The following is a 114,468-nucleotide window of genomic DNA, read 5'->3' as shown; positions in this document are numbered from 1 at the left end:
GCTGGGGGGGGGGGGGGGGGGGGGGGGGGGGGGGGGGGGGGGCCGCCGTACAGCAGGCGACGGGCGACGCGCAGGACAGTCCCAACTGGTCCCGGCAGGGCTTCCACCACGAGACGTTGCGCCAGGTGATCCGACTCAGTGTCGGCGGCCCCACCTTGCGGCTGCGCTTCTCCAACGCCCACGGGAGCCGGCCGCTGCACGTGGCCGGGGCGACGGTGGCCAGGTCAGACGGTGACGCCAAAGTGCGTCCTGGCACCGTACGCAGCCTCACCTTCGACGGCGGCCGCAGTGTCACCGTACCCACCGGCCGTGCCACCGTCACCGACGCGATCGACCTGCCCACCAGCAATCTGGAGAAGCTCATCGTCTCCCTGCACTTCGCCACCCCCACCGGCCCAGCCAATCTGCACCGTTTCACCACGGCCACCTCTTACCGGGCTCCCGGCGACCGGCTGAGCAGCTCGGCCGCCACCGCCTTCGACCGCCGTACCTCACACGCCTGGTACTACCTGGCCGCAGCTGAGGTGACCGGCTCGGCCCCTTCCCTGATGGTCTTCGGTGACTCCCTCATGGACGGGGTGGGTACAAGCCCCGGCACCGACAACCGCTTCTCCGACAAGCTCGTCGAACGCCTCATCACTGCCGGCGGCCCCCACGGCATGACCAACGCCGGTTTGGCCGGCGACCAGATGCTGCATGATTCCCCTTGTTACGGAGAGAAAGGGTGTCGCTCGCTTCGCAAGGGAACTGCGCGAACGCGCCGGTCTGCGTACGGCTTTCATTCACCTTGGCGCGAACGACCTTGCTCGCCCCCAGGATGGCGACCCGTGCGTCAAGGCACACCCCCCAGTCACCGCCCGGCAGCTCATCGACAGCCACCGTGCTCTCATTCGCGAGGCACACGCCAACGGCGCGAAGGTCATCGGGATGACCATTCCGCCGCTCGCCTCTGCGGTATTCCCGTTCACCACTCCCGGTGGAGACAAGTTCCGCCGAGAACTCGACCATTGGATCCGTACCAGCCACGCCTACGACTCTGTCCTGGACGCCGACCGCGTGCTGAGCGACCCCCGGCACCCCTCACGCTACCGACCCGGCTACGTCTCCCAGGACGGTCTGCACCCCAGTGACGCCGGCTATCTGGCGCTGGCCTCCGCCGTCCGACTGAATGCTCTCTGACCCTGCGGCCCCCTCCCTGACCGCCCCGACCAGGTGCCCCGTCCCTGGTCGGGGCTTCCCATCGTCAGGGCCGCTGGTGAGCGGTAAAGAGTCTCTCCGGCTGGACGGCGCAGCGCGAACACACCACCTCGTACAGGTACGCGTACAGACTCTCCTGGAGCTCCCTCGGCGCCTGGACTGATCAGAAGAACGCTGCTCGGTGAAGCGGTCGACGATGCCGTCGCCTGGGGTACTGTCCGCCGTGCACACTGGTGGCATCGGCAGCGCCCGCTGGGAGTGTCGAGGATGAGGTTTGTCGAGTCGCTACAGGCACGTGCGAAGGGGCTCGCCGTCTCGGACGATCCGTGTGACTGGACGGCAGTTGGACGGACGCTCTTGGACTGTGCAACACGAGAGCACCCTGTCTGGACGCACGCACCTGCTCTGATCAGGCGTGATGTCACTGTGAGGCATTAACCGGTACGAGCTAACACGAACGCCCGCGTGCTCGTAATGCATAGGTCAAGGGTTCGATTCCCTTGGACGGGCTCCCTTGGCCCCAGGTCAGAGGAACTCTGACCTGGGGTTTCTCGTATTCCTGGGGTGCTACCGGGCCAGCACTGTCCCGTCGGTTTCCGCCCCGCGTAGGACGATCCCTTCGGGCTAATACCCATCAGGCGTCGTCAGCGGACCGGAGCCCGTTCTCAGCTGTCTCGGTTCGGATTGGTGGTGCCGTGGCATCACGCGCATCAGCCATGCGGGATCGGCACCCGTGCGCTTCAGGTCGCGATAGATGTCGTACGAATTGCACCAGGTGCCCATCGCGCGGAAGCGTACCTGGAGCTCACCGGGCCGACTTGTGGGACTGCTGAGTTCGACGGTGCACTGTCGGTCGTAGTGAGGGTCTGCCCACGGCGCGTCGCACTCGCAGTGGAGTTTGTCGACGGCCAGGTGCATGCCCCATTTCGGGTCGGTGAGGTGATCGATGAATGCGTCGTGGGGAGGTTCGACTCCCAAATCGTGCTTGAGCTCGATCCGCCACCGGTCCCACGTCGACCAGTAGCGGGTGCAGTACGCCGTGCTCAGCTCGTGGAACAGCCCGCTTCTGCGCAGTAGCCCACTCGGGAGCCAGGAGGCATCCTCGATGACCCGGGACATCTCCGCGTGGTCCTGGTGGAACGCCCTCTCCGGCGGAGTCATCTCCGCTTCGTTCCAGCAGGGCCGATACTCGGCGGCTTCCAGCTGTTCTTGGCGGTCGGCAAGCAGATCTGCCCAGTTGGTGCTGCCGTTGCACGTGAGAATCACGCTCGCCTTGGTCCCGGCGAGCGACAGACGCAGCCCTTCCCGGCCGGCTCGTGTGGTCCGAATGCCGGGTACGCCGATTACGCGGACGTCGCCCTGTTTCTGCTCCGCCTCGGGCAGCTCGGCCGGCAGCAGTCCTTCCAGGGCGTGGGCCACCAGCGGGAAACCGTGCCGGGTCGAGGACGCGTCCAGTGAGATGACGAGGCTGTCGTGGCGGGGGAGGACGGAGCTGATCCCGATGGGATGCGCGAAGTAGTCGACATCGCCACCCAGATGCTCGAACACCAGGGCTTCCAGGAGGCGCTGGGGCCCAGCGGATTCTGCGATGCGTGGCATTCTGCCTGCCCGTTCCTTCCGCAACTGGAGTGCATGCGCGTGCGTGAGCCCTGTGTATCGGCGCAGGCGCTTAACGTTGCGGTCACGATATCCGTGCGGCACGTCTGTCCCTCTCTCGCGCTGCCGACCCAGCACGGCAGTACGAAAGCGGACTGCTACGACTTGGTGCTGTGGGAACTGCGACGGGTGGAGCAGACCTCGACTTCTTTCTCCTGGGACGACACTGCGGTCGGGCGGTGTCAGGAGCGGCATCCCATAGGGCCAATCCCCATGCTGCCTTCGCAGCCAGCCGGTGTCGTGCGACACGCCGTAGGTGCGTAGCAATGCCGACTCCGATCGAGGGAACAGCGCGTTGTTCCGGGCAGGGGCGACCATGGGGATGCGGCAGGCTGGGCTGTCCAAGCGTCCAGGATCTCTCTACGGTTGGTGGTCGACGGACTTGAAGGGCCGGTAGTGCGAAGGGGGCTGTGTGGAAGCCGAGTTGGCGGCTCTTGCCGCGTCGGGGGCGACGGCGCTGGTCGGGTTGATCGTTTCTGAGGGGTTCGAGCGGGCGAAAAGCGGACTGGCCCGGTTCTTCGGACGACGACGCGCTTGGGATGAGGTCGCCGAAGAGGAACTGCAAGCCGCACACGCGGAGTTGAGCAGAGCCCGGGTGGCTGGTGACCCCGGGGCCCAGGCGGAGGTCGAAGCCCGCCTGCGGCAGCGGCTGGAAGGCATGTTCCAGGAGGATCCGGGCGCCGCCGACGAGCTGGCACGGCTGTTGTCCGAGCTGGCGCCGGACGCGTCGCGCACCTTCGTCAACCTGGTCAGCGGCGGAGTGAACCACGGCCCGGTCTTCCAGGGGGCGCCCATCCACGGTGACATCCACTTCAACGTCCCTCCTGCGCCTTCGCCGACGGGTCGGCCCGTCAGGCCGGACCAAGTTCCGGTAATGACCGTGCCGTTCAGCAACCGGACGGTCGAACTCGGAAACCTGGAGGCGAGGCTCGGCGCGCTTGCGGGCGGCTCCGGATCCGTGGGTGTCGATGTGTTGTTCGGGCCTCCGGGCGTCGGCAAGTCGGCCATGGTCTGGCGGTGCGCGGAGAGGGCCAGGGGGCGCTTCCCGGACGGACAGCTGTATGTGGATTTCGGGGCCCTGCGTGATCAAGCCGCGCCGCTGAGCGGCCCCGGCGGGGATGTCTCCGAGGCCCTGGCCATGTGCCTGAGGTCGTTGCCGGAAGGTGAGCTCGGCATTCCGGACTCGCTTCTCGACCGGACCAACCTGTTCCGGTCGCGCACGTCCGACCTGCGCATCCTTCTCGTCCTCGATGACGTCAACCAGGCCGCACAGGTTCGCGCGCTGATTCCCAAGGGGGCGGGCAGCGCCGTGTTGGCCACGAGTCAGGGCAGGATCGGTGAGCTGGCCGTACAGGGCAGTGCCCGGCTGATCCGCGTCAAGCCGCTGGACGTGCACGGCGGGTTGGAACTGCTGAAGGACCGGTGCGGTCCGGAGGCGGTCGAGGCTGAACGGGAGGCCGCGGAGCGCCTGGTGCGGCTGTGCGACGGGCTGCCCGTTGCCCTGCAGGTCGTGGCGGCGCGGCTTGACGACGAGAACCTGAGCATGGCCGAACTGGCCGCCGAACTCGACGACGAGGCCAGTCGGCTGGCCGGCCTCGCGCTGGACGGGGAGGAGTCCTCGGTGTCCGCTGTTCTGGGTCCCTCCTACCGGCTGCTGCCGCCCGACGCGGCCCGGCTCTACCGGCTGCTCGGATGGCTGCCGTTCGGCATCTTCGACGTCGGCGTGGCCGCGATCGCCGCCGACGTCGCCCCGGGGAGTGCGAAGCGCCTGCTGGGCGTCCTGGCAAAGGCCAGTCTGGTGGAGAAGACGCAAGACGGCCGGTACCGCATGCACGATCTGGTCCGTCTCCATGCCCGCGAGCGCGCGGCCGAGGAGGAGCCGCGGACCGAGCAGACGGCACTGGTACAGCGGGTCGGAACGCACTACCTCGTGCTGAGCGCGTTCGCCGACCGGGAGCTGAGGAAGGAGCGGCTGCGGATCGCCAACCTTGCGGATCTGGTGCGGGACGCCCGCAACCCCTTCGCCGCAGCCGGTGGGCCACCGCCGCTGGAGTGGCTGGACACCGAGCGCTCCGCCGTCCTCGCGATCCTGCGCCAGGCTGTCTCGCACGAGCTGTACACCCTGACCTGGCGACTGGCCGAGACGTTCTCGGTGCTCTTCCTCTACCACCGCTACCTCAGGGCGTGGACGGAAACACTGGAGCTGGGCATCGAGGCGGCCGAGGCGGCGATGGCCACGGCGGAAACGGCAGAGGAGATCGAGGAGATCACGGCGGGCGCGGCCCGACTGCGCAGCCTGCTCTCGCGCCCGCTGCTGGACCTCAGCGAGAACGACCGCGCGGGAGAGCAACTGGAGCGGGCCGTCGCCTTGGCCGAGGCGACCGATCGCCTCGCCTTGCAGGCCTCCGTCCAGGAATTCCTCGGCCGATACCTGGACGTCGTCGACCCGGCCGAAGCGGCCGGGGCGTACCGGCGCTCCCTCGAACTCAACGAGCGGGCCGGGGAAACCCGCGGAGCCGCCCTCGCCACCTTCTTCCTCGGACGCGCGCTGGACACTCAGGGCGATCACGCGGAGGCCCTGGTCCTGCTGCACCGGGCGCAGCAGAAGCTGGAGAACCGTGAGGAGCCCGACCGGCGGATGGCGGCCCGGGTGAAGGCCGCCATCGGCGTCGTACACAGCCATCTCGGCGACACCGGACAGGCGATCCGCGAACTGCTGGAGGCGATCCGGGAGCTGGCCGAGGTGGCGGACGGCATGCAGTACGAGGCCCAGGCCCGGGTGAAGCTCGCCGACGTCGCGCAACGAGCGGGCGGGCACGAGGAGCTGGTCCGCGAGTGCCTGAGCCGGGCCGCCGACATCCACGAAGCGCTCGGCGACCGCCCTTGGGCAGAAGAGCTGCGGCGGCGGTTGGAGGACCCCGACGAGTGAGGCCGCCGCACGGGCGGGCAGGGCGATCAGCAGGTGGGAGGGGTGGGACGAAGCCGTAGGAGGACATCCTCGTACCGCGAGTCACCTATCCGCAGCGCCACTTGAGCGTCGTCCAGCGAAAGCCCCGCCCGCAAAAGGGCGTAGACGACCGCTGCCGGCAGACCCGCGTCCAGCGCCCGGCCCGTGGCCGCCGCCTCCACGACCCGGCCGTCCCTGAGACCGACCAGACAACCGCCTCCGCTCACCGCCGATGCCGCGAGAAGACTGCCCGGCAGCTCGGCGAGGGTGTTCCCGATCCAGCGCAACGCCTCGACCGTGACGGATGCGGGTCGGCGTCGGACGAGCACCGAGGCGCTCTCGGTCAGCCGACGGTCGCGCTCGTCGTCCGCGCACGCCAGATGCGTGAAGAGGGCGGCGGTCTCCGGGAGTGTCGTGCCGTACGCGGTGACGGTCGCCGGGAAGCGGCGCACGGTGACGGTCGGCGTCGCTGTGTCCTCGGTGATACCGGTGGTCACCTGCCACGAGGTGACCGGAGCGGCGGGTGGATCCGGAACCGGCAGTACCGGGGGAGTCGGCGGGAGAGAGGAGGGCTCGGGGAGCTTGAGCAGACGGTAGAGAGCGGTGCGAAGCCGGGCCAGGGCATGTCCCGGCTCGGCGAAGGCTTGCGTGGTGACAGTGGCGTACCGCTGGGGTGTGTGCTCGCGGATAACGTCCTCCACCTGCCGGCGCAGGCTCCCGCGAGTGTCGAGCCGGGGCGCGACGGACGACAGGGTGTGGACGGCCGTCCCGGGCACCGCGTCGTCGCCGTACGCCGCGAGCAGCAGTGGGGTGCCGGACGCCGCGCCGTACAGCGTCACCGAGCCGTGGTCTCCGATGAGAACGTCGGCCGCGACGAGCGCGGACCGCCAGGCGTGGACGGCCGGCATCAGCAGCAGACCCGCGTCCAGGGCTGAGGCCTGCAAGGTGCGGATCTGCCAGGCCCCGTGGGCCGACCACACATTGGGGTGGACGATCGCGCCGACCCGGTACTCGTCACAGGGCAGTTGGGCGATCAGTCGCGGGAGAAGATCGGGGAAACGTCCCAGGAGCGAGGTGGGTCCCCAGGTCGAACTGACCATGACCAGACGCTGGTGTTCCGCGACGCCCAGTGCCTCTCGGTACGCCCTCCTGCGCTTCCGGCTGCTCACCAACTCGTCGAAGCACGGGTCGCCGACCAGCAGCGTGTGCCCGGCCGACTTCGGATGGGTGGCGAGCAACTGCTCCTCCTGCGCCGGATGCGAGACCGCCAGCCAGGCGCGTCCCGATTCCAGCAGGGAGTCCGGTACGGCCCCGGAGAGCCTCTCGTGCGGACTCCGGGAATCCGGTACAAACTTCTGGAAGCCGACGCCGTGCGGCAGCACCAGTACCGGGCAGTCGCCCTCCGGCACGTCGATGTTCTCGCTGGCGGACAAGATGAGGTCGGGGGCGATCTGCCCCAGCTGCTCCCAGGGGGCGACCCGGCAGCCGGCGGCGTGGAGGAGATCGAGGACACCCTCGTTGAAAGCGGAGGTCGGGTCGTAGGCGAAGACGACGGTCACGCGGGCGTCGTCGCGCAGGAGTTCCGGCAGTGTTTCGAGGACGCGCACGGTCGAAGTGACCGTGCGGGCGGCTATGACCAGGGTGCGCTCGCCGCGGAAGGTGCTCCAGCGGTGGGCGTCCCGTCCCACGGGCACACGCAGCGGCAGGCTACCGGACACGCCGACCGCCTCTAACAAACCCGAACCTCCAGTCGGTCAGCGGCTCGCGGCTCGCGGCTCGCGGCTCGCGGCTCGCGGCTCGCGGCTCGCGGCTCGCGGCTCGCGGCTCGCGGCTCGCGGCTCGCGGCTCGCGGCTCGCGGCTCGCGGCTCGCGGCTCGCGGCTAGGGTGCTCTTATCGCATTTCAAGCCGGTTAGCAATCATTTGGGAGGGCGGGCGGATCTGGGTGTGAACTCGTACACGGTAACGAACCACACCGGCCGCAACGTAGGGTCCGCCGCACGAGTGACAGTTAGGGGCCCTTGCAGAAGGCTAGGAGTTCACAGGGACTGTTGGGTGCCCACAAGCGATGGGAGCAATGCCTCGGGTACGCACGGAACGGTTGTCGAGGGGTACAGCGTGCACACGGGGGAGCCCGAGGGGAGCCCGGACGCCTTTGGACTATGCAACACGGGGCACGAACAGCAAGACCGCCGCAAGTGCTCTGATCTGCGAAAAAGACATCACGGAGCATGGTGCAGCACTGCGTGGCACAAGCACTAACGTGCTCGTAATGCGTAGGTTGAGGCTTCTTTCTGCTGACGCTTGCGAGTACGCACTCGCTGCGCGGATCCTTGTCGACGACTTGCTGTCCGAAGTCGTTCGAAGGGTAAGAGTCGTAGGCTGCGGTTCAACAAAGGAGTTGTGGACAGAGCTCTGGTCAAGCTGAGCTAGTGCCGAGTTGCTCGGCTTGTCGCCAAGGATGCTGGAGTGGATGCCCGGGGGGGCCCATGTTCGCGCTGATCAACGAGATACGAGGGCTCGGTCCGGCCACTACTCTCTACCGCTTCTTTGCCTCCTGTGTCGGCTGTGCTATGGCCGCGGGAGCTGTACGAGGGGCACGACCGTTGACCGAAGTTGAAAGGGTTTGCGACTTCTTTGGCCTCGGTTCGCTATGGGTTGCCCATACGGCTACATGGATCGCCGAGCGATCTGAGTCAGTGGGTGGGCTTGCAGTGCTGCTCGCGACCATCGGCGTGTTCACCCTGCCCGGGTGCTGCCAAGTTGGGAACGACCCGTTTGCTGGGTGGGAATGGCGCGGGCCCGCGACAGCCATCGTGGGGCTGGCGGCGCTGATCCAGTCCGCTGACTGGCGTGCCGCAGTCGGATTCCTTCCTGTCATCGTCATGGCCTTCCTGGCAGCCGGTCAAGACATACACGGGCGGTGGAGCCGAGTGGGCTCCGGGTTGCTGAGTCTCGTGCTGACCCTCGTGTTCGCGCCCTTGTCGGCGGGGCTTTGGCTGGGGACGCGGGATGTGCGGCGAGCATTCGATGGTTCATAGGGGGCGCACGAGAGCAGTTGCCGACGAGCGTCAGGTTTGGTGACAAATCCGACACCATGCTTGCTGATCGGGTATGTGCACCGAGCAGGCCGGGCGTTGAGCAGCAGACTGTTGCTCGGCATGGTGGGAGGGGAGCCTAGATCTCTGCGCGAAGCGACACCTGCGACCGGGCTACCGACTGGCTCGGTGGGGGCATCCCAGGGACTTTTCAGGGACTTTCAGCTCTGTCACAGGGACTCCTGAGGGACTTTTGGCCGTACAGAGAGGTAAGCCCGTGACAGAGCTGAAAGACGCGAATCACCTGGTCAGAGCAGGTGTGCTCAGCACTCGATCACGTTCACCGCGAGCCCGCCCCGCGCCGTCTCCTTGTACTTGACCTTCATGTCGGCCCCGGTCTCGCGCATCGTCTTGATGGCCTTGTCGAGGGAGACGTGGTGGCGGCCGTCGCCGCGCAGGGACATGCGGGCGGCGGTGACCGCCTTGACCGCGGCCATGCCGTTCCGCTCGATGCAGGGGATCTGCACGAGGCCGCCGACCGGGTCGCAGGTCAGGCCGAGGTTGTGTTCGATGCCGATCTCGGCCGCGTTCTCCACCTGTTCGGGGCTGCCCCCGAGGATTTCGGCGAGGCCGCCCGCGGCCATGGAGCACGCCGAGCCGACCTCGCCCTGGCAGCCGACCTCGGCGCCGGAGATCGAGGCGTTCTCCTTGAAGAGCATGCCGATGGCGCCCGCGGCGAGCAGGAAGCGGACGACGGCGTCGTCGTCCGTGCCGGGCACGAAGTGGTGGGCGTAGTGCAGGACGGCGGGGATGATGCCGGCCGCGCCGTTGGTCGGCGCGGTCACCACCCGGCCGCCGGCCGCGTTCTCCTCGTTGACGGCCATCGCGTAGAGGGTCGTCCACTCCATGGAGTGGGTCTGCGTCTGGCCCTCCGCCCTCAGCTGCCGGGCCGACGTGGCGGCGCGGCGGCGCACCTTGAGGCCGCCGGGGAGGATGCCCTCCTGGGACAGGCCGCGGGAGACGCACTCCCTCATCACCTGCCAGATCTCCAGCAGCCCTTCCCGGATCTCCTCCTCGCTGCGCCAGGCCTTCTCGTTCTCCAGCATCAGCCGGGAGACCGACAGGCCCGTCTCCCGGGTCAGCCGCAGCAGTTCGTCCCCGGTGCGGAAGGGGTGGTGCAGGACGGTGTCGTCGAGCTTGATGCGGTCCTCGCCCACCGCGTCCTCGTCGACGACGAATCCGCCGCCCACCGAGTAGTAGGTCTTCTCCAGCAGCGGGGTGCCCGTCTCGTCGTAGGCGAAGAGGGTCATGCCGTTGGCGTGGTACGGCAGGGAGCGGCGCCGGTGGAGGACGAGCTGGGAGCGCTCGTCGAAGGCGATCTCGTGCGCGTCCCCTATCTCGGTGGCCAGCAGGCGCAGCCGGCCGTCCTCGCGGATGCGGGCCACACGCTCGTCCGCCGTCTCGACGTCCACCGAGCGCGGTGACTCGCCCTCCAGGCCCAGCAGTACGGCTTTCGGCGTGCCGTGGCCGTGCCCCGTCGCCCCGAGGGAGCCGAACAGCTCGGCCCGCACGGAGGCGGTGTGCGCCAGCGCGCCCTCGTTCTTCAGGCGCCGCGCGAACATGCGTGCCGCGCGCATGGGGCCGACCGTGTGGGAGCTGGACGGTCCGATGCCGATGGAGAAGAGGTCGAAGACCGAGATTGCCATGGTGTGGCTCTCCTTGCCCTTGTGGGGCGCGTGGGATTGCTGGTGTGCGACTCGGGGGTGGGCCGGCACGTGCGCGTCGGGTCGCGGGGCGGCACGTGCGCGGGGGTGGCGGGCGCGGGTGCCGGGTGCCCTGCGGGGCCGGCCCGAACCCCGGCCGCCGAGGCGTCCGGGGCGGGCCGGGCCCGCGGCGGGATGCTACGCGCCCAGGCCCGGGTACAGCGGGTGCTTGTCCGCGAGGGCGGAGACCCGCGCGGCGAGGGTCTTGCTCTTGGCCTCGTCGAAGCCCGGCAGCAGGGCTTCGGCGATGACGTCGGCGACCTCGGTGAAGTCCTCGTCCTGGAAGCCGCGGGTCGCCAGCGCGGGCGTCCCGATGCGCAGCCCCGACGTCACCATGGGCGGACGCGGGTCGTTGGGGACGGCGTTGCGGTTGACGGTGATGCCGATCTCGTGCAGCCGGTCCTCGGCCTGCTGCCCGTCCAGCTCGCTGTTGCGCAGGTCGACGAGGACGAGGTGGACGTCGGTGCCGCCGGAGAGGACGGAGACGCCCGCGTTCGTGGTGTCCTGGCGCAGCAGGCGCTCCGCGAGGATGCCCGCGCCGGACAGGGTGCGGCGCTGGCGGTCCTTGAACTCGTCGGAGGCCGCGACCTTGAAGGCGACGGCCTTCGCGGCGATCACGTGTTCGAGCGGGCCGCCCTGCTGCCCCGGGAAGACCGCCGAGTTGATCTTCTTGGCGTGTTCCTTCTTCGACAGGATCACGCCGCCGCGGGGGCCACCGAGGGTCTTGTGCGTGGTCGTGGTCACCACGTCCGCGTACGGCACGGGGCTGGGGTGCAGCCCCGCGGCGACGAGACCGGCGAAGTGCGCCATGTCGACCATCAGCAGCGCGTCCACCTCGTCCGCGACCCGGCGGAACGCCGCGAAGTCGAGCTGGCGCGGGTAGGCTGACCAGCCGGCGACGATCAGCCGCGGACGGTGCTCCTTGGCCAGCCGCTCGACTTCCTCCATGTCGACCCGGCCGGTCTCCTCGTCGACCTTGTAGGCGACGACGTTGTAGAGCTTGCCGGAGAAGTTGATCTTCATCCCGTGGGTGAGGTGCCCGCCGTGCGCTAGGTCCAGGCCCATGATCGTGTCGCCCGGCTTGAGCAGCGCGAACATCGCCGCCGCGTTGGCCTGGGCCCCCGAGTGCGGCTGCACGTTGGCGGCCTCGGCGCCGAACAGCGCCTTGATCCGGTCCCTGGCCAGGGTCTCGACGACGTCGACGTACTCGCAGCCACCGTAGTAGCGGCGGCCCGGGTAGCCCTCGGCGTACTTGTTGGTGAGCACCGAACCCTGCGCCTCCATCGAGGCGACCGGGGCGAAGTTCTCCGAGGCGATCATCTCGAGGGTGGACTGCTGACGGTGGAGTTCGGCGTCGACGGCGGCGGCGACGTCGGGGTCGACTTCGTGGAGAGAGCCGTTCAGAAGCGACATGGAAGAACCATCCCTGGGGAAAATGGCGGGCGGGCAAGCTGCCTCGGGCGACCGAGGCCGGCCCCGGCCCACCCGGGACCGAGGCCGAGACCGAACCTGAGCCTCAGGCGCCTGAGGCGAAGGTGGCGTACTCGTCGGCCGTGAGCAGGTCGCCCGGCAGCTCGGAGACCTTCACCTTGAACAGCCAGCCGCCCTCCAGCGGGGCGGAGTTGACCAGCGCGGGATCGTCCACGACGTCCTGGTTGACCTCGGTGACCTCGCCGGAGGCGGGGGAGTAGAGGTCGCTGACGGACTTGGTGGACTCCAACTCGCCGCAGGTCTCGCCCGCGGTGACGTCCTCGCCGACCTCGGGAAGCTGGACGAAGACCACATCGCCGAGCGCGTTCGCGGCGTGCTCGGTGATGCCGACCGTCGCCACGCCGTCCTCGGCGTGCGACAGCCACTCGTGCTCCTTGCTGAAGCGGAGCTGCTCGGGGTTGCTCATGGGTCGATTCTCCCGGATGCGGTGGGTGGGAAGGAAAGCGGTCTTGGCAGGTGAACACTCCGTACCGCCGCGGGGCCAGTGAGCCCCCACGGCGCGGGCCGGGCGGGGTGCGGTGCCCCCGGACCGGCGCACGGCGTCGGGTGGGCGCCGTGCGGTCCGGCCGGCGCCCCGCGCCGGCTCGGCGCGCCCGGCGCACGCGGGCCGCGCGTCCGGCGCGCCGCCGTGCTAGCCCCGCTTGTAGAAGGGCAGCGCGACGACCTCGTACGGTTCGTGGGAGCCGCGGATGTCGACGGCCACGCCCTCCGTGCCCGGCGCCGCGACCGCCGTGTCCACGTACGCCATCGCGATCGGCTTGCCCAGCGTCGGCGACGGCGCCCCTGAGGTGACCTCGCCCACGACGGAACCGTCGGAGGCGACCACCGGGTAGCCGGCGCGCGGCACCCGCCGGCCCTCGGCGACGAGTCCCACCAGCTTCCGCGGCGGTGCCTCCTCGGCCTTCCGCGCGGCCTCGGCCAGCGCGTCCCGGCCCACGAAACGCCCCTCGTTGGTGGTCTTCTCGAACTTGACGATCCTGCCGAGGCCCGCGTCGAAGGGCGTCAGGGACGTGGACAGCTCGTGCCCGTACAGCGGCATACCCGCTTCCAGGCGCAGCGTGTCGCGGCAGCTGAGCCCGCACGGCACCAGGCCCGCGTCCTCGCCTGCCGCGGTGAGCGCCTCCCACACGGCCACGGCGTCCTCGGGAGCGACGAACAGCTCGAAACCGTCCTCACCCGTGTACCCCGTACGGGCGATGAGCGCGGGCTTGTCCGCCACGATGTCGCGTTCGCCCGCGTAGTAGCGCAGGCCGTCGACGTCGTAGGCCGTCAGCTGCTTGAGGATGCCGGCGGCGGCCGGGCCCTGGACGGCGATGAGGGCGTAGCCGTCGCGGTCGTCGCGCACCTCGGCGCCGAAACCGTCCTGCCGCTCGCGCAGCGCGTCCAGCACCGTCTGCGCGTTCGCCGCGTTCGCGACGACCAGGTACTCCTGGTCGTCCAGCCGGTAGACGATCAGGTCGTCGAGGATGCCGCCGTCCTCGTCGCAGATCATGGTGTAGCGGGCACGGCCCACAGCCAGCTTCGAGAGGTTGCCGACCAGCGCGAAGTCCAGCAGCTGCGCGGCCTGCGGCCCGGTGAGGGTGATCTCGCCCATGTGCGAGAGGTCGAAGAGCCCCGCGGTGGAGCGCACGGCGAGGTGCTCCTCGCGCTCGCTGCCGTAGCGCAGCGGCATGTCCCAGCCGGCGAAGTCGGTCATGGTGGCGCCCAGGGCACGGTGCGTGGCGTCCAGCGCGGTCGTGCGGGTGGCCGATGGGTCGGTCATTCAGGCTCCCAGGTCCCGGAGAGGGGTGTGACGCGGATGTCCTCCCCATCTGTCATCGGAACCTGAGAGGTTCGCCGACAGCCCCGCCAAAGGACGGGGGTGCGGCTTGCACCTTGGGTGGAACCACCGGCCCGCGCAGAGCATGAGAGACGGTGGTCCGCTTTTCAGATCTGCCTCGCCCGCACGGTAACGGGGCCTGAGAGATTCAAGGGAGGATCTTGCTCCTTCGGCGCCCTGGCGTGCGGTGTCGCGTCCCGCTCGCGGGCCTTGGGGATGCCCTGCTCGCGGGTTCGCGCCCTGCTCGCCGGGGACTCTCCCGCGCGGGTTCAAACGGCCGGTATGCAGTTGGTCCGCACATCATCGCACGGGTGAGCGGGCTCTGGCTGCCCCTGAGTGGGAGCTGTTCACCTTGAATCGCATTACCTTTTCTTTACACTTGGCAGGAGTGGCGGCCGGGCCGCCACCTCGGGGAGGGGAGAGCTGTGGGCAGCCTGTGCGGCGCTGAGGCGACACCGACGACGGGAGTGGGGTGGAAGGACGCGGCCCCGCGCACGGCACCGCGTCCGGCCGCGCGGGCGTCCGTACGGAGAGGGACGCCCGGGCCCTCCGGAGGCACCGGGGCAGTCGGGACAGCCCGGACCCGCCCGTGCCGGGGTGCCCGCACCCCCCTCCGCCACGACCTGCGCGCCAGCGCCGCACCCCGCACCCTGCGCTACCGCGCCGGGGACGTCGTCGTCGTCTCAGGACTGCCGGGCGGTGGGAAATCCACGCTGATGCGGGCAGCGGTGGCGCAGTGCCCCGAAGTGGTCCGCGTCGACTCCCAGGACACCCGCGAGCGCTGGGAGCGCCGGCTGCCCGACTGGCTGCCCTACGGCCTCTACCGGCCCCTCGTCCGAGTGGCGCACTACGCGGGGCTGCGCGCGGCACTGGCCTCCGGCGCCTCCGTGGTGGTGCACGACTGCGGCACGCAGACCTGGGTGCGCCGCTGGCTCGCCAGGGACGCGCTGCGGCGGGGCAGGGCGCTCCACCTGCTGCTGCTCGACGTCTCGCCGCGGGACGCGCTGGCCGGGCAGGCGGCACGCGGCCGCGGCGTGTCCGGCTACGCCTTCCGCCGCCATCTGCGCGCCGTGCGCAGGCTGCGGGCCGCCGCCGAGGACGGGCGGCTGCCGCGCGGCTGCGCCTCGTCGGTCCTGCTGGACCGGCGCGCGGCCCAGGCGCTGCGTGCGGTCTCCTTCTCGCCGCTGCCGGCCGCCGCCCCGCTGTCCGTCACGGCGCACCTGCGGCCGGCGCCGCGGCCCGTTCCGGCTTCGCGGCCGGCGCCGGCCGCCGGGCCGGCCCCCGCGTAGTTCTGTCAGGGCCGCCAACGGCAGCGGAAAGTCCGCGGGCCGGGGAAACGTCCGCGGGCCGGGGAAACGTCCGCGGGCCCGCCACCCGGGGGAGGGGGGCGGGCCCGCGAACGGGGGACATGCCCGAGCAGCCGGACGGCTCCGGCGCGCGGCTGCGGCTCAGCGGCCCTGTTCGGGGGTGAGGGGCTGCTGGGCCTGTCCGGGTGCCGCGTTCTCGGCACCGGGCTTGGCGGCCTCGGCAGCCGGCTTGCCCGGGGCCTGCTCGGCGGGGGCCTGCGGCTTCGTGGCCTCCTGGGGAGCCTGCTCCGGCTGCCCGGGCTTGCCAGGCTTCCCGGTCTGCTTGCCGGGCGCCTGCTCCTCGGTGGGCTGGTTCGGCTTCTGCTGCTCCTGGGGGAACAGCGGCTGCGCGGGCTTGTCCTGGTCGGAGGGGTTCTGCTGCGGCTTGGTGGGCTTGGCCGTCGCGTCCTGCTGGTCCTGGGAGTCCGGGTCCTCCGAGGGGCCGGGCTTGGCCTGGGCGCCCGCCGTGTGCCCCGGGGAGTGGTCGGCGGGCGCGGCGGACGCGGCGCCCGCCGCGCCGATGGCGAGCGAGCCGGCCAGGGAGACGGTGACGGCCGCGGCGGTGATCCTGTTCACGCGCATGTGCTTTCCTCCAGTCAGCGTGCCGGTTGGCACGTAGTGGGACGTTCTCCACTTTTCGACCGCTCTCCACGGAACGCAACCGGAGCGTCGCCGTACGTGTCACCCGGCCCCTCGCAAAGCGGTCCGCCGCGCCCCGGACCCAGGGCTTCACCGCGCGTGTCCCGGCGCGCATCGCCGCCCCGCCCCGTACGCACCGCCCGGGCCCCCTGGCGGTGCGCGGGCCATGGATAGGCTGGTGCGCATGACAGTTCCCTCGCAGCCCCAGCAGCCGCAGCACTTCGGGCCAGGGCACGGCGGCGGCTGGCCCGGCAACGAGCTGGAGGAAGCCCTCGCCGCCTCGCTCCAGGTGCCGCACGCGGGGGCACGGCTGCTGGAGGTGTTCGGCCGGTCCAGCGTGTGGGTCCCGCTGCCGGAGGGCGGCGGCCCCCAGAGCAGGGAACTGGACCTGCCCACCATCGAGTTGGACGGCTCGGTCTACGTGCCGGTCTTCAGCTCCGAGGAGCAGTTCCTCCAGGTCGTCGGCGCCCACGTCGGCTTCACCATCGCCCCGGCGAGGGAGTTCGCGCGCGGCCTTCCGCCCGGTGTGGGCATCGCGGTCAACCCGGACGGCACCGTCGGAGTGCCGCTGCCCGCCGAGGCGGTGGCCGAACTGTGCGCCAACTCGCCCACCGAGCAGGCGGCCGCGGGCGTCGCACGGGGCGCGCGGGTGAGGCTGTTCGAGCCGGACTGGCAGGACGACCCGCTCGCGTTCCTGGCCGCCGCCTCGGCCGAGTTCGCGGCTCTCCCCTCCGTACGCTCGGCGCGCAGAGGGCTCGCCAGCGTCGAGGGTGACGATCCGGCGCTGTTCGTCGGCATAGAACTCGACCTGCTGGAGCCCGAGTCGCGGCAGGCGGCGCACGAGGCGCTGGGCAGGGCGCTGCATCAGGCCCAGGTGCGCTGGCCGGTGCAGATGGTGCTGCTGGACGCGGCGAGCGACCCGGTCGTGGACTGGATGCGGCAGTGCGTCCGCCCCTTCTACGACCGCGAGGTCCAGGTCTGACGCGTACGGCCCAGGCGGGGAACCCGGGGCTGCGCGGCCCGGCAGGCTGACGGAGAAGTACGCACCCCGGGGTGGGTCGGGATACGGGCCCGGGCTGAGTAGGAGTACCGATGTCCCGCCCCCCTCTTAAGCTGGTTGGATAGCGGTGCGGAGCGATGAGACGGGCAGGGACGGCGTCAGTGGTGGAAGGGCGGCCCAGGTGAGCGCGGGTGACAGCGTCGATCAGCTCCTGCGGCGGGTCTCGCCGGGGGCGTACGACACCTTCGAGAGCTATGAAGCCCTCCTCCAGGCGCTCGCGGGCAGCCGGCTGTGGATGCTGCTGTGGAACGGGCAGGCCGGTTCGCCGGACGCGCAGTACGGCAACATGGAAGTGGCCGGGTACGGCTACGCGCCCTGTGTGACCTCGGCGCAGGAGCTGGCGGCGTCGGGCTGGAGCCGCGCGCACGAGGTCGTCGGCGGGCGGGACATCGCGGCCGCCCTCTTTCCCGACCGCTGGGGAATCTGGCTGAATCCGCACGCTCCCGGTGGCGGTGTCGGCATCCCGTGGCTGGATCTGCGGCGCGTCGCCGTCGGCCTCGACCAACTGCCGGCCGGGCCGCTGAGCATCGGCGAACCCACCTTGGAGATCCCGCAGTTCTACGCGCTGCTGACGCAGAACGCGCACCTCACCCCCGCCGTCCGCTCGCTGCGCCGCGCCTGGGTGCGGCCCGCGCTGGGGGTGCCGTATCTTGCCATCGGGCTGGAGCTGTACGACAGCAGTCCCGCCTCCGTGGAGACGGCGCGGCGGATGATGGCCCAGTCGGTGGCCGCCGTCCCCGAGGGGCTGCCGGTCTCCAGCGTGGCGATGGCCGACGACTACGATCCGGTGGCGATGTGGCTGCGCCGCCAGTCGCGCCCCTTCTTCGACCGTGACGCGCAGCCGCGCGCGGGATACGGCGCTCCGGGGCCGCAGGCCGGGGCTTTTGGTTACGGCTATCCGCGGCCTTTCTGAAAAGCGCCGCCTTTTCCCGGAAACCGCTGCCGAGAGACCGTCCAGATCAGGACATAAGTACTGGTCAGGCACCGCTTAACGTCAACTTCCGTCCGCATAACGGAACATGACGCGTCACATCACAGTTGCGCATCCTTTCACGAGGAGGTCTGGCGACTGATCGTGACCGCGATGAAGACTCCCGAGCCATGAGCCACACGGTGGCCGCCGCACTGTCCGGCGGTTGTCACGGCTTGCGAAAGTCCTTCAAGTTTCGACCGCTACAGCGGTGCGCGTGGACTGGTCAACTGCCGGTCGAGAAGGGGTCTCCAAAGCGATGACGGCACCACTGCACGAGGAAACGCCTGCGGGAACCGCGGTCGTGGAGCCAGCCCCGACCAAGACGGAAGCGGCCATCGAGGGCCGCTCACTCGGCCGGATCGCGTGGGAGCGGCTCAAGCGCGACAAGGTGGCGCTGATCGGCGGCGCCGTCGTGCTGCTGCTGATCCTGGTCGCCATCTTCGCGCCCCTGCTGACCGCGCTGACAGGGCAGTCGCCGAACGAGCGCCACGAGGACCTGATCGACCCGCTCTTCAGCACCCCCAAGGGCGCCCTCGGCGGGATGTCGGGCGAGCACCTGCTGGGCGTCGAGCCGGTCAGCGGCCGCGACATCCTCGCCCGCATCCTCTACGGCGCCCGCGTCTCGATCCTCGTCGGCTTCCTCTCCGCGGTCGTCGCCGTCATCTTCGGCACCATCCTGGGCACGCTCGCCGGCTACTTCGGCGGCTGGCTGGACGCGCTGATCAGCCGCGTGATGGACATGCTGCTGGCCTTCCCGCAGCTGCTGTTCATCATCTCCCTGATCTCCGTGATGCCCAACGACCTGCTCGGACTGACGGGCACCGGGGTGCGGCTGCTGCTGATGATCCTGGTCATCGGCTTCTTCGGCTGGCCCTACATCGGCCGCATCGTCCGCGGCCAGGTGCTTTCGCTGCGGGAGCGGGAGTACATCGAGGCGGCCCGCAGCCTGGGTGCGGGGCGGGGTTACATCATCGGCAAGGAACTGCTGCCCAACCTGGTCGCCCCGATCACCGTCTACATGACGCTGATGATCCCGACCAACATCCTCACCGAGGCCGCGCTCAGCTTCCTCGGTGTGGGCGTCAAGCCGCCCACCGCTTCCTGGGGTTCCATGCTCTCCGACGCCGTGACGTACTACGAGTCGGACCCGATGTACATGATCATCCCAGGTGTCGCCATCTTCATCACCGTGCTCGCCTTCAACCTCTTCGGCGACGGCGTACGCGACGCACTGGACCCGAAGGGGACCCGTTGACTCCCCATTACAGACCCCGGCCCCGCCCAGCTCGTGCGGGCCGTGACCTACCACGGAGGTTGCGAGACGTGACAACCCTACGCACATCGAGGCGCCGACTGGCCGCGGTGTCGGCCGTCGCCGCCGCGACGCTGCTGGCCACCTCGGCCTGCGGCGGCGGCAACGGCGACAGCGAGGGCGGCGGCGACTACAACTCGGGCGTCAACAAGGTCGCCAACGCCTCGAACAAGAAGGGCGGGACCCTGAAGTTCGTGGGCGTCCAGGACGCCGACTCCTGGGACACCTCCCGTATGTACTACGGCTTCGTGTTCGACTTCGCCCGCTACTACGCCCGCCAGCTGGTGAGCTACAGCCCCAAGCCGGGCAAGAAGAGCGTGGACCTGCAACCGGACCTGGCCACCGACAAGGCGCAGATATCCGACGACGGCAAGGTCTACAAGTACACCCTGAAAGACGGCCTGAAGTGGGAGGACGGCAAGCCGATCACCTCCCAGGACGTCAAGTACGGGATCGAGCGCCAGTGGGCGCAGAAGACCCTCTCGGGCGGCCCCACCTACATCAAGGACGTCCTGGACCCGGGCGGCAAGTGGAAGGGCCCGTACGAGGAGAAGAGCGAGTTCGAGGGCATCAAGACCCCCGACGAGAAGACGATCGAGTTCCACCTGCCGAAGCCCAACGGTGACTTCGAGCAGATGCTGGCGATGCCGACCAACTCGCCGGTGCGCAAGGACAAGGACACAAAGTCCAAGTACACCCTGCACCCGTTCTCCTCGGGCCCGTACAAGTTCAAGTCGTACACGCCGAACAAGTCGCTGCTGCTGGTGCGCAACAAGCACTGGGACAGCAAGTCGGACCCGCTGCGCAAGGCGCTGCCCGACCAGGTCAAGGTGACGCTGCTGACCAACCCCAACGAGCGCGACAAGCGGCTGCTCAACGGGGACGCGGACCTCGACCTCAACCAGCGCGGCATGGACGTCGCGGGCCGGCAGAAGGCCCTCAAGGAGCACAAGGGCAACGTCGACAACCCGCAGACCGGGTTCATCTCCTACGTGGCCTTCCCGCAGAGCGTGAAGCCCTTCGACAACGTCCACTGCCGCAAGGCCGCCATCTACGGCACGGACCACAAGTCGGTGCAGACCGCCCGCGGTGGTCCGACCGGCGGTGGCGATCTCGCCGTCAACATGCTCCCGCCCGTCGTCCCCGGTCACGACGCGAGCGACGACCAGTACGGCATCCGCAAGAACGACGGTGGGGCGAACGTCGCCAAGGCCAAGGAAGAGCTCAAGAAGTGCGGCAAGCCGAACGGCTTCAGCACCACCCTGGCCGTGCGCAACACCGACGCGGCGGACGTGAAGTCGGCGGAGTCGATCCAGGCGTCGCTCAAGAAGGTCGGCATCAAGGTCGAGATCGACCAGTTCGACGGCTCCCAGGGCCCCTCGATCGTCGGTAACCCGGCGAACGTGAAGAAGAAGGGCTACGGGATGATCCTCTACGGCTGGGGTCCGGACTTCCCCAGCGGTCAGGGGTACGGCATCGAGCTGTGGCACAGCTCCAAGATCCGTGACAACGGCAACAACAACTACGGCCTGATCGACGACCCGAAGATCGACAAGGGGCTCGAAGAGGCCATCGCCGAGCTCGACCCGGAGAAGTCCGCCGAGCGGTACGCCGAGGTCAACAAGCAGGTCATGGCGGGCGCCCACTACCTGCCGCTGACCTACCTGAAGGTCGTCCAGTGGCGCTCCGAGCGGCTCACCAACGTCTACGCGGCCGACTCCTTCAGCGGTTGGTACGACTTCGCGTCCATCGGCGTCAAGTGACCCGCACGGTCGCTGTGACCGCCACCGACATCACCATCTGACGGCGCCACCCGCCGCTGGCACGAAGGGCAGGTGAAGGCCGCCGCGGCGGCCCGGCCGCCGGCTCCCTGACCGGGAGCGGGCCGGGCCGCCGAAGGGCGGCCGGAGAGCAGTGCTCACATACCTCATCAGGCGGCTGTTCGCCGTCGCAGTGATGCTGGTCGTCATCATCCTGGCGGTCTTCTGCATCTTCTTCCTGATCCCCAAGTGGGCGGGGATAGACCCGGCCACCATGTTCGTCGGCAAGCAGGCCGACAAGGAGAGCATCGAGGGCGTACGCGAGAAGCTCCAGCTGGACGATCCGGTCCTCGTGCAGCTCTTCGAGTTCTTCAAGGGCCTCTTCGTCGGCCGCGACTACGTCGGTGGCGGCACCACCACGCACTGCGGGGCGCCCTGCTTCGGCTACTCCTTCCGTACCGAGCAGGAGATCTGGCCCGTTCTGACCGACCGCCTTCCGGTGACGCTCTCCCTGGCACTGGGCGCGGCCGTCATCTGGCTGGTGATCGGGCTGACCGCCGGCGTGCTCTCCGCGCTCAAGCGCGGCACCCTGTGGGACCGGCTCGCCATGACCGGCGCACTGGCCGGCGTCTCGCTGCCCATCTACTTCACGGGTCTCGTCTCGCTGGCGATCTTCGCCTACCAGTTCGACCTGGTGAGCAACTCCTTCACTCCCTTCGGCGACAACCCGGCCAAGTGGTTCAGCGGCATGGTTCTGCCCTGGATCACCCTCGCCTTCCTCTTCGGCGCGATGTACGCCCGGCTGACCCGGGCCACCATGCTGGAGGTGATGGGCGAGGACTACATCCGCACCGCCCGCGCCAAGGGCCTCAAGGAGCCCGTCGTCATCGGCAAGCACGCGATGCGCTCCACGATGACGCCCGTCCTGACGCTGCTCGGCATCGACATCGGCGCCCTGATGGGCAGCGCGATCCTGACGGAGACCACCTTCAGCATCCCCGGACTCGGACAGGCCGTGCTCAAGGCGATCACCGACCGCGACCTGCCGCTGATCCTGGGGGTCACCCTGATCACCGCAACCGCCGTTGTCATCGCGAATCTCGTCGTGGACCTGCTGTACGGCGTGATCGATCCACGAGTGAGGCTGGGATGACCGACCACGAGCACAAGTCCCGCAAGTCCCCCGAGTCCGCTGAGCCCTCCGGGACCCCCGAGGCGTCTGCGTCTTCCGCGTCTGCCGCGTCCCAGGAGGACGAGAAGGCTCAGGCGCTGCGGACCGAGGTCACCACGTCCGAGACGCCCCTGCCGAAGCCCGTCGACGGCGCCGCAGCGGACGCCGCCGCCTCGGACCTGACGGGTTCGGGCACCGCGCCGGGCGAGCCCGTGCTGAGCAAGGAACCGCCCACCGCGTTCCTCGAAGTCCGCGATCTGCGGGTGCACTTCCCCACCCAGGACGGCCTCGTCAAGTCCGTCGACGGCCTCTCCTTCACGCTGGAGAAGGGCAAGACCCTCGGTATCGTCGGCGAGTCGGGGTCAGGCAAGTCCGTCACCTCGCTCGGCATCATGGGGCTGCACACCGTCGGCCAGTACGGCAGGCAGCGCCCCCACCTGTCAGGGGAGATCTGGCTGAACGGCCAGGAACTGCTCACCGCGGACCCCGACAGCGTGCGCAAGCTCCGCGGCCGCGAGATCTCCATGATCTTCCAGGACCCGCTCTCGGCGCTGCACCCCTTCTTCACCGTCGGCCACCAGATCGTGGAGGCGTACCGCGTCCACCACGCCGTCGACAAGAAGACCGCGCGCAAGCGTGCCATCGAGCTCCTCGACCGGGTCGGCATCCCCGAGCCGCGCAAGCGGATCGACAGCTACCCGCACGAGTTCTCCGGCGGCATGCGCCAGCGCGCCATGATCGCCATGGCGCTGGTCAACAACCCCGAACTGCTGATCGCCGACGAGCCGACCACGGCACTCGACGTCACCGTCCAGGCGCAGATCCTCGACCTGATACGGGACCTGCAGAAGGAGTTCGGCTCCGCCGTCATCATCATCACCCACGACCTGGGCGTCGTCGCCGAACTCTCCGACGACATCCTCGTGATGTACGGCGGCCGGTGCGTGGAGTACGGCGCCGCCGAGCAGGTCTTCTACGAGCCGCAGCACCCCTACACCTGGGGGCTGCTCGGCTCCATGCCGCGCATCGACCGGGACAGGACCGACCGCCTCATCCCCGTCAAGGGGTCGCCGCCCAGCCTCATCAACGTGCCCGAGGGCTGCGCCTTCAACCCGCGCTGCCCCTACGCGGACGTTCCCAAGGGCGGCATCACCCGCACCACGCGGCCCGAGCTGACCGAGGTGAAGCCCGGGCACCTGTCCGCCTGCCACATGGCCCAGGAGGACCGGGAGCGCATCTGGAACGAAGAGATTGCCCCGAAGCTGTGAGCTTTCAGTGAGTGAGGACGACGAGCCGATGACGAACCCCGCGAAAACCCCGGGTGAGGGCTCCGAGCCGCAGACCCCCACCGAGGACGCGGCCGGCGCCACAGCCGAGTCCGGCCCCCTGGGCACCCTCACCGAGCCGCGCGAGGGCGAACCGCTGCTCAAGGTCAGCGGCCTCAAGAAGCACTTCCCCGTCACCAAGGGCCTCTTCAAGAGGCAGGTCGGCGCCGTGCTCGCCGTCGACGGCATCGACTTCGAGGTCCGTGCCGGTGAGACGCTCGGCGTGGTGGGGGAGTCGGGCTGCGGCAAGTCCACGATGGGCCGCCTGATCACCCGGCTGCTCGAACCCACCGCGGGCAAGGTCGACTTCGAGGGGCGGGACATCACCCACCTGGGCGTGAGCGCGATGCGGCCGATGCGCCGCGACGTGCAGATGATCTTCCAGGACCCCTATTCCTCGCTGAACCCCCGCCACACGGTCGGCTCGATCATCAGCGCGCCGTTCAAACTCCAGGGGGTGCAGCCGGAGGGCGGGGTCAAGAAGGAGGTCCAGCGGCTGCTGGGGGTGGTCGGGCTCAGCCCCGAGCACTACAACCGCTACCCGCACGAGTTCTCCGGCGGCCAGCGCCAGCGCATCGGCATCGCCAGGGCGCTCGCGCTCAGCCCGAAGCTCGTGGTGGCCGACGAGCCCGTCTCGGCGCTCGACGTCTCCATCCAGGCGCAGGTCGTCAACCTCCTCGACGACCTCCAGGAGGAGCTGGGCCTCACCTATGTGATCATCGCCCACGACCTGTCGGTCATCCGGCACGTCTCGGACCGGATCGCGGTGATGTACCTGGGCAAGATCGTCGAGATCACCGACCGCCAGTCGCTGTACGACACGCCCATGCACCCCTACACGCGAGCGCTGCTGTCGGCGGTGCCCGTACCGGACCCGCGCCGCAAGGCCGCCGGGGGCCGGGAGCGGATCCTGCTCCAGGGCGACGTGCCCTCGCCGATGAACCCGCCGTCAGGGTGCAGGTTCCACACCCGCTGCTGGAAGGCGACCGAGGTCTGCCGGACCAAGGAGCCGCCGCTCGTCTCGCTGGCTCCCGGCCACCAGACCGCGTGCCACCACCCGGAGAACGCCCCTGACCAGGAACCGGGCGACACGAAGCTGCTGCGTACGGCCGCCGCCGTCAAAGAACCGAGCTGACGCGCTGGTCCGCAGCCTTCCCCCGGGCTTGGTCCGGGGGAAGGCTGCTTCGTGCGCCCGTTCGGCGGTCGGGGGCCGGGGGCCCGGGTGGGGGTCCCCCTCGGACGGAGTCGGGGGGAGAGGCGGGGGCGGACTCCACCGCCGCGACCACTTCCCCACCCGGACGGTACAAAGGTGCCCGTGGACTCCCTCTTCAGCCCCTCACTCCAGCACTGGCTGGATCTCGCCGGTATCTTCGTCTTCGCCATCTCCGGCGCGCTTCTCGCGGTGCGGCGCAACTTCGACGTCTTCGGCATCGCCGTCCTCGCGGAGGTCACCGGGCTGGGTGGCGGGCTCTTCCGTGACGTCGTCATCGGCGCCGTGCCCCCTGCGGCCTTCACCGACCTCGGCTACTTCCTCACCCCCCTCCTCGCCGCGTTCCTGGTCTTCTTCCTCCACCCCGAGGTGGAGCGGATCAACAAGGCGGTCAGCGTCTTCGACGCGGCCGGCCTCGGCCTCTTCTGCGTGACCGGCACCCTCAAGGGGCACGAGTACGGGCTCAGCCTCACGTCGTCCGTCGTGATGGGCCTGGCGACGGCCGCCGGGGGCGGGGTGCTCAGGGACGTACTGGCCAACGAGGTGCCCTCGCTGCTGCGCTGGGACCGCGAGGTCTACGCGGTGCCCGCCATCGTGGGCTCCAGCGCGGTGGCGCTGCTGATCCACCTGGACCAGGTGCGCCCCTCCACCACGGTGGGTGCGGCGCTGCTGGCCTTCCTCCTGCGGCTGCTGGCCCTGCGCTACAACTGGCGTGCCCCGCGCGCGTGGCACCGCAGAAGCGCGACGGTGGACGCGCAGGCCCCGACGGGGGGCGCCACCAGGGAGCAAGAGAACGGGGGCCGCCAGGTCGGCAGCGGCTGACCCGCGGCTGCCGATGCGGCGCCCACGCGCCGCCCGCGCATGTGCCCTGATCGAGCGCGGCGCGCTCGGCGTCGTCCGGTTCAGCGGTTGCGCGGGACGTCCCCGCAGGAGTCCCCGAGCTCGTCGGGACGCTGTGGCGGCAGACCAGACAAGGACCATGAGCGCTTGCGCGTGCGGGCGGAGCCGCCGCTGATCATGTCGTGCGGATCGGTCCCGCACGGTGGGTTCCGGTGAGCAGAGCTTCGGCATGCTTACGGAAAGCGGTGACCAGACGTGCGCGGTCGCCGGAGCGCGTGGCGAGTACGACCTGGCTCGGTTCGACCCCGCGCAACGGGACGGTGGTGAGGCTGGGATGCAGGCCGGTCGCGTGGTCGAGGGGCGGCCCGATGGCCACGGCCTGCCCGGCGGCGATGAGTTCGTGTTTGTCCTCAAGGGCTTCGACCAGGGGGCCGTCGGGCGCGGGCCGCCCGTCGGGCCGGGGATCGAGCCGCCAGTAGGCGTTCAGCAACGGGTCGGACTGGCGTACGTGGGGGATCGGCTCGTCGGCGATGTCGCCGAGGGTGACCGACTCCTGGCCGGCCAGACGGTGGTCCCGGGGCACGACCAGCACGCGCGGTTCGTCGTAGAGGACGGTGACGCGCAGCCGGTCGGTGGGGAACGGCAGACGCGTCACCACCGCGTCGACGCGGTGCTCCAGCAGCGCACCGCGCGAGTCGTTCCAGGCGAGCAGGCGGGTGTGGACCTCGGCATCGGGATCGCGGTCCCGCAGGGCCCGCACGGCCGCGGTGATGACCAGCCCCTTGGTGTAGCCGACGGTGATGCTGCTGGGCCGGGCCGCGGCCCGGGTGCGGGACATCGCCTCGACCGCGGCGCGCAGCAGCCCCTGGGCCTGGGGCAGGAAAACCTCGCCGGCCTCGCTCAGCCGGGTGCCGCGCGTGGTGCGGTCGAGCAGGCGGACGCCCACTTGCTGTTCGAGGCGGCGGATCTGCCGGCTCAGCGACGGCTGGGTGGTGTGCAGCGCCTCGGCGGCACGGCCGAAGTGCTGGTACTCGGCGACCACCGTGAAGCACTGCACCAGCCGGAGATCGAGATCCACGGGCGCGGGGAAGTGTTCGGACACCACCCCACTCTAACTGGCCTTATACGCAGCCTGTATTACCTGTACCGGAACAATCATTGGACTGCGCGCTCGTCGCCGCCGCACCGTGGTGACCATGACATCGGACAGCGTGACACCGTTTCGTATCGACGTCGCGGACAGTGATCTGAAGGACCTGAGGGACCGGCTCCACCGGGTACGCCTCGCCGGCCGGGAGACAGTGCCGGACAGCAGCCAGGGGGTGCGGCGGGAGCGTCTGGAGGAGCTGCTGGAGTACTGGGCCACCGGGTACGACTGGCGCGATCTGGAGCGGCGGCTCAACGAGCTGGGCCAGTTCCGCACGACCATCGACGGTCTGGGCCTCCACTTCATGCACGTACGCTCACCCCGCCCCGACGCCGCCCCCCTGTTGCTGCTGCACGGATGGCCGGGCTCGTTCCTGGAGTTCCTCAAGACCGTCGGCCCGCTCACCGAGCACGGCTTCCACCTCGTCGTCCCCTCGATGCCCGGCTACGGCTTTTCCGGCCAACCCGCCTCGACAGGCTGGGACCCGGACCGGATCGCCCGCGCGTACGGCGTGCTCATGCGGCGCCTCGGCTATGACTCCTACCTGGCCCAGGGAGGCGACTGGGGCGGTGTCGTCGCGACCCGCATGGGGGCGCAGCGCCTGACGGGCCTGCGGGCGATCCACGTCAACTTCCCCGAGTTCCTCGCCGCACCACCGGTCGGCGACGACCCGGCTCCTGAGGAGAAGGCCGCACTCGAACAGGGCAGCCGCTTCTTTGCCGTCCATTCCGGATACCACGTCGTGCAGCGCACCCGGCCGCAGACCATCGGCTACGCCCTGACCGACTCCCCGGCCGGGCAGGCCGCCTGGATCTACGAGAAGTTCCTCGACTGGGCCCGGCCCGACGCCCTCACTCCCGACGAAATCCTCGACCACATCTCCCTGTACTGGTTCACCGGCACCGCTGCTTCCTCCGCCCGCCTGTACTGGGAGTATGCCCGGCAGCCGCTCGCTGGGACCGAGCTGGACCTTCCCGTCGGGGTCAGCGTCTTCCCGGACGAACTGACGCGTACCCCGCGCATCTGGGCCGAGCGCGCCTATCGCGACCTGCGCTACTTCAACGACGACATCCCCGCGGGCGGCCACTTCGCCGCCCTGGAGCAGCCTGAGCTGTTCGTCGAGGAGATCGTCAAATTTGCGCGGACGGTGGCCGCGTGATGACGAGCGAGATCAGCAAGGGCACGGACGGCATCGGGCGTGGGGGCCGGGTCGTGGCCGTCGGGACCGACAGGGCCAAGGCCGAGTCCGGCGCCCAGTTCCAGCGCCCCAGGCGTACGGAGACCGCCGACGGCCCGGCGTCCGACTCCGCGCCGACCTGCCGCAGCCGTTCTCCGCTCAGCCACGGCCCGGCCGGCCTGCTCGGCCGCGCCGCCTATCCGGTCGTGCTCGACTTCGGCGGCGCCGGGCGTTTCGAGACCGCCGTCAAAAAGATCCCGGACTTTCAGGCATCCTCCCTAGCCGACGCACGACGCCTCTACGACCGCACCCGGGAGGTGCTTGCCCGGTGAAGTGGGTCAGCTACCGCTCCGCCGACGGCTCCACGCGCTGCGGTGTGATGCGCGACAACAAGATCCACGCCGTGGGCGCGGGCCTGTTGGAGCTGCTGCGCGCCGAAGGCGGGCTGGAGGCCGCCGCAATCAGGGAACCGACCGAGATCGTCGAGCCGGCCACCGCCGACCTGCTGGCACCGATACCGGTACCCCCGGCGGTCCGGGACTTCGCCGCGTTCGAACGTCACCTCAGTAACGCGGGGAAGGCAGCCACCGGCGACGGCAGGGTCAGCCCGGTCTGGTACGAGTATCCGCTCTTCTACTTCTCCAACCCGGCGGCGATCAAGGGGCCGCACGACGAGGTCGCCCTCGCCCCGGACGCTCAGTTGTGGGACTACGAGGTCGAGGTCGCCGCGGTGATCGCCGAAGACTGCGCGAACCTCGACGCCGCCACGGCGGAGACGCACATCGCCGGCTACCTGGTCTACTGCGACTGGAGCGCACGCGACATCTCCGCGAGCGAGATGGGGTTCGTGTACGGCCCGTCCAAGAGCAAGGACGCCTCGACCAGCCTCGGCCCGTTCCTCGTCACCCCCGACGAACTGGAGCCCTACCGTTCGGGCCGGGGCTATGCGTTGCGGATGGACGGGTACGTCAACGATGAGCACTACGGCGGCGGCAGCTGGGACGAGATCCACTGGTCGTTCGGCGAGATGCTGGCGCACGCGTCGCGCGGCACCTCACTGCGAGCCGGTGACATCATCGCCAGCGGTCCTGTGGGCACCGGCTGCATCCAGGAGTTGTCCGGCCGCCGCCCCTACCTGGTACCGGGAGACACGGTCCGGATCGAAGTGCAGGAACTCGGCGCGATCTCCGTACGGATCACCGCGCCAGAGCCGTCCTGACTTACCGGACGCACCAAGAACGACCTTGACCATTCCACTTGCCGGGAGACCACCCCGATGCATCTCGCCAACACCTTCGCTCGCGCCGACACGGACCTGAACGCCGTTCGCGAGGTCAGCCTCACCGTCAACGCGACCCATCTGTTCGTCTACTTCATCCCCGAGGCACCGGAAGAGGCCGCCAAGCTGGGCGTGACCGAGTACGCACCGGCCTACTTCGCGCTCCGGTCAGCCCCCATGGGCGCAGTCCCATGGCAGGTCACGCTCGCGGCCTTCTACAACTTCAGCCCGCGGTCGGTGCGGGCCATGGCAGGCGTCTGGGACACAGCGTCGCCACAGGAGTGGCAGGCCGCTCGTTTCACAGCCGTCGACCGTGCGATGCGGCGCGTCGGCGTGAGCCTCACCGCCGACCAGATCGCCGAGGCACGATCGCTGATCGACCCGGTCGTCGCGAGCGCCGACCACGCAGGGAAGACGATGGCCGCCGCCAACGCCTCGGTCCCCCTCCCGGACGATCCGCTCGTCGCGCTGTGGCAGCACATCACGGTGCTGCGCGAGTGGCGCGGCGACGCGCATATCACCGTGCTCGCAGCGGGCGGTCTCGGGCCGTGTGACTGCAACGTGCTGCAAACCGCGACAGGTCACTTCCCGGAAGCCATCGCGCGTGCCACCCGGCTGTGGGACGACGAGGAGGTGGCCGCGGCAACCACACGCCTCGTCGCACGCGGCTGGCTCGACGCCGACGGCGCCGCTACCGATGCCGGCATCGCGGCGCGCGAGCAGATCGAGGTCGAGACCGACGAGCACTGCGCGGCGCTGTGGACGCCGATCGGCGACGCCGGCGTCCGTCGCCTCACCTCGCTCATCAGGCCGATCCACGACGCGTTCACCGCGGCCGGGACATACCCCTTCCGCGTGGAGACGGGAGACACGCGGTCCGCCGACCCGGAGGCCGCCAGGCAGGCCCCGTTCTCGCGCAGCCGTGACGAACGGACATGCAGCGCAGGGTGACGCTGAGGGCTGGACCGGGCTCGAGGCAGACGGTACAGCGATCAGCGATAGCAGCGATCCCGCTGTCGGACCGTCGACACGCCTGACGGCTCGCCAGGGTGGTGCCGCAGTAAATGCCGGGTTTACTGCGGCGGCGGCGACGGCAGCGGCCCGCTCCCGTCGCGCCTCCGTCCGCTCCCTGGAGTGATACGCACGGCCCGGCGTCGACTCCGTCACCCGGCACGTCGCCGAACGAGACCCCGCCGCACGTCGCCGCACGTAGATCCGGGCGAATCAGGGCTTCGAGATCATCCCGTTGCCGCTGTGCGCGGACCTCGGTCACACCCCCACATCGCCGACCCCGGGCGCACCTACCCACCGGTAACAAGGCGGTGTACGGTGCCACCATGTCCGACGCTCCTTCTCAGGCCACCGCCGCACCACAGTCGGCGCCCCCCACCCCCGCCACCAGCGAGTTCGACCGCGACACCGTGGTCAGCACCCGCGAGCCCGGCGTCCACGAGACGCGGCTGGCGCCGGGCTGGGCGATAGGCAAGGCCCTCAACGGCGGCTACCTGCTGGCCGTCCTCGGCCGCGCGCTGCGCCAAGCGCTCCCGCACCCGGACCCCTTCAGCATCACGGCCCACTACCTGACCGCCACGGTCGCCGGGCCCGCCACCATCCGCACCGACGTCGCCCGCAGCGGCCGCACCGTCTCCACGGCCTCCGCCGGTCTCTTCCAGACGGACGAACACGGCGCCGAGGTCGAACGCATCCGCGTCCTGGCCACCTACGGCGACCTCGACGCGCTCACGGACGACATCCGCACCAGCGCCCGCCCGCCCGCCATCCCGCCCCGCGAACAGTGCTTCCGCTCCACGGACCACCCGGACGGCGCCGCCGCCGTCCCCGCGATGGGACACCGGCTCGATCTGCGGCTCGACCCGCAGACCTGCGGCTGGGCACTCGGGGCACCCAGCATGCGCGGTGAGATGCGGGCGTGGCTCGCCCTCGCGGACGGCCGCGACCCCGACCCGCTCTCGCTGCTGATGGCCGTCGACGCGCTGCCGCCCACCGGATTCGAGCTGGGCCTGACCGGCTGGCTGCCCACCGTCGAACTCACCGTCCACGTCCGTGCCCGCCCGGCACCAGGCCCGCTCCGCGTCGCCGTCACCACCCGCAACCTGGCGGGCGGCTTCCTGGAGGAGGACGTGGAGGTGTGGGACAGTGCCGACCGCCTGGTGGCCCAGTCCCGCCAGCTCGCCCGCGCGTAGGCGGGCGGGGACGCGTAGGCGGGCGGAGACGCCCGTAGTCGGCGGATGCGCCGGTGGGCCACGGACTTACCCATAGACCGGCGGGGGCACCGGAGCCCGCCACCAGCGGTCACCGGCGCCCCCTTCGGCCGCGAGTGCTTCGTGAGCGCATCGTGAGTGCTTACGGTGTGAGGGAAACGCCACTCTCCGAGAGAAAGCGACGCAAGGTGACCTACACAGTCAAGAGCACGCTTCCGGAGCAGGACCTCAAGACCGTCGCCGAGGCACTGCGCGGCACGCTGCTGGACCTCATCGACCTCTCCCTCGTCGCCAAACAGATCCACTGGAACGTGGTCGGCCCCCGCTTCCGCTCCATCCACCTCCAGCTCGACGAGGTCGTCGACACCGCCCGCCAGTACTCCGACACCGTCGCCGAGCGCGCCTCGGCGCTCGGCATCAGCCCCGATGGCCGCTCCGCCACCGTCGCCCAGGGCAGCGCCCTCGCCACCGTTCCCGAGGGCTGGCTCCCCGACAACGACGCGGTCCGCACCATGGTCGACGCCCTCGGCACCGTCATCGCCAAGTCCCGCGAACGCATGAAAGCCGTCGGCGAGGCCGACCCGGTCACCGAGGACGTCTTCATCTCCCTGACCGGCGACCTGGAAAAGGAACACTGGATGTTCCAGGCGGAAAACCGGACCTGAGGCCCTCAGAGGGCTGAGAGCGGCTCGGGGACGTGGGCGTGGGCGTGGCCGCCACACGTTGTGGGGTCCAGCCGACCGAGACGGGGAACACGGAGCGTGCTCGACCACAGAAACTGGTCCACAACTCCCTTTCGCCGCCTCTTCTCGCGGACGCGAGGTGATGGACCAACCCCGGCCGGGCCGTCTTGCCCGCGGGGGTCGACACGCGTCGGGTGTCACGGCCTTCGGTCTGGCCGGAGCGGGAGTCGGGCGCTCAGTGGGGGTGCCGTCGATGCGCGGGCCGATGTGAACGGTGGTCTGCTCTCCTTGGCCATGGCGCCTCCCCTCGAGGACAGGGGCAAGCCCCGGCTGGACAGCACGAGCACGGGGCGACGAAGAGATGCGTGGCTATTGACGTCGGAGGGCGGCGTCGTGCCGGTTCAGCGACTTGAGGACCTCCCGCAAGAGCAGCGAAAACAAGATCACTCCCATAGTGGGGACAGAAAGCCGCACAGTAAAAGGATGGCTCTCGAAAAGTTCCGCCAGTAGCGCTGCACCGTCGATGACGATCGCAGCGACGAGCAGCCATCTGCTGACCCGTAACTTCTTCACGCCCTCCGGAGACAGAGGGTAGGACCGCTGGTCAGTGAGGTACATGACCGACCTCTACCCACGACGCATCATGGCCTGCGCGCCTCGGCGGGTAGGTGTGGGTGGTCGGCCTGGGGAGGTCCGGGCGCTCGCCGCCATGGGGCCGCACCGCTGGCTTCCGGCGCGCCATCCAGCAGCCCGCAGTGGCACTGGACGCCGGAGCGGAACCGACGACGAGCCGTAGTGGACCGCCTGGTTCGACGAGGCAGAGCCGACCAGGAGGCTGAGCCGCCACCAGGCGCTCGACGCGTAAAGGGGCTACGCCGGTGGGCGCCGGTCGAGGCGGATGACGGGAGTGTCGGCGTGGTGCTCGCCCTCGCAGTGGGTGGGTGCCTGGCACGAGAAGCCGCGCTCCTGGCAGTGCCGGCAGCCGTGGGGCGCGGCCACGCTCTCGCCCGCGCCGTGGTCGGAGACGTAGAGGGCGCCTCCGTGTACGGTTCCGGTCCCTCCGCAGCCACGGCAGAGCTGGTGCGGGCCCAGGCAGCTCATCGGCTGCCTCACCCGGCCAGGCCGCTGCCGCCGGCCAGGCCGCACCGCTGTTGGTCCTCACTCACCGTGGACACCTCCCCTCAGAGCGTAGAGCCGGTGCGGGGCTCGCGGACCCGGTTCGGCAGGACACGGGCGGGGCGGCGGCGGCCCGTTGGCGTTCCGGGCCGTGCGGGTGGAGGATCGGGCCCTTGGCGTCCACCGCTGAGGGGAGACCGGGGATGAGGCAGTTGGCCGCCCGCGCTTGGCATCGTCTGCGGGGGTCGTGGCAGTGGCGTCTGCTGTGGCTCGCGCACGCGAAGTTCATGGTCGGGGTGACCGGCGTGGTGCGGGACGACGAGGGGCGGGTGCTGTTGCTGCGGCACCGGCTGTGGCCGCAGGAGAGGCCGTGGGGGCTGCCGACCGGGTGCGCGGCCAGGGGTGAGGAGTTCACGCAGACCGTGGTGCGCGAAGTGCGGGAGGAGACCGGTCTGCACGTGCGTACCGGGGCGCTCGTGCGGCTGAGGAGCGGCTACCGGCTCCGTGTCGAAGTGGCGTACGAGGCCGTGTACGTCGGCGGGTCCGTGCGGATCGATCCGATGGAGATCCTCGAGGCGCGGTGGTTCTCGCCCGACGCCCTGCCCGACGGGCTCCAGGAGTCGCATCGCGAGCTGATCACGCCGACCGCGCCCGCGCCCGCGTCGGCGCGCACCGGTGCCGACAGCTGAATCCCCGTACGGTCGGCATCCCGCTGAGCGCCTGCGCGGCCGGGCCCCCGCGGGCCCGGCGCGGTCCGCTTCCACGCGCCGGTCGTGCGCCCCGCGGCGGCCCGTAGAATCGGATCACCATGGCTGACACCGTCCACCCCGCCTATCTCGACCACGCCGCCACCACTCCCATGTGGCCGGAAGCGGCGCGGACGATGACCGAGCAGCTCACGGTCGTCGGTAACGCGTCCTCGCTGCACGGAGCAGGGCGGCGGGCGCGGCGCACGGTGGAGGAGTCACGGGAGTCCGTGGCGGCGTCCCTCGGTGCCAGGCCCAGTGAGGTCGTCTTCACCGCGGGCGGCACGGAGGCGGACAACCTGGCCGTGAAGGGGCTCTACTGGGCGCGCCGGGGCGAGGACGCGCGGCGCACCCGGGTGCTGGCGAGTCCCGCCGAGCACCACGCGGTGCTCGACGCCGTCGAATGGCTGGCCGAGCACGAGGGGGCCCGTCTGGAGTGGCTGCCGGTCGACTCGTACGGCAGGGTTCGGCCGCAGGCGCTGCGTGAGGCCATCGAGCGGGACCCTTCCGACGTCGCGCTGGCCACCGTGATGTGGGCGAACAACGAGATCGGCACCGTGACGGATGTGCGGGCGCTCGCCGAGGTCGCGGCGGAGTTCGAGGTGCCGTTGCACTCCGACGCCGTGCAGGCGTTCGGTCAGCTGGACGTCTCCTTCGCCGCCTCGGGGCTGGCCGCGATGGCGGTCACCGGGCACAAGATCGGCGGTCCTTACGGGGTCGGCGCGCTGCTGCTGCGCCGCGAGTACGCGCCGGTGCCGCTGCTGCACGGCGGGGGTCAGGAGCGGCAGGTGCGCTCCGGCACTCTCGACACCCCGGCAGTCGCCGCGTTCGCGACGGCCGCCCGCCTGGCCGTCGAGCGGCGGGAGGCGTTCGTCGACGAGGTGGGCGCGCTACGGGAGGCGCTGGTGGCGGGCGTGCGCGACGCCGTGCCCGACGCGGTGCTCAACGGCGATCCCGATCCGGGCGGACGGCTGCCCGCCAACGCCCACTTCTCCTTCCCCGGCTGCGAGGGCGACTCGCTGCTGCTGCTTCTCGACGCGCAGGGGATCGAGTGCTCGACGGGTTCCGCCTGTACGGCGGGTGTGGCGCAGCCCAGCCATGTGCTGCTGGCCACCGGCACGGATCCGGAGTCGGCCCGGGGCACGCTGCGCTTCTCGCTGGGGCACACCTCGACCAAGGCGGATGTGGAAGCGCTGGCAGAGGCGATCGGACCCGTCGTCGATCGGGCACGGAGCGCGGGTCTGAGCTGAACGCGGACGGCGGACGGTGGGCTGCGGACGGCGCCTCCCGTCACCGCTCCCTGAGGGTGCTCTCGACCTTCATCTGGGCCCGGACCATCCGCATGTACCTGTCCCAGTCCCAGTGCCGGCCCGGGTCCGTGTGGTCGGCTCCGGGCACCTCGTTGTGGCCGATGATGTGCTCGCGGTCGGCGGGGAACTTGTAGCGGGTGCAGATGCCCGCCGTCAGCTTGGCGGAGGAGCGGTACATCTCGTCCGTGAAGTCCTGCGGCTGGTCGATCCAGCCCTCGTGCTCGACCCCGACGCTGCGCTCGTTGTACTCCTTGTTGGCCGCGTGGAAGGCCACGTCCAGCTCGCGGATCATCTGTATGATCTGCCCGTCCTGGCAGACGATGTAGTGCGCCGCGGCCCGGTGCTCCGGGTTCCGGAAGACCTTCACGGCGGCCGCCGCGCTGCCCTGGGTGACGTGGATTATCACCCGGTCGATTCCGTAGTCGGCGGGGCGGTCCCCGCGCCGCATGTTCGCGTCGGAGGCGGCCACCCACCGGGCGCGGGAGTCGTCGACCTGGCCCTCCACCCGAGGTGTGCCGTTTCCCGGCCCCCGCCCCCACCAGCGCTTCAGCTCCTGCTGGGCGGTCACGCCCAGGACGCCGAGGCCGACGGTGGCGGTACCGGCGATCAGGAACCTGCGCCGGGCCACGCCCCGCGGCCGCTGCCCGCCGGGACCCCGCCCGCCGCCCGCGTCGCGGGCCCCTGCCCCTTCGCCTCGGCCGCCGCCTCCGCCCGCGCCGCCGGTCGCTCCACCCTCCGCACCGCTGTCCGCGCCGCCGTCCGCACCGCTGCCCACCGAGTCGCCCGCCCCCTCGTTCACCCCGTCGTCCGTCCCGCGGTCCGTCCTGCCGTTCACCGGCCTGCCCGCCCCGCTGTCCACCCCGTCGTTCGCCCCGCCGTCCGAGCCGCCGCCCGCGGGGGCGTTCCCGGTGCCGGGCCCCTGCCCGGCTCCGGGTTCTCGTCCGTCGTCTGCCGCCTGTCCCATGTGCTCCCCAACGCGTTCGGGCCACCGGGTGGTTCCGTCTACCCTGGAGGGCGCTATGACTATTGCATCCTCGCGGGGGACAGCCTCCGCGCGTCCGCTGCGTGTGCTGGCCGCGATGTCCGGCGGTGTCGACTCCGCTGTCGCGGCGGCCCGCGCCGCCGAGGCCGGACACGAGGTCACGGGCGTGCATCTGGCTCTGTCCGCCAACCCTAAGTCGTTCCGCACGGGCGCGCGCGGCTGCTGCACCGTCGAGGACTCCCACGACGCGCGCCGTGCCGCCGACGTGATCGGCATCCCCTTCTACGTGTGGGATCTGGCCGAGCGCTTCCGCGAGGACGTGGTCGAGGACTTCGTCGCGGAGTACGAGGCGGGTCGCACACCCAACCCCTGCCTGCGCTGCAACGAGAAGATCAAGTTCGCCGCGCTACTGGACAAGGCACTCGCCCTGGGGTTCGACGCGGTGTGTACGGGCCACTACGCCACCGTGGTGACGCACGAGGACGGCCGCCGGGAACTGCACCGTGCGAGTGACGCGGCCAAGGACCAGAGCTACGTGCTCGGCGTGCTGGACGAGCGGCAGCTCGCCCACGCACTGTTCCCCCTGGGCGACACCCTCACCACCAAGGACGAGATCCGCGCGGAGGCCGAGCGGCGCGGCCTGGCCGTCGCCAAGAAGCCCGACAGCCACGACATCTGCTTCATCGCCGACGGCGACACCCAGGGCTTCCTCGCCTCCCGGCTCGGCACGGCCGAGGGCGACATCGTCGACGAGTCCGGAGCCAAGCTGGGCACCCACGAGGGCGCGTACGGCTTCACGATCGGCCAGCGCAAGGGGCTGCGCCTGGGCCACCCGGCTCCGGACGGCAAGCCGCGGTACGTGCTGGACATCTCCCCGGTCGACAACTCGGTCACGGTCGGCCCCGCCGCCTCGCTCGACATCGCCGAGCTGACCGCGGTGCGCCCCCGCTGGTGCGGCGAGCCCCCGGCCGACGGGCCCAGGGCCTACACCGCGCAGCTGCGCGCGCACGGTGCCGAGACGCCCGTCGAGGCGGAGTTCGTGGACGGCGAGCTGCGGGTCCGCTTCTCCTCGCCCGAGCGCGGGGTGGCGCCGGGCCAGGCGATCGTGCTGTACGACGGCACCCGCGTGGTCGGCTCCGCCACGATCGAGCGCACCCGGCGGGCGGTCCCGACGGCCTGACCCCCGCGCTCGGGGGGACCGGGGCTCTGCCGCGAGGTGCCGAGGGCCCTCCTCAGCTCCCGAGGCCCTGCTCAGGCCGCCCCGAGGTCCCGCTCAGGTCGAAGGCCCCGCTCAGGCCCCGAGAAGCTGGAGCGCCTGGAGGCCGTCGTCGGCGAAGGTGACCAGGTCGCTCAGCGGGATCGGGAGGAAGCCCTCGGCCTCCATGCGGGCCATCTGCTGCCGCAGGCCGTCGTAGAAGCCGGCGCTGTTCAACAGGACGACCGGCTTGGTGTGCATGCCGTGCTTGCGCAGCTCCAGAATCTCGGTCGCCTCGTCCAGCGTGCCGGTGCCGCCCACCATGACGACGACGGCGTCGGCGCGGTCCAGCATCAGTGCCTTGCGCGCGGCGAGGTCCTCGGTGACGACCATCTCGTCGGCGCCTGGGCGCGCCACGTCGCGCAGGAACTCCACCGAGATGCCGATGAGCCGGCCGCCCGCCTCCTGGACGCCGTCGGCCACGACCTTCATCAGGCCGGAGTCCGAGCCGCCCCACACGAGGCTGTGGCCGCGCTTGCCGATCAGCGAGGCGAACTCGCGGGCCGCGTCGGTGTAGACGCTGTCCAGCTCGGCGGCCGAGCAGAAGACGCAGATGTTCATCGGGGAGGGCACGGCGGCCGAGGGCGCGGAGGAGGTCATGGCCTCCAGCCTAGGACCGCCGTCCGAGCCGCGGTACCGCGGCTCGGACGGCGCGCTGTGCCTCGGCCCTTCGGGGCGCCTCAGCCCTCGGAGAGGGTGAAGCGGAAGATGCCCCAGGTCAGGCGGCGGCCCTCACCGCCGTCGACCCAGTGGGTGAGGCCCTTCTTCATCTGGGTGAGGTAGTCGGAGCTGACCTTCGCTCCGAGCCCCTCGGCCTCCTGCCGCTCGGTCTCCTCCAGCACGCGCCCGTAGTGGGTGACCAGTTGCGCGCGCAGATCCTCGAATCCGCCGGGGGAGTCCTCGTGCTCGGTCGGGACGAAGCCGAGCCGGATCAGCTCGCGGGTGTAGAAGCCGGGCGAGCCCATGTCGTCGAGGTGGATGCGGTCCAGGATGGGCTGGAGGGCGCTCAGGTCGGTGCCGTCGGCGGCCATCGGGTCGGTGAAGACGAGCCGCCCGCCGGGCCTGAGCACCCGGCGTATCTCCTCCAGCACGCGCAGGCGGTTCCCGCTGTGCAGGAACGCGTCCTGGGACCAGACCACGTCCACGCTGGAGTCGGGGAACGGCACGCTCTCGAAGGAGCCGTCGACGACCTCGATGCGGCCGGTGAGGCCGCGTTTGGCGTTCAGCTGCCGGTGGCGTTCGTTCTCGACCTCGCTGAGGTTGAGGGCCTGCACAAAGCAGCCGAAGGTCTCGGCGAGGTAGCGGGCCGAGCCGCCGAAGCCGGAGCCGAGGTCGAGCACGCGGGACCCCTCGGTCAGACCCAGGCCCGACGCCATCCGCTCGACGGTGCGGCGGCTGGCGTCCGCGATGGGCTCGGCGGGGTGCGCGTACACGCCGACGTGAATGTCTTCGCCGCCCCACACGGAGGAATAGAAAGCGTCCGCGTCGGGGGAGTTGTAATAACTCCGCGCCGTACTCACGGCGCCCCCGTAAGACCCTTCCTCCTGGTCCTCCATTCGATATTCCTTCTCCGCAACGTGCACGAAGAAGTCGGGTTGTTCCTCCCTGTACGTGTGCTGGAAGTCGCCGTATGTCTCGATGCGTTGGAATCCGACATCGGACATGAGGCGCCGCGTGTAGTCCTTGCGGAGCGGGAACATGTTGAGGTGGTACACGGACTTGTCGGGGAATCGGTACCGCATGCGGCACAGGCCCTCGTCCATGTACTCGGGTTCCACCGCGACGTCTTCGCCGCAGTAGTAGTACGTGTGCTTACTGGAATAGCCGCGGTCCAGGATCGCGTCATAGTTGCGCTGGTCCAGGATGAGGATTCCGTCGTGCTTCAACATCGCGTAGAACTCGGCCAGCGCCTTGCGCCGGTCCCGCTCCGAGAAGAGGTGCGTGAAGGAGTTCCCGAGGCACACGATGGCGTCGTACTCACCGTGAACGTCCCGGTTGAGCCAGCGCCAGTCGGCCTGGACGACCCGCAGGATGTGGTCGCCGTTCTTCATTCCGTTCTCGAACGCCATCGCGAGCATATCGGCACTGCCGTCCGCGCTCACGGCATCGAAACCGGCCTCCAGTAGGCGGACGGAATGGAATCCGGTGCCGGTTGCGACGTCCAGAACGCTTTTGACCCCGCGCTTGCGCAGGAGGTCGATGAAGAAATTTCCCTCGCTCTCCGCTCGTTTCTCCCAGTCTATGAGCGAGTCCCACTTCTCGACGAAGCTGGGCACGTATTCCTCTGTGTAGTGTCCGGTTTCCCGGACCTCTACGGGGTTGTCTCCGAATTCCTGAGCCGGTCGCGCGGAAATGACGAAACCTCCAGTAGAAGAGACGGTGGCCCAAGGCGCGGTCGCCGAGGACACACCAGTACTTGGGCTCGGTGAACCGCGCGTGGTCTCCGGTGCATAGCTATCCACCGGCCGGGGATCTATGCCACCAACTCGAAGGAACACCCGTGTGATTAGGCAAAAAACGCGCTCCGACCAGCGCCTTTTCGATTCCAGATTTCTGCACGGGACGGGGACCCCACCCGCCCCAGCAAACAGGACACTTGGGTATGCTGCGGCTGGCAGCACCACAATGTGGCAACTACGCGTACTACGCGGCACGATCCCGTACGACACCGCACAGACACGGCGCGACTCGTACAACACCGCACCCGACATGGCGAGTACACATGGCTAAGCGCACCCAGTCAGCTCCCTCCGCAGGCTCTTCGGGGTTTCGCGGCCGCGACATCGGCATAGACCTCGGCACGGCCAACACCCTGGTTTTCGAGCGCGGTCGCGGCGTCGTCCTGGACGAACCGTCCGTGGTGGCGATCGACACGCACACCGGGAAGGTGCTGGCAGTCGGCGCCCAGGCGCGGCAGGCGGTCGGCCGCACCCCCGGCTCGATCACCGCGACCCGCCCCCTCAAGGGCGGGGTCATCACCGACTTCGAGGCCACCGAGGGGATGCTGCGGCACTTCATCCGCGCCGCCCGCGACTCGCAGGGCCGCGGCGGGCGCGGCAGGTCGCCGCGGGTGGTGGTGTGCGTGCCCAGCGGCGTGACCGGCGTCGAGCGGCGCGCCGTCGTGCAGACGGCCAGCCGGGCCGGCGCCCGCTCGGTACGGCTGATCGAGGAGCCCATAGCTGCGGCGATCGGCGCCGGGCTGCCCGTGCACGAGGCGCGCGGTTCGATGGTCGTCGACATCGGCGGCGGCAGCACGGAGATCGCCATCATCTCGCTGGGCGGGATGGTCGTCTCCCGCTCGGCGCGGGTGGCGGGCGACGCGCTGGACGCGGCCATCGCCTCCTACATCGAGCGGGAGTTCGCGATCGCCGTCGGGGAGCGCACCGCAGAGGAGATCAAGATGTCGTACGGCAGCGCCGACTTCGTGCCCGTGCGCGGCCGGGACAAGGGCACCGGCATGCCCAAGGTCATCCACCTGGCGCCCGAGGAGATCGCCGCGGCCGTCGAACGCCCGGTCCGCTCCATCGTGGAGGCCGTGCAGGCGGCGTTCGAGGAGTGCCCGCCGGAGCTGTACGGCGACATCATGGAGCGCGGCGTCGTCCTCACCGGCGGCGGGGCGCTGCTGCACGGGTTCGACCAGCGGCTGGCGGCGGAGACGGGGATGCCGGTGACCGTGGCGGACGAGCCGCTCGGCTGCGTCGCCCTGGGGACGGGCAGGTGCCTGGAGGAGTACGACAAGCTGGAGTCGATCTTCGCGGCGTGACCCGCGCGGGGCCGCGCCGCCTCCCGCGCCCGGCGGACCGTCCCCGGTGCGGGATCATGGGGGCATGGCAACACATGTGATCACAGGGGCCGGGTCCGGTATCGGCGCCGCGGTGGCGCGCGAGCTGCTGGAGCGCGGTGACACCCTCCACCTGCTGGCCCGCGACGCGGGGCGCGCCCGTCAGCTCGCCCAGGAGTTCGACGGCGCGCACACGCTGGTGGGCGACCTGGCGGAACCGGAGCGGCTCTCCTGGGCGTTCGAGCACCAGACGCTCCCCGAGGACGTCGACTCGCTGCTGCACATCGCCGGCGTCGTCGAACTCGGCACCGTCGGCGACTTCGGCCCCAAGCTGTGGAACGAGACGCTGGCCGCCAACCTGGTCGCGCCGGCCGAGCTGACCCGGCTGCTGCTGCCGCAGTTGCGGCGCGCACGCGGCCACGTCGTCTTCGTCAACTCCGGCGCGGGACTGCGGACGAACCCCGAGTGGGCCGCCTACTCCGCCAGCAAGCACGGCCTCAAGGCGCTCGCCGACGGGCTGCGCGGCGAGGAGGCCGGCAACGGGGTGCGGGTCACCTCCGTGTATCCGGGGCGAACGGCCACGCCGATGCAGGAGAAGGTGCACCGCCAGGAGGGCAAGGAGTACGACCCCTCCAGGTGGATCCCGGCCCAGGCGGTGGCCACCACGATCCTGACGGCCCTGGACCTGCCGCGCGGCGCCGAGGTCACCGACCTGAGCGTCAAGCCCGGTGGCTGACACGATGGACGACACGCAGCCGACAACCCTCTGGGGCCCCGCGGCGGCGACCGGTGTCGGGTCCCTGCCCGGCACGGACGCGCGGGAGGCGGCCAAAACCGTCACCGGGTCCTTCGAAGCGCCGCAGCACCTGCTCCACCTCCCCGAGCTTCCCGCGCGCGGGCCGGGGGCCGACATGCTGGGCCGCACCACCGGTCTGCTGGCCGAGATGTACGTGCACCTCGAACCCAGCGGCTGGCGGATCAGCGACCGGCCGGGGCGCGACACCCGCCGCGCCCGCGCCTGGCTGGGCGAGGACCTCGACGCGATCGAGGAGTTCACCCAGGGGGTGGGGGAGGCCGGGCGGCCGCGCGGCCTCAAGGTCTCCGTCGTCGGCCCCTGGACGCTGGCGGCGGGCGTCGAGCGGCGCAACGGCGAGGCGATGCTGGGCGACCCCGGCGCGGTCCGTGACCTGGCGGCCTCGCTGGCCGAGGGGCTGGCGGGGCACCTGGCCGACGTGCGGCGCCGGGTGCCGGGCGCCGTCCCGGTGCTCCAGCTCGACGAGCCCTCCCTCACGGCCGTACTGACCGGCGACGTGCGCACGGCCAGCGGCTACCGCACCCACCCCGCGGTGGACCGGGCGGTGGTCGAGGCCACCCTCGGCGAGCTGCTCGCGGTGCACGACGGGCCGACGGTCGTGCACTCGTGCGCCGCCGGGGTGCCGGTCGCGCTGCTGCGCCGGGCCGGCGCCGACGGCATCTCGCTGGACCTCTCGCTCCTGACCGAGCGTGACGACGAGGTCATCGGAGAGGCCGTCGAGGACGGCGTGACCCTGTTCGCGGGTGTCGTACCCGCCACCGAGGGCGACGGGCGGGCATTGTCAGACCCTGCCGGTAGCGTCGGGGGTGTCAGGTCGTTGTGGCGCAGGCTCGGGCTGTCCCCGGGCCTGCTCGCCGAATCCGTCGTGGTCACCCCCACGTGCGGGCTCGCGGGAGCCTCACCGGCGTACGCCCGCCAGGCGCTCGCCCACTGCGCCCGGGCGGCACGATCACTCGCTGACAACCCTCAGTGACGGGAGGACCAACGGTGGCTGGCGAAGAGGACGTGACGGCCCCCGCCGAAGCGCGGGAGAAGCACAAGAGCCTCGCGGAGCAGATCGAGGAGCACCGCTTCCGGTACTACGTCAAGGACGCTCCCGTCGTCAGCGACGCCGAGTTCGACCGGCTGCTGCGAGCGCTGGAGGCGCTGGAGGAGGAGTATCCCTCCCTGCGCACCCCCGACTCCCCGACGCAGAAGGTCTCCGGGCACTACGAGACGGAGTTCACGGAGGTCGCCCACCGCGAGCGCATGCTCTCGCTGGACAACGCCTTCGACGACGAGGAGCTGGGCGAGTGGGCCGACCGCGTGGCCCGCGAGCTGGAGGGCGTGGACTACCACTTCCTGTGCGAGCTCAAGATCGACGGTCTCGCGGTGAACCTCACCTACGAGCACGGCAGGCTGACGCGCGCCGCCACCCGGGGCGACGGCCGCACCGGTGAGGACATCACGCCCAACATCCGCACCATCGCGGACATCCCCGAGCGGCTGAGCGGCGAGCGGCTGCCCGAGCTGGTCGAGGTGCGCGGCGAGGTCTTCTTCCCCATGGAGCGGTTCGAGGAGCTGAACGCGCGGCTCGTCGAGGCGGGCGAGAAGCCCTTCGCCAACCCGCGCAACGCGGCGGCGGGGTCGCTGCGCCAGAAGGACCCGCGGGTGACGGCGACGCGTCCGCTGCACATGGTGGTGCACGGCATCGGCGCCCTGGAGGGCTTCGCCAAGGAGGACTTCACCCGCCTCTCGGCCGCCTACGACCTGCTGCGCGCGTGGGGCCTGCCCACCTCGACGCACGCCAGGGTGGTGGAAGGTCTGTCCGGCGTGCGCGAGTTCATCTCCTACTACGGTGAGCACCGCCACTCGGTGGAGCACGAGATCGACGGCGTCGTCGTCAAGCTGGACGAGATCCGCCTCCAGGGCCGCCTGGGCGCCACCTCGCGGGCCCCCCGCTGGGCCATCGCCTGGAAGTACGCGCCGGAGGAGGTCAACACCGAGCTGGTGGACATCCGCGTCGGCGTGGGCCGCACCGGGCGGGTGACGCCGTACGCGGTGGTCGAGCCGGTCACCGTCGCAGGGTCCGAGGTCGAGTTCGCCACCCTGCACAACCAGGACGTCGTCAAGGCCAAGGGCGTCCTGATCGGCGACACGGTGGTGCTGCGCAAGGCGGGCGACGTGATCCCCGAGATCCTCGGCCCGGTCGCCGACCTGCGCGACGGGAGCGAGCGGGAGTTCGTGATGCCCGCCGAGTGCCCCGAGTGCGGCTCGGCGCTCCAGCCCATGAAGGAGGGCGACGTCGATCTGCGCTGCCCCAACGCCCGCTCCTGCCCCGCCCAGTTGCGGGAGCGGCTGTTCTACCTGGCGGGCCGCAAGTGCCTGGACATCGAGCACTTCGGCTACGTCGTCGCCAGCGCGCTCACCCAGCCGCTGGAGCCCAAGCAGCCGCCCCTGCGGGACGAGGGCGGGCTGTTCGACCTGACGGTGGAGGATCTGCTGCCCATCGTCGCCTACGTCCTCGACCAGGACACCGGCATCCCCAAGCGCGATCCGGAGACGGGCGAGGACAAGACGGTCACCCTCTTCGCCAACAAGCAGGGCGAGCCGCGCAAGAACACCCTGGCGATGCTGGAGAACATCGAGGCGGCCAAGGACCGTCCGCTCGCCCGGATCATCACCGGCCTGTCCATCCGCCACGTCGGGCCCGTCGCCGCCGAGGCGCTGGCCCGCGAGTTCCGCTCCCTGGAGCGGATCGCCGAGGCCGACGAGGAGGAGCTGGCCGCCACCGAGGGCGTCGGGCCGACGATCGCCGCCTCGCTCAAGGCGTGGTTCGCCGAGGACTGGCACCGCGAGATCGTCGAGCGGTGGCGTGCGGCCGGGGTGCGGATGGAGGAGACCTCCAGCGGCGAGGAGGGGCCGCGCCCGCTGGCGGGTCTGACGGTCGTCGTCACCGGCACCCTCGCCTCCCACACCCGGGACGGCGCCAAGGAGGCACTCCAGAACCGGGGGGCCAAGGTGACGGGGTCGGTCTCGAAGAAGACCGATTTCGTGGTGGCCGGCGAGAACCCTGGCTCGAAATATGACAAGGCCGTCCAGGCGAAAGTGCCGATTCTGGACGATGACGGCTTCGCCGTGCTGTTGGAGGAGGGGCCCGACGCCGCCCGCGAGGCGGCGGTGACCCCCGGGGAGGAAGAGGAAGCGGGCGACTGACGCGAGGGCGGTCACCAGGGGCGAGTCCGGGGCCATCCGCGACGGCGCCTGAGGAGTTCGCCACTCGCGCACGGGCCACATCCAGCCACCTGTGCCCCGCCCCTTTCGTGCCCGGGGCACAGGCCCCGGGCCCACAGGCGCCGTACCACGACCGGCAGTTGCTCGCACCGGCTGCGAACGCATTGAGGCAACAGCGGCCGATCGCTGCCCCTCTTCCCAGGCAGCGGCCTACTGTTGACGTAGACGCCTGTCGTGGCGAGGGCAGGCGTGGACGGCTGCGAGAGGGACCAGGATGCTGGATTTCTCCGGGGGCTCCGGGCCCCCGTTCTCCCGCCTGCCCTCGGACGGCACGCGGGGCGGGGCGGCACACGGCGCCGAGGCGCGCCCCGGCGGCGCGCCGGCCGGCGGGGCGCGGAGTGAGGAGACCCGGCTCCTGCGGCTGCTCGCCGCCCGCCCGCCCGCGCTGCCCGTGCTCGTCGTCGCCGCCGCCGCGCTGGCGCTGATCGGGGGTGTCGTCCGCGTCCTGTGGGAAGGCCACGCGCTCTTCCCCGGCTCCACCGCCGGATGGTCGTTCGCGGTCCTCACCGGATGCGTGGTCGCCCACCTGGTCACCATGGGCCGCGACCGCTGGTGGGGCGGCACCGGGTCGGGGCCGGCGCTGACGCTGGCGATCCTGCTGCTGCACGGCTGGGTGCCGGCGCTGCTGGTCAGTCTCGCCGTCGTCGCCCTGGTCGGCGCCGCACGCCGGCACAAATGGCGGCAGGCCCTCGTGCACGGCGCCATCGACCTCCTCGGCATCGGCGTCGCCAGCCTGGCGCTCGCCGTGTGCGGGGTGTGCCCCTCGGTCGAGCGGCCGTGGGGGCCGGACGAGTGGAGCCTGGCCGCGGTCGTGGAGATACCGCTCGCCGCCGCTCTCTACCTCCTGTTCACCCGCGGGTTGCAGTGGTTCTGCTTCGCCCCGCGCACCCGCAGCCTGCCCTCCACACTGCGCACCGCGCTGATCCGCCAGGGTCTGGTGGGCGTCGCCCTGCTGGGGATCGCCCCGCTCATCGCCGTCGTCGCCTACCACAAGCCGCTCACGCTGCCGCTGTTCGCGGTGCCGCTGATCGCGCTCGACTCCACGCTGCGCATCGCCCGCGCCCGCGCCGAGGAGCAGCTGCGCGACCCGCTCACCGGGCTGCCCAACCGGCTGTGGCTGCTGGAGCGCGCCTGGGCGGCACTGGACGAAGCGGAGCGCACCGCGTCGCGCTCCGCGCTCGTCCTCATCGACCTCGACCGCTTCCGGTCCGTCAACGACACCCTCGGCCACCTCGCGGGCGACCGGCTGCTGTTGCAGATCGCCGAGCGGCTGCGGGCGGCGCTGCCGCGCGGCGCCGAGGCCGCCCGCCTGGGCGGCGACGAGTTCGCGGTGCTGCTGCCCGTCGCCGACTCCACGACCAGCGCCCAGCGCGTCGCCCGCGGCCTGGTCTCCGCGCTCGGCTCCCCGCTGGATCTGGACGGGCTGACGCTGGTGCTGGAGGCCAGCGCGGGCGTCGCCGTCTACCCCGACCACGCCACCGAGGCCGAAGGTCTGCTGCGCCGCGCCGACGTGGCCATGTACGAGGCCAAGCGCGACCGGACCGCCGTCGAGGTCTACGAGGCCACCCGCGACGGCAACACGCCCGACCGCCTCGGTCTCCTCGCCGACCTGCGCAGGGCGCTGGACGCCGGCGAGGTCGAGCTCCACTACCAGCCCAAGGTCGGGTTCGACGGCACCGTCTCAGGGCTGGAGGCGCTGGTGCGGTGGGTCCACCCCGAGCGGGGCCGGGTCCCCCCGGACGAGTTCATCGCCATCGCCGAGACGTCGGGGCTGATGCCGAGGCTGACCGAGTACGTGCTGGAGACCGCGCTCGCGCAGGTCGCGCTCTGGCGCTCCGGCGGGCTGACGGTGCCCGTCGCCGTCAACGTCTCGCCGCGCGACGTCCACTCGCCCGGCTTCGCCGGGGCCGTCGCCGCCCGGCTCGCCCGGCACGGTGTGCCGCCGGGGGCGCTCCAGCTGGAGATCACCGAGCACGTCCTCCTGGAGGACCCGCAGCAGGCCGCCGACACCCTGGCGGGCCTGACCGGGCACGGGGTGAAGATGTCGCTCGACGACTTCGGGACCGGGTACTCCTCGCTGGTCCACCTGCGGCGGCTGCCGGTCAGCGAGCTCAAGATCGACCGTTCCTTCGTGGCGCGGCTCGCCGTCGACACCGAGGACGCCGAGATCGTGCGCTGCACCGTCGACCTCGCGCACTCGCTCGGTCTCCTCGTCGTCGCCGAGGGGGTGGAGGACGACGAGACGTGGGAGAGGCTGCGCGACCTGGGGTGCGATGCCGTCCAGGGGTGGCTGGTAGCCGCGGCGATGCCCCCGGGGGAGACCACCGCGTGGCTGAGGGCCCGCGAGGTCTCGGTGAACCGGGCCCTTCCCGCTGCCCCGCCCCCCGCACACACTCCGTGAGCAAGCCCAGGTCACGGGGGTTCGGCCGCCGGGCTCTGCGGCGGTGGACGGGGGGAGCGGCCAGGGAGGGGAACGGCAGGGGCGCGGGCCCCATAGGATTGGGGCGGACAATCCGCAACTCACCCATCAAGAGGACCGCCGCATGCCTGGCATCTCACGCGAGGAGGTCGCCCACCTCGCGAAGCTGGCGCGTCTGGAGCTGAAGGACGAAGAGCTCGATCACTTCGCCGGTCAGCTCGACGACATCATCGGCGCGGTAGCCGCCGTCTCTGAAGTCGCCGACGACGCTGCCGTACCGCCGACCTCCCACCCGCTCCCGCTGACGAACGTCATGCGGCAGGACGAGGTCCGTCCGTCGCTGACCCCGCAGCAGGCGCTTTCCGGAGCGCCTGCGCGAGAGCAGCAGCGTTTCAAGGTGCCGCAGATCCTGGGGGAGGAGTGACCGGGATGGCCGGTGAACTGATCAAGCTGACCGCCGCCGAGCTGGCGGCGGGGATCGCGCGTGGCGAGCTGACCGCGGTCGAGGTGACCGAGGCGCACCTGGCCCGGATCGAGGCCGTGGACGAGAAGGTCAACGCGTTCTTGCACGTGGACCGCGAGGGCGCGCTCGCGCAGGCCCGCGAGGTGGACGCCAAGCGGGAGCGCGGCGAGAAGCTGGGCCCGCTGGCGGGGGTGCCGCTGGCGCTGAAGGACCTGTTCACCACCGAGGGCGTGCCGACGACCGCGGGCTCGAAGATCCTCCAGGGCTGGGTGCCGCCGTACGACGCGACGGTCACCAAGCGGCTCAAGGACGCCGACGTCGTCATCATCGGCAAGACCAACATGGACGAGTTCGCCATGGGCTCGTCGACGGAGAACAGCGCGTACGGCCCGACGGGCAACCCGTGGGACCTCACCCGCATCCCGGGAGGTTCGGGGGGCGGCTCGGCCGCTTCGCTCGCGGCGTACGAGGCGCCGCTGGCGATCGGTACGGACACCGGTGGCTCCATCCGCCAGCCGGCGGCCGTGACCGGGACCGTCGGTGTGAAGCCGACGTACGGCGGTGTCTCCCGCTACGGCATGGTCGCGTTCTCCTCGTCGCTCGACCAGGGCGGCCCGTGTGCCCGTACGGTGCTGGACGCGGCGCTGCTGCACAGCGTGATCGCGGGCCACGACGAGAAGGACTCGACGTCCATCGCGCAGCCGGTCCCCGACGTGGTGGAGGCGGCGCGGAACGGCGAGGTCAAGGGCCTGCGGGTCGGCGTCGTCAAGGAGTTCCGCGGCGAGGGCTACCAGGCGGGGGTGATGCAGCGGTTCGACGAGTCGGTCGCGCTGCTGCGTGAGCTGGGCGCCGAGGTGGTGGAGCTGTCCTGCCCCTCGTTCACCAAGGCGCTGGCGGCCTACTACCTGATCGCGCCCTCGGAGTGCTCCTCGAACCTGGCCCGCTTCGACGCCATGCGGTACGGGATGCGGACCGGCGACGACGGTACGCACTCGGCGGAGGAGGTCACCGCGCTGACCCGCGAGGCGGGCTTCGGCGACGAGGTCAAGCGGCGCGTGATGCTGGGCACCTACGCGCTCAGCTCCGGCTACTACGACGCGTACTACGGGTCAGCGCAGAAGGTCCGCACCCTGATCACGCGGGACTTCGAGAAGGCGTTCGAGCAGGTGGACGTCGTGGTCTCGCCGACCACGCCGACCACCGCCTTCCCGATCGGGGAGCGCGCCGACGACCCGGTGGCGATGTACCTCGCCGACCTGTGCACCATCCCGTCCAACCTGGCGGGCAACTCCGCCATGTCGATCCCGTGCGGTCTCGCGCCGGAGGACGGGCTCCCCGTGGGGCTGCAAATCATCGCCCCCGCCATGGCCGATGACAGGCTCTACCGTGTCGGTGCGGCCGTGGAGGCCGCCTACCAGGCACGTTGGGGTCACCCGCTGCTAGAGGAGGCACCGTCGCTGTGAGTTCGAAGCTTGAGAAGGCCAAGGGTTTCAAGAAGTCCAGGACCGGGCTGTACTTCTCCATCGCCACGTCGCTCATCGGTGTCCCCGGCACCGTCAAGCGCGCCAAGGAGGCGCGGAAGGAAGGGGACACGCTTCAGCTGATCGACGTGGCGGTCTCCGCGGCCGGCATCGTCACCGGCGTCGTGCTGCTCGTGCGTGAGCTGCGCCGTCTCGACGTCGACGACATCCTCGACGACTGACGCGGTCGAGAAAGGTAAAGTTTCCGTGACCGTCACCGAACTGGTGTCGTACGACGAGGCGCTGGCCTCCTACGACCCCGTCATGGGCCTCGAGGTCCACGTCGAGCTCGGCACCAGGACCAAGATGTTCTGCGGCTGCTCGACCGAGCTGGGCGCCGACGCGAACAGCCAGGTCTGCCCCACCTGCCTCGGCCTGCCCGGCGCCCTGCCCGTCGTCAACAGGACGGGCGTCGAGTCGGCCATCCGCATCGGCCTCGCGCTGAACTGCTCCATCGCCGACTGGTGCCGCTTCGCCCGGAAGAACTACTTCTACCCGGACATGCCGAAGAACTTCCAGACCTCCCAGTACGACGAGCCGATCGCCTTCGACGGCTATCTGGACGTCCAGCTGGAGGACGGCGAGGTCTTCCGCGTCGAGATCGAGCGCGCCCACATGGAGGAGGACACCGGCAAGTCCACCCACGTGGGCGGTGCCACCGGGCGCATCCACGGCGCCTCGCACTCGCTGCTCGACTACAACCGGGCCGGTATCCCGCTCATCGAGATCGTCACCAAGCCCATCCAGGGCGCCGGTGAGCGCGCCCCCGAGGTCGCCAAGGCCTACGTCGCCGAGCTGCGCGAGCTGATCAAGGCGCTCGGCGTCTCCGACGCCCGCATGGAGATGGGCCAGATGCGCTGCGACGTGAACCTCTCGCTGCGCCCCAAGGGCGTGGAGAAGTTCGGCACCCGCAGCGAGACGAAGAACGTCAACTCGCTGCGCAGCGTCGAGCGTGCGGCCCGGTTCGAGATCCAGCGGCACGCCGCCGTGCTCTCGTCCGGCGGCACCATCATCCAGGAGACCCGCCACTTCCACGAGGAGGACGGCTCCACCACCTCGGGCCGCGTCAAGGAGGAGGCGGAGGACTACCGCTACTTCCCCGAGCCCGACCTGGTGCCCGTCGCGCCCTCGCGCGAGTGGGTCGAGGAGCTGCGCGGCACGCTGCCGGAGCTGCCGCGGGTGCGCCGGATGCGGCTGCGCGAGGAGTGGGGCATCTCCGAGCACGAGATGCAGTCGGTCCTCAACGCCGGTGCGGTGGACCCGATCGTCGCCACCGTGGACGCGGGCGCGCCCGCCGACCAGGCCCGCAAGTGGTGGATGGGCGAGCTGGCGCGCCGCGCCAACGAGGACGGCGTCGAGCTGACCGCGCTTCCCATCACGCCCGAGCAGGTCGCCCGGATCTGCGCGCTGGTCGCCGAGGGCTCCCTCAACGACAAGCTGGCCCGGCAGACCATCGAGGGCGTGCTGGCCGGTGAGGGCACCCCGGACGAGGTTGTCGGCAAGCGCGGCCTGGCCGTCGTCTCCGACGAGGGGGCGCTCGGCGCCGCCGTGGACGAGGCGATCGCGGGCAACCCGGACGTCGCCGAGAAGATCCGCGGCGGCAAGGTCCAGGCCGCCGGCGCCCTGGTGGGCGCCGTCATGAAGGCGACGCGCGGCCAGGCGGACGCCGGCCGCGCCCGCCAGATGATCCTGGAGCGGCTCGGCGTGGAGGGCTGACCTCCGCGCCTCGACGATGTGTCAGGGCGGCGCCCCGCGCGGGCGCCGCCCCTGCGAGGGCCCGCCGGTCGCCGACCGCCGGGCCCTTCGCCATGCCCGCCGGGTCGCCGGCGCATCCGCCGGGCCCTTCGCCGTTGCCCGCCGGGTCCTTGGCGTGTGCGCCGGGCTCCGCTGGGGGCTATGCCGGGCCCGCCGGGTCCTCGGCGTTCAGCCGGGGTCGCGTGGCCGCGGCCGGTGCCGCCCGGGTCCGCCCGCAGGGGGGCCCGCGTCAGGCGCGTTCCGCGGCGAACGCCGCCACGTCCTCCATGACCTGGGCGAGGGGGAGCGGCGGTGTCCCGTCCAGGTGGCGGTACTCCGAGCCGACGGTCACGACCAGGCGTTCTGCCAGGGCCAGTTCGGGCCGGCGTGCCTCGTCGGCCACCTCGCGGGCCGCGTCGAGTGCGGAGACGCCCCGCGCGTGCAGGGCGTGCGCGCGCTCGCGGAGGTGGGCGAGGTAGTCGATGTGGTCGCGGAGACCGTCGGGGTCCAGCACGGGGCCGTGGCCTGGGACGATGGTCTCGGCGCCGGTGGCCAGCACCCGCTCGCACGCGGCGATGACGTTGGCGAGCGGACCCGCCCAGTGGATCGCGTGGTCACCGGGCGACTCGGGGGTCGTACCGAAGACGATGTCGCCGGTGAAGACCACGCCGTGCTCGGGCAGGTGGACCGTCATGTCCCCCGCGGTGTGCGCGGGCGGCAGGCTGGTGAGCACGACGGTGTGCGCGCCGACCGTCAGCTCCAGTTCGCCCTCGAACACCGTGGTGGGCGCCACGACCCGGGTGGACGACCAGTCGAAGTGGCCGAAGTGGCGGGCGAGGTAGGCGCCCAGGGGTGAGTCGCCCGCCGCCTCGATCAGGCCGCTCAGCTGCTGCGGGGTCGGTTCGATCTCGAGGTGGTGGCGCGCCTCACGCGTCGCGATCACCTCGGCGCCCGGCAGTACGTCGGCGCCCCACAGGTGGTCGCCGTTGGCGTGCGTGACGGCTATGCGCCCGATCGGGGCGTCGCCCAGAACTTCCCGGGACGCGGCGAGGAACGCCTCGGCCATCGGCCGGTCGTAGGGCGTGTCGATCCACAGGCCTTCCGCCGCGCTGGTGACCAGTCCGCAGTTGGCGAGTCCCCACCCGCGCTCGGGAGGGTTCCACAGGTAGAGGCCGTCACCGAGGACACGGAGATTCGAAGGAGTGAGCACCATGGGGCCGATTATGCCGTCGGCGCCGCGGCGGGTGGGGGCGGGCAGGGACCGCGGCACGCCCGGGCGGCCGGGAGGTCATCGGTCGACCGCGCCGGGGATCTCTCCCGTCTCGGCGACCGTGCGGGCGATGTCGCGCAGTTTCACGTTCTGCGTCTGCGAGCTCTCCTTCAAGACGGTGAACGCCTGCTGCGCGGGTATGGAGTACCGCTCCATGAGGATGCCCATGGCGGCGCCGATGTCGTGCCGGGAGGCCATGGCCGTCTCCAGTTGCGCGTGGCTGCGGGCGCTGGAGAAGGCGACGGCCGCGTGGGAGGCCAGCAGCCAGCCGATGTGCTCGGAGCGCTCGGTGAATGCGCCGGGGTGCGGTGAGTACATGTTCAGCGCTCCGAGGTTGTCGTCCTCGGTGTACAGGCAGAAGCCCATGATGCTGCCGATCCCCAGCTCCCGGGCGCGCGGCACGTACCGGGCCCAGCGCTCCTCCTCGCGGGTGACGTCCTCGATCCGGTAGACCTCGTGCGCGTACCGGGCCGCGTCGAAGCAGGGGCCCTCGCCGACCTCCTCCTGCACCGCGTCCGAGGTGTGCACCAGGTCACTGTTGGCGGCCAGGGTGCGTACCCGTCTGCCGCCCTCGATCACCAGCACCCCCGAGTCCTGGCAGCCGTCCACCAGCTTCACCGCGTGCGCCACGATGCGGTCGAGCGTCTTGTCCACCGAGGTCTGCGCCAGCAGGTCCCGTGCCATGTCCGCCAGCCGTGTGGCCAGCTCCGCGTCAGCCTTCGTCAAAGCCCTCGCCTCCCACACGGCTCGGCCGTTTCTCGAGAGGCACGCTACCCCCGGCCGCTGTGTGTGGCGGACCCGGTGCCGGGTCCGACCGACCGGGAAGGCATGGGGGCGGGGCCCGGGGCCGACCGGGCCCCGTGCGTCTCGGAGGCGAAGACCCTCCCGGTGCGGAGCGGTCCTGGGACATGGGCACCGCGAACGTCGCTAGGCTGGGCCGCGTGCGCCACGGTCGCAGGTCGGAGGATTGAATGATCACGCAGGTCCGGGTGGACGGCTTCAAGTCCTTCGTGGGATTTCACCTCGACGTGCCGCCGTCATTGATCATGCTGGGGGCGAACGGGGCGGGGAAGTCCAACCTGTTCGACGCGCTGCGGCTGGCGGCGGGCACGGTGCTACACGGGTTCGAGGAGACTGTCGCGGAAGACGTCCGGCTTTCGCCGAAGGGACTGTTCCACCGGGGCGGAGACGAAGGGCGTGTGCAGCCCGACGCGTTCACCATCGAGGTGGGGATGGTGGTACCGGCCGCGGAGGGGCCGTTGCCGTTGCGGCTGCGGCTGACCGTTGCACGCGAACAACGCGAACCGGGTCTTCCCAGCGCTCCCGGTCTCGTCCGTGGCAAGAGCGCCGTGTGGGTCAGCAGCCTCCAGACGGCCGACTGGGTGCGGAATATCGGGCTGGACGACGGGGTGCTCTCAGCGATGCACCAGGCACGCGAGCGGTTCCTGGCTCGGACGGGTACGGAGATCGTTCCCGTCGGGCAGGGGCAGGGATACCTCCCGGGCTCTGGCAGCGAGGGCACGAGCCAGGACGACCTGTTCGACGTCTTCCCGGAAAGCCGGGGTGCGGCTGAGCTGCTGGGCCTTGTGGCGAATGAGTGCCGTGGGTGGGAGCCCCTTCAGCTCCGCCCCGAGAGCATGCGGCAACTGTCACCTGCCGGTCTGGACGCCCCGCTGGGGGTGCGCGGCGATCATCTGGCACTTGCTCTGGCACGGCTGGAGCGGGCACCTGCGCATATCTGGGGACGGTATGTCGCCGACTGCGCCGGGTTGGTCGAAGGACTGCGCGACGTGCGGCCGTATCTCATCGAGCGGCGGGACGAGTACGACTTCGAGGTGGAGTTCGAGCACACCGGCTGGCTGGTCCCCTCGCTGCTGTCCGATGGCACCCTGCGGATGCTGGGCCTGCTCGCCGCCTCCATGGACCCCTTGCGGCCCGGCACGCTGTGTGTGGAAGAGCTGGAGAACGGCATGCACCCCTCGTACGTCGCGGATCTGGTGCGCCGGCTACGACGCCGGGTGGGGGTCTCAACCGGGCCGCAGCGCAGGCGCGCCCCGTACCGGCAGCTGATTGCGACGACGCATTCGCCCGCCCTTCTGGCAGCCCTCCGCACGGACCTCAGCGGCAGCCTCGTCTTCCTGGAGCAGGCACACCGCACGAATCCCCGGGATCGCACCGTCTCCCGGGTGACTCGCGCGCTGCCGCTGCGTGCAGGTGAGGACGTGCCGGGGGCGTCGATCTCACCCGACCAGATCGCCAGGCTCCTGCGCCGGCTGGGTCAGGAGGCGGCGTGAAGGAGGAGTTTTTGCGGCCCGGTCTGCTGTGCGAGGGCAACAGCGACGAGAGGTATCTGTCCCATCTGATCCACAAGCAGTTGCTTGATCTGCTGCACGCGTCGGACCGGCACGTCAACGTCCTCGGCTGCGAGGTTTCCGATATCCGTACCACCAGGCCGGCCGACGACGTGCTGACGGAGGCGCGGTCGCTCGCCCGGGACTGCCAAGTGCTCTTCGTACACTGCGACTGGGACGCCGCCGACAAGGCACGTGCCTACGTCGCGGGGCTGGAGAAATGGCGTGCGGAGCACAGGCGTGTTGCCCAGACGGTCGCTCTGGTGCCGGTGCTGATGACGGAATCGTGGATGCTGGCGGACAAGGGCGCGCTGGAGAAGGTCGTTCCGGGGCTGGACCTCGACGGCTATCCGTACGGCACGCCTGCCGAGGTGGAGAAGCATGTGGGGTGTGGCGGGAAGGCGAAGGGGGAGAAACTGGGGCCCAAGCAGGTGTGGAAGCAACTGCTGGGTACGGACGCCCACGCTGTGCTCCAGGACGACGCCGACCGGCTGGTGGAGTACACCGACCTGAACGAACTGGACAAGGTGCCCTCCTACCGCGTGTGGCGGGACGCGACCGAGGCGGCGCTCAGGCCCCGCTATCTGTGACCGTTCCCGCAGTGGGTCGGGCCGGTCCGGCAGGAGCGGCCGACCCCGTTTCAGGCCCCGCGGCTGCTTCTCGGCGGAGGCGCAGCTGGTCTTGGCGACGGGAAGGCGAGTGCGAGGGACGGCGTCGTGGTCTCGTACGGCGGGTGATGAACCGGCGACGGCTGTCCCCTCGCGATACTGCGAGGGGACAGCCGCCCCTGGCCGGTCTACCGGTTGGTGAAGATGTTGCCCTGGTTCTGGCCGTGGGCGCCCTGCGCGCCCATGCCGTACTGGGCGCGCAGCCCGCCGCCGATCTCGGCGCCCTGCGGCGGCAGGAGCTCGCTGGGCTGGACGAGCGCGTAGCCCTGGCCCAGGAACGACAGTTCCCAGCCCTCGCCGGTGCTGCCGCGGCGGCGCCAGACGCCCTGCGAGGAGGTCTGGGCCTGCATCTGGACGCGCAGGCCGCTGGACCAGGCGACAACCGCGTCGGAGTCGGCGTTGACGTAGGTGTCCGGGGTGACGTTCAGCAGCAGCGGCTGGCCCGAGGTCATCAGCGCGACCCTGCCGGAGCCTGTGATGTTGAGGTTGTAGGCGCCGGTGCCTGAGATGCCGAACTGGCTGTCCACGGAGATGATCTCGTGGTGCAGCGTGGAGTCCATGGCCAGGACGTAGGCGGCGTCCACGGTGAGTCCGTCGTGGTCGACGTCGACCACGTGGACGTACTGCGCCAGGTTGGCCAGGAACACCGTGCCCTGGCCCGAGCAGCGCATCAGCGGCAGCTGCTCGCGGGCGGGCCCGCGGCGCTGTCCGTGTGTGGCGTACTCGGCGTCGAACTCCAGCAGCCCCTGGTAGGCGACCATCGCGCCCTGGCGGGCCAGCACGTCGTCGTGCCCGGTCAGCTGGACCCGCAGCAGCTGCGGGTTCTGCACCGCGTACCGGTCCTCGGTCTGGATCTCGGCGTAGCCGAAGAGTGAGCTCTGCACGGCTGTTCTCCTTCCCCCTCAGCCCCGGACGCGGATGCGGTCCGTGCTGTCCTCGTTCGGCTGGACGACGACGAAGCCTTGGCCCGAGAAGGCGATCTGGTAGGCCTCGCCGCTGCCGCGGCCGATGAGGGCGCTCGCCTTCATGCTGCGCTTGCCCTTCATCTTCAGGCCGCTGGACCAGGCCACGAGCGCGTCCGGGTCGACGTACGTCTCGTCCTCGCCGCGCCCGCAGTCGACGACGACGGGTGCGCCGCGCGAGGTCAGAGCGACCCATCCGGTGCCGCGGACGCCGACGTTGAACAGGCCCTGGCCGGCGAACTTGGCCAGGCCCTTGACCCGCTCGACGCCCCACTGGAGGTGGGCGTCGAAGGCGAGGAGGTTGGTGCCGTTGACCGAAAGGGACTCCTCGTTGAGGTTGAGGCAGACCACGTCGGCGCCGTAGTCGGCCAGGTAGAGCAGGCCGTCGCCGCGGCAGAGCATCAGCGGGTTCTGCTCGCCGGTCAGCCACTGGGAGGCCATCTGGCGGACGGCGGGCGGGTTGGCCTCGTACTGGACGAAGCCCTCGTAGGCGACCATCGACCCGGGCCGTGCGAACAGGTCATGACCCGACTGCATGGCGACCTTCACCATGTGGGCGCCGTGGTTGTGCATCCTGGCTGCCACGGGGGCGGGCGCGAAGCCCGCGAGTGCTGCTGGCTGGTTCATGACGGGCTCCCCCTCAGACCTCGTACGGCTGGACGACGATGAAGTTGCCGGGCGCGCCCCGGAACTGGAGGTTCACGGACTCGCCGCTGTGCCCCGGGTAGGCGTTGCGGCGCAGCCGCACCTGGCTGGAGATGATCACCTGGGCCGCCGCCGACCAGGCCACCACGGCCTGCGCGTCGGCGAACGTCGTGGGCGTGACCGGCAGGACGACGGGCGTGCCCTGCGTCTTGACGACGACGGTTCCGGTGCCGGAGAACTGCATGGTGAACAGGGCGCCGCCGGGGATGCCGTGGCCCTCGATCCGGCGCACCTCGTGCTGGAGCGACTCGTCGAAGGCGAGCACGTTCTCGGCGGAGACGCAGAGCGAGTCGCCCTGGAGTTCCACCGGGTGCACGTGTGCCGCGTTCTCGGCGAAGAAGACCTGGCCGCGGCCGCTGCACCGCATCAGCTGCATCTCCTGGCCGGTCGCGTTGCCGACCACGCGCCCGGTGAATCCCGCGCCCTTGTAGGAGAAGTCGACCTTGCCCTGGTAGAGCACCATGCTGCCCTGCTTGGCGAGCACGGGTTGGCCGTCGATGCCGATGTCGGCGCGGACGAGGGACGGGTTCTGCAACGTCCAGCGCTGACCGGTCGGCACCTCGTGGAACTTCTGGAGCGCCGCGCCGATGCCCGCGGCCGGGCCCTGCGGAACCTGCGGGACCTGCGGTGCCTGGCCGGCGCCGAAGCCGCCGGGGCCCGGCGGCTGCTGGGCGAACGGGTTGGACAGCTGCCCGCCCCCTGGTGGGACGGGCGGCCCCGGCTGCGCGGGCGCCTGCGGGGTTCCGTACGGCTGGGGCGCTTGCGGCGCCTGGGGCATCCCGGGGGCGCCGTACTGCTGTCCTGGCGGCCCCGGCTGCTGCGGCGGTGGCGGCACCTGGCCGCCGTGCTGCGGCTGGAAGGGCGAGGGAGCGACCATGGTGGGCGCACCGTGCACATCCGGAGTCGGCGGCTGAGGCGGCTGCGGGGCCTGCGGCTGCTGGGGTACCTGCGGCTGGTGAGGCGCCGGGGGCTGCTGGGCCGCCTGCGGCTGTGCCGGAGCAGGCGGGTGCGGTGCCTGCGGTGCCTGCGGCTGTGCTGGGGCCGGGGCCGGGGGCGCCGGAGCCTGCTGCTGTACGGGCTGCGGCTGTTGCGGAGCCGGTGCCTGGGGCTGCTGCGGGGCCGCGGCCCCGGGCGGCGGCGCGAAGCCGGGCGCGGGCTGCCGCGGTGCGGAGGCACCGCCGCCTGGCGGCGCGAAACCGGGCACACCCTGGTCAGGGGCGGCCTGCTGCCCCTGCCCCTGCTCCTCGGCGACCTCGCCGCCGAAGTTCTTCAGCAGTGCGTCCAGCCCGCCGTCGAATCCCTGGCCGATCGCGGCGAACCGCCAGACGTCGTTCTTGCGGTAGATGTCGCCCAGCATCACCGCGCGCTCGGTGCTGAACTCCGAGCCGTCGAAGGCGTACCGCGCGACTTCCTCGCCGCCCGCGACGATGCGGATGTAGCCCGGACCGATCTGCGACATCTGTCCGGCGCCGTCGAGCGCTGCCGTGAAGGAGAGCCGCTGTACCTGCAGCGGTATGCGCTCCAGGGTGACCCGGAAGGACTCGGTGTCCCCGGCCTGCGCGCCCAGCAGCTGGAGCGACTCCTCGGGCGACTTGGGCTGGTTGAAGAAGATGAAGTAGCGGTCGTCGGAGAGCTGCTCCTGCTCGTCGAGACCGAAACAGCTGATGTCGAAGGAGAGTCCCCCGCCGGTGATCTGCACGCCCACGTACAGATCGGTGCCCGCCGTCAGATCGCTGATCCTGGCCTTGTGGCCGCGCTGCAATTCCATGGGCATACCTGAACGACCGTCCCCCATCCCGTGGTGGTGCGTGCTTCGGGCCATGCGGCCGCCTTCCGGCTGTCCCCCGTGCCCGGTGACGGCCGGGCGGTGACAGTTCCCACAGGCTAACGGGTGCCGCGGGCCCCGGGCCCGGGCATGGTGTCACGGCTGCGTCTCACAACAGCACCGGCACCGTCCCCGGGTCCTCGAACCCCTCGTCGTCGAAGGGGTACAGCGGGCGGGCCACGTGGTGGTGGCCGAGCCGGAGCAGGTCCTGGTCCACGCCGCCGGGGGTCAGCGCGAGGAGCCAGTCAGCGGCCATGTCGTACAGCTCCGGCTCCAGGTAGCCGATCTTGACGACGACGAGGTCGTACCCGAGCGGGTCGAGTTCGCCGAAGTCCGCCCTGGTGTGGAAAGGGGTGCGGCGTTCGGTGAGGACGGCGGTGACTCCGCCGTGGCGCACGGCTGCGGCCCGCACGCCGCCGAGTGTTTGCAGAGAGACGACCTCTCCGGCAAGTTCACAGGGCTCGGCGTGGACGCCGCTGCCCGCGCTCACGTGCCCGCCGACCTTCAGCGTCACCTCGGCGCCGGTGCCCGCGGCGAAGCAGGCGGCCAAGGCGGCGGGGTCGTGGATGCCGGGGTGCAGTGCTGTGACGCGGCCCGCCGCCAGGTCGTCGTCGGCAAGGAGCCTGCTCAGCATGTAGGCCAGGTCGCCGGCGCCGCCGGCCGTCGGGTTGTCGCCCGAGTCGCTGATGAGGAAGGGGCGCGCGGTGGAGGCCACCGCCGCGGCGATGCACTCGTCCGCCTGGCCGGTCGGCCCGACGAAGGTGAAGTCGTGCCGCGCCTCCCAGTAGCGCCGGGCCAGCGCCCCGGCCTGTTCCAGCGCGAGGTCGGCGTCGTCCCCGGTGACCACGACGGCGGCCCGGCAGCGCGGCTCGTCCGCCCACGCGTAGCCCACCCAGATCGCCGCGTCGCAGATTCCGTCCCTCGCCTCGACGTCGGCGAGTGAGCCATAGAGCGACTTGGCGGGCTCCAGCCTGGTGCTGGTCTTCTCGCCGGGCAGCAGGACGGGCACCTGCACCCAGGCGCGGTGCGGCCGTCCCGCGCCGGTGGCCAGGCGCTCGACAAGTTTGCGTGCGGCGCGCTCCCGGGTCTCCCAGGCGTCCTCGTGCGGGGCGAGCCGGTGCGCGGTCAGCAGATCGAGGTGGCGGGCGAAGTCGTGGGAGACGTTGCCGTGCAGGTCCATCGCCGCGGAGATCAGCGTGTCGGGCCCGGCCGCCTCGCGGACGGCCGCGGTCAGTTCGGCCTCGGCGTCGGTGAGCCCCACGACGCTCATGGCGCCGTGGATGTCGTAGACGAGACCGTCGAGCGGTGCGGCGTCGCGGACGCGGGTGACCAGTTCGTCGCGGATGCGCTCGAACGTCTCCCGTACCACGGGCCCGCCCGGCAGGGCCACCGCGTGGACCAGCGGCACCCACTCCACCAGGGGCGCCAGCCCGTCGTCGGGGCGCGTCCAGGTGTAGCGCGCGAGCAGGTCGGCGCCGCGGGTGACGCGGAAGTCCTCGTAGGAGGAGCGGTGCGGGCAGAACTCGCTGGACTCGATCGCCATGCCGCCGATGCCGATGCGCAGCCTGCGGCGCGGGGCGCCGGCGCCGACGGGGCCGGGGAGGGAGGTCGGTGTCATCGGGAGGGAGGTTCCTTCCTGCGGACGCTGTCTTCCTGCGGACGCTGTAGGGGATGAGGGGATTGACGGGGAAGTGCAAGGCGGGAGGGGGTCGTCGAAAGGGGCGGGGCGGCCCCGGCGGTGCTCAGCGCGGTTCCGCCATCGGGGTCCCGGCCCCTCGGCCCGGTTCCGCCGCCGGGGCCGCGGGCGCCCGGCCCGTTTCCGCCGGGGCCTCGTGTACCAACTCGCGGAGCGCGGCGTGGCCCGCGCCGAGCAGCCCTGCGTCAGGACCCGTGGTCGAGGCGGTGATCACCAGGTCGCTGGTGGTCATCGGCAGGCAGCGTTCGTAGAGCATGCCGCGTACGGCGGCGACCAGCGGCTCCGCCGCGGCCAGCGCGCCACCGAGGACGACGGCCTGCGGGTTGAAGAAGTTGACGACGACCGAGAGCACCGTGCCGATGTGCCGCCCCGCCTGCCGGACCAGGGTGGTGGCCTGCGGCTCGCCGTCCCGCACCAGACGCAGGACGTCGGCGGCGCCGTCCACCCGCAGCCCGCGCTCCCGCACCGCGGCGACCAGGGAAGCGCCGCTGGCGACCGTCTCCAGGCAGCCGATGTTGCCGCAGGAGCAGGGGCGTTCGGCCGCCGCCTCCACCCGCACGTGGCTGATGTCGCCGGCCGCGCCGCCCGCGCCCCGGTAGAGCGTGCCGTGGCTGATGACGCCCGAGCCGATGCCGCGCCCCGCCTTGACCAGCACCAGGTGGCGCAGGTGGGGCAGGACGGTGCGGTGTTCGCCCAGCGCCATGACGTTGGCGTCGTTGTCGACGAGGACGGGCAGGCCGAGTGCGTCGGCGAGCCGGTCGCGCAGGTCGAACAGGTGCCACCCCGGCATGCGCGAGGGGGCCACCACCCGCCCGGCCTCGGTGTCGACGGGGCCGGGGAAGCCGACGCCGAGACCGCGGACGGTGCGGCCCGCGGCCCGCTGCCGTTCCGCGAGCGCACGCAGCCGCTCGACGAGCACTCCGAGTGTCGCCGCTGGGCCCGCGGCCAGGTCGAGGGCGTGCTCCTCGACGTCGGCGGCGCTGCCGGTCAGGCCGACTGCTGCGAGCCGCACGTGGTGGCTGCCCAGGTCGGCGGCGAGCGCGACGGCACCGTCGTCGGGTATCCGCAGCAGCCTGGGGCGCCGGCCGCCGCGCGAGGTGCCCTCGCCGACCTCCGTCAACAGCCCCTGGTCCACCAGCTCCTGCACCCGCGCGGAGACGGTGGAGGCCGCCAGGCCCAGTTCGCGGACGAGGTCGGCGCGTGAGGAGACGACGCCGCTCGCCACCAGGTCGAGAACGCGGGCCGCCGTGCCGGGCAGCCCCGCCGGTACGGCCGGGGCGCTCGGCTGCTGCGGTGCGGGGGGCATAGACACCTGTCCTGGTCACTCGTGCACGGGTCTTGGTTCGGTCGCCGAAGGAAGTGGCGGCTCCAACTTCCGTCAGTAGACACGATTTCCACAGAAGTGGCCAAGAGGTCTTGACCTTTTTTCGGAAGCCTCCGTACTTTGCTCGCTATCTTTGGCCGTTACACCGGAGGCAGCATGCGCCAGTCCAGGACTCGCACACGTGTCAGGGCGCGAATACACCGCCCCCACGGCCGGCTGCTCGCCTCGGTCACCCTGCTCGTCGCCACCGCGCTGCTCGCGGGCTGCGGGCCGAAGGTGGAGGCGGTCACCGATGTGCGGCCCGGCCAGGGCACACCCGTCGAGGGCGGCACGGCCGTCATGGCGCTCCCACCGGCGGCCACCCCCAACTGGATCTTCCCGATCGGCGCGCCCGGCTATCTGGCGACCTACAACAGCGCCATCCAGAACCTGCTCTACCCGCCGCTCTACACGCCCGAGCCGGACAAGAGCGGCAAGCTGACGATGGACAGTCCGCGCAACGTCGCGGACAAGCCCCGCTTCAGCGACGGCAACCGCACCGTCACCGTCACCCTGAAAAAGCGCTACCGGTGGAGCGACGGGGAGCCGGTGACCGCCGACGACGTGCGCTTCTGGTTCGAGCTGATCCGCGCCAACAAGGACGACTGGGGCGGCTACTCGCCGAAGCTGCTGCCCGACAACGTCGAGAGGTTCCAGGTGCTGGACGACCACACCTTCCGGCTGCGCCTGGACCGCTCGTACAACCCCGCATGGTTCACCGCCGACCAGCTCGAGTACTTCAAGCCGCTGCCCCGGCACGCCTGGAGCAAGAAGGGCGAGGACCCGAAGAAAGTCTTCAAGCGGCTGCTTACGCACGCCAAACAGCTCTCGAAGTTCGACAGCGACCCGCTGTGGAAGACCACGATGGGGCCCTGGCGCGTCGAGAAGTGGACCGCGTCGGGACACGTCTCCCTCGTCCCCAACAAGCGCTACGCCGGCCCCGACAAGCCGCACCTGGACCGGGTCGTCCTCAAACCGTTCACCACCGCGAGCAGCGAGTTCAACGTGCTGCGCGCCGGCGGCCTGGACTACGGCTACATCCCGCCCTCCGTCATGGCGCAGTCCGCGCACTTCAAGGAGACCGGCTACCGCATCGACCCGTGGGAGAGCTGGGGCGTCACCTACCTCGTCCCCAACCTCAACCACCCCGAGACGGGGCCGTTGATGCGGCAGCGGTACGTACGCAGGGCTCTCCAGTCCCTGATCGACCAGAAGGCGATCTCCAAGCACGTCTGGCACGGCAGCGCCGAACCCACGCTCGGCCCCGTCCCCTCGGCCCTGATGGAGGAGAACGCGCTGCCGTACGACCCGGAGAAGGCCCGCTCGCTGCTCGCCGCGCACGGCTGGAAGCGCGGCGAGGACGGGCACGGCACGCTGCGCTGCGCCGCACCGGGAACGGGCGAGGGGCACTGCGGAAAGGGCATCGACAAGGGACAGGAACTCGCCCTCGAACTCCTCTCCCAGTCGGGGTCGACGGAGACGTCCAACACCATGCAGGCGATCAAGTCGTCCTTCTCCCGCGCGGGCGTCCGGCTCGACATCCGCGAGCAGCCGCTGAACACCGTGCTGGGCACCACCGTGCCGTGCAAACCCAAGGAGCCGGTCTGCTCCCAGTGGCAGCTGGGCTTCTTCGGCACCCAGGGCAGCTGGATCTTCCCCGCCGAACCGAGCGGCCAGCAGCTGTTCGCCACCGGAGCGCCCTCCAACATGGGCAACTGGTCGGATCCCAGGACCGACGAGCTGATCAAGCGCACCGAGTACTCCGACGACGACTCGGCCATGCGCGACTACGCCCGCCACCTGGCCCGCGAGGTACCCGTGCTGTGGACGCCCAACCCCGCATACCAGGTCTCCGTCATCCGCAGTGACCTGCGCGGCGTCGACCAGAACCCCACGCTCACGCTGGCCCCCCAGGACTGGTACTTCGTGAAGAAGCCGGCGCGGGGCGGCAAGGGGGCCAACCGGTGACCCGCTTCCTGCTCAAGCGCACGGGCCAGGCCCTCGTCGTCCTCTTCCTCGTCTCCCTCATCGTCTTCGTCCTGCTGCACCAGCTGCCCGGCGGGCCCGCGCGCGCCATCCTCGGCCCGAAGGCCACCCCGGAGGCGATCGCGCACTTCAACCACCTCCAGGGCTACGACCGTTCCCTGCCCGTCCAGTACGGCATGTATCTCAAACGGCTGGTCACCGGCGACCTGGGGGAGTCCTACAAGCTCAATCAGCCCGTCTTGGCACTGCTGACCGAACGGCTGCCCAAGACGCTGCTGCTGACCGGCCTTTCCGTCGTGCTCGCCGCGCTGCTGGCCATCCCCCTCGGCGTCCTCCAGGCGGTACGGCGCGGCCGGCTCTCCGACTACGTGCTCACCGGCGCCGCCTTCGTCGCGTACGCGACCCCGGTCTTCTTCCTCGGCCTCGTCCTCATCCTGGGGTTCGCCCAGCAGTGGCCGCTGTTTCCCGCGGAGGCGCCCCAGGCCGAGTCGGTCGGCGGCGTCCTCGCCGAGCCCGCCGGGCTGGTGCTGCCCGTGGTCACCATGGCGCTGGGCATCATCGCCATGTTCAGCCGCTACATGCGCTCGTCCGTCCTGGACAACCTCGGTGAGGACTACGTGCGCACCGCCCGCTCCAAGGGCCAGTCGCAGGTGCGGGTGATGGCCAGGCACGTGCTGCGCAACGCGCTGATCCCGCTCGCGGGCCTGCTCGGGCTCTACCTGCCCACCCTCTTCAGCGGCACCCTCGTCGTCGAGTCGATGTTCAACTACCCCGGCATGGGGCTGCTGTTCTGGAACGCCGCGCAGTCCAACGACTTCCCCGTCCTGCTCGGCGTCACCCTCGTCGTCGGCGTCGCCACCGTGCTCGGCTCGCTGCTCACCGACATCGCCTACGCCGTCCTCGACCCCCGCATCCGGAGCGTCTCGTGACCGCAGAAGCCGCCACCCCGACCACACCGCAACCGGCCGCAGGGGAACCGGCGGACGACGACGGCCCGGACGCCACCCCGGGCCTGGCCCGCCGCACCCTCGCCGTCTTCGCCCGCAACCGGCTCGCGCTGCTCGGCGCGGGCCTGCTGGCGGCGCTGCTCGCCTTCTGCTTCCTGGGGCCGCTGGTCCACCCCACCGACCAGGTGCACACCGACCTCGACCAGGCCAGCCTCGCGCCCGGTGAGGCCGGCCATCCGCTGGGCACCACCGACCTGGGCTACGACATGCTGGGCCGGCTGATGCACGGCGGGCAGACCTCGCTGGAGGTGGGGCTGGCCGCCGGGCTGCTGGCCACCCTCTTCGGCACCGTCTACGGTGCGGTCGCCGGCTACTTCGGCGGCTGGGCCGACGCCGTACTGATGCGGGTCACGGACGCGGCGCTCGCCATTCCGGCGCTGTTCCTGCTGGTCGTCGTCGCGGCGATGGTCACCCCGAGCAAGCCGGTGCTGATCCTCGTCATCGCCTCCGTCGCCTGGCTCTCGCCCGCGCGGCTCATCCGCGGCGAGGCGCTGACGCTGCGCAGCCGCGACTACGTGCACGCGATGCGGCTGATGGGCGGCGGGGGAGGGCGCGCGGTCTTCCGCCACATCGTGCCCAACGCCGTCGGCACGATGATCGTCAACGCCACGTTCCAGATCGCCGACGCCATCCTCTACGTCGCCTACCTGTCGTTCCTGGGCCTGTCCATCCCGCCGCCCGCCGCCGACTGGGGCTCCATGCTCAGCTCCGGCATCACCTACACGCAGGTCGGCTACTGGTGGCTGATCTTCCCGCCGGGACTGGCGATCGTGCTCGTCGTCGCCGCCTTCAACTTCATCGGGGACGGCCTGCGGGACGCCTTCGACGTGCGGCTCCAGAAGAACTGAGGTGTCATGATGCCGACCACGCGGCCGACCGGGCCCGTACCGCCCGCCGAGCCCCCGCTGTCCGGCGCGCCCCTGCTGTCCGTCGAGGAGCTGCACCTGTCGATCGCCGGGCGCGACCGCGCGGGGGCCGAGCGCACCGTGCACGCGCTGGACGGTGTCTCCCTGCGGCTGGCGCCGGGGGAGGCGCTGGGCCTGGTGGGCGAGTCCGGCAGCGGCAAGACCATGACGGCGCTCTCCGTGCTCGGGCTGCTGCCGCCCGGCGCCCGGGTCACCTCGGGGCGCGTCCTGCTGGAGGGCACCGACCTGGCCGCCGCATCCGACCAGGTGCTGCGCCGGATACGGGGCGAGGCCGTCGGTGTCGTCTTCCAGGACCCACTCAGCTCCCTCAACCCGACCATGACGATCGGCGCCCAGGTCGCCGAACCGCTGCTGCTGCACCGCGACGTGAGCCGCGCCGAGGCCAGGGAGCGGGCGGTCGAGACGCTGCGCCTGGTCGGCCTGGGGCAGCCGGGCGAGCGGATGAAGAACTATCCGCACCAGCTCAGCGGCGGCATGCGGCAGCGTGTCGCCATCGCGATGGCGCTGGTGTGCGAACCGAAGCTGCTGATCGCGGACGAGCCGACCACCGCGCTGGACGTCACCACCCAGCACCAGATCCTGGAGCTGATCGGCGAGCTGCGCGAACGCCTGGGCATGGCCCTCATCCTGGTCAGCCACGACCTGGGGGTCATCGCCCGCCGTGTGGACCGCGTGGCCGTGATGTACGCGGGCAAGGTCGCCGAGCAGGCCCCCGTCGCACGGCTGTTCACCTCGCCGCGGCACCGCTACACCCAGGCGCTGTTCGACGCGCTCCCCGAGCGCGCCGCCGGCACGGGCCGCCCCCTGGCCACCATCCCGGGACTGCCGCCGTCGCTGACCAGGCGGCCCGCCGGGTGCCGCTTCGCCCCCCGCTGCGCGCACGCCACCGACGTCTGCCGCACCGAGGAGCCGGCGCCGCGGCCCGCCGACGACGCGGGCTTGCACACCTACGCCTGCTTCCACCCCGCCGACCCCGCGGCGCGCGCGGCCGCGGCGGGCGCGGCGGGCGTGGTACGCCCCGCCGAGGACGCTGCCGCCTGTCCGGGCGCCGACGCCGACGTGCTGCTCGGCCTCGACGGTGTGCGCAAGGAATACGCCCTGCACAGCGGCCCGTTCACCCGGCGCAGGGACCGCCGCCGGGTCAGCGCCGTCGCCGGGGTGTCCCTGACTGTGCGGCGCGGCGAGACCTTCGGCATCGTCGGCGAGTCCGGCTGCGGCAAGTCCACGCTGGGCCGCCTGGCCGTCGGTATGGAGAAGCCGACGGGCGGATCCGTACGGTTCGAGGGCGATGACCTCGCGACGCTGGACCGCGCCGGGCTGCGGGCCCACCGGCGGCGGGTGCAGCTGATGTTCCAGGACTCCTACGCCGCCATGGACCCCCGGATGCGGGTCGGCGCGATCCTGCGCGAACCGCTGGTCGTCCAGGGCGTGGGGGACCGCTCGGCCCAGGAGGAGCGCGTCCGTGAACTGCTGGACGAGGTGGGTCTTGAGCGCGGCGCCGTCCACCGGTACCCGCACGAGTTCAGCGGCGGCCAGCGCCAGCGCCTTGGTCTGGCCAGGGCGCTGGCGCTGGCCCCCTCGCTGGTGGTCGCCGACGAACCCGTCTCCGCGCTCGACGTGTCCGTACAGGCGCAGATCCTCAACCTGATGCGGGACCTGCAAAGGGAGAAGGGGCTGAGCTACCTGTTCATCTCCCACGACCTGGCCGTGGTCCGCTACCTCGCCGACCGGGTGGGCGTGATGTACCTGGGCTCGCTGGTGGAGACGGGGCCTGCCGCCGAGGTGTTCGCCCGGCCCCTGCACCCGTACACACGGGGGCTGCTGGAGACGGCCGACAGCGCCGTCGTGGGCGGTGCGCCGGAAGCGGAGCCCGCCAAGGGGGCGGGGCCGCTCGCGGGCGAGACCCCGTCGGCTGCCGACCCGCCCTCGGGATGCCGGTTCCGCACCCGCTGCCCGCTGGCCACCGACCTGTGCGCGACCACCCCGCCGGAGCCGACCGCACCCGCGGGGGAGGGGCACCTGGTGAGCTGCCACTTCCCCCTGCTGCCCGTCGCGGGCCGCGCCGGATAAGAAAATGTCCATCCGGAGACCTTTCGCGCGTCACCTTCGCCCGCTACCGTCCCTGTCGCGTTCGGCAATGGCCTACAAGTGAACCATTGGGTGGAGAGGCGGCAGGGGTGGCTGACGGGATATCGCGCCGGAGGGCGCTTTGCATGACGGCGGCGGCAGCGGGGCTCTCGGTCACCGGCTCCCTGCTGCCGCCGTCGTTGCGGCAGGCCATCGCGGCCGACGCCGGACACGGAGCGGGCCCCGGCGGCGGCGAGGGGCTCTCGGACATCCGGCACGTGGTGATCCTCATGCAGGAGAACCGCTCGTTCGACCACTACTTCGGCACGCTGCGCGGGGTCCGCGGCTACGGCGACCGCAACGCCGTCCAGCTGCCCGGCGGCACGAGCGTGTTCGAACAGCCGGGCGCCCTCGGTGCCGGCACCGTGCTGCCCTTCTCCGTCCGCGAGGCCGCCGAGACCCAGCAGCAGGAGGCCCAGTACATCGGCGCCCTCGACCACGGCTGGGAGGGCGGGGCCAAGGCCTGGCACGACGGCTGGATGGACAACTGGGTCACCGCCAAGACCGCCAGCACCATGGCGTACTACGACCGCGACGACATCCCCCTCCAGCGTGAACTGGCCGAGACGTTCACCGTCTGCGACGCCTACCACTCCTCCATCCACTCCTCCACGAGCCCCAACCGCAACCACCTGGTCAGCGGCTGGACCGGGTTCGAACCCTTGACCGGGAAGAGAGCCGTCGGCAACGACGCCTACGAGGAGGACACCCACCCCGGCTACACCTGGACGACCTACCCGGAGCGGCTTGAAAAGGCAGGCCGCAGCTGGCAGGTCTACCAGGAGTGGGACAACTTCACCGACAACAACCTGGAGTTCTACGCGTCCTTCAAGGCCGTCGCCCGCAAGGCCCTCGCCGAGGTGGAGGGGGCCGGGAACATGACGGCCTTCTACGGGAAGATGGCCGACGCCGACGAGGCGGGGCGCGCGGACCTGCTGGCCCGGCTGGAGAAGGGCCGCGCCACGCTCACCAAGGCCGAACGCAGCCTCTTCGACCGCGCCCTCGTGCGCGGTGAGCCCGGCACGACGGCCGACGCGTTCGCCGCCGACGTGGATGCGGGGCGGCTGCCCGAGGTCAGCTACCTGGTCCCCTCGGCCGCCGACTCCGAGCACCCGGGCAGCTCCTCACCGATCCAGAGCGCCACCTTCGTCTACAAGGTGCTGGACGCGCTGGGCCGCAACCCGAAGGTGTGGCGGCACACGGTGCTGCTGCTGATGTTCGACGAGAACGACGGCTACTTCGACCACGTGCCACCGCCCGTGCCGGGACGGGACGTCGAGGACGAGTACTGGCAGGGCAAGCCGACGGGCCTGGGCATGCGCGTGCCGATGACGGTCGTCTCCCCCTGGACCGTGGGCGGCTACGTGTGCTCCCAGGTCTTCGACCACACCTCGGTCATCCGCTTCCTGGAGCGCTGGACCGGCATCAGCGAACCGAACATCTCCGCCTGGCGGCGCACCGTCACCGGCGACCTGACCAGCGCGTTCGACTTCTCAGTGCGGCGCGCGCAGCCCACGGCCCATCAGCCGGGCCCGATCCCGCCGTTCACCGCCCGTTGGAGCCCGAGGCCGCCAGCGGACCAACGGCTGCCCAGCCAGGAGCCGGGACACCGCAGGGCGCGCCCCCTCCCGTACCAGCCGGACGCCGACGCGGTCCACGACACCGGAGCCGGGCGGGTGCGGCTCACCCTGCGCAACGCGGGACGCGCCGGCGCGCACTTCGCCCTCTATCCGTACGCGAAGGAGTACCCGGAGCCGCTCCACCTGGACGTGCGCGGGGAGCGGGAGGAGCGGGTGCCGGTCAAGGACGGTGCCTACCGGTTCACCGTCACGGGACCGAACGGGTTCAGGCGCGAGTTCTCCGGCAGCGCCCGTGGCGCGGTGGCGGGCGCCGGCGTGACCACGCGGATCGAGGGCCGCTCGCGGGAGCTGCGCCTGAGCCTGGCCAACGACGGCGAGCACACTCTCACCTTCCGTCTGGAGCCGCTCGCCTACAGCGACGAGGCGCCCCGCACCGTGCGGGTGGAGCCGGGGCGCCGGCGCGAGGTCGGATACCGCACCGCCGCGGCGCACGGCTGGTACGACCTGAAGGTCGGCGTGGCGGAGGACGACTCTTTCGGGCGGCGGCTGATGGGGCACATCGAGAACGGTGAGGAGTCGGTGACGGGCTGAGCGGCGGCGGCCCGCGGGTCCCGTGCCGGGCCCGGAACCGGGTCCGGCACCGGAAAGTTCCCGTGTGTGGCCGGGTTGTGGGTATCACCACAAAGGTCTCAAAGGATCTCTTGGGGATGGCAGGCTGCACAGGCGGTGGTTCCGGAGCGGTACGTTCCGCTCCGCGCCGTCCCGCCCGTGCCGAGACCCGAGACAGGCGACGCCCGTGACCGCTCTTGCCCGCTGGTGCCTCAGGCGCCGCTTGACCGTCCTGCTGCTCTGGCTCGCCGCGCTCGCCGGCGCGGTGAGCGCCGCGGCACTCACCGGCAGCGCCTACTCGGACGACTACGGCGCGGCGGGAACCGAGTCGGCCCAGGCAGCACAGCGGCTGGAGAGCGCCTTCCCCGACCGGCGCGGCGAGGGCGACACCCTCGTGTGGCACACCGACGAGGGCAGCGTGCGCGCCGCCCCCGTCAAAGAACGGATGTCCGAGACGCTGCGGGACGTCGCCGACCTGCCCGGCGTCGCCTCCGTACAGTCCCCCTACGCGCCCGGCGGCGAGAGCCGGATCAGCGAGGACGGCCACACCGCCTACGCCACCCTCACCCTCGACGCGCCCGGCGGCGAACTGGGCGAACAACAGGCCCAGCGCGTCCTGGAGACCGCCCGCGACGCCGCCGGGGACGGCCTCCAGGTCGAGGCCGGCGGCCCGGGCATCGCGCTCACCCAGGCGCCGAAGGCACAGCTGGCCGAGGTCATCGGGCTCGCCGCGGCCGCCGTCGTCCTCTTCCTCGCCTTCGGCTCGCTCGCCGCCACCGCGCTGCCGCTGATCACCGCCGTCGTCGCCGTCGGCACCGCGGCGGCCGGCACAGGGCTCCTCAGCCAGGTCATGACCGTCGCCGACTTCGCCCCCATGCTGGGCACGCTCATCGGTCTGGGCGTCGGCATCGACTACGCGCTGTTCATCGTCACCCGGCACCGCACAGGGCTGCGCGCCGGATTCCCCGTGCACGAGGCGGCACAGCGCGCCGTGAGGGTCTCAGGACGGGCGGTCGTCTTCGCCGGCGCCACGGTGTGCATCGCGCTGCTGGGCATGTTCATCCTGCGGCTCGGCTTCCTGGACGGAGTGGCACTCGCCGCCTGTCTCACCGTCGTCCTCAGCGTGGCCGCCTCCGTGACGCTGCTGCCGGCGCTCCTCGGCATGATCGGCATGCGGGCACTCAGCCGCCGCGAACGCCGACGGCTGACCGAGCACGGGCCGCGCCCCGAGGCGCCCACCGGCTTCGCGGTGCGCTGGTCCGCGTTCGTCGAGCGCCGGCCCAGACTGCTGGGCGCCCTGGCCGCCGTGCTGATGGCGGTGCTCGCACTGCCCACCCTCAGCCTCCACCTGGGCACCTCGGACCAGGGCAACGACCCCGCCACCAGCACCACCCGCAAGGCCTACGACCTGCTCGCCGGGGGCGAAGGCTCCGGGGGAGGCTTCGGCCCCGGCACCAACGGCCCCCTCACGCTGGTCGGCGAGGTCGACGGCGCCGGCGACAAGCTCGCCTTCGACCACCTGCCCGAGCTCCTCCGCTCCACCCCGGGCGTCGCCCGGGTCGCCGGGCCCGAATTCAACGGCAGCGGCGACACCGGAGTGATCACCGTCGTGCCCGACAGCTCACCCCAGTCCAAGGCCACCTCGGACCTGGTGGACCGGCTCCGCGAGGACGTGCTGCCCGAGGCCGGGGAAGGATCGGGCCTGCGCGTCCTGGTCGGCGGCCCGACCGCCGGCTACGACGACTTCGCCGGCCTCATCGTCGGCAAGCTCCCCCTCTTCGGCGGTGTCGTCATCGCACTCGGCTGCCTCCTCCTGCTGCTGGCCTTCCGCAGCATCGGCATCCCCCTCAAGGCCGCGGCCATGAACATCGCGGCCGTCGCCGCCGCGTTCGGCGTCGTCGTCGCCGTCTTCCAGTGGGGCTGGGGCAGCGAACTCCTCGGCCTGGGCAGCGCGGGCCCCGTCGAACCCTTCCTGCCCGTCATCATGATCTCGGTGCTCTTCGGACTCTCCATGGACTACCAGGTCTTCCTCGTCAGCCGGATGTACGAGGAGTGGCGGCTGACGGGCGACAACAGGCGCGCCGTACGGGTGGGCCTGGCCGAGACGGGCCGCGTCATCAACTCGGCGGCCGTCATCATGATCGCCGTCTTCGGCGCCTTCGTCCTCAGCGGCGACCGGCTGATCGCCATGTTCGGCGTCGCGCTCGCCGCCGCCGTCGCCCTGGACGCCTTCGTCCTGCGCACCCTGCTGGTGCCCGCCCTGATGCACCTGCTGGGCGGCGCCAACTGGTGGCTGCCCGGCTGGCTGGACCGCCGCCTGCCCCGCATCAGCATCGAACCGGAACCCGCCACAGGCCCCCGCGCGGAACCCGCCGCACCCGCCCCGGGCCCCGGCACCGAATCCGCCGCACCGGCCCCGGGCCCCGGCACCGAGCCCGCCGCCCCGGGGCTCGGGCCCGTGGCCCACGGCCCCGCACCCGCGGCCCAGGGCACCCGACCCGTCGTGCCCGCGCCCGGTGCCGAACCCGCGGCCGAGCCTCCGGGCTCCGCACCCGCCGTACCCCGCCTGGGTCCGGCCGGGGGTCCGCCTAAGGCGGGTCGGCCCCGGCCCTAAGGCCCCCGGGTCGCGCAAGACGGGGCAGTTGCCCGATGTGGCGGGTCCCCCGCAGGCAGGAGTGTGGAGGTGTCAGGTCCGCAGGGACACCGCACACTCCTGCAAGGGGGCCGAGGGCCATGCTGTACGACCTCAACCACACCACCCACCACCTGCGCATGGACGACCTGCGCCGGGAGGCCGACCACGAGCGGCTCGTACGCCGGGCCCGGGACGCCCGCCGGGAACCCGGGCACGGCGTGCGCGCCTGGCTCGGCCGCGGGCGACGAGGGCGCCACGACGAGGGAACCGCCTGGGTCAGGGCAGCGTGAGGGACCGCGGGCGCTCCCGCTTTCCGGTCGGTGCGGGTGCCCGGTGACGGTGGGGGATGCCATGCTGAACACCGTGCCGCTCACCACCGCCGTCAGCCCCGTTTTCGTCGGCCGCGCCGACGAGTTGGCCGCGCTCACCGAGGCGCTCGCCCGTGCCGAGGCGGGCACCCCGCAGGCGCTGCTGCTCGGCGGCGAGGCGGGCGTGGGCAAGACCCGGCTGCTGGAGGAGTTCCTGGAGCGGGCGCGCGCCCTCGGCGGCATCACCACGCTCGGCGGCTGCCTCGAACTGGGCGCCGACGGCCTCCCGTTCGCCCCGTTCACCACGGCGCTTCGCGGCCTGCGCCGCGCCGTCGACCCGGCCCGTCTCACGGCCGCCGCCGAGGGCCGCGAGGCCGAACTCGCCCGGCTGCTGCCCGACCTGGCGGTCCCCGCGCCCGCCGCGCAGCGCGAGGAGTACGCCGACCTCGCCGACGGAGCCGACGGCGGCCGCGCCCGGCTGTTCGAGGCCACCGCCCAACTGCTGGAGCGGCTCGCCGCCGACCGCACGCTCGTCGTCGCCCTCGAAGACCTCCAGTGGGCCGACCGCTCCACCAGGGAACTGGTCGGCTACCTCTTCCGCTCCCTCCGCGCCTGCCGGCTCGTCCTGCTGGCCACCTACCGCAGCGACGACATCCACCGCCGCCACCCGTTGCGCCCCTTCCTCGCCGAACAGGACCGGCTGCGCACCGTCCTCCACCTCGGCCTGCCCCGCCTCACCCGCGCCGAGGTCGGGGCCCAGATCACCGGCATCAACGGCACCGAGCCCGACAGCGAGCTGGCCGACGAGGTGTTCCGCCGCTCCGAGGGCATCCCCTTCTTCGTCGAGGAACTGACGGCCACCTGCGCGACCTGCTCCATCAGCGACTCCCTGCGGGACCTGCTGCTCGTCCGCGTCGAGGCGCTGCCCGAAGCGGCCCAGCGCGTGGTGCGCCTGGCCGCCGGCGGTGGCTCCGCCGTCGAACACGCGCTGCTGGCGGCCGTCGCAGGGCTCGGCGAGGACGCGCTGCTGGAAGCCCTGCGCGCCGCCGTGGGCGGCAACGTGCTGCGCGCCACGGCCGACGGATCCGGATACCACTTCCGGCACGCCCTGCTGCGCGAGGCCGTCCGTGAGGACCTGCTCCCCGGCGAACTCGCCCGTGTCAGCCGCCGCTACGCCGAGGCGCTGGAGGCCGATCCGTCACTGGTCCGGGCCGAGGAACGGCTGGCCCGTCTCGCGCACTACTGGCACCGTGGCCGGGACGCGGCCAAGGCGCTCCCCGCCGCGCTCTCCGCCTCCGTCGAGGCCCGCAGCCGGCACGCCCACGCCGAGGAACACCACCTTCTCGAACGCGTCATCGAGCTGTGGGACGACGTACCCGAGGAGGCCAAGGAAGACCTCCCCGCCCTCACGCTGCCGCGCGCCTTCCCCACCGGCGATCCACCGGGACCGGCCGCTGGAGCTCGCCCGCCGCGCTTCGTGGAGGTACTGGCCGAAGCCGTCGTCGCCGCCCGCACCAGCGGCGACGTGACCAGGGCCAAGGCGCTCACCCGCCGCGCGCTCGCCCGGCTCGACGAGGCACGGGACCCGCTCACCTGCGCCTGGTTCCAGCTCAAACTGGGCCTGCTGGTCGAAGAGGCGGGCACGGGCGACGGCTGGGCACAGATCGCCACGGCCCAGGAGCTGGTCCGCGGACTTCCGCCCTCCGCCGTGCACGCCAAGGTGCTCTCCAGCGCGGCCGGCTGGGGCTTGGTGCACCGCCCGGGGCGCGAGGCGCTGGCCACCGCCGTACGCGCCGTCGAACTGGCCCGGGTCGTCGGCGCCACCGTCATCGAACTCGACGCCCGCGTCACCCTCGGCACCCTCCTCGCCCAGTCGGGCGACCTCGAAGCGGGCCTCACCGAGATGGCCCGCGCGCGGGACGAGGCGGAGGAGGCCGGCATCACCGGCGTGGAGATCTGCGCCGCCACCAACATCGCCGTCGAACTGGAGCTGGCGGGGCGCTGGGAACAGGCGGCGGCCGAGGCCGCCCGCGCGGCCCGCGTCGCCCGCGAACGCAACCGCCCCAACTCCTACGCGGGCGCCCTCGCCTCCCACGCCGAAGCCCTCCTGTCGACGGGGGAGTGGGACGAGGCGGCCGCGCTCCTGGACGAGGCCAGACGCGCGGCGCGCGCCGCCGACGTCCGCGCCTGGGTCGCGCTCCTGCGGGCCCACCTGTCCCACGACCGCGGACACCAGCCGGGGCTGGAGGCCGCCGTCGACGAAGTGGTGGCCGCGCTCGGCAGCTCCCCCGTCGTGGAACCGCAGAAAGCCGTCGCGCTCCGGCACTTCACCATGGTCCTCGCCGCTCGCCGCGGCGACCTCCCCGAGGCCCGCGCCGAGCTGGCCCGCGCGCTGAAGGAGGGCTTCCGCCCCGGAAGTCACCCGCAGGCATGGGCCCTGCTGACGGCCGCCGCCACGCACGAGGCCGATACCCGCGGCCTCCCCGGCACCGACCACGAGCGCGGCCCCGTCCTGGACGGACTGCGGCGCGCCGCCCGCAAGCTGCCGCGGCCCGCACCCGTGTGGGAGGGGCACGCCCTGCTCCTGGAGGCCGAGCTCGCACGGGCCGCCGGAGCCAACGACCCGCACCGCTGGGAGGCCGCCGTCCTCGCCCTCGAAACCCTCGGCCGCCCCCACCCCCTCGCTCTGGCCCGCCTCCGCTGGGCGGAGTCCCTGCTGGAGACCGACGCGGCGCGGCGCTCCCCGGCAGGGCCAGGACCCGGCACGGGCCGCTCCCCTGACGAACTGCTGCGGGCGGCGGGCGCCGAGGCGCTGCGGCTGGGGGCGGCGCCGCTGCGCGCCGAGGCCGAACAGCTGGCGCTGCGCGCCCGGATCGCCCTGGACGACGATCCGTCCGCAGACACCGCACATACCCGGCGGGCCGTGCCCGCCGCCTGTGCCCCGGCCGAGTCGTTCGGACTGACCCGCCGCGAGCAGGGTGTGCTGGATCTCGTCACCGAGGGGCTGAGCAACCGGCAGATAGCCGAGCGGCTGCACATCGCGCCGAAGACGGCGAGCGTGCACGTCTCCCACATCCTCGCCAAGCTCGGCGTCGCCACGCGGGGCGAGGCGGCGGCCATGGCCTTCCGGCTACGCCTGGCCACCCCGCGGGGTGGCGCCGTGCCCGGGGCGGTCCGCTGACCGGCAGGGACGGTCCGTCGGTTCGCTGAGAGGGCCCGCTGGTCCGTCGGCGCGGGTGGCGCGCGGCGCGGGCGGCTCGGCTCCGGCGCGCGGCGCGGGCGGGCGGATGAGGACGTGCCCCGAGGAGAGGTCTATCGGCCCCGCCCCCGGATCGGTGCTGCCCGCCTGCACGCGGGTGTGCTCAAGGCGCTGCCTCTCGTCGTCGGTGTGCTTGCGATGCGGTGCGAACAACTGCTCCAGCAGATTGAACACCAGACCACCCGGTCCTCTCAGCGCACCTCGAGCCGGAGAATACGGTCGTCCCCCTTCTCCGGGGAGCCACGTCCGTCCGTCTCGCTCGTGACCAGCCAGAGCCCGCCGCCACCGGTGCCGGGGTCGGCGACGACCGTGCGGAGGCGGCCGTACTTGCCCTTCAGGAACGACTGCGGCTTGGCCACGGGTTCCCCGCCCTTGAGAGGGATGCGCCACAGCCGCTCGCCGCGCAGCCCCGCCATCCACACCGAACCCCTGGCCACCGCGACGCCACTGGGGGAGGCCTCGGCGGTGCGCCACTGCTCCACCGGGTTCCGGTAGCGCTTCTTCTCGCTCCTGCCCTCGGCGTCGGGCCAGCCGTAGTTCTTGCCCGGCTCGATGTGGTTGAGCTCGTCCCAGGTGTCCTGGCCGAACTCCGAGGCCCACAGCCGGTTGTCGGCGTCCCACGCCAGGCCCTGCACGTTGCGGTGGCCCCGGCTGTAGACCACGGAGTCGGTGGCGGGGTTGCCGTGTCCTGGGGGCTCGCCCTCGGGGGTCATGCGCAGGATCTTGCCGCCGAGCGAGTCCTTGTCCTGCGCGAGCCGACCGTCGCCGGACTCGCCCGTCCCGGCGTAGAGCATCTTGTCGGGCCCGAAGGCGATCCGGCCCCCGTTGTGCAGCCGGCCCTTGGGAATGCCCTTGAGAATCACGTCGGGCGCGCCCAACTGGTCGCCGGGCTCCTTCTTGTCGTCGTAGACCATGCGCACGATGCGGTTGTCGGACGCGGAGGTGAAGTAGGCGTACACCCAGCTGCCGGCCTGCTCGCCGTCGGGCGGCACCGCGATCCCCAGCAGCCCGCCCTCGCCGCCGGGTTCGACCCCGGGCACGGTGCCCAGCTCGGTCTTCTCGCCGCTGTCCGCATCGACACGCAGGATCTTCCCGGTGTCCCGCAGCGAGACCAGCAGGTCCCCGTCGGACAGCGGCGCCAGCCCCCAGGGCGATTCGAGCCCGGTCGTCACCGTCTCGGCGACCTTCACAGACCCCTTCGCCGGGGCCGCCTGGGACGAGGGGGTGCTGCCCGACGCCGACCGCCCTTCCTGGGAGGGCTCGGCGCCCGAGCCGCCGCCCCCGCCCGAACACCCCGCGGCCAGCACCACCGCACAGGCCAAACCGACACCCACACCCGTCGCACGTCGCACGCTCTGGCTCCTCGGCCCCTCGACACCGAACGCTCCCAGGGGACCACACGGAGCGGGCGCGGGGGAGTACCCCGCGCGGTCGCGGCCGACGCCGGCCCGGGTGAGGAAGCGGCGCCGGCTCACGGCCGGGCCGGGCGGCCCCTGGTTCAGTCCCAGGATCCCCGGGCCGTGGGCAGGGCCCCGATCTCCGCGAGGTCGTGCTCGGTCAGCTCCAGCGCCGACGCGCAGGCGTTCTCCGTCACCCAGTGCGGCTTCTTGGTCCCCGGGACGGGCACCACGTGCCGGCCCTGGGCCAGTACCCAGGCCAGCGCGATCTGTCCTGGTGTCGCGCTGCCGTGGCGGCGGGCCACCCGGCGCAGCCCGGCGACGATGGGCTGGTTGGCGGCCATCATGTCGGCGGTGAAGCGGGGGTGCCGCGCGCGCACGTCGTCGGGTTCGAAGCCGCCGCCGGTGGTGAGGGCGCCCGTCAGGTAGCCGTTGCCCAGCGGCATGGCGGCCAGGAACCCGATGCCGCGGGTCTCGCACCAGGGCAGCAGGGTGGCCAGGGCCTCCCTGGACCAGACGGACAGTTCGGCCTGTACGGCGCCGACGGGGAAGACCTGCTGGACCCGTTCGAGCTGCCGTATGGTCCCGTCGTGGATACCGGTGCCCGCGCGCCGGTCCGCGCGGGCGCCGACGGCGCAGAAGCCCAGCGCGCGCACCTTCCCCGCCGTCACCAGCTCGGCCATCGCACCCCAGGTCTCCTCGATCGGTACCTCGGGGTCGGCGCGGTGGAGTTGGTAGAGGTCGATGGTGTCGGTCTGGAGCCTGCGCAGGGAGGCGTCGCAGGCCCGGTGCACGTATCCGGGGCGGCCGTTGGCGACGATGTGCTGGTCGCCGACGAGCAGTCCGCACTTGGTGGAGACGAACGCCTCCTCGCGGCGCTCCTTGAGCACCCGTCCGAGCAGCAGCTCGTTGGTGAAGGGGCCGTACATGTCCGCGGTGTCCAGCAGCGAGACGCCGGCGTCCAGGGCCGTGTGCACCGCGCGCAGCGAGGTGACGCCGTGCTGCTCAGAGGAGGAGTAGGCCCAGCTCATCGGCATACAGCCCAGTCCCACGGCCCCCACACCGAGTGCTGCCGCACCGATCGTCCTGCGCTCCACCGCTTTCCTGCTCCCTCCGGGACGGACCCCAAACTAGCGGGCTCCCGGGTGTCACACACGTTTGCCCCGGCCACACTCTCCCCACGCGTCGCGGGAAGGCGCCCCTGACCTGTGGGGTGGCCGCCCCTTAGTCTCTCCTCATGGCTGACGCGACGGAGGTATGGCTCTCGCTCCCGCCGGAGAGTGTCGAGGGGCTGCCCGACTCCCTGACGTACCGGTACTGGAACGGAGAGGAGGAGTTCCCGGCGGACCCCGCTGACTGCGCCTTCTACGTCGTCCCCTATTACCTCGGTGCCGAGGTCGCCGTACGGCCGCTCGCCAGGATGACGGGCCTGAAGGTCGTCCAGACCCTCACCGCGGGCATCGACCACATCGCGCCCGCCATCCCACGCCTCCCCACCGGAACACGGGTGTGCAACGCCCGCGGCGTGCACGACGCGAGCACCGCGGAACTGGCCGTGGCGCTCACCCTCGCCTCCCTCCGTGACCTGCCCGGATCGGTGCGTGCCCAGGACCGCGGCGAGTGGCGTACCGACTTCCACCCCGCCCTCGCGGACCGCACGGTACTGATCCTCGGCTACGGCGCCGTGGGGGAGGCGATCGAGAAGCGGCTGCTGCCGTTCGAGGTCGCCGCCGTCCACCGGGTCGCCCGCTCGCCCCGCATCGCCGAACTGGGCCCTGTGCGGCCGCTGAGCGAGATCGACGATCTGTTGCCGCTCGCCGACGTCGTGGTAGTGGCGACTCCGCTCACCGAGCAGACCCGCGGTCTGGTGGACGCCGGATTCCTGTCCCGGATGAAGGACGGGGCGCTGCTGGTCAACGTGGCCCGTGGTGCCGTCGTCGACACCGGAGCGCTGCTGGCCGAGACGGGTACCCCGGCCTCCGCGCCGGGGGCCGGGGACGGTGTCCCGGGCCGGCTGCGGGCCGCGCTGGACGTGACGGAACCCGAACCTCTGCCCAGGGATCACCCCCTGTGGCGAGCACCCGGAGTGCTGATCACACCGCACGTCGGAGGGCCCACTTCCGCGTTCCACCCGCGCGCCAGAAGACTCGTCGGTGCACAGTTGCGGCGCTGGGCGGCCGGTGAGGAGCCGGCGAACACGGTGGCCGTGGCGTAGGTCGCGTAAACCCCCCGAGGCCGCGAGAGACCACTCTACGGATCCGTACGACTGCACCCTGTTCCGAACTTCCCTCTTGTGGTTACGGTCAGTATTGGGACTATGTCCCTGAGTGACGAACCTGGTGTATCGTCCCGATCGGGGGGCGAAACCCGGACACGAGGGGGGCGACGGGCGAATGCACGATCAACGGACGAACTGCCGCACGGGGGAACGCACACACGGCGTTCCACGCCACCGCAACCGTCAGCCAGAAAACCCGCGTTGCGCCGCACCACCGCACACGGTGCGTGACGGCCGTGCCGACTCCACCAAGTGGCCCCCGTCCTGGCGGGTGGCACGATGACGACCAACGAAGCGGCCCCGCGACGCAACCCGTACTGGACCACACCCGATGCCCGCGCCGGTGGCACCGGACGCGGTACGTCGGTGCCACCGCAGACCCGCGGAATCCCGCCACGGGCGAGGGGGACCGGGCTTCGGGTGAACGAAGCCACCGGCAGGACCGACGGCATCCCGCCCCAGCCGCGCGGAGGGGGCTCGGGCGGGGCCACCACAGGACTGGCACCGCAGTTGGCGCTCGCCGTCATCTGCGCCGGCTACGCCATCGGAGCAGCCCTCGGCTGGGGCTCGCAGACCGTCGCCGTGTTCATGGGCGACTTCGGGCTCAGCGCCGCCGCCCTGCTGGCCGCCGCGTCCTGCCTGTGGTACGCCTACACGACGCGCCGCGACGCCGAACGGCCCGACGCCGCCCACCTGGCACCGGCTCAGCGCGCCCGCCTGCGGGCCAGCCGCCCCGCCTGGGCGCTCTTCGGCGTCTCCTCGCTGATGGCGGCGCTGGGCAACGGGGTGTGGGGCTGGTACGAGTTGGTGCTCGACCAGCCGGTCCCCAGGCCCTCACTGGCCGACTTCTGCTTCCTGCTGTTCGCGCCACCGGCCATCGTCGGGCTGCTCGTGCTCGCCAAGCGCCCGGTGACCCGCGCGGGCTGGGTGTGCCTGAGCCTCGACGCCTGGCTGATCGGCGGCTCGCTGCTGACGCTCTCCTGGTCCCTCGCGCTCGCCCACACCGCCTACTGGCAGGGCGACTCGGTGGCCAGGGCCGCGCTGAACATGGCCTACCCGCTGCTGGACATCGTGCTCGTCAGCATGGTGCTGGCCCTGCACTTCAGGCGCTCCTCCGCGCACCGCAGCGCCATCAACACCGCGGTCGGCGCACTCGCGCTGACGGTGCTGTGCGACGCCCTGTTCACCTCGCCGATGCTGCGCGAGCACTACGCCTCGGGCCAGTTGCTGGACGCGGGCTGGTTCGCCGGGTCGCTGCTGCTGGCGTACGCGCCCTGGGTCGGCAGAAGCCGCGGCAGGAGCCCGGCACCGCCGCAGCCGCAGCCGCTGGCCACGGCCCGTGAGGCGGAGGCCCGCGCCACGCACCCCAGCCGGCCCCTCTCCGGTTCGCTCAGCGCGCTGACGCCGTACCTGGCGGCGGCCGTGTGCACCCTGGGCATCCTCTACAACTCGGTGGACGGCCGCGAGATCGACCGCGTCGTCCTCTACACAGGATGCACGGTCGTGCTGGCACTGGTGCTGCGCCAGGGCATCATGCTGCTGGACAACATCACGCTCACCCGGGAGCTGGCGCAAAAGGAGAACCACTTCCGCTCCCTGGTGCAGGGCTCCAGCGACGTCATCATGATCACCGCGGCCACCGGCAGTCTCCGCTACGTCTCGCCGGCCGCGGCAGGCGTCTACGGGCGCGACGCCGAGGACCTGGTCGGCGCCGAACTCTCCTCCCTCGTCCACCCGGAGGACCTCGGCCAGGTGCTGCACGAGCTGCGCCGCTTCCTGGCCACCTCCAGCGACCAGGAGTCGTGCACGAGAATCGAGTGCCGTATCCGGCACGGCCAAGGCCACTGGCTCAACGTCGAGTCCACGGTCAACCGCTATCAGGGCGGCCTGATCTTCAACAGCCGGGACGTGACCGAGCGCGTGCGGCTCCAGGCGCAGTTGCAGCACAACGCCTCGCACGACGCGCTCACCGACCTGCCCAACCGCGCCCTGTTCACCGAGCGGGTCCGTCAGGCCATCGGCTCACGCCGCGGTGGTGACTGCGGCACGGCGGTGCTCTTCATCGACCTGGACGGCTTCAAGGCGGTCAACGACACCGTCGGCCACCAGGCGGGCGACGAACTGCTGGTGCAGGCGGCGCGGCGGCTCCACGAGTCGGTGCGCTCCGGCGACACCGCGGCGCGGCTGGGCGGCGACGAGTTCGCCGTGCTCATCCGCGGCGACGGTGAGCCGGGCGCGCCCCCTGACGCCGAACGTGAGCTGCGCATACACGACATCGCCGACCGGCTGCGGATCACCCTCTCCGACCCCTACCGGGTCGAGGGCACGCAGGTGCGGGTGGCCGCCTCCATCGGCATCGCCTTCGCCGAGCCCGGCATCACCCCCAGCTCCCTGATGCGCAACGCCGACCTGGCGATGTACCGCGCCAAGCAGGCGGGCAAGGCCCGCGTGGAGCTGTACGCGCCGCAGATGCAGGCCGAGGTCGTCAAGCGCGCCGAGCTGGCGGCGCGGCTGCGCAGCGCGCTGCACGACGGCGAGTTCGCGCTGCTGCACCAGCCGATCGTCGAGCTGGCCAGCGGCAAGATCACCGCGATCGCCGCGGAGGCGCGCTGGCGCTCGGAGGCGGGCATCCTCTTCACGCCCGCGGAGTTCCTGCGCACCGAGGGGGCCTCGGCGCGTGAGGCCCGCGGTATGGGCGGTGAGCGGGCCGCCGAGGTGAGCCGCTGGCTGCTGGAGGAGGCCGTCGCCCAGGCGGCGGCCCGTCAGCGTGCCGGATACGGGGCCCCGGTCACGGTGCGGCTGCCCGCCCGGCGGCTGACCGAGCCCGGCATGGAGCCGCACGGCGTCGGCGCCCTGCTGGCCCGGCACGGGCTGGCGGCCGCGCCGGGGCCCACCGGCGGTACGGCGCTGGGCGCGCCCGCGGCCAACGCCGGGGTGCCGGGGGCGCCGGGGGCGCTGATCCTGGAGCTGTCCGACAGCGACCCGCGCATTCCGCTGGACGAGCTGGAGCGGCGGCTGAGCGCGCTGCGCAGGCTGGGGGTGCTGATCTCGCTGGACGGCTTCGGCAGCGGGGCCTCCGGAGGAGCTTCGATCTCGGCGCTGCGCAGGCTCCCCATCGACATCCTGCGCCTGGACCGGGGGCTCACGGACGGCATCGTGGAGTCCTCCAGGCAGCGCAAGATCACGGCCGGGCTGCTGCGGATCGCCTGCGACCTGGGGCTGACCACGGTGGCCGAGGGGGTCGACCTGCCCGAGCAGGCCACGCTGCTGCGCGAGATGGGCTGCACGCACGGCCAGGGCGCCGTCTTCTCCGGACCGCTGGACGAGCACCGGCTGCGCACGGCGCTGGCCCGCGGGGTCTACGCGGTGCCCGAGTCGAGCCGCAGCGGGGGCGCTTACGGATACGGCGAGGAGCACCCGGAGGGCCGGGAGCCCGCGGTGGTGGTCCCGGGAGCGTCGCCGGTGCGGCGCGGTACCTCGCCGGGGTCCGTGCGGCCGGGGCCCGGGAGGCTGACCGTGCGGCAGCAGGGCACGCCTGAAGCCCTGGTGCATCCTGCGTCGCGTTCGGATGCTGAGACGCCTGTCCCACCCACTTGACACCCGGGGGTTGACGGGGAGAGGGTCGTCATCATGCGCACCCGAATTCTCGTACTTGGAAAGCGCGTCGGCTGACCGGGGCTCCACACCCCGCGACCTTCCCGGCGCGCTCCCCTCGCTTGCCTCGCGGCACGAGGGGTTTTTTGTTGCACCAGCACCCGAGCCCAAACCAGCGGTAGCCCAACAACCCCGACAAACGGGACACGAGCAGCCCCGTACGAGCGACCGCCCCCGACGAGTGTCAACCCTCACTCTCCGAGAAGAGACAAGCGATGACCGAACAGGCCACCGGGGCCCCCAAGCCGCAGCCGCGGGCCCGCAACGGCGGACAGCAGCCGACTTCCGTTCCGGCCCAGGCGCCCCGCATCACCGGCGCCCAGTCCCTCATCCGCGCTCTTGAGGAAGTCGGCGCCGACACCGTATTCGGCATCCCCGGCGGCGCCATCCTGCCCGCCTACGACCCGATGATGGACTCCTCGCGGGTCCGGCACGTCCTCGTCCGGCACGAGCAGGGCGCGGGCCACGCGGCCACCGGGTACGCGCAGGCCACCGGCAGGGTCGGCGTCTGCATGGCCACCTCGGGCCCCGGCGCCACCAACCTGGTCACCCCGCTCGCCGACGCGCACATGGACTCCGTGCCGATGGTCGCCATCACCGGACAGGTGGCCGCGGGGTCGATCGGCACCGACGCCTTCCAGGAGGCGGACATCTGCGGCATCTCGATGCCGGTCACCAAGCACAACTTCCTGGTCAAGGACCCGGACGAGATCCCCCGCACCATCGCGGAGGCCTTCCACATCGCCTCCACGGGACGCCCGGGACCCGTCCTGGTCGACATCGCCAAGGACGCCCTCCAGGGCGAGACGGTCTTCCAGTGGCCGCCGACCGCCGAGCTGCCCGGCTACCGCCCGGTGACCAAGCCGCACGGCAAGCAGATCCGCGAGGCCGCCAAGCTGATCAGCGAGGCCCGCCGCCCGGTCCTCTACGTCGGCGGGGGCGTCCTGAAGGCCGGCGCCACGGCGGAGCTGAAGGTTCTGGCCGAGCTGACCGGCGCGCCGGTGACCACCACCCTCATGGGCATCGGCGCCTTCCCCGACAGCCACCCGCAGCACCTGGGGATGCCCGGCATGCACGGCACCGTCGCCGCCGTCACCGCGCTGCAGAAGGCCGACCTGATCGTCGCCCTCGGTGCCCGCTTCGACGACCGCGTCACCGGCAAGCTCGACTCCTTCGCGCCGTACGCCAAGATCGTCCACGCCGACATCGACCCCGCAGAGATCGGCAAGAACCGCGCCGCGGACGTGCCGATCGTCGGCGACGCCCGCGAGGTGCTGGCCGACCTGGTGGTCTCTGTCCAGACCGAGCAGTCCGAGCGTCCCGGCGAGCCAGGCGACCGGTACGCCGACTGGTGGGCCATGCTCGACCGCTGGCGCGAGACCTACCCGCTCGGCTACGACAAGCCCGAGGACGGCTCGCTGGCCCCCCAGCAGGTCATCCAGCGGATCGGCGAGCTGGCCCCCGAGGGCACGGTCTTCGCCGCCGGGGTCGGCCAGCACCAGATGTGGGCGGCCCACTTCATCGACTACGAGCAGCCCGCCACCTGGCTCAACTCCGGCGGCCTGGGCACCATGGGCTACGCCGTGCCCGCCGCGCTCGGCGCCAAGGTCGGCATGCCAGAGCGCGCCGTGTGGGCCATCGACGGCGACGGCTGCTTCCAGATGACTAACCAGGAACTGGTCACCGCGGCGCTCAACGGCGCCCCCATCAAGGTCGCCGTCATCAACAACGGCGCGCTGGGCATGGTCCGCCAGTGGCAGACCCTCTTCTACAACCAGCGCTACTCCAACACCGTGCTGCACGACGGCGAGCAGGGCGAGCCGAACCGGGGCACCAGGGTGCCCGACTTCGTCAAGCTGGCCGAGGCCATGGGCTGCGTCGGCATCCGCTGCGAGGACCCCGACGAGCTGGACGCGGTCATCGAGAAGGCCAACGCGATCAACGACCGGCCCGTCGTCGTCGACTTCATCGTCCACGAGGACGCCATGGTCTGGCCGATGGTCGCGGCGGGCACCTCCAACGACGAGGTCATGGCGGCGCGCGGCGTGCGCCCCGACTTCGGCGACAGCGACGACTGACGGCCACCGGCACAAGGAAGGCATGACACCGATGTCCAAGCACACGCTCTCCGTGCTGGTGGAGAACACCCCCGGCATCCTGGCCAGGATCGCCTCTCTCTTCTCCCGCCGCGGCTTCAACATCGACTCGCTCGCGGTCGGCGTCACCGAGCACCCCGACATCTCGCGCATCACCATCGTGGTGAACGTCGAGGACCTGCCGCTGGAGCAGGTCACCAAGCAGCTCAACAAGCTGGTCAACGTCCTCAAGATCGTCGAGCTGGAGCCCTCGTCCGCCGTTCAGCGTGAACTCGTCCTGGTGAAGGTCCGCGCCGACAACGACACCCGCTCCCAGATCGTGGAGATCGTTTCGCTCTTCCGCGCCAAGACCGTCGACGTCTCTCCCGAGGCCGTCACCGTCGAGGCCACCGGCAGCGCCGACAAGCTGGAGGCGATGCTGAAGATGCTGGAACCGTACGGCATCAAGGAACTGGTGCAGTCCGGAACCATCGCCATAGGGCGCGGCGCCCGCTCCATCACCGACCGGAGCCTGCGTGCGCTGGAGCGCTCCGCCTGAGGGCTTCGCACGACCGAGCGTGGGGGTAACCGCGACCGGTCATTCCGCCGGACCCTCTCCGCCGTGGCAGAACGCCGTTGCGGCGGGGTTGGGACGGGCACCATCGCCTGGCCGCGTAGGTTGGGCACCACACCAAGACTGAGCACAAGGAGAAACATCCCGTGGCCGAGCTGTTCTACGACGACGACGCCGACCTGTCCATCATCCAGAACCGCAAGGTCGCGGTCCTCGGATACGGCAGCCAGGGCCACGCCCACGCGCTGTCGCTGCGCGACTCGGGCGTCGACGTCCGGGTCGGCCTGCACGAGGGCTCGAAGTCCCGCGCCAAGGCCGAGGAGCAGGGCCTGCGCGTGACGGCGCCGGCCGAGGCGGTCCAGGAAGCGGACGTCATCATGGTCCTGGTTCCCGACCCGATCCAGGCCAAGGTCTACGAGGAGTCCATCGCCCCCCACCTCAAGGACGGCGACGCCCTCTTCTTCGGCCACGGGCTGAACATCCGCTACGACTTCATCAAGCCCCCGGCCTCCGTCGACGTGTGCATGGTCGCCCCCAAGGGCCCGGGCCACCTGGTGCGCCGCCAGTACGAGGAGGGCCGCGGCGTGCCGTGCATCGCGGCCGTCGAGCAGGACGCGAGCAAAAGCGCCTTCGCGCTGGCCCTCTCCTACGCCAAGGCCATCGGCGGGACCCGCGCCGGCGTCATCAAGACGACCTTCACCGAGGAGACCGAGACCGACCTGTTCGGCGAGCAGGCCGTGCTCTGCGGCGGCACGGCCTCGCTGGTCAAGGCGGGCTTCGACACCCTGGTCGAGGCCGGCTACCAGCCGGAGATCGCCTACTTCGAGTGCCTCCACGAGCTGAAGCTGATCGTGGACCTCATGTACGAGGGCGGCCTGGAGAAGATGCGCTGGTCGGTCTCCGAGACCGCCGAGTGGGGCGACTACGTCTCCGGTCCGCGCATCATCAACGACCAGACGCGCGCCGAGATGAAGAAGATCCTCGGCGAGATCCAGGACGGCACGTTCGCCAACAACTGGATGGCCGAGTACAAGGCGGGCCTGCCCAAGTACAGCGAGTACAAGAAGGCCGACGAGGACAGCCTCCTGGCCACCACGGGCGAGAAGCTGCGCAACCTGATGAGCTGGGTCGACGAGGACAAGTAAGCGCCCCTTCTTCCTCCGCTCGCGGGCCCGGCGGCCCCGGTCGCGGGCGCCCTCCCCGGTCCGGGGAAGGGCGCCCGCGACCGTCGGTGTGGGGTGCACGGATCACCCACATCGAGGGCGGGGCCCTCGATAGACTGCGGGGCACACAGGCTCACAGCGTCGTGCGTCTGCCCTCCCGCCCCGCAGGGACCCGCGCTGTCCAGGACTTGGAGACCACGTGAGCAAGCCCGTAGTACTCATCGCCGAAGAGCTCTCACCCGCCACCGTCGACGCGCTGGGCCCGGATTTCGAGATCCGGCAGTGTGACGGCGCCAACCGGGACGAACTGCTGCCCGCCCTCGCCGATGTGGACGCCGTCCTCGTCCGTTCCGCCACGAAGATCGACGCCGAGGCCGTCGCCGCGGCGAGCAAGCTGAAGGTCGTCGCCCGCGCCGGCGTCGGGCTCGACAACGTGGACGTGCCCGCCGCCACGAAGGCGGGCGTGATGGTCGTCAACGCGCCGACCTCCAACATCGTCACCGCCGCCGAGCTGGCCTGCGGGCTGCTCATCGCGACGGCCCGCAACATCCCGCAGGCCACCGCGGCGCTCAAGGGCGGCGAGTGGAAGCGCAGCAAGTACACCGGTGTGGAGCTGAGCGAGAAGACGCTCGGCGTGGTCGGCCTCGGCCGTATCGGCGTGCTGGTGGCGCAGCGCATGTCGGCGTTCGGGATGAAGGTGGTCGCCTACGACCCGTTCGTGCAGCCGGCGCGGGCCGCGCAGATGGGCGTGAAGCTGCTGTCCCTGGACGAGCTGCTGGAGGTCGCCGACTTCATCACCGTCCACCTGCCCAAGACCCCGGAGACGGTGGGGCTGATCGGCCACGAGGCGCTGCACAAGGTGAAGCCGGACGTGCGCCTCGTCAACGCCGCCCGCGGCGGCATCGTCGACGAGGAGGCGCTGGCCGCAGCCCTCAAGGAGGGCCGGGTCGCGGGCGCGGGTCTGGACGTGTACGCCTCCGAGCCGTGCACCGACTCGCCGCTGTTCGCCTTCGACCAGGTGGTGTGCACCCCGCACCTGGGCGCCTCCACCGGTGAGGCGCAGGAGAAGGCGGGCATCGCGGTCGCCAAGTCGGTGCGGCTGGCGCTGGCGGGCGAGCTGGTGCCCGACGCGGTCAACGTGCAGGGCGGTGTCATCGCCGAGGACGTGCGTCCGGCGCTGCCGCTGGCCGAGAAGCTGGGCCGGATCTTCACCGCGCTGGCGGGCGAGGTCGCCGTGCGGCTGGATGTCGAGGTGTACGGCGAGATCACCCAGCACGACGTGAAGGTGCTGGAACTGTCCGCGCTCAAGGGCGTGTTCGAGGACGTGGTGGACGAGACGGTGTCCTACGTCAACGCGCCGCTGTTCGCCCAGGAGCGGGGCGTGGAGGTGCGCCTGACCACCTCCAGCGAGTCGGCCGAGCACCGCAACGTGGTCGTCGTACGCGGCACCCTGGCGGGCGGCGAGGAGGTCTCGGCCTCCGGCACCCTCGCGGGCCCCAAGCACCTCCAGAAGATCGTCGCGATCAACGAGCACGGCGTGGACCTCGCCGTCGCCGACCACATGGCGTTCTTCCGCTACGGCGACCGCCCCGGCGTCGTCGGCACGGTCGGCCGCATCCTCGGCGAGGCGGGCATCAACATCGCGGGCATGCAGGTCTCCCGCGCGGAGGAGGGCGGCGAGGCCCTGGTCGCCCTGACGGTGGACGACACGATCGCGGGGCCCGTGCTGACGGAGATCGCCGACGAGATCGGCGCCACCCACGCGCGGGCGGTCGACCTGGCGGAGTGAACGAGGCCCCCGGGAGAGGGGGCGCCCACGGCGGGGACCGCGCGAGCGCTTCGCGCGGTCCCCGCCATCTCGGCCCCCTTCCGCTCTCGCTACGCTGCGGTGTTCATGGGGACACGCGGGAGGGCACAGGGGGAGAGCACCGGCTGGACGGCGCCGACCGAGGTCGAGGACGCGCTTGCCGAGGCCCGTGAACGGGAGGACTGGGACGCCTATCTGGCGGCGCTGACACGCGCCGAACTGTTCGTCTACGTCTTCAAGGACCAGATGGACCGCGGCCCGGTCCAGCCCCGGCTGTACACCCGGGACGGCGGGTGGTGCCTCGAGGTCCGCACCCGGGGCATGCTGCTGCGGGAGCCCCGGAAGCACCTGGTGGCCGCGCGGCTGCCCGATCCGGGGCGGCTCTGGAAACGGTGGAAGCTGTCCGACGCCGACTACGTGGGACTCGTCGTCAACCCCGGCACCCCCGTCGAGGCGTACTTCCCGGGCGGCCGCGCGCTGGCCCGGCGCTGGCATCGGCTCGCCCGGAAGTCCGAGCCCCCGCCCGGGGAGAACGTCCTGCGCACCCGGCGGAACGGCATCCTGACCGGCCCCTTCGCCCACGGCCTGGCCTGCGGTGCCCATCTCGCCGTGCGGAACGCGGTGTTCTGGAACGACGTGGGAGACGTCTGCCTGAGCTACGCGGACGACGAGGAGATCCTGCGTGAACTGTGGGGCGTGACCGACCACGCCGGCTGGCGGGAGCAGCTGGACCACCTCCTCGCCGGTACCAACAGCCCGGGCGAGCCGGAGTTCGTGCTCGGAGTGCGGGCGGAACTGGCCAGGCTGCTGCCCGGGACGCAGGTCACCGCGGAGCAGTGGCGCGAGGCCGCCTTCGACTGCCTTGTGGAGGCACACGACGGCGCCATGCGGGAGGCGGAGCGCCGGGCGCTCCGCGCCGTGCTCACCTCGGTCACCGGAAAGATCCTGCGGTACGAGGCCCGGTTCAGGGCCGACGGGCTGCTGCCGCCCTCCGGCCGGGTCCGCTCGGCGCTCGCCTACGACTACGGCCGTGCCGTCAACGTCGCCCGGTGGGGCCGGGGCGCCCGGCTGGCCACCACCATGCAGGCGGAGGAGGCCGTGATACGTGCGGGAGAGCTGTGCCGCGAGACCTACGACTCCTGGGCGGAGCTGTCCGCAGGCTACGTCCTCGGCCGGGCGCTGCGCTTCGACGAGGAGACCTTCGGGGAGTGGTACCAGTCGTCGCTGATCCAGCACCGGATCCTCACCGGGGATCCGGTCAGCCCTTGGCGGTCCCTGTCGTTCGGCACCGGCGCGCCGCTCTGAGCGCCGTCGGCGTGCTCGGCTTCGCCCCTCACAGCCGCGCCGCCTTCAGGGCCATGTGCAGCAGCAGGCGGTCCTCGCCCTCGTCCAGGTCGAGGCCCGTCAGGCGCTCCACCCGCGTGAGGCGGTAGTACAGCGTCTGGCGGTGGATGCCGAGGGCGGCCGCGGAGCGTCCCGCCTGGCCCGCGCAGTCCAGGAAGACCTCGGCGGTGCGGGCGAGTTCGTGGTGCACCGGGCGCAGCAGGTCGTGGACGACGGGGTCGGGCACGGGCCCGGTCGGGGCGAGGCCCGTCAGCAGCCGGTAGGGTCCGATGGCGTCCCACTCGGCGATCGCGTCCTGCGGGGGTTCGGCCGCGGCGGCCCGCGCGGCGGCCCGCGCCTCCCGCCAGGCGGTGGGCAGTCCTGCCAGTCCGGTGCGGGGCGTGCTCAGCCCCGCGGTCGGGCCGCCGTCGCCCGCCCCTTGAGGTCCTGCGGACCGCAGCAGCCGGCCGGCGGCCGCGCGGGCCGCGTCCAGTCCGTGCGGGGTGCGCAGCCGCACGAGCGCGGCCAGCGCGCCGTCGCGTACACACTGCGCGGCGAGCCGGGGGAGTGCGCCCGTGAGGGGTGACTGGCCGGACGAGCGAGGGTGTTCGTCCTGCTCCCAGGGGAGTACGGCCACGAGGGCGAGCGGGCCGGCAGCGGCGTCGCCCAGTGCGGCGGCCAGCCCGGCGACCGCCTCGTCCCGCGCGCCGCCGCCCCGCTCGGCGAGGGCCGCGCTCAGCAGCTCGCCGGTCCGCTCCTCGGCGCGGAAGTGCGCGGCGAGCTGGGCGCCGGTGCGTTCCGCGACCGTCATCGCGGCGGTCAGCCGGGGGTCGGCCAGGTCGAGCGCGCCGTCGTCGAGGAGCCAGATGTAGCCGTACACCACCCCCCGGTCCCGCACGGGCAGGCAGATGCGGCCGTGCACCACCCCGGCTGCCGGGTCGGGAGGGATGCGGACGGGGCCTGTGGCGCGGGTGATGCCGTAGTTCTCGAAGAACGCGCGCACGGCGGGCGCCGACCTGCGTTGCAGGATCGTACGGGTGCGCACCGCGTCCAGCGCCAGATCGAGGCCCTGGCCCTCCTCGTCGCCGCTCTCGTGCGCGCCGAAGGCGATCAGCGAGAAGTCACGGCCCTCCAGGGTGGCGGGGGTGCCCAGCAGCTGGGAGACCTCGTCGATCAGCGCCTGGTAGTCCTCCCGCATGCCCGCCCGGCCTCCGTGCCACTCGTCCGCTGTTTCGCAGGAACGCCGTCGTCGCGCTCCACCGGCCATTCTCATACATCTGTATGAGATCTGGTCCACGGACACGTGACAGCTGTCGATGGTCCGCGCCCCGCCGCGCTCCTTACCTTCGAGGTGGCTCGGCGCACCCGCTGCCCGGTACCGCCGACCGGCACCGTCCCGGCACCCGACGCCGCCGAGCCGCCCACAAGAACAACCCGTGGAGGTGCCCCGTGCTGGGACCCGTGCTCCTCGCCGCCGCCCGCAGCGACAGCATCCGCCGCCTCGTCTCGGCCGCCCCGGTCACCCGCCCGATGGTGGACCGCTTCGTGGCGGGCGAGCAGCTGGAGCAGTGCCTGACCAACGTCACCGCGCTCACCGGGCGCGGCATGCGGGTCACCGTCGACCACCTGGGCGAGGACATCACCGACCGTTCGGAGGCCGTCCGCAACCGCGACGCCTACCTCGCGCTGACCGACGCGCTGGCCGGTGCCGGGCTGGCCGAGCACGCCGAGATGTCGGTCAAGCTCTCCGCCTTCGGGCAGGCGCTGCCGGGCGGGCACGAGCTGGCGCAGCGCAACGTGCTGCCCGTCGTCGAGGCGGCCACGGCCGCCGGCACGACCGTCACCCTCGACATGGAGGACCACACCACGGTCGACTCTACGCTGGCGATCCTCGGCCGGCTGCGCGAGCGCTTCCCCCGCACCGGGGCCGTCGTCCAGTCCTACCTCTTCCGCACCGAGGACGACTGCCACGCGCTGGCCGGCGAAGGCTCCCGCGTCCGCCTCGTCAAAGGCGCCTACAACGAACCCGCCGACGTCGCCTTCCAGAACAAGAGCGAGGTCGACAAGGCGTACGTGCGCTGCCTGAAGGTCCTCATGGCCGGCAAGGGCTACCCGATGGTCGGCTCCCACGACCCCCGCATGGTGGCCATCGCCCAGAACCTCGCCGAGCGTTACGGTCGGAAGAAGGACGAGTACGAGTTCCAGATGCTGTACGGCATCCGCGAGGCCGAGCAGGAGCGGCTGGTCGCGCAGGGGCACGGCATGCGCGTCTACGTCCCCTACGGCACGGACTGGTACGGGTACTTCATGCGCCGCCTCGCGGAGCGCCCCGCCAACATGGGCTTCTTCCTGAGGTCCCTCGTCAGCCGGGGCTGAGACGGTGACGCCCGCACCGCCTCCGGCCTGACGGCCCCCACCCACACGACGCCCGAATCCCTCGACCACAAGGAGCAACCGTGGACGCTGTGACCCAGGTCCCCGCCCCGTACAACGAGCCGGTGCACGGCTACGCGCCCGGCAGCCCCGAGCGTGCGCGCCTGGAGGCCAAGCTCAAGGAGCTGGCCGACAACCCGCGCGAGCTGCCGATGACGATCGACGGCGTCAAGCGCATGGGCGGCGGCGAGCGCGTCGACGTCGTACAGCCGCACAACCACCGCAAGGTGCTCGGCACCTACGCCACCGCCACCCGCCAGGACGCGCAGGACGCCATCGACGCCGCCCTCGCCGCGGCCCCGGCCTGGCGCGCGATGTCCTTCGACGACCGCGCGGCGATCATCCTCAAGGCCGCCGAGCTGCTCTCCGGACCCTGGCGCGAGACGATCGCCGCCTCCACCATGCTGGGCCAGTCCAAGACCGCCCAGCAGGCCGAGATCGACGCCCCCTGCGAGCTGATCGACTTCTGGCGGTTCAACGTGCACTTCGCACGTGAGCTGATCACCGAGCAGCCGCTGATCCAGCCGAACGGCATCTGGAACCGCATGGACCACCGCCCGCTGGAGGGCTTCGTCTACGCGATCACGCCGTTCAACTTCACCGCCATCGCCGGCAACCTGCCCACCGCACCCGCGCTGATGGGCAACGTCGTCGTCTGGAAGCCCTCGCCGACCCAGACCCACGCCGCCGTGCTCCTGATGGAGCTGCTGGAAGAGGCCGGACTGCCCAAGGGCGTCATCAACCTGGTGACCGGCGACGGCAAGGACGTCTCCGAGGTCGCCATCCCGCACCCGGATCTGGCCGGCATCCACTTCACCGGCTCCACCGCCACCTTCCAGCACCTGTGGAAGAGCGTCGGTGAGAACATCGCGACCTACAAGTCCTACCCGCGCATCGTCGGCGAGACCGGCGGCAAGGACTTCATCGTCGCCCACTCCTCCGCCGACCAGGCCGTCCTCAAAACCGCCATCACCCGCGGCGCCTTCGAGTACCAGGGCCAGAAGTGCTCGGCCGCCTCCCGTGCCTACCTGCCCCGCTCCATCTGGGAGAACGGCTTCAAGGACGAGCTGGCCACCGAGGTCCGGGGCCTGGCCATGGGCGACGTGACGGACCTGTCGAACTTCATCGGCGCCGTCATCGACGAGCGCGCCTTCGCCAAGAACAAGGCCGCCATCGACCGCGCCAAGGCCGACCCGGCCTGCGAGATCGTCGTCGGCGGCACCTACGACGACAGCGTCGGCTACTTCGTCGCGCCGACCGTCATCGCCTGCTCCGACCCGGAGAACGAGGTCTTCAAGACCGAGTACTTCGGTCCGGTCATCGCCGTCCACGTCTACGAGGACGAGGACTGGGAGACGATGCTGGAGCAGATGGAGTCGGCCTCCGCGTACGCGCTGACCGGCGCGGTTCTCGCCAAGGACCGCGCTGTCCTGGCCGACGCCTCCGAGAAGCTCCGGTTCGCCGCGGGCAACTTCTACCTCAACGACCGGCCCACCGGATCCATCGTCGGCCAGCAGCCCTTCGGCGGTGCGCGGGCGTCCGGCACCAACGACAAGGCCGGCTCCAAGTTCAACCTCATCCGCTGGTCCTCGCCGCGCGCCATCAAGGAGACCCAGGTGGCGCCGACCGACTACCGCTACCCGCACATGGGCTGACACCCCAGCCCCCGTCACCGGAGGCCCGGCCCGCAAGGGCCGGGCCTCCGGTGTGTGTGGCCGAAACCGTGTGGCTCTCGTCTCAGATAGTAGGAAGCCCAACTAATTGGCGAGACAACACGGCTTCCGGCTCCTATCTTTGTAGGAAGCCGATCGTTCCGCTCGACCGAGCGCCTCGCGGATGCGACGCCCGTGCCCCAGGCAGGTGACCCCTGCCGCACCGGCGGTCCCCGCACCTTTGGCTGTTCCGGCAGATCTCTCCTCGCACCGCGCAGAAGGAGTTGTTACCCATGGCCACGCCCACAGCCGACCACGTGCCCGCCTCCCGCCTCCGCCGCTCGCGAGTGGCGGCGCGGCTCCGCGAGGAGGACCGCCGCAACGCGGCGAAAGCCTTGCAACGGGCCTTCGACCGCCGCTGACCCCGTCTTCATCGAACGTGGGCCCTGTACCTCTTCGCCGCCCCCCTTCTCGCCAGAGGGAGCCCCTCCTCGCTACGGGGGCTCCCGGGGGGCGGAGCCCCCACCGCGGCCGAGGGCGCCCTCAGGTAAGAAGGGGAAGGCCATGGGGACCCCCATGGAGGGGCACAGGGGCTGAGCCCCGAAGCAAAGGTCCGCCATGCGGACAACCCCGTGTCACCGCGTGGGACAAAGAGTAGGCTCCGCCGCATGTCTTCAGGAACGGCCTCCCGCACGGACCGCACCATCGACCTCGCAGTGATTTCCGGCGACGGAATCGGCCCGGAGGTCGTCGCCCAGGGCCTCAAGGTCCTCACCGCCGTCCTCCCGCAGGACGTGAAACTGGAGACGCACGAGTACGATCTCGGCGCCAAACGCTGGCATGCGACGGGCGAGACCCTGACCGACGCCGAGCTGGAGAAGCTCAAGAGCCACCACGCCCTCCTGCTGGGCGCCATCGGCGACCCGGGTGTGCCCTCGGGCGTACTGGAGCGCGGCCTGCTGCTGAAGCTGCGGTTCGCCTTCGACCACTTCGTCAACCTGCGCCCCTCGAAGCTGTTCCCGAACACGTCCTCGCCGCTGGCGGGCCGCCCGGAGATCGACTTCGTGGTGGTCCGCGAGGGGACCGAGGGCCCCTACGTCGGCAACGGCGGCACGATCCGCAAGGGCACCCCGCACGAGGTCGCCAACGAGGTGAGCGTCAACACCGCGTACGGCGTGGAGCGGGTCGTGCGCGACGCGTACGCGCGGGCCCAGGCGCGTCCGCGCAAGAAGCTGACGCTGGTGCACAAGAACAACGTGCTCGTGCACGCGGGCCACCTGTGGAAGGACACCTTCGACCGGGTGGGCCGGGAGTTCCCCGAGGTGAGCACCGACTACCTGCACGTGGACGCGGCCACGATCTTCCTGGTGACGGACCCCGCGCGGTTCGACGTGATCGTCACGGACAATCTGTTCGGCGACATCATCACCGACCTCGCGGCGGCCGTGAGCGGCGGCATCGGTCTGGCGGCGTCCGGGAACATCAACCCGACCCGCGAGTTCCCCTCGATGTTCGAGCCGGTGCACGGCTCCGCGCCGGACATCGCGGGCTCCGGCAAGGCCGACCCGACGGCCACCGTGCTCTCCGTCGCGCTGCTGCTGCGCCACCTGGGCTTCGAGGCGGAGGCCGCCCGGGTCGACGAGGCGGTCACCGTGGACCTCGCGGAGCGCGGCGAGGCGCCCCGCACCACCGACGAGATCGGTGACGCGCTCGCCGCCCGCGCGGCCGGCTGACCCCCCCCGCGGGCACCTTCGCCCTGGGAGCCACCGGCTGAGGACCGCTGTCACGAGGACGGCGGTCCTCACTGCGTCCGGGCCTCACCCCACGCGGCGCCGTCACCGCACACAGCGCCTCGTACCCGAGTCCGGTAAAGGTTGACCCCCGCGCGATAATCGGGGGTGAGGGACCGCCCCATGAGGGAGGACTCGGACGTCCGAGCAGTACGTGCCGCAGCCAGGGGAGTGACCAGGAGAGCGGCCATGCTCTCCTGGGCCGCCGGGGCAGGTCCGCAAACGTACGAGCGAAGGACGCGGACATGACGACGCCCCGTATCGATTTCGACCGCAAGCCCGCGGCGCAGCCGCTCGCTGACGCCGAGCGGGAGGCCGTGCTGGCGAACCCCGGGTTCGGGCGGTACTTCACCGACCACATGGTCACCATCCAGTGGACCGAGGGCCGGGGCTGGCACGACGCGCGGCTGGAGCCGTACGCGCCTCTCCAACTCGACCCGGCGAACATGACGCTGCACTACGCGCAGTCGATCTTCGAGGGGCTCAAGGCGTACCGGCAGCCCGACGGCTCGGTGAAGGTCTTCCGCCCGGACGCCAACGCCCGCCGTTTCCAGCGCAGCGCCCGGCGGCTGGCGATGCCCGAGCTGCCGGTGGAGACGTTCATCGAGGCGTGCGACCTGCTGGTGGGCCAGGACAAGGCGTGGGTGCCGAGTGAGGGCGAGGCCTCGCTGTACCTGCGGCCGTTCCTGTTCGCGAGCGAGGTGGGGCTCGGGGTGAAGCCGGCGAACCGGTACACGTTCATGGTGATCGCCTCCCCGGCGGGGTCGTACTTTCCCGGGGGCGTCGAGCCGGTGTCGGTGTGGCTGTCCGAGGAGTACGTGCGCGCGGCGCCGGGCGGCACGGGTGAGGCGAAGTGCGCGGGCAACTACGCCGCGTCGCTGGTCGCCCAGGCGGAGGCCGCCGAGCACGGCTGCGACCAGGTCGTCTGGCTGGACGCGGTGGAGCGCCGGCACATCGAGGAGATGGGCGGCATGAACCTCTACTTCGTCTACGGCTCGGGTGCCGGCGCGCGGATCGTCACCCCGGCTCTGACGGGCACGCTGCTGCCCGGCATCACCCGTGACTCGCTGCTGAGGATCGCGGCCGACATGGGCTACGAGACGGGCGAGGCGCGGATCACGACCGACGAGTGGCGCGCGGGCAACGCGGACGGCTCCCTGACGGAGGTGTTCGCGTGCGGTACGGCGGCCGTGATCACCCCTGTGGGTGAGGTGAAGTCCTCGCGGGACGAGTGGAAGGTCGGCGACGGCTCGGCGGGGGAGATCACGATGAGGCTCCGCGAGGCGCTGCTGGCCGTCCAGACGGGGCACGCTGAGGACAAGCACGGCTGGATGCACACACTGGGCTCCTGAACGGGGCCCCGAGCCGGGTGCTGAGCGGGGTCCCGAGCCGAGCCCCGAGCCGGGTGAGGCTGGAGGGCATCGCGGCAGGTGTCGTGGTAAGTCCGGAACCGATCGCGTGTACATGTACCTGACATGTAGGGGTGGGGCGTCCGTGGCCGGCGGGTCTCCCCGCGGCGCTGGGATGACGGGTGTCATCGACCGTCTCCCGGAAGGCCGCGATCCACGATGCCGCACCTTCAGGTGTCCCAGCAGGAGCAGGCAAGTCAGCAGGAGACAAGAAGGGCGGCGGCGGCACTGGGCCGTCGCCGCTTCCTGACCGTCACCTCGGCCGCCGCGGCGCTCGCGTTCGCCACGAACCTGCCGGGCAGCGCCCGGGCCGCGGAGGCCGACGCCAGGACGGCGGTGAAGGCCGAACCCTTCACGCTGGGCGTCGCCTCCGGTGATCCGCTGCCAGGATCCGTCGTGCTGTGGACCCGGCTGGCGCCCGAGCCCTACGAGAGCGGCGGCGGACTGCCCAGGGCCCGCATCGCCGTCCAGTGGGAGATCGCCCACGACCGCCGCTTCCGCCGCGTCGCCCGGCGCGGCAGCGCCACCGCGCACCCCGAGCTGAACCACACCGTGCATGTGGAGGCCGAGGGACTGGAGGCCGACCGCGTGTACTACTACCGTTTCCGCGCGGGGAAGTGGACCAGCCCGGTCGGCCGTACGCGCACCGCGCCCGCCGCGGGCGCCGACCTGAACGAGCTGCGGCTGGCCGCCGTCTCCTGCCAGGCCTACCACGACGGCTACTACACCGCCCACCGCCACCTCGCGGAAGAGGACGTCGACCTGGTCTTCCACCTGGGCGACTACCTGTACGAGTACGCCGTCGACGCGCACGGCGGCGCCCGTCAGTACACCGACCGCACGCTGCCGGCCGTCTTCGACCGCGAGATGGTGACGCTGGAGGACTACCGGCTCAGGTACGCGCTCTACAAGAGCGACCCCGATCTGCGCGCCGCGCACGCCGCCCACCCCTTCCTCGTGACCTGGGACGACCACGAGACGGAGAACAACTACGCGGGCGACGTGCCCGAGGACAACGGCTCGGCGCAGGACTTCCTGGTGCGCCGGGCCGCCGCCTACCGCGCGTACTGGGAGAACCAGCCACTGCGCCGCCCGCAGCAGCCCGACGGGCCCGACATGCGGCTCTACCGCAGGCTGCGGTTCGGGAAGCTGGCCCAGTTCGACATCCTCGACACCCGCCAGTACCGCTCGGACCAAGCCTACGGTGACGGCGCCCAGCGCCCGGGCCCCGAGTCCGAGGACCCGGCGCGCACGATGACCGGCGCCGCTCAGGAGCGCTGGCTGATCGACGGATGGCGGGCCTCGGACACCCTGTGGAACGTGGTGCCGCAACAGGTGACCTTCTCCGAGCGCCGCACCGACGACAGCCCCGGATACAAGGTCAGCATGGACGCCTGGGACGGCTATCCGGCCTCCCGCGCGCGGCTGCTGGCGGGCGCCGAGTCGGCGGGGATCGAGAATCTGATGGTGCTCACCGGGGACGTCCACAAGGGATACGCCTACGACATCAAGCGCGACTTCGGGGACCAGGACTCGCGCACGCTGGGTACCGAGATCGTCGCCACCTCCATCACCAGCGGCAAGGACGGCGAGGACAAGCCCGGCAACTGGGACGCCTACATGGGCGCCAACCCGCACATGAAGTTCTACAACGGGCGCCGCGGCTATGTGACGGTGCGGCTGGACAAGCGCCAGGGGCGGGCCGACTTCCGTACCGTCGCCGCCGTGACGAAGCCCGGCGCGCCGGTCGGCACCGCCGCCTCCTTCGTCACCGAGGTGGGCAGCCCGGGGCTGCGGGAGGTGTGAGGAAACTCCCCGAGGAGGTCTGAGGCAGCCTCTGCGGCGGTGCGGCTCTCCGCCGCGTCTCAGCCGTACCACCGGTGCAGGGCGGTACGGCTGAGGCAGGCGATGCGAGTGAGGGGTACGGGATGTGGGGCCGGAAGATTGACAGGGGCGAAAGTGACGTAGGTAGCGTCTGAACATGGCAACGCTGTTCAGGAAGGTGCTTGCCGCGCTGCCCCGGCTCGGGGTGCAAGTTCTCGACCTGGGCCCGGGAGCCGCTGTGATCTCCCGGCGCGGCGGCTACACCGCGAGAAAGGCCGAAGCGGGAGCGTGGTTGGTCGGCAGAGAGCGGACGAGCACCTCCGCTGAGCGGCCCCACGCCCCGGCGGGCACGTGGGGCCTGCCGCAAGCGACCGCGAGCAGCCTGTGCGCCCGGCATGTGGCCGGGCTGCTGGCCAACTACCAGGTCGACTGCGTCTTCGACGTCGGGGCCAACAAAGGGCAGTATGGCACCCAGCTGTGGCGGGCCGGGTACCGGGGCAGGATCGTCTCCTTCGAGCCGGTCCCTGAAGCCCTGGAGCGACTGCGCGAGATCGCCGAGCGGGACGAGGACTGGCAGGTCCACCCCTGCGGGCTGGGCCGCGAGGAGTCGGTCGCAAGCATCCATCTGGGCTGGAAGACCATGAACTCGCTGCTGGAGCCCAGCGCGTACGGGCGGCAGCGCTACCAGCGGTTCGCCGACACCGGCACCACCACGCAGGTGCGGATCCGGCGGCTGGAGGACGTCATGGACGAGGCCCTGGACGGCCTCGCCGCACCGCGCCCCTTCCTGAAGATGGACACCCAGGGCTACGACCTGGAGGTCTTCGCGGGCGCAGGGGACCGCATCGGCGAGTTCGTCGGAATGCAGTCCGAGGTCGCCGCGCTGCGGCTGTACGAGGGCAGCCCGCGCATGGCCGAGGCCCTCGCCGCGTACGAGGACGCCGGCTTCGGGATCACCGGGATGTATCCCGTGACGCGTGAGGAGACCACGGGCCGGGTCGTCGAGTTCGACTGCGTCATGGCACGCGCGGCGCGGGCAGTCCCGGTTCCCGGAGCCACCGGGGCGAGGGACGGCTCCGCGACGGGAGACCAGCGGCCGCCCGTCGGGCCGTGAGAGGCCCGCAGTCGTGGGCCATCGTTCACCCGGTGTCCTTCCGGTCCGCGAGGCCGAGTGCCCCGAGGGGCCCACGCTGGTCTCCCCGGCGGATAGCTGGGGCGCCTTCGTCCGTACGGTGCGGGGCTCCTTGGTCACTCGCTGAGACGGGCCCGCACTCCGGGGCGGTCCTTCCGCATGGTGAGACGCGTTGGGGCGTGGGGGACGGTTCGTGCCAGGATGGCGGGGTGCCCTCGTTCGTCATGATTATTGGCAGCAGGCGCGCCGGTCCGCAGTGACCGACTGCCGTGGAATCACCGCACGGCGGCGGCCACCGTGCCCCAGACCCGCGCGCAGACCTCTCGCACCCGCGAGAGGTTTTTTCGTTTTCCGGCCCACCAGGCCGGGGGCGGATGCCGCGAGGGATGATGGGGGCAAGTGGAGCGCTTCCTTCCGCAACCACTGAACCCTTCCAGGAGCCACCAGCCATGACACTCCGGACCCCGGACGACAGCTTCCACGTCTTCGACACCACCCTGCGTGACGGAGCGCAGCGCGAGGGCATCAACCTGACCGTCGCCGACAAGCTGACCATCGCCCGGCACCTGGACGAGTACGGCGTCGGCTTCATCGAGGGCGGCTGGCCCGGTGCCAACCCGCGCGACACCGAGTTCTTCGCCCGCGCCCCGCAGGAGATCGACTTCAAGAACGCGCAGCTCGTCGCGTTCGGGTCCACCCGCAGGGCGGGCGTGCCCGCGCAGATCGACCCGCAGGTCAAGGGGCTGCTCGACTCGGCCGCCCCGGTGGTCACGCTGGTGGCCAAGGCGCACGACCGGCACGTCGAGCTGGCCCTGCGCACCACGCTGGAGGAGAACCTGTCGATGATCGCCGACACCGTCGGCCACCTGCGGGAGAAGGGCCGCCGCGTCTTCGTCGACTGCGAGCACTTCTTCGACGGCTACCAGGACAACCCGGACTACGCGAAGCAGGTCGTGCGGACCGCGCACGAGGCGGGCGCCGACGTGGTCGTCCTGTGCGACACCAACGGCGGCATGATCCCCGCCCGCATCCAGGCCGTCGTGCGCACCGTCGCCGCCGACACCGGCGCGCGGCTCGGCATCCACGCGCAGGACGACACCGGCTGCGCCGTCGCCAACACCCTGGCGGCCGTGGACGGCGGCGCCACCCACGTCCAGTGCACCGCCAACGGCTACGGCGAGCGGGTCGGCAACGCCAACCTCTTCCCCGTCGTCGCCGCGCTGGAACTCAAGTACGGCAAGCGCGTGCTGCCCGAGGGCGCGCTGGCGGAGACCACGCGCGTCTCGCACGCCGTCGCCGAGGTCGTCAACCTCACCCCCTCCACCCACCAGCCCTACGTGGGGACCTCGGCCTTCGCCCACAAGGGCGGCCTGCACGCCTCGGCGATCAAGGTGGACCCGGACCTCTACCAGCACATCGACCCCGAACTGGTCGGCAACACCATGCGGATGCTGGTCTCCGACATGGCGGGCCGCGCCTCCGTCGAGCTCAAGGGCAAGGAGCTGGGCTACGACCTGGGCGGCGACCGTGAGCTGGTGGGCCGGGTGGTCGAGCGCGTCAAGGAGCAGGAGCTCAAGGGCTACACGTACGAGGCCGCCGACGCCTCCTTCGAACTGCTGCTCCGCGACGAGGTGCACGGCGGCGCCGCCGGTGCGGCCCCCCGCTTCTTCCGCGCGGAGTCCTGGCGCACCATCGTCGAGCAGCGGCCCGACGGCGAACAGGTCAACGAGGCGACGGTGAAGCTGTGGGCCAAGGGCGAGCGCATCGTCGTCACCGGTGAGGGCAACGGGCCCGTCGACGCGCTGGACCGCGCGCTGCGGGCCGGCCTGGAGCGCATCCACCCGCAGCTCGCGCGGCTCAACCTGGTCGACTACAAGGTGCGCATCCTGGAGGGCACCCACGGCGCCTCGTCCACCACGCGGGTGCTGCTGTCCATGAGCGACGGCAGCGCAGAGTGGACGACCGTGGGGGTGGGGGACAACGTGATCGCCGCCTCGTGGCACGCACTGGACGACGGCTACACCTACGGCCTGCTGCGCGCCGGGGTCGAGGCGCACGACTGACGCGCCGGCGACGGGGCGGGCCGGCGCCCCGTCGGCTCTTCGCCCGACGGGGCGGGCGCCGGATCAGGGAGTGCGCGAGGGCGGGATGAGGGACGCGTCGAAGTGGTCGCGTACGTGGGCGAGGACCACGGCGCGGTCCACGCCGGGCAGGCCCACCACCAGGTGGGTGCCGAAACCGTCGAGGAGGGCACGGGTGCGGGTGGCGAACCGGTCGGCGTCGACGGCGGCGAACTCACCGGCCGCCGCGCCCTCCACCAGCAGCGCCACCAGGTCGCGGTGCCAGCTCAGCTCCAGCTCCAGCTGGCGGGAGCGCACCTCGTCGTCGGCCAGCTGCGAGCGGTTCCACACCTCCAGCCACAGCGCCCAGTGCGGGTCGCGGTGGCCGTGCGGCAGGTAGAGCTCGACCAGCGCGTCCAGCCGCTCCCTGGCCGGTACCCGGCGGGCGAGGGCTGTGCGGCGCTCGGCTCCCAGCTGTTCCTCGCTCCACTGGAGGGTCTGGAGCAGCAGCTCGTCCTTGGTCTTGAAGTAGTAGACGAGATGGCCGCTGCTCATGCCGACCTCGCGCCCGAGCGCGGCCATCGTGAGCCGGTCGAGACCGCGTTCGGCGATCATTTCCATGGCGGTGGCGAGCACCTGTTCGCGGGGCTGCGCCGCGCGGCGCCCGCCCTTGGTGGAACTGGTCCCGGTCCGCACGCCCACCGCCGTATCCCTCCGCCTTCCACGAGTGGCAACCCGACCGGTCAGCCTATCCGGCTCACGGACGGGGCTGCTGCTGGGTGACGCAGTGGATGCCGCCGCCGGCGGCGAAGACGGTACGGGCGTCCACCAGGGTGACCGTCCGCTGCGGGAAGAGGCGGCGGAAGATCCCGGCGGCGTGCTCGTCGCGCGGGTCGGCGAAGCCGCACAGCACCACGCCGCCGTTGCACAGGTAGTGGTTGACGTAGGAGTAGTCGACCAGCTCCCCGTCCTCGGTGTGGGTGACCGTCGGCGCGGGCAGTTCGACCACCTCGAGCTCGCGGCCGCGCGCATCGGTGGCGGCGCGCAGCAGCTTCACGGTCTCCTTGCACAGGTCGTGGTCGGGGTGCGCCGGGTCGGGCTGGGTGTGGGCGACGACGACGCCGGGCGCGGCGAACGCGGCCACCAGGTCGACGTGGCCGCGGGTGCCGTAGGCGCCGTAGTCGGCGGTCAGTCCGCGCGGCAGCCAGATGGCCTTGGCCGTGCCGAGCCGCGCGTGCACCTCGGCCTCCACCTCCTCGTGCGTCCAGCCGGGGTTGCGCTCGGCGCCCAGCTGCACCGTCTCGGTGAGCAGCACCGTGCCCTCGCCGTCCACGTGGATGCCGCCGCCCTCGTTGACCAGCGGTGAGGGGTGGGCGGCCGCGCCCGCCCGCCCGGCGACGAAACCGCCGACCAGCTTGTCCTTGTCCCAGCGCGCCCATTCCTGGGCGCCCCAGCCGTTGAACGTCCAGTCGACGGCCGCCAGCCGGCCGCCCCCGGTGACAAAGGTCGGGCCGATGTCGCGCATCCACGCGTCGTCCAGGGGCTGCGCGACGACCTCGATGCCGGAGCCGAGCTGTTCGCGCGCCCCGGCCACGTCCCGCGGGTCGGCCACCATGGTGACCGGCTCGAAGCGGCGGACGGCGCGGGCCACCCGCGCCCACGCGGTGCGGGCCCCGGCCAGCACCGAGGCGTCCTCGAAGGTGGGGTTGCGCGCCGGCCAGGCCATCCAGGTGCGCTCGTGCGGCGCCCACTCGGGAGGCATGAAGGGGGTGGCGGGCGTTGCGGTGCTCATGGCAGGGCGTTCCTTGCGGTGCTCGAAGGCGGCGGGGACTCAGAGGAAGTAGAGGCGGTTGAGGGAGACGCTTTCGGCGGGTTCGGAGCGCAGCGGCTCGCCGTCCAGGGTGACCAGTCCGGTGCGCTGGTCGACGTCCACCGCGCCAAGACGTGTGTTGTGCACCAGGTCGGCGGGGCCGATGCCCCGGGTGCCGCGGACGGCGACCCGGCGGCGCCGGGTCGGCAGCGTGTCGCCGCCCTGGTCGACGGCGGCGCGGGAGACGAACGCCACGGACAGTTCGGCGGGTGCCGCACCGTGACCGCCGAACAGCGGGCCCAGCACCAGGGGTTCGCTGCTGTCGGTCGCCGCGTTGGGGTCGCCGGTCACCCCCCAGGCGGGGAAGCCGGACTTGAAAACCAACTGCGGCTTGGCCCCGAAGTAGGCGGGGTGCCACAGCACGATGTCCGCCATCTTGCCGGGCTCGATGGAGCCGATCTCGTGTGCGAGGCCGTGCGCGAGGGCGGGGTTGAGGGTGAGCTTGGCGATGTAGCGCAGCACGCGGGCGTTGTCGTCCCCGGCGCCGGTGAGGGGGCCGGCGCCGTCCGGGCCGCCCCGTTCCGCCTTGAGCTTGGCCGCCATCTGGAAGGTGCGGCGCACCGTCTCGCCCGCGCGGCCCATGCCCTGCGCGTCGGAGGAGGTGATGCCGATGGCACCCAGGTCGTGCAGCACGTCCTCGGCGCCCATGGTGCCCGCGCGGATGCGGTCGCGGGCCATCGCGGCGTCGCCCGGCAGGTCGGTCTTCAGGTCGTGCACCGAGACGATCATGCCGTAGTGCTCGGCGACCGCGTCCCGTCCGAAGGGCAGCGTGGGGTTGGTGGAGGAGCCGATGACGTTGGGCACGCCCGCCATCCGCAGCACGTTGGGCACGTGGCCGCCGCCGCAGCCCTCGATGTGGAAGGCGTGGATGGTCCGCCCCTCCAGCACGGCGAGGGTGTCCTCGACGGCCAGCGCCTCGTTCAGCCCGTCGCTGTGCAGCGCGACCTGGACGTCGTACTCCTCGGCGACCCGCAGCGCGGTGTCCAGCGCCCGGTGGTGCGCGCCCATGTCCTCGTGCACCTTGAAGCCGCAGGCTCCGCCCTCGGCCAGTGCCTCCACCAGGGGTGCGGGGTGGGAGGAGGAGCCGCGGCCCAGGAAGCCGATGTTGACCGGCCAGGCGTCGAACGCGGAGAACGCGTGCCCCAGCGCCCACGGCGAGTTGACGCCCACGCCCCACACAGGACCGAACTCCTGGCCGATGATCGTGGTGGTGCCGGAGGACAGCGAGGCCTCCATGATGCGCGGTGAGAGCAGGTGGACGTGGGTGTCCACGGCGCCCGCGGTGGCGATGAGGCCCTCGCCGGAGACGATCGAGGTGCCGGTGCCCACGACGACGTCCACCCCGTCGACCGTGTCCGGGTTGCCCGCCCGGCCGATCGCGTGGATGCGGCCCTCGCGGATGCCGATGGACACCTTGCGTATGCCCTGCACCGCGTCGATGACCAGCACGTTGCTGATGACCACGTCGCACGTCTCGCGGACGGCGGCCGCCTTCAGGTGCAGCCCGTCGCGGGCGGTCTTGCCGAATCCGGCCAGGAACTCGTCGCCGGGGCGCTGGGAGTCGGACTCGACGCGGACGAGGAGGCCGGTGTCGCCCAGCCGCACCCGGTCGCCCGCGCGGGGCCCGTGTACTGCCGCGTACTCGCGCGGGTCCACGCTCATGCTGCGTCCTCCTCGGGGTGCGGAGGTCCGGGGTCGGGCGCGGCGTCCGGGGGGCGGGGGCCGGGCGTGGCGCCCAGGTAGCCGCAGGCCGCGGCGCGGCGCAGCGCCTCCTCGCGGGCGCCGGGCGCGTCCAGCGGGCCGTCCACCAGTCCGGCGAAGCCGATGGCCACGCGGTCGCCGCCCAGGGGGAGGAGACCGGCCTCGCCGACGCCGCCGGGATCGAAGCGGACGGAGGATCCGGCGGGCACCGCGAGCCGCATGCCGTAGGCGGCGGCGCGGTCGAAGTCGAGGCGCGGGTTGGCCTCGAAGAAGTGGAAGTGTGAGGTGACGCTGACCGGCACGTCGGCGGTGTTGTGCACGGTCAGCGTCACCTCGGGCGGCGTCGGGGAATACGCCGCGTCGGTGCCCGCCTCGGGGCCTGCGGGCAGTACCGCGCCGGGCCCCTTTTCCGCGGCGGCGGCACCGAGGGGGGAGGGGACGACCGCGAGCCGGGAGCCGTCGTCGAAGACGGCCTCGACCTGGATCTCGGTCAGGACGTCGGCCACGCCGGGCAGCACGTCACCGGGGCCGAGGACGGCCTGTCCCGCCGCGATCGCCTCGGCGAGCCGGCGCCCGTCGCGGGCGGCCTCGCAGACGGTGTCGGCGATCAGCGCCGTCGCCTCCGGCACGTTGAGCCTGAGCCCTCTGGCCCGCCTGGCCCGTGCCAGCTCGGCGGTGCCGAAGATCAGCAGGCGGTCCCTCTCGGTCGGCCCCAGCCGCACGTTCGTCCACCTTCCGCCTCGCCGGGTGTGCCCTCCCGCGGAGCGGGCGGCCCGTGCCGCTCCAGCATTTAGAGCGATGGTCAAATAGTCAAGTCTCTGCTCAACCCATTGACCTGGGTGCAGCGCATGCCTCAGATTGAGCGCGACTCAAAGAAGTGCCCGACCCGCAGGGAGCACCATGCAGATCGAGCAGCACGGCGTCGACGTCATCCCCGAGGCCGAGCGCACGAGCCGGCCCCGCGACATCGTCAGCTTCCTCATCGGTTCGAACCTGGCGCTCGGTGTCGTCGTCTTCGGCTGGTTGCCGGTCTCCTTCGGCCTCGGCTTCTGGGCCTCCGCCTCGGCGATGGTGCTGGGCACCCTCGTCGGGACGCTGCTGGTCGCCCCGCTCGCGCTGGTCTCCCTGCGTACCGCGACCAACCTCTCCACCAGCAGCGGCGCCCAGTTCGGCGTACGGGGCAGACTGCTCGGCTCGGCCATCGGGCTGCTGCTCTCGCTCGGCTACACGGCACTGACCCTGTGGGTCGGCGGCGACGCGATGGTCGGCACACTCGCCCGGCTGTCCGGGCTGCCGGACTCGGCCGCCTCCTACGCGCTCGTCTACGCGGTGCTGGCCGTGTGCACCGCCGTGTGCGCCGTCTACGGCTACCGGCTGCTGCTGCGGCTCAGCCGCGTGCTGGCGATCGGCATGACCGCGCTGCTGGTCGTCGGCCTGGTCGCCTACGCGCCGCAGTTCACCACCCGGGCCCCCACGGGGACGAGCTACCTGCTGGGCGACTTCCTCCCCACCTGGCTGCTGGCCGTCGTCGCGGCCGGACTCAGCGGCCCGATGGCCTTCATCACCCTGCTCGGCGACTACACCCGCTACATGTCGCCCGCCCGTCACTCCACACGCCGGGTCTACCTGACCACCTGCGGCGGGCTCGTCGCCGGGCTGCTCATACCGCAGCTGTTCGGCACCTTCACCGCGGTCGCCGTCGACGCGGCGAGCGACTACGCGGGCCCCCTCGTCCGGCAGGCGCCGTTCTGGTTCCTCGTCCCCCTGCTGCTGGCCGCCTCGCTCGGCTCGGTCGGCAACGCGGGACTGATGCTCTACTCGATGGGCCTGGACCTGGACGCCATCGCCTCGCGCACCACCCGCACCCGTGCCACCTACGGTGTGGCGGCGCTGGCCACCGCCTTGGTCTACCTCGGCCACTTCGTGTGGGACGCCCAGGACGCGATGACGGCGTTCGTCCTGCTGCTGACCGCCGTCGGCACCCCGTGGGCCGTGATCGTGCTGATCGGGCACGCGCGCTGCCGCGGGAACTACGACGCCGAGGCGCTCCAGGTCCTCAACCGGCGCTCGGTCGGCGGCCGGTACTGGTTCACGGCAGGGTGGAACCCGCGGGCAGCCGTGGCCTGGTCCATCGGCTCGGGCGTCGGCCTGCTGGCCGTCGACACGCCCGTCTACACCGGCGTGCTCGTCCCCCACCTGGGCGGCTTCGACCTCAGTTTCCTGCTCTCGGCCGCCGTCACGGCCGCGGTCTTCACCGCGGTGACGATGGGGGAGCCGGACCGTCCGGCGGCTGAGCCGACCGCGGCGTCGCGGATGCCCGTGCCGGGAGCGGTGCCCGCGGCGGAAGGGGTGCCCGCGGCGGGAGGGGTGTCCGCTCCGGCCCGAACGCCCGCGGCGGACGAGTTCGGGAAAACCGAAGGGGGTGCGGCGGCCGGAATGTACGAGGGCGCCGGGGAAGCCCGGGGGAACGGGGAAGCCCGGGGGCCGCAGGGTGCAGGTGGTGCCCCGGAGACCCGGGGTGCGACGGCCTGACCTGCGGCTGACCGCCCGCAGGGCAACCGGAGGCACGCGGTCCCCTCATGGTCGCGGTTGCTGTGGAATCCCCACAGCAACCGGGACCGGTGATGTGAGGATCCCCTGCTTGGCCCCATGTCCCCTCGCGGGTTCTGTCCAGCGCTGCCATGAATCGGGCGCGGAGACTGTACGAATCTGACGACGGCGGTGAGGCCCGCGGTTTCGTAGGGTCTATACATGACCGATCTGTCCCAGCCGTCGCCACGGACCGAGGAGGCCGCGCCCGGCACAGCTCCGGCGCAGGACACGCGCGGGCGTGTCGCCGAGTTGCACGCGATCCGTGCACAGGCGTTCCAGGGCCCCAGCGAGAAGGCGACCGAGGCCCAGCACGCCAAGGGCAAGCTGACCGCCCGCGAGCGCATCGACCTGCTGCTGGACGAGGGCACCTTCCGCGAGATCGAGCCGCTGCGCCGGCACCGGGCCACGGGCTTCGGTCTTGAGGAGAAGAAGCCGTACACCGACGGCGTGATCACCGGCTGGGGCACCGTCCACGGCCGCACGGTGTTCGTGTACGCACACGACTTCCGGATCTTCGGGGGCGCACTGGGCGAGGCCCACGCCACCAAGATCCACAAGCTGATGGACAAGGCCATCGCGGCGGGCGCGCCGCTGGTCTCCCTCAACGACGGCGCGGGCGCCCGTATCCAGGAGGGCGTCGCGGCGCTCGCCGGGTACGGCGGCATCTTCCAGCGCAACACCAAGGCCTCGGGCGTCATCCCGCAGATCAGCGTGATGCTCGGCCCGTGCGCGGGCGGCGCCGCCTACAGCCCGGCGCTGACCGACTTCGTCTTCATGGTCCGCGACACCTCGCAGATGTTCATCACGGGGCCCGACGTGGTCCAGGCGGTGACCGGCGCCCAGGTCTCCCAGGACGGGCTGGGCGGCGCGGACGTGCACGCGGCGACCTCCGGCGTGGCGCACTTCGCCTACGACGACGAGGAGAGCTGCCTGGAGGAGGTCCGCTACCTCCTCTCCCTGCTGCCGCAGAACAACCGCGAGAACCCGCCGTCCGAGCCCACCGACGACCCGGCGGAGCGGCGCGGCGACGCGCTGCTCGACCTGGTGCCCGCCGACGGCAACCGCCCCTACGACATGCGCAAGGTCATCGAGGAGCTCGTCGACGACGGCGAGTTCCTGGAGGTGCACGAGCGCTGGGCGACCAACATCATCTGCGCGCTGGGGAGGATGGACGGCGAGGTCGTCGGCATCGTCGCCAACCAGCCGCAGTCGCTGGCCGGAGTGCTGGACATCGAGGCCAGCGAGAAGGCCGCCCGCTTCGTGCAGATGTGCGACGCCTTCAACATCCCGATCCTCACGCTGCTGGACGTCCCCGGCTTCCTCCCGGGCGTCGACCAGGAGCACGGCGGCATCATCCGGCACGGCGCCAAGCTGCTGTACGCGTACTGCAACGCGACCGTGCCCCGCATCTCCGTCGTCCTGCGCAAGGCCTACGGCGGCGCCTACATCGTCATGGACAGCCAGTCCGTGGGCGCCGACCTGACGTTCGCCTGGCCGACCAACGAGATCGCGGTGATGGGCGCGGAGGGCGCGGCCAACGTGGTCTTCCGCCGCCAGATCGCCGCCGCCGACGACCCCGAGGCCATGCGCGCCCGGATGGTCAAGGAGTACAAGGCCGAGCTGATGCACCCCTACTACGCCGCCGAGCGCGGCCTGGTGGACGACGTCATCGACCCGGCCGAGACCCGCGAGGTGCTCATCAAGTCCCTCGCGATGCTGCGCAGCAAGCACGCCGACCTGCCGTCGCGCAAGCACGGCAACCCCCCGCAGTGATGGGAGCACTGATGAACGAGACCCCCAAGGAGTCCGCCAGTACCGGCCCGTCGGGCGCCACGGCCGACGGCGTCGTGCGCGTCGAGAAGGGCCAGGCCAACGCGGAGGAGCTGGCCGCGGTCACCGCGCTGCTGCTCGCCCGTGCCGCCGCCACGACGCGGGCCGGTCAGACGCGGGCGCCCGCGCGCCGTGGGCGCCCGTCGAAGGCGGGCTGGCGCCGGCTGGAGCGCCAGCACGGCTTCCGCGCGCCGCACAGCTGGCAGGGCTGAGCGCCGGCAGCGGCGGGCGCGGACGCGAGGACGGCAGAGCGCCGGCCGCGGGCCTGGAACGACCGAGGCGCGTGCGGGGACCCCGGGGACAGGGTTCCGGCACGCGCCTCGGTGTGTGCGCCTCGGTGTGCCGCGCTCAGCTCACCGGCGAGTCCACCAGCGTGGTGCGGCGGGGGTTGGCCGTCTGGCTGGGGAGCGCGTCCTCAGCGTCCTGCGCTGCGCCCTGCGCGGCGTATGCCTGCACCGCGTCCGGCTCCGCCGCGTCCGCCTGCACCGCACGAGCCGTCAGCTCGTCGGCGTCGCTCAGGTGCGCCAGGGTGGTGCGCCGCGGGTTGGCTATCTTCCCCATGGTCAGTGTGGACTTCACTGGATGCCCTTACCTCGCTCGGCTTGTCATTTCGATGTGAGATGTAAACGCCGAGAGTAGGCCCGCTATTCCCCGCCCGAACGTGACCTAGGCAACGCTTGCCATGTGAGTTTCCTCACCAGCCGGTTACCAAAAGCGACATAAGGAATCGCCGGCCCGGCGACTCAATCGGGCAGAGCGGGCCAACAGGGCAATCCGTGCACAGTGTTGATCTTGCAGTCATGGTGGGCGGGTCAGAGGGAGCGGATGTTCGATCGGGAGAAGTCCGGCATTCCACTTCGCCATTTCGACGCACCGTAGGGATTCGAGTGCGGATGGTTACTGATCGCCGGTGGTTATCCACAGCCCTTGTTGCGGATCCGGCACTGTGCTGGAATTCCACGGACCGCCGCAGGACGAAACATGACCGGCGCGCGTCGGACGCAGATGCGGCGCCGCGCGACGGTGCTGAGGGGACGCGCCGGTCATCACGACCGCCATGGGGGCCTGGGACCCCCACGACTCGATACCGTCCCGCCGTCGCGACGGGGGGACGCCTGGTCCAGAGGTTGCGACGCTAGTGCAGGGACGTTTCAAGAGGGATGGCAGCGCTGAGGGAGCCCCGGAGGCGCGCGGCTCAGCCGACCGCGGGTCCCAGCCTCAGCGCGCCCAGGACGGCGGGCCCCAAGGTCAGGGCACGCCCTCCGGTCAGCAGGTGAGCGGCGAGAAGGGCGCCGCGGCGAAGGCCGACAAGGCCGGCAAGCCCGGAAAGACGGGCAAGGCCGCGAAGAACGGGAGCGGCAAGAGCGCCGCCTCGGCCTCCTCGGTCTCTTCCCCGGCCCCCGACCCGGGCTCGCGCATGGCGCTGCGCAACTGGCACATCAGTACGCGCCTGGTCTCCCTGCTCGCCCTCCCCGTCATCGCGGCCACCACACTCGGCGGCCTGCGCATCTCCGACTCGCTCCAGAACGTCGACCAGCTCGACAACATGAAGCGCCTCACCGAGATGACGGAGCAGGCGACCGAGCTCGCCGCCGCCCTCCAGGAGGAGCGCGACCGCTCGGCTGGCCCCCTGGTCAGCACGGGGAACCAGAAGGACGACGTCGTCGTCGGCGCCCGCGAGGACACCGACAAGGCGTTCCAGTCCTTCAAGGAGACCACCGGCGACATCGACGGCAGCGACAAGGTGATGGCGGGCGTCCAGTCCACCGTCTTGGACATCACCCGCCAGCTCACCGCGATCAACACGATCCGCGAGCGCGCCTACGAGAACCCGGAGTACGTCTCCCAGACGGTCACCTCCTACAACCAGCTCATCGAGTCCCTGCTCTCCCTCTCGCAGGACATGGCGCAGGCGACGAGCAACTCGGAGATGATCCGCAGCACCCGCGCCCTGGCCGCGTTCTCCAGCGCCAAGGAGTACGCCTCCATCCAGCGGGCCATCATCTCCGCGGGCCTGGCCCACCAGCCCACCCCCAAGCTGTCCGAGAGCGACCGGCTGTTCGCCAGGACCGCCACCGACAGCGAGGGCGCCGAGCTCGACAGCTTCGGCCAGATCTACGGCGCGGGCGAGACCGACGAGCTCCTCAAGCCGCTCGGCGGCAGCGACGTCAACGTCGTCATGGCGAACAAGTACCGCGACCGGATGCTGCACAGCCCCGACGCGATCAAGAAGCAGCGCCGCACCTACGTCGACTGGATGGACCAGGACGAGTCCAAGATCCAGGCGATGCGCAAGATCGAGCACACGCTGCTGGAGAAGATGGAGCAGCAGGCCCGCGAGCTGCGCTCCGAGGCGCAGCGCGAGGCGCTGATCAGCGGTGCGCTCATCCTGCTCGTGCTGGGCATCTCGCTGGTGGGCGCGTTCGTCGTCGCCCGTTCCATGGTCCGCTCGCTGCGCCGCCTCCAGGACACCGCGCAGGACGTCGCCCGCAAGCGGCTGCCCGAGCTGGTCAAGCAGATGTCCGAGGCCGAGCCGCAGGACGTCGACACCTCCGTCGAGTCCGTCGGCGTCCACAGCCGGGACGAGATCGGCAAGGTGGCCTCCGCGTTCGACGACGTCCACCGCGAGGCGGTCCGCCTCGCCGGCGAGCAGGCGCTGCTGCGGGGCAACGTCAACGCGATGTTCACCAACCTCTCGCGCCGCAGCCAGGGCCTGATCCAGCGCCAGCTCTCGCTCATCTCCGAGCTGGAGTCCCGTGAGGCCGACCCCGACCAGCTCTCCTCGCTCTTCAAGCTCGACCACCTCGCCACCCGCATGCGCCGCAACGGCGAGAACCTGCTGGTCCTCGCGGGCGAGGAGCCCGGAAGGCGCTGGACACGCCCGGTCCCGCTGGTCGACGTGCTGCGTGCCGCCGCCTCCGAGGTGGAGCAGTACGAGCGCATCGAGCTCAACTCCGTTCCGGCGACCGAGGTCGCGGGACGCGTCGTCAACGACCTCGTCCACCTCCTCGCCGAGCTGCTGGAGAACGCCACCTCGTTCTCCTCACCGCAGACCAAGGTCAAGGTCACCGGGCACGCGCTGCCCGACGGCCGGGTCCTCATCGAGATCCACGACACCGGCATCGGGCTCTCGCCCGAGGACCTGTCCGCGATCAACGAGC

At 71.6% G+C, this 114,468-nt stretch carries 87 protein-coding genes and 1 riboswitch (1 of these 88 running past the window's edge); of the genes, 59 read left to right on the top strand and 28 right to left on the bottom strand.

Going from position 1 to position 114,468, the window contains the following annotated elements; genetic code table 11:
- The first annotated feature begins 696 nt into the window (after nucleotides 1–696).
- The gene (locus DQ392_RS14610; protein WP_114016012.1) at nucleotides 697–1,179 is read left to right on the top strand and encodes a GDSL-type esterase/lipase family protein; all 483 of its coding nucleotides are present in this window, start codon (nucleotides 697–699) and stop codon (nucleotides 1,177–1,179) included.
- Nucleotides 1,180–1,821: 642 nt separating this feature from the next.
- Here the strand turns inward: DQ392_RS14610 and DQ392_RS14605 are convergent.
- Nucleotides 1,822–2,796 carry a hypothetical protein gene (locus DQ392_RS14605; protein WP_147266528.1) on the bottom strand — a complete coding sequence of 325 codons (975 nt, stop codon included), beginning with the start codon at nucleotides 2,794–2,796 and terminating at the stop codon, nucleotides 1,822–1,824.
- Between the two features lie 469 nt (nucleotides 2,797–3,265).
- Here DQ392_RS14605 and DQ392_RS14600 point away from each other — a divergent pair, with 469 nt between their 5' ends.
- The gene (locus tag DQ392_RS14600; protein ID WP_181856420.1) at nucleotides 3,266–5,782 is read left to right on the top strand and encodes a tetratricopeptide repeat protein; all 2,517 of its coding nucleotides are present in this window, start codon (nucleotides 3,266–3,268) and stop codon (nucleotides 5,780–5,782) included.
- Nucleotides 5,783–5,808: 26 nt separating this feature from the next.
- Here the strand turns inward: DQ392_RS14600 and DQ392_RS14595 are convergent, their stop codons facing one another.
- The 5 genes from DQ392_RS14595 to gcvT form a co-directional block, all read right to left on the bottom strand.
- Nucleotides 5,809–7,518 carry a hypothetical protein gene (locus DQ392_RS14595; protein ID WP_245981462.1) on the bottom strand — a complete coding sequence of 570 codons (1,710 nt, stop codon included), beginning with the start codon at nucleotides 7,516–7,518 and terminating at the stop codon, nucleotides 5,809–5,811.
- Between the two features lie 1,641 nt (nucleotides 7,519–9,159).
- Nucleotides 9,160–10,542, bottom strand: a complete 1,383-nt coding sequence (locus DQ392_RS14585) for an L-serine ammonia-lyase (protein WP_114016009.1) — start codon at nucleotides 10,540–10,542, stop codon at nucleotides 9,160–9,162.
- A gap of 195 nt (nucleotides 10,543–10,737) precedes the next feature.
- Nucleotides 10,738–12,012, bottom strand: a complete 1,275-nt coding sequence (glyA, locus tag DQ392_RS14580) for a serine hydroxymethyltransferase (RefSeq protein ID WP_114016008.1) — start codon at nucleotides 12,010–12,012, stop codon at nucleotides 10,738–10,740.
- Nucleotides 12,013–12,115: 103 nt separating this feature from the next.
- On the bottom strand, nucleotides 12,116–12,496 hold the full coding sequence (gene gcvH / locus DQ392_RS14575) for a glycine cleavage system protein GcvH (protein WP_114016007.1): 381 nt from the start codon (nucleotides 12,494–12,496) through the stop codon (nucleotides 12,116–12,118).
- 225 nt (nucleotides 12,497–12,721) lie between these two features.
- Nucleotides 12,722–13,852 (bottom strand): glycine cleavage system aminomethyltransferase GcvT, encoded by a 1,131-nt coding sequence (gcvT, locus tag DQ392_RS14570; RefSeq protein ID WP_114016006.1) that lies wholly within the window; start codon nucleotides 13,850–13,852, stop codon nucleotides 12,722–12,724.
- A gap of 174 nt (nucleotides 13,853–14,026) precedes the next feature.
- Nucleotides 14,027–14,181: riboswitch (glycine riboswitch) on the bottom strand.
- Nucleotides 14,182–14,376: 195 nt separating this feature from the next.
- Between gcvT and DQ392_RS14565 the strand changes: the two genes are divergently transcribed.
- Nucleotides 14,377–15,198: an AAA family ATPase gene (locus DQ392_RS14565; protein ID WP_114016005.1), complete on the top strand. Its 822-nt coding sequence runs from the start codon at nucleotides 14,377–14,379 to the stop codon at nucleotides 15,196–15,198.
- 159 nt (nucleotides 15,199–15,357) lie between these two features.
- Here DQ392_RS14565 and DQ392_RS14560 read toward each other — a convergent pair whose 3' ends face one another.
- Nucleotides 15,358–15,837, bottom strand: a complete 480-nt coding sequence (locus DQ392_RS14560) for a hypothetical protein (RefSeq protein WP_114016004.1) — start codon at nucleotides 15,835–15,837, stop codon at nucleotides 15,358–15,360.
- 241 nt (nucleotides 15,838–16,078) lie between these two features.
- Between DQ392_RS14560 and DQ392_RS14555 the strand changes: the two genes are divergently transcribed.
- The 8 genes from DQ392_RS14555 (at nucleotide 16,079) to DQ392_RS14520 (ending at nucleotide 25,527) form a co-directional block, all read left to right on the top strand.
- Nucleotides 16,079–16,876: an enhanced serine sensitivity protein SseB C-terminal domain-containing protein gene (locus DQ392_RS14555; RefSeq protein WP_114016041.1), complete on the top strand. Its 798-nt coding sequence runs from the start codon at nucleotides 16,079–16,081 to the stop codon at nucleotides 16,874–16,876.
- Between the two features lie 199 nt (nucleotides 16,877–17,075).
- On the top strand, nucleotides 17,076–17,867 hold the full coding sequence (locus DQ392_RS14550) for an enhanced serine sensitivity protein SseB C-terminal domain-containing protein (protein WP_114016003.1): 792 nt from the start codon (nucleotides 17,076–17,078) through the stop codon (nucleotides 17,865–17,867).
- Nucleotides 17,868–18,183: 316 nt separating this feature from the next.
- Entirely contained in the window at nucleotides 18,184–19,182 is a 999-nt protein-coding gene (locus DQ392_RS14545) for an ABC transporter permease (protein WP_114016002.1), read from the top strand.
- Nucleotides 19,183–19,250: 68 nt separating this feature from the next.
- Complete coding sequence (locus DQ392_RS14540) at nucleotides 19,251–21,002, top strand: ABC transporter substrate-binding protein (RefSeq protein ID WP_114016001.1); 1,752 nt, start codon at nucleotides 19,251–19,253, stop codon at nucleotides 21,000–21,002.
- Between the two features lie 151 nt (nucleotides 21,003–21,153).
- The gene (locus DQ392_RS14535) at nucleotides 21,154–22,152 is read left to right on the top strand and encodes an ABC transporter permease (RefSeq protein ID WP_114016000.1); all 999 of its coding nucleotides are present in this window, start codon (nucleotides 21,154–21,156) and stop codon (nucleotides 22,150–22,152) included.
- Nucleotides 22,149–23,438 (top strand): ABC transporter ATP-binding protein, encoded by a 1,290-nt coding sequence (locus tag DQ392_RS14530; protein ID WP_245981460.1) that lies wholly within the window; start codon nucleotides 22,149–22,151, stop codon nucleotides 23,436–23,438. Before DQ392_RS14535 ends, DQ392_RS14530 begins: the two co-directional genes overlap by 4 nt.
- Before the next feature lie 28 nt (nucleotides 23,439–23,466).
- Nucleotides 23,467–24,630: an ABC transporter ATP-binding protein gene (locus DQ392_RS14525; RefSeq protein ID WP_114016039.1), complete on the top strand. Its 1,164-nt coding sequence runs from the start codon at nucleotides 23,467–23,469 to the stop codon at nucleotides 24,628–24,630.
- 174 nt (nucleotides 24,631–24,804) lie between these two features.
- Nucleotides 24,805–25,527, top strand: coding sequence for a trimeric intracellular cation channel family protein (locus DQ392_RS14520; protein ID WP_114015999.1), 723 nt, complete (start codon nucleotides 24,805–24,807; stop codon nucleotides 25,525–25,527).
- Nucleotides 25,528–25,720: 193 nt separating this feature from the next.
- On the opposite strand, the gene DQ392_RS14515 is transcribed toward DQ392_RS14520, so the two are convergent.
- Nucleotides 25,721–26,647, bottom strand: a complete 927-nt coding sequence (locus tag DQ392_RS14515; protein WP_114016038.1) for a LysR family transcriptional regulator — start codon at nucleotides 26,645–26,647, stop codon at nucleotides 25,721–25,723.
- A gap of 85 nt (nucleotides 26,648–26,732) precedes the next feature.
- Between DQ392_RS14515 and DQ392_RS14510 the strand changes: the two genes are divergently transcribed.
- The 6 genes from DQ392_RS14510 (at nucleotide 26,733) to DQ392_RS14485 (ending at nucleotide 32,035) form a co-directional block, all read left to right on the top strand.
- Nucleotides 26,733–27,851 carry an epoxide hydrolase family protein gene (locus DQ392_RS14510; protein ID WP_114015998.1) on the top strand — a complete coding sequence of 373 codons (1,119 nt, stop codon included), beginning with the start codon at nucleotides 26,733–26,735 and terminating at the stop codon, nucleotides 27,849–27,851.
- Nucleotides 27,851–28,201 (top strand): hypothetical protein, encoded by a 351-nt coding sequence (locus DQ392_RS14505; RefSeq protein WP_114015997.1) that lies wholly within the window; start codon nucleotides 27,851–27,853, stop codon nucleotides 28,199–28,201. The genes DQ392_RS14510 and DQ392_RS14505 overlap by 1 nt, the downstream gene beginning before the upstream one ends.
- Nucleotides 28,198–29,088: a fumarylacetoacetate hydrolase family protein gene (locus DQ392_RS14500; protein ID WP_220182627.1), complete on the top strand. Its 891-nt coding sequence runs from the start codon at nucleotides 28,198–28,200 to the stop codon at nucleotides 29,086–29,088. The genes DQ392_RS14505 and DQ392_RS14500 overlap by 4 nt, the downstream gene beginning before the upstream one ends.
- 57 nt (nucleotides 29,089–29,145) lie before the next feature.
- Entirely contained in the window at nucleotides 29,146–30,099 is a 954-nt protein-coding gene (locus DQ392_RS14495; protein ID WP_114015996.1) for an SCO6745 family protein, read from the top strand.
- 386 nt (nucleotides 30,100–30,485) lie between these two features.
- Nucleotides 30,486–31,352 (top strand): thioesterase family protein, encoded by an 867-nt coding sequence (locus tag DQ392_RS14490; RefSeq protein WP_114015995.1) that lies wholly within the window; start codon nucleotides 30,486–30,488, stop codon nucleotides 31,350–31,352.
- Nucleotides 31,353–31,558: 206 nt separating this feature from the next.
- A complete protein-coding gene (locus DQ392_RS14485; protein WP_114015994.1) occupies nucleotides 31,559–32,035 on the top strand; it encodes a Dps family protein in 477 nt (158 codons plus the stop codon).
- An 888-nt stretch (nucleotides 32,036–32,923) separates the two neighbouring features.
- On the opposite strand, the gene DQ392_RS14475 is transcribed toward DQ392_RS14485, so the two are convergent.
- Nucleotides 32,924–33,154 (bottom strand): hypothetical protein, encoded by a 231-nt coding sequence (locus DQ392_RS14475; RefSeq protein ID WP_114015992.1) that lies wholly within the window; start codon nucleotides 33,152–33,154, stop codon nucleotides 32,924–32,926.
- A 218-nt stretch (nucleotides 33,155–33,372) separates the two neighbouring features.
- Between DQ392_RS14475 and DQ392_RS14470 the strand changes: the two genes are divergently transcribed.
- Both DQ392_RS14470 and DQ392_RS14465 read left to right on the top strand, forming a co-directional pair.
- Nucleotides 33,373–33,858, top strand: a complete 486-nt coding sequence (locus DQ392_RS14470; protein ID WP_114015991.1) for an NUDIX domain-containing protein — start codon at nucleotides 33,373–33,375, stop codon at nucleotides 33,856–33,858.
- Nucleotides 33,859–33,977: 119 nt separating this feature from the next.
- Nucleotides 33,978–35,165: a cysteine desulfurase family protein gene (locus DQ392_RS14465; RefSeq protein ID WP_114015990.1), complete on the top strand. Its 1,188-nt coding sequence runs from the start codon at nucleotides 33,978–33,980 to the stop codon at nucleotides 35,163–35,165.
- Nucleotides 35,166–35,205: 40 nt separating this feature from the next.
- Here DQ392_RS14465 and DQ392_RS14460 read toward each other — a convergent pair whose 3' ends face one another.
- Nucleotides 35,206–36,000: an N-acetylmuramoyl-L-alanine amidase gene (locus DQ392_RS14460; protein ID WP_425470533.1), complete on the bottom strand. Its 795-nt coding sequence runs from the start codon at nucleotides 35,998–36,000 to the stop codon at nucleotides 35,206–35,208.
- A gap of 244 nt (nucleotides 36,001–36,244) precedes the next feature.
- Here DQ392_RS14460 and mnmA point away from each other — a divergent pair, with 244 nt between their 5' ends.
- Entirely contained in the window at nucleotides 36,245–37,387 is a 1,143-nt protein-coding gene (mnmA, locus tag DQ392_RS14455; protein ID WP_114015988.1) for a tRNA 2-thiouridine(34) synthase MnmA, read from the top strand.
- 111 nt (nucleotides 37,388–37,498) lie between these two features.
- On the opposite strand, the gene DQ392_RS14450 is transcribed toward mnmA, so the two are convergent.
- Together DQ392_RS14450 and DQ392_RS14445 are read right to left on the bottom strand one after the other, a co-directional pair.
- Nucleotides 37,499–38,023 (bottom strand): LOG family protein, encoded by a 525-nt coding sequence (locus DQ392_RS14450; protein ID WP_114016036.1) that lies wholly within the window; start codon nucleotides 38,021–38,023, stop codon nucleotides 37,499–37,501.
- Nucleotides 38,024–38,142: 119 nt separating this feature from the next.
- Nucleotides 38,143–39,870, bottom strand: a complete 1,728-nt coding sequence (locus DQ392_RS14445) for a glycine/sarcosine N-methyltransferase (protein ID WP_457487600.1) — start codon at nucleotides 39,868–39,870, stop codon at nucleotides 38,143–38,145.
- Nucleotides 39,871–40,184: 314 nt separating this feature from the next.
- Here DQ392_RS14445 and mreB point away from each other — a divergent pair, with 314 nt between their 5' ends.
- The 9 genes from mreB (at nucleotide 40,185) to gatB (ending at nucleotide 51,448) form a co-directional block, all read left to right on the top strand.
- Entirely contained in the window at nucleotides 40,185–41,225 is a 1,041-nt protein-coding gene (mreB, locus tag DQ392_RS14440; RefSeq protein WP_114015987.1) for a rod shape-determining protein, read from the top strand.
- Between the two features lie 64 nt (nucleotides 41,226–41,289).
- Entirely contained in the window at nucleotides 41,290–41,979 is a 690-nt protein-coding gene (locus tag DQ392_RS14435) for an SDR family oxidoreductase (protein ID WP_114015986.1), read from the top strand.
- A 4-nt stretch (nucleotides 41,980–41,983) separates the two neighbouring features.
- The gene (locus DQ392_RS14430) at nucleotides 41,984–43,030 is read left to right on the top strand and encodes a methionine synthase (RefSeq protein WP_114015985.1); all 1,047 of its coding nucleotides are present in this window, start codon (nucleotides 41,984–41,986) and stop codon (nucleotides 43,028–43,030) included.
- Between the two features lie 14 nt (nucleotides 43,031–43,044).
- Nucleotides 43,045–45,252: an NAD-dependent DNA ligase LigA gene (gene ligA, locus DQ392_RS14425; RefSeq protein WP_114015984.1), complete on the top strand. Its 2,208-nt coding sequence runs from the start codon at nucleotides 43,045–43,047 to the stop codon at nucleotides 45,250–45,252.
- A 292-nt stretch (nucleotides 45,253–45,544) separates the two neighbouring features.
- Nucleotides 45,545–47,731, top strand: a complete 2,187-nt coding sequence (locus tag DQ392_RS14420) for a putative bifunctional diguanylate cyclase/phosphodiesterase (RefSeq protein ID WP_245981458.1) — start codon at nucleotides 45,545–45,547, stop codon at nucleotides 47,729–47,731.
- A 142-nt stretch (nucleotides 47,732–47,873) separates the two neighbouring features.
- Nucleotides 47,874–48,173: an Asp-tRNA(Asn)/Glu-tRNA(Gln) amidotransferase subunit GatC gene (gene gatC, locus DQ392_RS14415; RefSeq protein WP_114015983.1), complete on the top strand. Its 300-nt coding sequence runs from the start codon at nucleotides 47,874–47,876 to the stop codon at nucleotides 48,171–48,173.
- Nucleotides 48,174–48,178: 5 nt separating this feature from the next.
- Nucleotides 48,179–49,675, top strand: a complete 1,497-nt coding sequence (gene gatA, locus DQ392_RS14410) for an Asp-tRNA(Asn)/Glu-tRNA(Gln) amidotransferase subunit GatA (protein ID WP_114015982.1) — start codon at nucleotides 48,179–48,181, stop codon at nucleotides 49,673–49,675.
- Nucleotides 49,672–49,914: a hypothetical protein gene (locus DQ392_RS14405; protein WP_114015981.1), complete on the top strand. Its 243-nt coding sequence runs from the start codon at nucleotides 49,672–49,674 to the stop codon at nucleotides 49,912–49,914. Before gatA ends, DQ392_RS14405 begins: the two co-directional genes overlap by 4 nt.
- A 25-nt stretch (nucleotides 49,915–49,939) precedes the next feature.
- On the top strand, nucleotides 49,940–51,448 hold the full coding sequence (gatB, locus tag DQ392_RS14400) for an Asp-tRNA(Asn)/Glu-tRNA(Gln) amidotransferase subunit GatB (protein WP_114015980.1): 1,509 nt from the start codon (nucleotides 49,940–49,942) through the stop codon (nucleotides 51,446–51,448).
- Nucleotides 51,449–51,716: 268 nt separating this feature from the next.
- Here the strand turns inward: gatB and DQ392_RS14395 are convergent, their stop codons facing one another.
- Both DQ392_RS14395 and DQ392_RS14390 read right to left on the bottom strand, forming a co-directional pair.
- Complete coding sequence (locus DQ392_RS14395; protein WP_114016033.1) at nucleotides 51,717–52,679, bottom strand: MBL fold metallo-hydrolase; 963 nt, start codon at nucleotides 52,677–52,679, stop codon at nucleotides 51,717–51,719.
- A 75-nt stretch (nucleotides 52,680–52,754) separates the two neighbouring features.
- Complete coding sequence (locus tag DQ392_RS14390; RefSeq protein WP_342774942.1) at nucleotides 52,755–53,462, bottom strand: GAF and ANTAR domain-containing protein; 708 nt, start codon at nucleotides 53,460–53,462, stop codon at nucleotides 52,755–52,757.
- Between the two features lie 245 nt (nucleotides 53,463–53,707).
- Between DQ392_RS14390 and DQ392_RS14385 the strand changes: the two genes are divergently transcribed.
- On the top strand, nucleotides 53,708–55,030 hold the full coding sequence (locus DQ392_RS14385) for an AAA family ATPase (RefSeq protein WP_114015979.1): 1,323 nt from the start codon (nucleotides 53,708–53,710) through the stop codon (nucleotides 55,028–55,030).
- Complete coding sequence (locus DQ392_RS14380; protein WP_114015978.1) at nucleotides 55,027–55,677, top strand: hypothetical protein; 651 nt, start codon at nucleotides 55,027–55,029, stop codon at nucleotides 55,675–55,677. The genes DQ392_RS14385 and DQ392_RS14380 overlap by 4 nt, the downstream gene beginning before the upstream one ends.
- A 206-nt stretch (nucleotides 55,678–55,883) precedes the next feature.
- Here DQ392_RS14380 and DQ392_RS14375 read toward each other — a convergent pair whose 3' ends face one another.
- The 5 genes from DQ392_RS14375 to DQ392_RS14355 all read right to left on the bottom strand — a co-directional run bounded on the left by DQ392_RS14375 (nucleotide 55,884) and on the right by DQ392_RS14355 (nucleotide 62,249).
- The gene (locus DQ392_RS14375) at nucleotides 55,884–56,639 is read right to left on the bottom strand and encodes an AIM24 family protein (RefSeq protein WP_114015977.1); all 756 of its coding nucleotides are present in this window, start codon (nucleotides 56,637–56,639) and stop codon (nucleotides 55,884–55,886) included.
- Between the two features lie 18 nt (nucleotides 56,640–56,657).
- Nucleotides 56,658–57,344, bottom strand: coding sequence for an AIM24 family protein (locus DQ392_RS14370; RefSeq protein WP_114015976.1), 687 nt, complete (start codon nucleotides 57,342–57,344; stop codon nucleotides 56,658–56,660).
- 13 nt (nucleotides 57,345–57,357) lie between these two features.
- On the bottom strand, nucleotides 57,358–59,196 hold the full coding sequence (locus tag DQ392_RS14365; protein WP_114015975.1) for a TerD family protein: 1,839 nt from the start codon (nucleotides 59,194–59,196) through the stop codon (nucleotides 57,358–57,360).
- Nucleotides 59,197–59,356: 160 nt separating this feature from the next.
- Nucleotides 59,357–60,865 carry a M81 family metallopeptidase gene (locus tag DQ392_RS14360; protein ID WP_114015974.1) on the bottom strand — a complete coding sequence of 503 codons (1,509 nt, stop codon included), beginning with the start codon at nucleotides 60,863–60,865 and terminating at the stop codon, nucleotides 59,357–59,359.
- Between the two features lie 124 nt (nucleotides 60,866–60,989).
- Nucleotides 60,990–62,249, bottom strand: coding sequence for an ROK family transcriptional regulator (locus DQ392_RS14355; RefSeq protein ID WP_114015973.1), 1,260 nt, complete (start codon nucleotides 62,247–62,249; stop codon nucleotides 60,990–60,992).
- A gap of 174 nt (nucleotides 62,250–62,423) precedes the next feature.
- Between DQ392_RS14355 and DQ392_RS14350 the strand changes: the two genes are divergently transcribed.
- From DQ392_RS14350 to DQ392_RS14315, 8 genes are all read left to right on the top strand, one after another.
- Nucleotides 62,424–64,274 carry a peptide ABC transporter substrate-binding protein gene (locus DQ392_RS14350; protein ID WP_114015972.1) on the top strand — a complete coding sequence of 617 codons (1,851 nt, stop codon included), beginning with the start codon at nucleotides 62,424–62,426 and terminating at the stop codon, nucleotides 64,272–64,274.
- Nucleotides 64,271–65,221 carry an ABC transporter permease gene (locus DQ392_RS14345; RefSeq protein WP_114015971.1) on the top strand — a complete coding sequence of 317 codons (951 nt, stop codon included), beginning with the start codon at nucleotides 64,271–64,273 and terminating at the stop codon, nucleotides 65,219–65,221. Before DQ392_RS14350 ends, DQ392_RS14345 begins: the two co-directional genes overlap by 4 nt.
- Entirely contained in the window at nucleotides 65,218–66,147 is a 930-nt protein-coding gene (locus DQ392_RS14340; RefSeq protein ID WP_114015970.1) for an ABC transporter permease, read from the top strand. Before DQ392_RS14345 ends, DQ392_RS14340 begins: the two co-directional genes overlap by 4 nt.
- A gap of 9 nt (nucleotides 66,148–66,156) precedes the next feature.
- Nucleotides 66,157–68,295 (top strand): dipeptide ABC transporter ATP-binding protein, encoded by a 2,139-nt coding sequence (locus tag DQ392_RS14335; RefSeq protein ID WP_114016031.1) that lies wholly within the window; start codon nucleotides 66,157–66,159, stop codon nucleotides 68,293–68,295.
- A gap of 107 nt (nucleotides 68,296–68,402) precedes the next feature.
- Nucleotides 68,403–70,523 (top strand): phosphocholine-specific phospholipase C, encoded by a 2,121-nt coding sequence (locus DQ392_RS14330; protein WP_425470530.1) that lies wholly within the window; start codon nucleotides 68,403–68,405, stop codon nucleotides 70,521–70,523.
- Nucleotides 70,524–70,728: 205 nt separating this feature from the next.
- Nucleotides 70,729–73,155, top strand: coding sequence for an MMPL family transporter (locus DQ392_RS14325; RefSeq protein ID WP_245981454.1), 2,427 nt, complete (start codon nucleotides 70,729–70,731; stop codon nucleotides 73,153–73,155).
- A gap of 119 nt (nucleotides 73,156–73,274) precedes the next feature.
- Nucleotides 73,275–73,466, top strand: coding sequence for a hypothetical protein (locus tag DQ392_RS14320; RefSeq protein WP_114015969.1), 192 nt, complete (start codon nucleotides 73,275–73,277; stop codon nucleotides 73,464–73,466).
- A gap of 61 nt (nucleotides 73,467–73,527) precedes the next feature.
- Nucleotides 73,528–76,665, top strand: a complete 3,138-nt coding sequence (locus DQ392_RS14315; RefSeq protein WP_181856419.1) for an ATP-binding protein — start codon at nucleotides 73,528–73,530, stop codon at nucleotides 76,663–76,665.
- Here the strand turns inward: DQ392_RS14315 and DQ392_RS34820 are convergent.
- The 3 genes from DQ392_RS34820 to DQ392_RS14300 all read right to left on the bottom strand — a co-directional run bounded on the left by DQ392_RS34820 (nucleotide 76,615) and on the right by DQ392_RS14300 (nucleotide 79,237).
- Entirely contained in the window at nucleotides 76,615–76,836 is a 222-nt protein-coding gene (locus tag DQ392_RS34820; protein ID WP_245981476.1) for a hypothetical protein, read from the bottom strand. The genes DQ392_RS14315 and DQ392_RS34820 overlap by 51 nt on opposite strands.
- A gap of 98 nt (nucleotides 76,837–76,934) precedes the next feature.
- Complete coding sequence (locus tag DQ392_RS14305; protein ID WP_114015967.1) at nucleotides 76,935–78,095, bottom strand: PQQ-dependent sugar dehydrogenase; 1,161 nt, start codon at nucleotides 78,093–78,095, stop codon at nucleotides 76,935–76,937.
- Between the two features lie 146 nt (nucleotides 78,096–78,241).
- Nucleotides 78,242–79,237 carry an aldo/keto reductase gene (locus DQ392_RS14300; RefSeq protein WP_114015966.1) on the bottom strand — a complete coding sequence of 332 codons (996 nt, stop codon included), beginning with the start codon at nucleotides 79,235–79,237 and terminating at the stop codon, nucleotides 78,242–78,244.
- Nucleotides 79,238–79,377: 140 nt separating this feature from the next.
- Here DQ392_RS14300 and DQ392_RS14295 point away from each other — a divergent pair, with 140 nt between their 5' ends.
- The 7 genes from DQ392_RS14295 (at nucleotide 79,378) to DQ392_RS14265 (ending at nucleotide 90,996) form a co-directional block, all read left to right on the top strand.
- Entirely contained in the window at nucleotides 79,378–80,355 is a 978-nt protein-coding gene (locus DQ392_RS14295; RefSeq protein ID WP_114015965.1) for a 2-hydroxyacid dehydrogenase, read from the top strand.
- A gap of 342 nt (nucleotides 80,356–80,697) precedes the next feature.
- On the top strand, nucleotides 80,698–84,015 hold the full coding sequence (locus DQ392_RS14290; protein WP_114016028.1) for a putative bifunctional diguanylate cyclase/phosphodiesterase: 3,318 nt from the start codon (nucleotides 80,698–80,700) through the stop codon (nucleotides 84,013–84,015).
- Between the two features lie 272 nt (nucleotides 84,016–84,287).
- Nucleotides 84,288–86,150: an acetolactate synthase large subunit gene (locus DQ392_RS14285; RefSeq protein ID WP_114015964.1), complete on the top strand. Its 1,863-nt coding sequence runs from the start codon at nucleotides 84,288–84,290 to the stop codon at nucleotides 86,148–86,150.
- Nucleotides 86,151–86,181: 31 nt separating this feature from the next.
- On the top strand, nucleotides 86,182–86,706 hold the full coding sequence (gene ilvN, locus DQ392_RS14280; RefSeq protein ID WP_114015963.1) for an acetolactate synthase small subunit: 525 nt from the start codon (nucleotides 86,182–86,184) through the stop codon (nucleotides 86,704–86,706).
- Between the two features lie 161 nt (nucleotides 86,707–86,867).
- Nucleotides 86,868–87,866 (top strand): ketol-acid reductoisomerase, encoded by a 999-nt coding sequence (gene ilvC, locus DQ392_RS14275; RefSeq protein WP_114015962.1) that lies wholly within the window; start codon nucleotides 86,868–86,870, stop codon nucleotides 87,864–87,866.
- A gap of 217 nt (nucleotides 87,867–88,083) precedes the next feature.
- Complete coding sequence (gene serA, locus DQ392_RS14270) at nucleotides 88,084–89,673, top strand: phosphoglycerate dehydrogenase (protein ID WP_114015961.1); 1,590 nt, start codon at nucleotides 88,084–88,086, stop codon at nucleotides 89,671–89,673.
- A gap of 105 nt (nucleotides 89,674–89,778) precedes the next feature.
- On the top strand, nucleotides 89,779–90,996 hold the full coding sequence (locus DQ392_RS14265; RefSeq protein WP_114015960.1) for a DUF1266 domain-containing protein: 1,218 nt from the start codon (nucleotides 89,779–89,781) through the stop codon (nucleotides 90,994–90,996).
- Between the two features lie 28 nt (nucleotides 90,997–91,024).
- Here the strand turns inward: DQ392_RS14265 and DQ392_RS14260 are convergent, their stop codons facing one another.
- Complete coding sequence (locus DQ392_RS14260; RefSeq protein WP_114015959.1) at nucleotides 91,025–92,212, bottom strand: PucR family transcriptional regulator; 1,188 nt, start codon at nucleotides 92,210–92,212, stop codon at nucleotides 91,025–91,027.
- Between the two features lie 251 nt (nucleotides 92,213–92,463).
- Between DQ392_RS14260 and DQ392_RS14255 the strand changes: the two genes are divergently transcribed.
- The 9 genes from DQ392_RS14255 to cimA all read left to right on the top strand — a co-directional run bounded on the left by DQ392_RS14255 (nucleotide 92,464) and on the right by cimA (nucleotide 103,317).
- Nucleotides 92,464–93,390 (top strand): proline dehydrogenase family protein, encoded by a 927-nt coding sequence (locus DQ392_RS14255; RefSeq protein WP_114015958.1) that lies wholly within the window; start codon nucleotides 92,464–92,466, stop codon nucleotides 93,388–93,390.
- 80 nt (nucleotides 93,391–93,470) lie between these two features.
- Nucleotides 93,471–95,102 carry an L-glutamate gamma-semialdehyde dehydrogenase gene (gene pruA, locus DQ392_RS14250; protein ID WP_114015957.1) on the top strand — a complete coding sequence of 544 codons (1,632 nt, stop codon included), beginning with the start codon at nucleotides 93,471–93,473 and terminating at the stop codon, nucleotides 95,100–95,102.
- Between the two features lie 290 nt (nucleotides 95,103–95,392).
- Entirely contained in the window at nucleotides 95,393–95,521 is a 129-nt protein-coding gene (locus tag DQ392_RS35830) for a hypothetical protein (RefSeq protein ID WP_281272983.1), read from the top strand.
- Between the two features lie 246 nt (nucleotides 95,522–95,767).
- On the top strand, nucleotides 95,768–96,832 hold the full coding sequence (locus tag DQ392_RS14245) for a 3-isopropylmalate dehydrogenase (RefSeq protein WP_114015956.1): 1,065 nt from the start codon (nucleotides 95,768–95,770) through the stop codon (nucleotides 96,830–96,832).
- A gap of 302 nt (nucleotides 96,833–97,134) precedes the next feature.
- Nucleotides 97,135–98,241 (top strand): branched-chain amino acid aminotransferase, encoded by a 1,107-nt coding sequence (locus tag DQ392_RS14240; RefSeq protein ID WP_114015955.1) that lies wholly within the window; start codon nucleotides 97,135–97,137, stop codon nucleotides 98,239–98,241.
- Nucleotides 98,242–98,457: 216 nt separating this feature from the next.
- The gene (locus DQ392_RS14235) at nucleotides 98,458–100,104 is read left to right on the top strand and encodes an alkaline phosphatase D family protein (RefSeq protein ID WP_114015954.1); all 1,647 of its coding nucleotides are present in this window, start codon (nucleotides 98,458–98,460) and stop codon (nucleotides 100,102–100,104) included.
- 175 nt (nucleotides 100,105–100,279) lie between these two features.
- Entirely contained in the window at nucleotides 100,280–101,236 is a 957-nt protein-coding gene (locus DQ392_RS14230) for an FkbM family methyltransferase (protein WP_114015953.1), read from the top strand.
- A 13-nt stretch (nucleotides 101,237–101,249) separates the two neighbouring features.
- Complete coding sequence (locus tag DQ392_RS36200) at nucleotides 101,250–101,381, top strand: DUF397 domain-containing protein (protein WP_181856418.1); 132 nt, start codon at nucleotides 101,250–101,252, stop codon at nucleotides 101,379–101,381.
- Between the two features lie 322 nt (nucleotides 101,382–101,703).
- The gene (gene cimA, locus DQ392_RS14220) at nucleotides 101,704–103,317 is read left to right on the top strand and encodes a citramalate synthase (RefSeq protein WP_114015951.1); all 1,614 of its coding nucleotides are present in this window, start codon (nucleotides 101,704–101,706) and stop codon (nucleotides 103,315–103,317) included.
- Between the two features lie 63 nt (nucleotides 103,318–103,380).
- Here cimA and DQ392_RS14215 read toward each other — a convergent pair whose 3' ends face one another.
- The 4 genes from DQ392_RS14215 to ureA all read right to left on the bottom strand — a co-directional run bounded on the left by DQ392_RS14215 (nucleotide 103,381) and on the right by ureA (nucleotide 107,607).
- A complete protein-coding gene (locus DQ392_RS14215; protein ID WP_245981475.1) occupies nucleotides 103,381–103,935 on the bottom strand; it encodes a TetR family transcriptional regulator C-terminal domain-containing protein in 555 nt (184 codons plus the stop codon).
- A 136-nt stretch (nucleotides 103,936–104,071) separates the two neighbouring features.
- Nucleotides 104,072–105,106 carry an agmatine deiminase family protein gene (locus DQ392_RS14210; RefSeq protein ID WP_114015950.1) on the bottom strand — a complete coding sequence of 345 codons (1,035 nt, stop codon included), beginning with the start codon at nucleotides 105,104–105,106 and terminating at the stop codon, nucleotides 104,072–104,074.
- 39 nt (nucleotides 105,107–105,145) lie between these two features.
- Entirely contained in the window at nucleotides 105,146–106,846 is a 1,701-nt protein-coding gene (locus tag DQ392_RS14205; RefSeq protein WP_114015949.1) for an urease subunit alpha, read from the bottom strand.
- A complete protein-coding gene (gene ureA, locus DQ392_RS14200; RefSeq protein ID WP_114015948.1) occupies nucleotides 106,843–107,607 on the bottom strand; it encodes an urease subunit gamma in 765 nt (254 codons plus the stop codon). Before ureA ends, DQ392_RS14205 begins: the two co-directional genes overlap by 4 nt.
- A gap of 178 nt (nucleotides 107,608–107,785) precedes the next feature.
- On the opposite strand from ureA, the gene DQ392_RS14195 reads away from it, so the two are divergent.
- The 3 genes from DQ392_RS14195 to DQ392_RS14185 all read left to right on the top strand — a co-directional run bounded on the left by DQ392_RS14195 (nucleotide 107,786) and on the right by DQ392_RS14185 (nucleotide 111,519).
- Complete coding sequence (locus DQ392_RS14195; protein WP_245981452.1) at nucleotides 107,786–109,417, top strand: cytosine permease; 1,632 nt, start codon at nucleotides 107,786–107,788, stop codon at nucleotides 109,415–109,417.
- Between the two features lie 219 nt (nucleotides 109,418–109,636).
- Nucleotides 109,637–111,250, top strand: a complete 1,614-nt coding sequence (locus tag DQ392_RS14190) for an acyl-CoA carboxylase subunit beta (RefSeq protein WP_114015947.1) — start codon at nucleotides 109,637–109,639, stop codon at nucleotides 111,248–111,250.
- 11 nt (nucleotides 111,251–111,261) lie between these two features.
- Nucleotides 111,262–111,519, top strand: coding sequence for an acyl-CoA carboxylase epsilon subunit (locus tag DQ392_RS14185; RefSeq protein WP_114015946.1), 258 nt, complete (start codon nucleotides 111,262–111,264; stop codon nucleotides 111,517–111,519).
- A gap of 136 nt (nucleotides 111,520–111,655) precedes the next feature.
- Here DQ392_RS14185 and DQ392_RS14180 read toward each other — a convergent pair whose 3' ends face one another.
- Nucleotides 111,656–111,886, bottom strand: coding sequence for a hypothetical protein (locus tag DQ392_RS14180; protein ID WP_181856417.1), 231 nt, complete (start codon nucleotides 111,884–111,886; stop codon nucleotides 111,656–111,658).
- A gap of 559 nt (nucleotides 111,887–112,445) precedes the next feature.
- Here DQ392_RS14180 and DQ392_RS14175 point away from each other — a divergent pair.
- A protein-coding gene (locus DQ392_RS14175) for a sensor histidine kinase (protein ID WP_114015945.1) crosses the window boundary here: on the top strand, nucleotides 112,446–114,468 show its 5' portion. 2,168 nt of this gene lie beyond the right edge of the window; only the first 2,023 of its 4,191 coding nucleotides appear in the window; its start codon is at nucleotides 112,446–112,448; the stop codon falls past the right edge of the window.

Origin of the sequence: Streptomyces reniochalinae, assembly GCF_003323735.1 — a bacterium.
In the GTDB taxonomy this organism is placed as follows: Bacteria; Actinomycetota; Actinomycetes; order Streptomycetales; family Streptomycetaceae; genus Streptomyces; species Streptomyces reniochalinae.
This window is presented reverse-complemented; position numbering and strand designations above follow the sequence as displayed.

Coding starts and splice junctions, on each gene's coding strand:
- gcvH (WP_114016007.1), bottom strand. CDS start 12,496: ATGAGCAACCCCGAGCAGCTCCGCTTCAGCAAGGAGCACGAGTGGCTG.
- DQ392_RS14585 (WP_114016009.1), bottom strand. CDS start 10,542: ATGGCAATCTCGGTCTTCGACCTCTTCTCCATCGGCATCGGACCGTCC.
- DQ392_RS14245 (WP_114015956.1), top strand. CDS start 95,768: ATGTCTTCAGGAACGGCCTCCCGCACGGACCGCACCATCGACCTCGCA.
- DQ392_RS14505 (WP_114015997.1), top strand. CDS start 27,851: ATGACGAGCGAGATCAGCAAGGGCACGGACGGCATCGGGCGTGGGGGC.
- gatC (WP_114015983.1), top strand. CDS start 47,874: ATGCCTGGCATCTCACGCGAGGAGGTCGCCCACCTCGCGAAGCTGGCG.
- DQ392_RS14235 (WP_114015954.1), top strand. CDS start 98,458: ATGCCGCACCTTCAGGTGTCCCAGCAGGAGCAGGCAAGTCAGCAGGAG.
- DQ392_RS14395 (WP_114016033.1), bottom strand. CDS start 52,679: ATGGTGCTCACTCCTTCGAATCTCCGTGTCCTCGGTGACGGCCTCTAC.
- DQ392_RS14285 (WP_114015964.1), top strand. CDS start 84,288: ATGACCGAACAGGCCACCGGGGCCCCCAAGCCGCAGCCGCGGGCCCGC.
- DQ392_RS14555 (WP_114016041.1), top strand. CDS start 16,079: ATGACAGTTCCCTCGCAGCCCCAGCAGCCGCAGCACTTCGGGCCAGGG.
- DQ392_RS14605 (WP_147266528.1), bottom strand. CDS start 2,796: ATGCCACGCATCGCAGAATCCGCTGGGCCCCAGCGCCTCCTGGAAGCC.
- DQ392_RS14210 (WP_114015950.1), bottom strand. CDS start 105,106: ATGAGCACCGCAACGCCCGCCACCCCCTTCATGCCTCCCGAGTGGGCG.
- DQ392_RS14450 (WP_114016036.1), bottom strand. CDS start 38,023: ATGAACATCTGCGTCTTCTGCTCGGCCGCCGAGCTGGACAGCGTCTAC.
- DQ392_RS14545 (WP_114016002.1), top strand. CDS start 18,184: ATGACGGCACCACTGCACGAGGAAACGCCTGCGGGAACCGCGGTCGTG.
- DQ392_RS14495 (WP_114015996.1), top strand. CDS start 29,146: ATGCATCTCGCCAACACCTTCGCTCGCGCCGACACGGACCTGAACGCC.
- DQ392_RS14435 (WP_114015986.1), top strand. CDS start 41,290: ATGGCAACACATGTGATCACAGGGGCCGGGTCCGGTATCGGCGCCGCG.
- DQ392_RS14315 (WP_181856419.1), top strand. CDS start 73,528: ATGCTGAACACCGTGCCGCTCACCACCGCCGTCAGCCCCGTTTTCGTC.
- DQ392_RS14230 (WP_114015953.1), top strand. CDS start 100,280: ATGGCAACGCTGTTCAGGAAGGTGCTTGCCGCGCTGCCCCGGCTCGGG.
- DQ392_RS14290 (WP_114016028.1), top strand. CDS start 80,698: ATGACGACCAACGAAGCGGCCCCGCGACGCAACCCGTACTGGACCACA.
- cimA (WP_114015951.1), top strand. CDS start 101,704: ATGACACTCCGGACCCCGGACGACAGCTTCCACGTCTTCGACACCACC.
- DQ392_RS14420 (WP_245981458.1), top strand. CDS start 45,545: ATGCTGGATTTCTCCGGGGGCTCCGGGCCCCCGTTCTCCCGCCTGCCC.
- glyA (WP_114016008.1), bottom strand. CDS start 12,012: ATGTCGCTTCTGAACGGCTCTCTCCACGAAGTCGACCCCGACGTCGCC.
- DQ392_RS14195 (WP_245981452.1), top strand. CDS start 107,786: ATGCAGATCGAGCAGCACGGCGTCGACGTCATCCCCGAGGCCGAGCGC.
- mnmA (WP_114015988.1), top strand. CDS start 36,245: ATGACTATTGCATCCTCGCGGGGGACAGCCTCCGCGCGTCCGCTGCGT.
- DQ392_RS14185 (WP_114015946.1), top strand. CDS start 111,262: ATGAACGAGACCCCCAAGGAGTCCGCCAGTACCGGCCCGTCGGGCGCC.
- DQ392_RS14190 (WP_114015947.1), top strand. CDS start 109,637: ATGACCGATCTGTCCCAGCCGTCGCCACGGACCGAGGAGGCCGCGCCC.
- DQ392_RS14530 (WP_245981460.1), top strand. CDS start 22,149: ATGACCGACCACGAGCACAAGTCCCGCAAGTCCCCCGAGTCCGCTGAG.
- DQ392_RS14295 (WP_114015965.1), top strand. CDS start 79,378: ATGGCTGACGCGACGGAGGTATGGCTCTCGCTCCCGCCGGAGAGTGTC.
- DQ392_RS14350 (WP_114015972.1), top strand. CDS start 62,424: ATGCGCCAGTCCAGGACTCGCACACGTGTCAGGGCGCGAATACACCGC.
- DQ392_RS14360 (WP_114015974.1), bottom strand. CDS start 60,865: ATGACACCGACCTCCCTCCCCGGCCCCGTCGGCGCCGGCGCCCCGCGC.
- DQ392_RS14335 (WP_114016031.1), top strand. CDS start 66,157: ATGCCGACCACGCGGCCGACCGGGCCCGTACCGCCCGCCGAGCCCCCG.
- DQ392_RS14490 (WP_114015995.1), top strand. CDS start 30,486: ATGTCCGACGCTCCTTCTCAGGCCACCGCCGCACCACAGTCGGCGCCC.
- DQ392_RS14525 (WP_114016039.1), top strand. CDS start 23,467: ATGACGAACCCCGCGAAAACCCCGGGTGAGGGCTCCGAGCCGCAGACC.
- DQ392_RS14430 (WP_114015985.1), top strand. CDS start 41,984: ATGGACGACACGCAGCCGACAACCCTCTGGGGCCCCGCGGCGGCGACC.
- DQ392_RS14320 (WP_114015969.1), top strand. CDS start 73,275: ATGCTGTACGACCTCAACCACACCACCCACCACCTGCGCATGGACGAC.
- DQ392_RS35830 (WP_281272983.1), top strand. CDS start 95,393: ATGGCCACGCCCACAGCCGACCACGTGCCCGCCTCCCGCCTCCGCCGC.
- DQ392_RS14370 (WP_114015976.1), bottom strand. CDS start 57,344: ATGAACCAGCCAGCAGCACTCGCGGGCTTCGCGCCCGCCCCCGTGGCA.
- gatA (WP_114015982.1), top strand. CDS start 48,179: ATGGCCGGTGAACTGATCAAGCTGACCGCCGCCGAGCTGGCGGCGGGG.
- DQ392_RS14610 (WP_114016012.1), top strand. CDS start 697: ATGATTCCCCTTGTTACGGAGAGAAAGGGTGTCGCTCGCTTCGCAAGG.
- ilvN (WP_114015963.1), top strand. CDS start 86,182: ATGTCCAAGCACACGCTCTCCGTGCTGGTGGAGAACACCCCCGGCATC.
- DQ392_RS14385 (WP_114015979.1), top strand. CDS start 53,708: ATGATCACGCAGGTCCGGGTGGACGGCTTCAAGTCCTTCGTGGGATTT.
- DQ392_RS14260 (WP_114015959.1), bottom strand. CDS start 92,212: ATGCGGGAGGACTACCAGGCGCTGATCGACGAGGTCTCCCAGCTGCTG.
- DQ392_RS14215 (WP_245981475.1), bottom strand. CDS start 103,935: ATGGAAATGATCGCCGAACGCGGTCTCGACCGGCTCACGATGGCCGCG.
- DQ392_RS14355 (WP_114015973.1), bottom strand. CDS start 62,249: ATGCCCCCCGCACCGCAGCAGCCGAGCGCCCCGGCCGTACCGGCGGGG.
- DQ392_RS14470 (WP_114015991.1), top strand. CDS start 33,373: ATGAGGCAGTTGGCCGCCCGCGCTTGGCATCGTCTGCGGGGGTCGTGG.
- DQ392_RS14240 (WP_114015955.1), top strand. CDS start 97,135: ATGACGACGCCCCGTATCGATTTCGACCGCAAGCCCGCGGCGCAGCCG.
- DQ392_RS14205 (WP_114015949.1), bottom strand. CDS start 106,846: ATGAGCGTGGACCCGCGCGAGTACGCGGCAGTACACGGGCCCCGCGCG.
- mreB (WP_114015987.1), top strand. CDS start 40,185: ATGGCTAAGCGCACCCAGTCAGCTCCCTCCGCAGGCTCTTCGGGGTTT.
- DQ392_RS14265 (WP_114015960.1), top strand. CDS start 89,779: ATGGGGACACGCGGGAGGGCACAGGGGGAGAGCACCGGCTGGACGGCG.
- DQ392_RS14365 (WP_114015975.1), bottom strand. CDS start 59,196: ATGCCCATGGAATTGCAGCGCGGCCACAAGGCCAGGATCAGCGATCTG.
- DQ392_RS14560 (WP_114016004.1), bottom strand. CDS start 15,837: ATGCGCGTGAACAGGATCACCGCCGCGGCCGTCACCGTCTCCCTGGCC.
- DQ392_RS14465 (WP_114015990.1), top strand. CDS start 33,978: ATGGCTGACACCGTCCACCCCGCCTATCTCGACCACGCCGCCACCACT.
- DQ392_RS14475 (WP_114015992.1), bottom strand. CDS start 33,154: ATGAGCTGCCTGGGCCCGCACCAGCTCTGCCGTGGCTGCGGAGGGACC.
- gcvT (WP_114016006.1), bottom strand. CDS start 13,852: ATGACCGACCCATCGGCCACCCGCACGACCGCGCTGGACGCCACGCAC.